Raw genomic sequence first — 112077 nt, 5'->3', positions numbered from 1 at the left:
ATAAAATTAATGCTGGCGTTTGCTGCTTTTGGTTGAAGTTAGAAATGTTATATCATAACATTTCATTTTGTAACGTTGACCGGGGTATCAGACTTTGATGAATCATGCAGGTAAATGGATTGGGCTACTGGGCGCACTGTTAGTCAGCCAGCCGTCGCTGGCACACGGCACGCATGCACATGGAAAACCGCTGTCAGCCCTGGAGCAGAAAGCGGCAGAAGGGGTTTTTGCTGACAGCGATGTGAAAGATCGTCCGCTCGCTGACTGGGATGGCCTGTGGCAGTCGGTTTATCCGCTGCTGCAAAGCGGGGAGCTGGACCCGGTCTGGCAGAAGAAAGCGCAGCAGGATCACAGCAAAACGGCAGAGGAGTATAAAGCGTATTACCGCAAAGGCTACGCCACCGACGTCGATACCATCGGTATTGAAAATGGCGTGATGGAGTTCCACATCGGCGACCAGGTCAGCGCCTGCCACTACCGGTATGCGGGCCACAAAGTCCTGACCTATGCCTCAGGTAAAAAAGGGGTGCGCTACCTGTTTGAATGCCAGGACGCGGGCAGCAAAGCGCCGAAATATGTGCAGTTCAGCGACCACACCATCGGGCCGCGTAAATCTGCCCATTTCCATATCTTTATGGGCAACGATTCTCAGCAAGCCCTGCTGGCAGAGATGGATAACTGGCCGACCTATTATCCTTACCAGATGATGAACTCACAGGTCGTGGATGAGATGCTGCACCACTGAGTGCCGGGCCGGTGTCAGATGCTCCGCGGATCAGAGCTGTTTCGCAAGGATAGCGACTGGATTCATTTCCCCCGTTTGAGGAAATATAGATCCTTGAGTTAAGTTAACTCATGAGTTAACTTAACTCCAACGGAGGATCTATGTTTGAGATAACGATACACAAGGACGCGCTCACTGAAATTAAGGCAATGCCAGAGATGCTCCGGGCTAAGCTGGCCCGGCAAATAGATAAACTGGCTGCCCGTGGAACTGATTTGAGAGAGCCGGATACCAAACCGTTAGGGTCGGGTTTTTTTGAGCTCAGGGCGAAGGCCAATGAGATTGGGCGAGCGGTGTATGTTTACCAGAAAGGCAGACGTATTTTTATCCTGAAAGCTTTTGTGAAAGAGACAAAGAAAACGCCAGCAGCAGTCATGACGGCAGCGGCGCACCGTTTAGAGGAGATGTTAAACGATGAGTAAGAAATCAGTTGCGTGGACGACGGCCCGCAAAGAAATTTTATCTGATCCGGCTGTTCGCGAACATTACGAGGCAGAAGTTCGGGCAGAGCACCTGCGCGAGCAGTTAGCCAAATGGCGGGAAAGCGCCGGAATGACCAGCGCTCAGGTCGCGGAGGCGCTCGGTGTCAGCCCGTCGGCAGTGTCACGCACCGAGCGTCGCGCAGATAAAGCCACAGTTGAAACACTCGCCCGCTATGCCCGTGCCTGTGGCGTTGAAAATCCCCAGATCTCTCTTTGATTGAGAGATGACGGCAGGTGCCAGAACAATGCTGGCCCTGCTATTTATCTTGCCTGCTATCAAGCAAACTTTCTTTCCGGTGCACACGTATCCCCTCCACGGGGTTTATCCCACCCAGGCCGGGCGGCGCGAGGCGGGTATACCCTTAACCACACGCTGATACGAATCCTCAACCAGCTGCTGAATCAAGCCAGGCGAGAGGTCGTCACCGGGATAGGCCGTGATCCAGTGACGTTTATTCATATGATAACCGGCGGTGATCGAGGGATAGATCACCCGGTGCAGCTCCGCCTGCTGCGGCTCGCATTTCAGGGTGATAATCGGCACACCCCGCAGTTCGGTCAGCAGTAAAAACACTTTTCCACACACTTTATAGACCTGATGTTCCGGCCCGAATGGATAGCTGCATTCAGCGGCGGGCAGCCGCTCAGCCGCTTCAATGGCGATGCGCTGGATCTCATGGCCCTGCATAGTGAGTCTCCCTGTAATTATTCAGCCTGAGTCTGCGGCCCGCGACTGGCTGGTCGCCAGGGGCCTGTTACACTTCTGATAAGCATAAATCAGGAGCAGACATGAAATTAGGCTTTGCATGTAAGTATCTCAACAGCGATGGCAAACAGTTTTTTCCGCTTCGCGCCACCACCCGTAAACGGTTTCTGAGTTTATCGCACGATGAACGTCATCAGCTGATCTATGAGATTACCGTCACTAACCTCAACAATCTCTACCTGACGCTTGAGCATCTGGCCACCTTACCTGAGCCACTCAGGATGATGCGTATTGGCAGCGATCTGTTACCGCTCTATACGGTTCCCGAGGCCACGCCACTGTTCACCGAATTTCTGCCCGAACTCTATCCGCTCTTTGCCCGCTGTGGCGAGCTGGCGCGGGCGCATCACATCCGTCTCTCATTCCATCCAGGACAATATACCGTGCTCGCCTCCGATAATCCCGATGTGGTGGTGCGCGCGCTGGAGGATGTGGAGTATCACACGCTCTGCGCCTGTCTGATGGGATATGGCAAGACCTTCCAGGATTTTAAAATCAACATTCATATGAACGGCAAGGCGGGATTCGACGGCTTCAAACGGTCGTTTAATCAGCTCAGCCCGGAAGCGCGGCGGATGCTGACGGTGGAGAATGATGAGATCTCCTGCTCGCTGGATGACGTGCTGCAGGCAGCACCGCTCTGTCCGGTGGTGCTGGATATTCACCATCACTGGGTAAAAGAGAGTGAGTTTATTCAGCCGGATGACGCGCGTGTTGCCAGAGTGATCGATTCGTGGCGCGGCGTGCGGCCGGTGCTGCACTATTCGATTTCGCAGGAGGGGATGATTCCGCAGGAGGGCTGGCCCGATCAGCAGCAGCTGGGCGTGAGCAAAAGCAAGCTGCGGGCGCACTCTGACTACTTCTTTAACCCGACGCTGAATGCATGGGCACTGTCGTTTCAGGATTTCGATATCATGTGCGAAGTGAAAATGAAGAATCTGGCGCGGGAACAACTCTACCAGTGGGGGATAACACAGAAGCTAATAGCTAATCCCCTGGCCGAAGAGACCAGGGAATCGGCGAACGTTAAATAATGGCCACACCGCCCGTCACGGCGATGGTCGCTCCTGAAATGTAGCTGGCTTCGTCACTGGCCAGCATCACATAGGTTGGCGCCAGTTCAGCAGGCTGACCGGCACGCTGCAGCGGCACTTCGCTGCCAAAGTTCTTCACCTGTTCAACCGGCATGGTCGACGGGATCAGTGGCGTCCAGATGGGGCCAGGTGCGACCGCATTGGCACGGATACCTTTTTCAGCCAGTAAGGCTGCCAGGCCGCCAGAGAAATTAACGATGGCGGCTTTGGTGGCGGAGTAGGCGAGCAGCTTCGGTTTCGGCTGGTCAGCATTGATCGAGGCCGTATTAATGATCGATCCACCAGCAGGCATATGCCGTGTTGCCGCTTTAGTGATGTAAAACATCGCGTAAAGGTTGGTCTTCATGGTCCGGTCAAACTCTTCGTCGCTGATCTCATCCAGCGATTCGCGCGTCATCTGATACGCCGCGTTGTTCACCAGAATATTAATCTCACCAAAGGCTTCGACGGCTTTATCGACCAGGGCGTTGCAGTGTGACGCCTCAGTAATATCGCCAGGCACCAGAACCGCTTTCTGTCCCGCTTCTTCAACCAGCCGGGCGGTATCCTGCGCATCCTCATGTTCATCAAGATAGGAGATCAGGACATCGGCCCCTTCCCGGGCAAAGGCAATGGCGACAGCCCGGCCAATGCCGGAATCGCCACCGGTAATAATGGCTTTTTTCCCCGTGAGGCGGCCGGAGCCCTGATAACTCTGCTCGCCGTGATCGGGCTGAGGCTGCATCGCCGCGGTTTTACCCGGTGGCGTTTGTTGCTGTTCGGCAAAAGGGGGTTGCGGGCGTTGAGTCGATGACATGAATATTCCTCCATAAAAATCCGTTAGCGTAAAACAACCGGTCCGGGTCACACCGCGCGGTGTGGCCCGGACCGGCACGCCTGTGTCAGTTAAGGCTTCGGTGACGTAATGCCGTCAATCTGCTCTGACTGCGCACCAGAACCGGGACGCGCATTGCCGAGCAGCGGCTCATCACCCAGAATCTCTGGCTGCTGTTTCGCGCTGAACTGACCATGGCCATCGTAAGCCGGGCCACTGCTCCAGCGACCTTCCGGCAGCGGTTTATCCAGCGAAGTATTCAGACAGTAGTAAGAGTGCTCCTGCGCCTCATGCTCCTGCGGGAAGCTGTTCGGGATCGGCAGCGACGCGTTCAGTCCGCCCATCTCTTCGATCACCGCCAGCCACTGCTGCTGGTGCATAGTGTCACGGGCGATCAGGAAGGAGAGGAAGTCCTTCATGCCCTTGTCTTCCGTCATGTTATAGAGGCGGGTAGCCAGTACGCGGCCCGTGGCTTCTGCGGTGACGTTAGCCAGCATATCGGCCGCCACGTTGCCGGACGCATAGATATGACTCATATCAAAAGGCATGCCGTTGGCGTTAACCGGCATCGCAGCCAGACCGGAAGAGAGGATATGGCGCGGGTTCATTCCACCCAGAATTGCATTAACTACCGGATCTTTCGCTGACGCTTCCTGGTAAGAGAGCGGGGCGCCTTCAAGGTTAAGCGCCACGGCGTAGCCCAGCATTTCGATATGGCTCAGCTCTTCGGTAGCGGTCGAGATCAGCAGATCACGAATCCGCACATCACCGCGCGCGCCCATCGCCTGGAAAAAGTATTGCATCGCTACACGAATCTCACCTTCGACGCCGCCGATGGCCTGCTGGAGCAGCATGGCAAATTCTGGATCGGGTTTCTCTACACGAACCGGGAATTGAAGTTTTGATGAATGATGAAACATGATTATTTTCCTCGTCTGCGTTTGCAGTGGATGCAGAAAAAGCCTGGACACAGATATCGGATAAATAAAGCGAAACGACAGCAATTAACCGGAATTTCAGGTTGAATAAATGGCGAAAACGGTGTTTTCCGGAGCTATATCTGGTCCGGTGGGGCAGGCAATCTTAGCGGTGTGAAGGGGACAAGTGATTCAGAGCAGGAGGAATAAAAAAAGCCCCATAACAGGGGCTGATTCCGGACGGGAAAAGCATCCATGCTAATTCGCGTTCCCTCATAACAGACACAGATTTTTAGCTGTCGCTGGTCGCCGAAGCGCGCTGCAGAACATGTTCAAGCGCCTGACGGTAAATATCCTGCTTAACCACGTCACGCTCACTCTCCAGGCGGTGAATCAGGCCCAGCACAATGTCTTTATCGGAGACATGGGTTTTCGCATGGGCAAGTTCGGCATGGACTGCGGCGATAACCTGTTTTTCAGTGGTCAGCGCTGTGCCAGAGTTCATGAAGTAATCAGAAATCTGAGACTCTGTATTCATCGTTGTTTGCATGTCAGGCCTCATAAGAAATGGGGGGAAGAACGCGTCGATTCAGATCCGGTCACCGGCTGACGCAAAAAAAAATGCATCTGAAGGTGGAAATCCACAACACCTTCAGATGCGGTGCAAAGCACCTTTCGTTACAAGTGATTTAACATCACGAGACAAAGTTATACAAGAATCGCAAAGTTGTACAATGAAATTTGACAAAATTTAACTGGTCGGTGGTGTATATAAAAAGCATGTTTAAAGTGAGAAAAGAGGTTTTCGATGGTTAATTGAATAAATACAGTGGGTTGGTGAGATTTTCAGAGGGGTGGCGATTTTCAGACCAGCAGGCTGGGGATTGTGCTGACGACACATCAATGCGTTAAAATCGCTTTTTTCCGCAGATTTCAGCCAAAGTTGTACAGGTTTCAGCGCTGGAAAAGTGGCAGGTGCGATTGTGCTGCTGCAATCCTGGGCGTCTGACAGGCCATGCCGCATAATTCACTTCCCACGCCTGATGCAGAAGGCTAAGGTTGACTCCTTATTTATCACAAGGAAATGATCATGGTTCACGACTATTTCGCAATTCCGCCTGCGGGCATGACTCAGGAACAACATAAACGTTCGGTCGCCGTGGCTGCTGCTCTGTCAGTGGCAAAAGAGTCCGTCAGCGCCTCCACCTCTGCAACCGGCTCAAAAACCGCCTGGGATCTGCAGGCCGTGGCGAATGAAGTTGCTAATCTGGCCGACGCGATTCAGGATGCGCTGGAGAGTGACAGCGAGGTGTAAATACTAACCGGTATCGTCTGAGGCTGCTGCGGAGGCGGTGCAGGACAGGGCGGTGGCAGCGTTCAGGAGCCGGTAAAGTCCGGCAATCGGACGCTGCCGGAAAATCCGCTTATTCCATTGCGGGTGGCTCATATTTAATATACTGACGCAGGGCATCATGGATAGCCTGGTTATTGCCCTCTTCCAGACCGCGTTCGGCATACTCTTTCGCCAGCGCCGCCAGTACATCGTCAAACTTCCCTTTGTAATTGAGATTATTCAGCGCAATTTGCTGACCGAGTATCGCTTTTAATACCGTAGTCTCAACCCTTAACTGCGCAACTGCCTCTTCAAGATGTTTGATTCGATCGTCGTCTGCCATAATCCCTCCATGCTTAAAAAAGCAGAATAACCAGCCCGCCCGTAATATTCAAACCTCTCCGAATGCCAGAGAAGCGTTGTCAGATTTTCCTTAAGTAAAAATAATCAGCCGGTGAATTTATAAGATTCTTTACTGTAAGAAGAAATCGACGCTATTCCGGCGATGCGGCGAAAGTAACCCGTTTCTGCTTACTCTGACGGCAATGCGAAAAAACGTTTAAAAAAAAGTGCATTACCATCAACCCTTTCGCTTAAAGATGTTCCATGTCACTTGATTAAAAGGGGGATTAGCTATTACTGTGTTTATATACAGTAATCTGAAAAAGGAGCGAAATTATGGAATTCATTAAACCTGCGGACATTCGTGCCGTTATGCCTTTACCGCTATATATCGAACGTGTGCCGTGCGGGTTTCCATCCCCGGCGCAGGATTATGTCGAACAACGTATTGATCTCAATGCGCTGATGGTTCAGCACCCCAGCGCCACCTATTTTGTCCGTGTCAGCGGCGAGTCAATGATTGAGGCGGGCATCAATGATGGTGACATGCTGGTGGTCGACAGTTCACTCACCGCCTCACACGGCGATATTGTGGTCGCCGCGGTCGAAGGTGAATTCACCGTTAAACGTCTCCAGCTTCATCCCTGCCTGCAACTGATGCCGATGAATACCAAATTTAAACCGATCGCTATCCAGACCGAAGATGCGCTGGAAGTGTTTGGCGTTGTGACCTTTGTTATTAAAGCGACCCACTGACCATGTTCGCGCTGGTCGATGTGAACTGCTTTTACGCGTCGTGTGAGACCGTTTTCCGGCCTGACCTTAAAGGTAAACCGGTAGTAGTGCTGTCGAACAACGACGGCTGCGTGATTGCGCGCAGCGCCGAGGCAAAGAAAGTCGGCATCAAAATGGGCGCGCCCTATTTTAAAATGCGTGAAGAACTAACGCGTCACGCGGTGCAGGTCTTCAGCTCAAATTATGCGCTCTACGCCGACATGAGCCATCGGGTGATGACCATACTGGAAGAGATGGCGCCGTCGGTGGAGATCTACTCGATCGACGAGGCGTTTATGGATCTCACCGGCGTGCAGAACTGTATGGCGCTGGAGACCTTTGGTCGCCAGGTCAGAGAACGAATAGGCAAAGAGACCCATCTGACCGTGGGCGTCGGCATTGCACAGACCAAAACGCTGGCCAAGCTGGCGAATTTTGCGGCCAAAAAGTGGAGCAAAACCGGCGGCATTGTCGACCTGTCGAACCCTGAACGACAAAAAAAGCTGCTGGCGCTGATTGATGTGGCGGAAGTCTGGGGCGTGGGTCATCGGATCGGCAAACGGCTCAACGCTATGGGCGTTATGACGGCAAAAGATCTGGCCGATCAAAGCACCGAGGCCATCCGCAAACAGTTCAGCGTCGTGCTGGAGCGCACTGTCAGAGAGCTGCGTGGCGAATCCTGTCTGGAGCTGGAGTCAGTGACGCCGGTAAAACAGCAAATCATGTGTTCGCGCTCGTTTGGCAGCCGTATCTCCGACTACGATCAGATGCGCGAGGCTGTCTGCGCGTATGCCGAGCGCGCGGCGGAGAAGCTGCGCCGTGAGAATCAATATTGTCGTCAGGTAGGGGTATTTGTACGCACCAGTCCGCATGCGACTGACGAACCCTTTTATGGCAATCAGTCGATGGAGCAACTGCTGATTCCGACGCAGGACACACGCGACATCATCAGAGTTGCAATGGCGTGCCTGGATAACATCTGGATTGAGGGACATCGCTATATGAAGGCCGGCATCGTGCTGGGGGATTTTTTCAGCCAGGGCGTGGCTCAGTTTGATCTGTTTGACGAACATCAGCCACGCCGCAATAGCGAAGAGCTGATGAAGCTGATCGACACAGTCAATAAGCTCGGCAGCGGGAAGCTGTGGTTTGCCGGGCAGGGGATCAACAAAGCCTGGTCGATGAAACGCGAGATGCTGTCGCCTGCCTATACCACCCGGATAACCGATCTGCCTGTGGTTGCGCTTAAGTGAAGGCTGACCCGATGTTCCTCTGCTGCTGAAACCGCGGCCTCTGCTAAAAGCTTTTTTTATCACGCGATTAAAGTGGCAGGAAGTTATGCTTTGCCTGACCCGATGAGTAGTTTTTCATCGGGTAATTTAAGCAAATTACCAGGTAAATATAATGGATTTCAGGCAGTTTGAAGCCAGAGTGATGCTCTGGCCCGCAATACATTTCACAGCAATCATAAAATCCCGCCATCATGACGAATATGAGATTTATGCGATCGACGATAACAGCAATATAAAAACCCGACTCTTTCTATGTTTTGCTGACAATGAAAACCACGCCAGCCTGCTTATTAAGCAATTTACGTTATGGCTGATAAAAATAAACGCGCTGAAGCGCAGCCAGCAGCGGGAAAAAGGCCGCACAGAGACAACATCCTTATCTGAATGAACCGCGTCCGGCTTGCACCGCAGACCAGACTGCGGCTGGTCAGACAGCGGCGAATCATACTAACGCGTCCGGGAAATAACGGGCCGTCTGCGCGTGACGGGTGGCGGACGGCCTGGCTTGTTACCCGCGCCTGGGATAGAATCGCCATTGATTTTGACAGCAACACACCTCCCCAGGCCGGTAACAATGACCACGACAGCCACAACGTATAAAAACAAAGAGCGGGGACGCCCCAGAGAGTTCGGGATCGAACAGGCTCTGGATCACGCCATGATCGTTTTCCGGCAAAAAGGGTATCATGCGGCCTCAATGAACGATCTGGGTGAGGCGATGCATCTCTCCGCAGGCAGCATCTATAAGGCGTTTAAAGATAAGCGCTCGCTCTTCCTGCTGGTATTCGAACGCTATCTGTTGCTGAGAAATAGTGAGTTGCACCGTCGTCTGGCACCCTGTGCCAGCGGGCGGGGGAAAATAACCGAGCTATTGCAATTCTACCTGGATTCGGCACGTGCCACCGAGGGTCGTTGCGGCTGTCTGGTCGTCTCCAGCGCGATTGCGCTGCAGACGATGGATCAGCCACTCGCGCAGCGCATTGATGAGGTCGTTCAGCGTAATCAACGCTTCCTGGTCTCGCTGCTGGAGCTGGGACAACAGGATGGATCTATCGATAACACGCTGGACAGCGAGGCGGCAGCCGGTTTAATTCTCTGTATTGCTTTTGGATTGCGGGTGGCAGGTAAGGTCAGCGATGTGACTAACGAAGAAAAGACGCTGGCGCTGGCATTGAAAGTACTGGGGTAACCAGGCAAGGCCGCTCAATCAGTAAACAGACTTCCCGGACATGGGCTTCCAGACAGAGAAATTCTGCACTTTCCTTTCCCCCCATCTGATTATGTGCCAGGCTTTCACGCTTTATCCTGTAGCGAAGAAAATTAAGGCGCGTTTCGTGAAAACCTCAATCTTACTGACACTTGTGGCAGCCATTGGCTGTTCTGTTTTTGCTGCCCGTGGTGGGTTTGAAACCCCTACAGCGAAACATCCAAAAACGCTGCAGGTGACTGAAAACGGGGAGCCGCTGACGCGCTGACCGTGACGGCAGGTGGAGAGAAGCCGACGAAGGCCGGTTAATGGCCAGATGGCAGGCCGATGAGTGCAGAGCAATAGCACTCATCAATCTGCGTGGAAGCCGTTTCAGGCGGACGCAGGAGCCGGGTGCAGAGCGTTGCAATGTACGTTCTGGCCGACATGCACTATTCCACTGCCACGCTGTCCCAGCGTCTCTGGCGGTGAGGCCAGGCGCGCGCCCGGCACCCAAAATAAACAGCAATGACCCGCACATAACTAACGATAATCTTTAAGGGAAACCGGTGCCTGTCCGGTCTCGACCAGCCAGTTTAATTCGGCACGGTCACGCGTTGAGGATTCGATAAAACCTTTGAGCCAGTTGCGCGCATCGGCAATCTGCGTGACCCGCTCATCGTTGCGCTCCTGTTCGGCCATTTCGCTCAGCTGGCGAATCAGTGCTACCAGCGTAATCTCCTGTTCGTCAAAAGCCAGATTAATTGCAGCTTCACCAAGAATCATATGACCCGTTGTTTTGTCGTGATAAACCATCTGCACCCTCCTGATTAAGTAGCGATATAAAGAGTCTAGTTAAAGGCGCTCTGGACTAAAAGGTGGGAAACAGCAGGGCGCTATGATTAAAATTTACCGAAAATAAAGTGAACCTTTAATCGAGGCGGTAAACCACTCATATCAAAGCATAAAAACAGGCTGAGGTTTTTTGTGAGAAATAAGATGAGCTATTATGCTGGTTAAAAAAGCTGGGAGTTGCCGGAAATTCAGATAAGGGCGGAACAGCGCATTTCGTTATCAGATTATTATCTGCACCACTATCCGCACGGTTGCCTGCCATATTATGGCCACGCCGTAGCGGATATTTCTGATTTATAAACCACCGGGGAATAAAACCAGGACTGTGCACCACTTCGTGCCAGGCGCAGACAAAAATAAAGCCGCCCATGGGCGGCTTTATTCATTGGGTAACAGCGATCGGATTATTTCTTCGGTACTTCAGAGACCGCTTTAACGTCCGCTTTATTAATCTGCTGCTTCACGCCATTTGCATCGGTATAAGCCAGCAGGCCGGCATCCGATTCAGAAGGCTTGCCATCACTAATAATGGTGCGTCCATCGTTAGTCTGAATCGCATAACTGGTACGGGTGCAGCCGGTTAATACGGTCATACCAATCAATGCGGCGAGAGGTAAAATCAGCGCTTTTTTCATCTTATTCACCTTATATTAGTTGTCGAGTTCACTCATATTACTGATCTCATTACGATTGATCTGCTCAGTTTTTCCTGTCTGAGCATCGCGGTAAGAAACCAGACCAGTATCTGAATCAATCTGCGGTTTGCCATCGGTGACAATCGTGCGGCCATCGGTGGTCTTAATCGACTGGTTTGAGGCACAACCTGCCAGCGTACCTAAAGAGAGAGCCAGCAACGCAATGGCTGACAGGGATTTCATTTTCATTTTTTCTGCTCCATGAAGTATATCCGAACGTTTACAGCATAGTCGGCTTTATCAGGTTTGCTGGCCCTGTCGCGTCTCGCTGCCTGTTTTTTAAACAAAACCGGAGTGTGTGGTGCTGATTAGGGGGTATGACGACGTGAAATAGCATTTATTGCAAATGTACCCAGCCGTTCTGTGCCATTTCAGCAGAGGATGCGCTGTATCGAAATAAGATCGATGCTGATGCGGGAAATAAGCACGGCAGCCAGAGCGGATATTTCCGTAAAAGCCAGAATAGCGGTGCGGAAATAGTCAGCATGTGGGTGAATGTCTGGCGGGATTCACAGGTCCGATACCCTGAAGGCTATCGGACCTGTGGAGAAGGGGATCAGAGGATGGAGTCTTCGCCCGCTTTGGCGGCCGCTTTTTCTGCTTTCATGGCGCTGACCGGGTCTGATGCGCTCAGCCAGCGGTCAAATTTCTGGTAGGTGTCGATAAAGGTTTTAAAGTAGCTGCTGGCGATGGTGGCATTCTCTTTGTGGTTCATAAACGCCACTGCCAGCTTAAATGCATCTTCGTTATCAAATTTCATGTTTGTCCTCCTCGCTTAAGATCTATAGAGCGTAGCCTGAGAACGCGGCCTGTGCCTTCAGACAACCGTCTGAAAAGGCGCAATAATTCAGCCTGACTGACAGCATCTGCCAGATTGGCGTGGATTCCCACTTACTTCGCGCCCAATCCTTCTTATAATGCCAGCTTCACTCGTGAAGGAGACCCGCTTATGTTGAAAGGATTAACCGTTGCCGCGGTGCTACTGCTGTCAGGCTGTAGCCTGATGCATAAACAGCCGCCGTCGCCGCAGACCCTGCACTATCGCTGCGGAACCATGCCCCTGACCGTGACGCTGGACGAGGCGCAGCAGCAGGTCAGTTTCATCATGGATGGGCAGCCTCTGACGCTGAAGCAGACGGTATCCGCTTCCGGCGCACGCTACAGCGATAACACCTATGTGTTCTGGTCCAAAGGAAACGGCGCATTTATCGAACGTAACGATAAAATTGTCGTGAATGATTGTGAGCTGCAACCTGCCAGCTGACTTGTTATCTGAATAGGCGAGCATTATGAGCGACAGCGAAACGCTACACACCATTGCCCATCTGCGGCGTGAATATACCCGCGGTGGATTGCGTCGTAAGGATCTGCCGGACGATCCGATCGCGCTGTTTGAACAGTGGCTAAGCCAGGCCTGTGAGGCAAAACTGCCCGATCCTACCGCCATGACCGTGGCAACCGTGGATGAGCAGGGCCAGCCGTGGCAGCGTATCGTGCTGCTGAAGCACTACGATGCGCAGGGCATGGTGTTTTACACCAACCTCGGCAGCCGTAAGGCGCTGCAGCTGGCGCACAATCCGCGCATCTCTCTGCACTTCCCGTGGCACTATCTGGAGCGTCAGGTGATGGTGCTGGGTGAAGTGGAAAAACTGTCGCCCCTCGAGGTGCTGAAATATTTCCACAGTCGTCCGCGCGACAGTCAGATTGGTGCCTGGGTGTCGAAGCAGTCAAGCCGTATTTCGGCACGCGGTATTCTGGAAGGAAAGTTCCTGGAGCTTAAACAGAAGTTCCAGCAGGGCGAAGTGCCGCTGCCCAGCTTCTGGGGTGGCTACCGGGTGAAATTTCACACGATGGAGTTCTGGCAGGGTGGCGAACATCGTCTGCACGATCGTTTCATCTATCAGCGCGATCACGACGGCTGGAAAATCGACCGTCTGGCACCCTGAATCTGCACGATTCGCCCCTATCAGCGCTGGCACAGAAAGCGTCAGCGCTTTATGCTATAGCCCTGATTTTTTTCGATTCCGCAACTCAGCGGAAAGCTGTGTACCAGCATAGGTGCAGTCTGATCAATTTGGAGTCAGTAATGACCAGCAGTAACCTGATACAACAATTGCAGGAGAGGGGCCTAATCGCCCAGGTGACGGATGAAGACGCGTTAACAGAGAAACTGGCGCAGGGGCCAATTTCGCTCTATTGCGGCTTTGACCCCACTGCTGACAGCTTGCATTTGGGCCATCTGGTACCGCTGCTCTGCCTGAAGCGTTTTCAGGATGCCGGCCACAAGCCGGTGGCGCTGGTCGGTGGTGCAACCGGCCTGATTGGTGACCCGAGCTTCAAAGCCGCAGAGCGTAAACTTAATACCAGTGAAACCGTCAACGAATGGGTTGAAAAGATCCGCCAGCAGGTGGCGCCATTCCTCGACTTCGATTGCGGCAGCAACAGCGCCATCGCTGCCAACAACTACGACTGGTTTGGCGGCATGAACGTGCTGACCTTCCTGCGTGATATCGGCAAGCACTTCTCCGTTAACCAGATGATCAACAAAGAAGCGGTGAAGCAGCGTCTGAACCGTGACGATCAGGGCATCTCCTTTACCGAGTTCTCCTATAATCTGCTGCAGGGCTATGACTTCGCCTGTCTGAACGAGCTGCACGGTGTGTCCCTGCAGATTGGTGGTTCTGATCAGTGGGGCAACATCACCTCCGGTATCGATCTGACCCGTCGTCTGCATCAGAACCAGGTCTTTGGCCTGACCGTTCCGCTGATCACCAAGTCTGACGGCACCAAATTCGGTAAAACCGAAGGCGGCGCAGTCTGGCTGGATGCGAAGAAAACCAGCCCGTACAAGTTCTATCAGTTCTGGATCAACACCGCAGATGCTGACGTCTATCGCTTCCTGAAGTTCTTCACCTTCCTGAGCATGGAAGAGATCAACGCGCTGGAAGAAGAGGACAAAAACAGCGGTACCGCGCCACGTGCGCAGTACGTGCTGGCTGAGCAGGTGACGCGTCTGGTGCATGGCGAAGCCGGTCTGTCGGCGGCGAAACGCATTACTGCCAGCCTCTTCTCCGGATCCGTGAGCGAAATGACCGAAGCCGATTTTGAACAGCTGGCGCAGGATGGTATGCCAACTATCGTGCTGGGCACTGACGATGATCTGCAGCAGGCGCTGGTGAAAGCAGAGCTGGTGCCGTCCCGTGGCCAGGCGCGCACCATGATCGGCTCCAATGCCGTTTCACTGAACGGTGAAAAGCAGTCCGATGCGGAATACCGCTTCAGCGACAGTGACAAACTGTTTAACCGCTATACGCTGCTGCGTCGCGGCAAGAAACATTACTGCCTGATTAACTGGCAGTAAGATTTCAGGGCCGGTTTCCGGCCCTTTTTTTATGGCAAGGCAGGACAGGGCAAACAAGTGAAAAATATTTTAGCGATTCAGTCGCACGTTGTTTTTGGTCACGCCGGTAACGCGGCGGCTGAGTTTCCGATGCGCCGTATGGGCGCAAACGTCTGGCCGCTGAATACCGTGCAGTTTTCCAACCATACGCAATATGGCCACTGGACCGGCACGGTGATGCCTGCAACGCATTTAACCGACATTGTTAAAGGCATTGCTGACATCGACCGCCTGAAGACCTGTGACGCGGTCCTGAGCGGATATCTGGGCTCGGCAGAGCAGGGCGAGCAGATTCTGCAGATTGTCCGTCAGGTCAAAGCGGCCAACCCGAATGCCTGGTACTTCTGCGATCCGGTCATGGGCCATCCGGAGAAAGGCTGCATCGTGGCGCCGGGTGTGGCGGAGTTTCACTGTAAAATGGCGATGCCTGCCAGCGACATTATCGCCCCGAACCTGCTTGAACTGGAGATGCTGAGCGAGCGCACCGTCACGGACGTCGACGCGGCGGTAGACGCTGCGCGGGCACTGATTGCCCAGGGACCACGCGTGGTGCTGGTGAAGCATCTGGCGCGTGCGGGTCGTCGCAGCGATCGCTTTGAAATGCTGCTGGTGACGGCGGAAGATGCCTGGCACATCAGCCGTCCGCTGGTCGATTTCGGTGTCCGTCAGCCGGTCGGCGTGGGCGATCTCACCAGCGGTCTGCTGCTGGTGAATCTGCTGCACGGCAAATCATTGCAGGATGCGCTGGAGCATGTCACCGCAGCGGTATACGAGGTGATGCTGAAAACCCATCAGATGGGCGAATATGAACTGCAGCTGGTGGCGGCACAGGATGCCATCGCCACGCCGACGCAGCACTTCGCGGCAGAAAAACTGTAACGCATCAGGGCCGGATAACCGGCCCTGTTGACTCAGGCTAAGCCTTCCGCTTTAAGCGCCGCCTGCACCGCAGGACGTTCCGCGACACGATCAAACCACGCGCCCAGCGCCGTAAAGCCGGATAAATCCAGTCCCAGCGCTTTTGCCCAGCGCGTCACCACAAACAGATAGGCATCCGCCACGCTGAAATGCAGCCCCATCAGCCACTGTTTGTCGCGCAGTGACTCATCGACATAGCGGAATTTTGCTTCCAGCTGGTTGCGGGTCTCCGCTTTCACCTCATCGGAGTAACCGGGACGAAACAGTGGCCCAAAGCTTTTATGCAGCTCACTGCCGATGTAGCTGAGCCACTCCACGGTGTGATAACGCGTCAGGCTGCCAACCGGTGCCAGCAGATGGCGATCGGGCTTAAGATCCGCCAGGTACTGAACAATGGCGACGCCTTCCGTCAGCACAGAACCGTCGCTGAGCTGCAGCGCGGGCACCTGGCCTTTAGGATTGATTTGGCGGAAGTCATCGCCCCGTTCAGTGATTTTTGTGGCCAGATCAACACTCACCTGAGTGAAGTCGAGTCCGCATTCACGCATAACAATATGGGGTGAGAGAGAGCAGGCACCCGCTTTGCAAAACAGTTTCATGACCAGGTACTCCTTGTTGCAATGGGATCCTTGCATAGTAAAGAGTCAAAGCGGGATTACCAGTGACAAAGATCAGGGATCTGCGAAGGGCGTTGCGGCAAGCCATAAAAAAAGCCGGGCAGAGCCCGGCTTAGCTGAAGTGCAGCGTGAATTACGCCTGCACGTTATTTTTTTTCGCGTCAGGATCCTGCGCCATGCGGTTCAGCATCGGCGCCGTAATCAGCATCAGCAGGGCGATCACCGCCGTCACGATACCAATCTGCTGGAATACGCGGCTGTAGGTCGCCAGCGAAATCAGTGGATCGGTAACGTTTTCAGGCACGGCCATCAGGTTTGCCACTTTACCGGCAATCACCGCCGCGCCAGCGGTAGTCAGGAACCAGGAACCCATGATAAAGCCCATCAGACGCTGAGGCACCAGCTGTGCCACCATCGCCAGGCCGAGGCCAGAGATCATCAGCTCACCGATACTCTGCAGCGCATAGCTCAGGATCAGCCAGTTAACGGAAACGATACCGGCATCGCTGGCGAACTTCGCACCCACCGGCAGCACCAGGAACGCAGCGGAGCAGAGCACCATACCAAAGGCAAACTTGTGCGGCATCGGCAGTTTATCGCCCAGCTTGTTATAGAGCGCCGCCAGCAGCGGACTGGCCAGCATAATCCAGAACGGGTTCAGCGCCTGGAACTGCTCGGGGGCAAAAGTAATGCCGAGAATGGTGTGCTCAACGTTGCGGATAGCAAAGAAGTTGAGTGACGTTGGCATCTGCATATAAAGCACGAAGAACAGAATCGCTTCGACCATCAGCAGGAAGGCAACAATCATCTTACGACGTGCCGCACCCTGCAGTGCAAAGGCCTCTTTGGCAAACACCAGCACGATACCCAGGGCAATCACCGCCAGCACCAGTCGTGCGATAGACTGGTGATGCAGCATCCAGTTGGCCAGTGCGATCAGTACGACGATGCCGACCAGCGTCATCAGCAGTTTTCCGATCTGCAACGGAGCGAAATCGGGTTTAGAACCGTAATCCTTAACCATGCGTTTGCAGAACAGGAAGTTAAACAGGGTGATGATCAGACCGATAACGCACAGTGAGAAGGCTACGCTATAACCATATTTCGCCGCTAACCACGGTGTCAGCATCATTGAGAAGAGTGAACCGATGTTGATCGACATATAGAACATGGTGAAAGCACCGTCGAGACGCGGATCATCTTTGTCATAGCAGGTAGAGAGCAGCGAAGAGGGGTTTGCCTTAAACAGGCCGCTACCCACCGCGATGGTCGCCATACCGATGTAGACAATGCTGACGTTATGACCGGAGAACGCCACCAGCGCATAGCCCAGCGCCAGCACCAGGACACCCAGCACGATGACGCGTTTGGTACCCAGCACCTTATCACCGAGCCAGCCGCCAATCGCGACCAGGCCATACACCAGCGCACTGAATGAAGAGAACAGGGTAATGGAGTCTGATTCAGACAACCCCAGTTGCTTCACCAGGTAAACCGCCATAATGGCCTGCAGGCCATAGAAGCCAAAACGTTCCCATAACTCAATCGAGAAGATTAAGTAGAACGCCTTCGGCTGTTTAAACGCATTGAGACTGACAGCCTCATCAGTGTGTTTGTTTGCAGTTGACACATGTACCTCAGTTTTTTCATACCCTGTTTCGGGACAGGAATTAAGTCCGCGTCATGTGAGTTTTCCATGCGCAAGATTGTTATTAGAAGGGAAAAGCGGCGACTAATTTGGCTGATTACGGGCGGCAGGGCAAGAATTTTCTGACAACCCGCCCGACCCTGGAATGTTGGGTTAAAAAACTTATAGCAAACTGTTAATTGGTTTTTAATTTTGAGTGTAGTGAAAATAGCAGCGCATAAACGCTGGATAAGCGCCTCGCACTGGAGAGTATTAACATTAACTGCTAATGCGCGGTTAACCAGATAAATAGTTTGCTGAATGATAATCAGGCAGCACTAATGGCAGGTTGCTGGTTAATTCACAGTCAATCTGCCGAATTATTGGACATTACACGCCTGGCATTGCCGCAAAAAACGTCAAATGATGATCCTGTGCACAAACAGATGATTTATTTCAGAAAGGAAAAAAAGAAACCGGTTGCGTCGTCTCGTCTGACGCGGGAGCTGAGGGGGCTCGCAGGCGCAGGCAAGATAAAAATCAGCTCAGCCTGCCGGTGAAAAGCCGCCCGTGCGTGTTAAAAAACGTATCGCGATAATCCGCTTTCAGCTCGCCCTCGACAGAAAATTAACATTACTGTAACCTCTCCATTTCCCCGAGAAGGATCTGTTTATGTCGTCCCCCCTGCGTTTATCTCTGGTTGGTGACTACCGCGCCGATGCGGTTGCCCATCAGGCTATCCCCCTTGCTATTGAACGTGCTGCCCGCTGGCTGAATATCACCGCTGAAGCGGAGTGGATCGCCACTGACCGACTGGATGAGTCAGAACTGCAACTCAGCGACGCCGTCTGGGTGGTGCCCGGTAGCCCCTATCGAAATGATGCCGGCGTGTTTGACACACTCCGCTGGGTGCGTGAAACCGGAAAGCCTTTTCTTGGCTCCTGCGGTGGATTCCAGTATGCGCTGATCGAATATGCGCGCAACGTACTGGGCTGGCAGGATGCCAGTCATGCCGAGACAGACACCGAGGGAAGGATGGTGATTGCCCCGCTGAGCTGCTCGCTGGTGGAACAGCGCGGCGCGGTGAGGTTCGGACCCGGGTCACGCATTGCCAGAGCCTATGGCGCGCTGGAGAGTGATGAAGGTTATCACTGTAACTTTGGTGTTAACCCGGAATTCAGTGCAGCGCTGGGCGATAATACGCTGCGCATTACTGCCTGGGACAACGCGGGCGATGTGCGTGGCGTCGAGCTACCGGATCACCCATTCTATGTCGCCACGCTGTTTCAGTCGGAACGCGCCGCACTGCAGGACAAAGATTCTCCGCTGGTGATTGCCTGGATGCAGGCGGCGCTGGCGCAACGCTAAACGCAATCATCCTGTGACACTGTCACAGGATGATGTGTATCAGCGCAGCATGGCCGGACGTTTTGCGTTAAAGGACCAGTTATCGATCAGAAACTGCATGCCCAGCGCATCGTTTCGGTTTTTGTCCGGTAGGGAGTTGTAGAGCGCATGTGCCGCTTCAACCCGCTCCATATTCAGGGTAATCCCCAGCCCTGGCCCCTCTGGCAGTTCCAGATAACCATCCCGAATCTGCGGCGCACGCTGCGTCAGCTGCTGCCCATCCTGCCAGATCCAGTGGGTATCAAAGGCGGTCAGGCGATCACCGGGTGCGGCGGCCCCCAGATGCGCCACCATCGCCAGCGACACGTCAAAGTGGTTGTTTGAGTGGCAGCCGGTGGTCAGGCCCCACTCATGGCAGAGCTGCGCCACGGTGTGTGCGTTACGCATCGTCCAGAAGTGTGGGTCGGCCAGAGGAATGTCGATGGCATTCAGCTGCAGCGCATGCTGCAACTGTCGCCAGTCATTGGCGATCATATTCGTGGCAACCGGAATGCCGGTGGCCCGCCTGAATTCTGCCAGCGTTTCCCGACCGGAATAGCCATGCTCCGCGCCGCAGGGATCTTCCAGATAGGGGATGCGGCCCGCCAGCTGTTTGCCATAATAAATGGCCTCATCCAGCGACCAGCTGGCGTTGGGATCAACCGTTACCCGGGCCTGCGGGAAGCGCGCCAGCAGGGCGTTGACCGTCTCCACTTCCACTTCGCCGTGATGCACACCGCCCTTGAGTTTGAAATCGCGGAAGCCATAGCGATCCGCTGCCGCCTCCGCCAGCCGCACCACGCCTTCCGCGTCCATCGCTTTCTCATGACGCAGTTGCAGCCAGGCATCACCACCCGCGTGGCCCGCCTGATAGTTCATGCTGGTCAGATTACGGTCGGCGATATAGAACAGATAGCCAAGGACCGGCACCCGATCGCGCTGCTTGCCGCTGGCAAGTAACTCGGCAACCGGCAGATTCAGGTGCTGTCCCAGCAGATCAAGCAGCGCCGCTTCAATCGCCGCGGTGGCGTTGTAAAACTTCTCCGGGTTCATCTGCGGAATATGAATGTCGTCGGTATGCGCGGTCTGCTGGTGCCGTGCATCGCTGGCAAACAGCGTGGCGATGGTGGCATTCAGCCGCAGGAGTTCGCTGCCCTCAATCTGCGGACGAAAGCGCTCAAGCAGCGCCAGCGTTGAAGCGTGACAGGGACTTTCGCCGACGCCGGTACGGCCAGCCGAGTCAGTCAGGATCACCAGGATACGGGTAAAGTAGCAGTTGTGTGCGCCGCCAATGTTCAGCAGCATGCTGTCATATCCGGCGACCGGCACTACCCGCATTGTTTTAATGACTGGACTGTCTGACATGTTGATTCTCCATAGGATCAAGGGAAGGCGGGGATGGCTTGCGGCGCAGCAGCAGCCACAGCCCGGTCAGCAGCGAGACGCTGGTCAGGGCATAGAGACCGCCGGTAGTAGAGCCGGTCTTCATCTCCAGATAGCCAAACACCGTCGGTGCGAAGAAGCCGCCAAGGTTGCCAACGGAATTCACCAGCGCAATGCCGGGCGCGACAATCGAGGCGGGCAGCTCTCCCTGTGGCATCGGCCAGAAAAAGGTCGCGCTGACTTTCGAGCCGATACAGGCCACGATCATCGCCAGGAAGCCAAACCACGGGGAACCCAGCGTGGCCATAAAGGTGCCGCAGGCCGCGACCAGCATGGCGACACCCAGCGCTTTATCGAGTTTGTCGCGGTGGCGGTCTGAAAAGCGGCTCAGCAGATTAATAGCAATAATGGCGCACAGCCAGGGCACGGCGGTGAGAATGCCGATGCCAAAACTGCTGAAGCCCTGAATGCGCTGAATAATCTGCGGCAGCCAGAACACCAGCGTATAGCCGGTCATAGTCATAGTGAAAAAGATCGCGCAGAAGAACAGCAGGCTGCGATTACGTAGCAGCGACATTTTGCCTGGCTCGCGGTTAAGCTCGTCACGCTGCGCCTCTTCATTCTGCAGCTGCTGCACCAGCGCCTGTTTCTCCGCGGCACTCAGCCAGCGCGCCTCGCCAGGTCGTGACACCAGCACCCAGGCGGCGAGAATGCCGACCAGCACCGACGCACCGCCTTCGAGAAACATCACCCACTTCCAGCCAGCAATCCCCAGGAAATTGTGCATCATCAGAATCGCGCCGGTGATGGGGCCGGAGAAGAGAAAGGCACCAGCGGTGGCACTCAGCACCATCGCGGTGGCGCGGCCGCGCCAGGCATTGGGCACCCACTGACGGAAATAGAACAGCACGCCAGGAAAGAAGCCTGCTTCCGCTACGCCAAGTAAAAAACGCAGCAGGTAAAACTGGATCGGTGAGGTGACGAAACCGGTCAGGACCACCACCAGTCCCCAGGTTATCATGATGCGCGTCAGCCAGACGCGGGCGCCGAAGCGCTTCATCATCAGGTTGCTCGGCACCTCAAACAGCGCATAGCCGATAAAAAAGAGGCCCGCGCCCAGCCCAAAAGCCGCCGCGCTGATCCCGGCATCGGTGTGCAACTCCGCTTTGATAAAGCCAATATTGGCGCGGTCAATCTGGTTAATGATCAGCATCACCACCAGCATCGGGATGATATGGGTGAAGAACTTTTTGATGGCGGAGGCGATCAGCTCATCGTGCTGCGGGGACAAGGCGCTATCCATCGGTCTTCCTCATGAGAAACGTAAAGAAGAGCAAAGTGTAGGGCGCTGAAAAGGCCAGCTCTATGGGCATCCGCCCAGGAGCCGATGGGCGTACGGCCTGGACGGTTGTGTTATCAGTATGTTACGGAGTGGCGTGGGCGAAGCGGCAGAGTAAAACTGTGGCAGCGATCAACTTCTCAGGACCAGGGTTGAGGGGAGACCTGAATGCCAGAAGTCGCGCCGACAGTGAAAGATGTAACAGTGCGGGCAGACAGGTTTCAGCCACTGAACTGACGGCGCTGGGCAATCTCTTCAGCACGCAGCAGCAGCGCCTGCAAATCATCCTCGTCAATATCCAGCAGTTCACCGTCCTGTAAAGCCTGATGCAGATCCGCACGCGTCAGCGGGACCGGCATGGCTACCGGATCGGGTTTAACTTCTTCCGGGGCCAGCGGATGCGGATAGCGACGACCGGCCAGATTATTAAACAGCAGAGCCAGCAGGGCCAGGGTCAGTGAGTTGAGCAGGATCGGCGTCAGGACAAAGTGATATCCAAGCTGCTGCACCGAAGGGCCGCCCAGAATAGCGGTCAGCGCAACGGCACCGCCGGGCGGATGCAGACAGCGCAGCTGGAACATTAACAGGATCGCCACACAGGCTGCGACGCCGCAGGCAAGGGCAGGATCCGGGATCAGCTGGCTGACGGTAACGCCCGCCAGCGCTGACAGGCTGTTGCCGCCGACGATTGCCCACGGCTGAGCCAGCGGACTGGCGGGCAAACCAAAGAGTAAAACCGCCGAGGCACCGACCGGCGCGACAAACCACAGGTTCAGTTCGCCCAGCACCCAGTGGCTCAGCAGGCTGGTCAGGATCAAGCCGATACCGGCACCCAGTCCGGCGATCACCACATGCTTTTTACTCACTGCCAGCGGATGTGGCCAGAGGCGCGCCAGAAACAGGCGCAGAGGATGGCTTCCGGCAGAAGCGCTTTTGTTCATTACTTTACTCACTGTGTCATAACATTTTCTTATCGTCAGGGGCGGCGATTTTCCATCATCAACATCAATGTAACAACCCGACAAACTGTACTGTTATTCGTACGAACAGGGAGAGCAGCGAAAAGGGGGATCGGGCAGGAGACGCGTTAGCAGAAGTGATCGCCGGATAATAAAAAACCCGCCGCAGCGGGTCTTTCATCAGTGCAATCACTCGACTTTGTCGGGATACTCGCAGAGATCTTCAATCAGGCAGGAGCCACAGCGGGGTTTACGCGCTACGCAGGTGTAGCGACCGTGCAGAATCAGCCAGTGATGGCAATCAACCTTATACGCCGCCGGAACCACCTTCAGCAGCTTCTGCTCCACCTCTTCCACATTCTTACCCGGCGCAAATTTCGTCCGGTTGCTGACGCGAAAGATATGAGTATCGACGGCAATCGTCGGCCAGCCAAAGGCGGTGTTGAGCACCACATTGGCGGTTTTACGGCCGACACCGGGCAGGGCTTCCAGTGCCGCACGATCTTCCGGCACTTCGCCGTTGTGCTGCTCAAGCAGAATGCGGCAGGTTTTAATCACATTTTCCGCTTTGCTGTTAAACAGGCCGATGGTTTTAATGTACTCCTTCACGCCATCCACACCCAGCGCCAGCATCGCGGCAGGCGTATTGGCCACCGGATAGAGCTTTGCGGTGGCTTTGTTCACGCTGACATCGGTCGCCTGCGCCGAGAGCAGCACCGCGATCAGCAACTCAAACGGCGTGCTGAAGTTGAGTTCGGTGGTCGGATGCGGATTATTCTGCTGCAGCCGACGGAGAATTTCGGTGCGTTTGGTCTGATTCACACCGGTTTCCCGACAGCGTCCTGAGGCGGCGCGGTTTCAGCCGCCTGAGCACGCAGTGCTGCCCGCTGTTTCATCTTCTGATCGATCAGATATTTTCCGGCCAGCATCATGCCCAGGCCGATAAAGGCGCCTGGCGGCAGCATCGCCAGCAACATTGGCGAGTCGAAATGGACCACTTCGATACGCAGCGACTTCGCCCAGGGACCGAGCAGCTGGTCGGCACCGTTAAACAGCGTGCCACTGCCGATAATTTCGCGCAGCGATCCCAGCACCACCATGGCGCAGGTCGCGCCCATGCCGATGGCGAAGCCATCCAGCGCGGCAAGCGGGATGCTGCTTTTAGAGGCGACGGCTTCAGCACGGCCAACCACGATGCAGTTGGTCACGATCAGCGGGATAAAAATCCCAAGCGACTGATAAAGACCATAGGCATAGGCATTGATCAGCATCTGTACGCAGCTCACCACCGAGGCGATGATCATCACATAAATCGGGATACGAATTTCCGATGGCACCCAGCGGCGCGAGGCGGAAATAAAACTGTTGGTCAGGGTCAGCACCAGCGTGGTCGCCAGACCTAAACCCAGCGCGTTGGTGGCGGTTGCCGTGACCGCCAGCAGCGGACAGAGGCCCAGCAGCTGCACCAGCGCTGAGTTGTTCTTCCATAATCCACCAACCAGCAGGCTTTTAGCTTCACTCATTTGCGTCTCCACATACCGGTAACGAAGAGAGTCTCTCCGGAAGCGTTTTCATTAACAGCGCGGTGCGTTTGGTCGCATTGACCACCGCGCGTGGGGTAATGGTGGCACCGGTGAACTGATCGAATTCACCGCCATCTTTTTTAACCGCAAAAGCTTTATCCGCCGGACCATGAACCATTTTGCCATTAAAGCTGTTGATCCAGTCAGAGATACGCAGTTCGATCTTATCCCCCAGACCGGGCGTTTCGTGGTGTTCAATCACCCGCACGCCCAATACTTTACCCTGGAAATCGGCACCGACCAGCATCTGTATCGCACCAGAATAGCCGTCAGGTGCAGTCGTCTCCAGCGCAGCCGCGACCGGCTGGCCGCCTTTACGCGCCAGGAAGAGATGATGCGGCGCACTGTTGCCCAGCGCTGCATCCGTGACAACGTAACAGTCCTGCTGGATGTTGTTGTCATAAAGCTCAACAGGCACCACCTGGTCCAGCAGGTTTTTCTGCTGCAACAGGGTCTGATGTTCCACCGTCGGCTTGGTTACGGTATTCACCACTGCCGTGGCGGCGGTAGTGATCGCGGCAAAAATCGCCAGCGTTACCCCGTTTTTGCGAATTGTCTCCAGCATCGCTTAATCCTTCTGATGGCCGTAAACGCGCGGCTGGGTGTAGTAATCGATGAGCGGCACACAGATGTTCGCCAGCAGCACAGCAAACGCTACGCCATCGGGATAACCGCCAAAACTGCGGATCAGCCAGACCAGTAGTCCAATCAGCGCGCCATACACCAGGCGGCCACGGTTGGTGGTTGAAGCGGTCACCGGATCGGTGGCAATGAAGAACGCACCCAGCATGGTGGCACCGGAGAAAAGATGAATCAGCGGGCTGTTCAGCGATTCTGGTGAGAAGAACCAGCCCAGCGTCGCGCAGAAGGCCAGTGACAGCAGCATGGCGGCAGGGACATGCCAGCGGATAGCATTTTTCCACAACAGGAACAGGCCGCCGGCCAGATAACCCACGTTAACCCACTGCCAGCCGAGGCCCGCCAGCACGCCGCTGTAAATCGGCTGCGCCAGCAGATGTTCAGCACTGTGACCCGCGCGTAAACCAGTTTTAAACGTATCAAGCGGCGTCGCCTGGCTGATGCCATCAACACCCATCTGTAGCTGCTGCATGGTTTCACCCGCCAGCGTGTGGCCCCGGAACACCATGCTCAGGCTGTCCATCAGCCCGGGTTTGATCGCCTGAAGCGTATCGGGCGGCAACCAGCTGGTCATCTGCACCGGGAAGGAGATGAGCAGGACCACATAGCCGACCATCGCCGGGTTAAACGGATTCTGGCCCAGTCCGCCATAGAGCTGCTTCGCAATGACGACAGCAAACAGGGTACCGATCACCACCAGCCACCACGGCGCCAGCGGCGGCAGGCTGATACCGATCAGGACGGCGGTCAGCAGCGCCGAGTTATCTGCCAGCGTGCTGGCAACGGGCGCTTTGCGCAGTCGCAGAATCGCTGCCTCTGTCAGCCAGGCGGTCAGCGTCGCCAGTAAGACCTGTAAAAAGGTGCCGTAGCCAAAGAAATAACACTGTGCAGCAAAACCTGGCACCGCGGCCAGCACCACCAGCAGCATGATATTGCCGGTGCTGCGGCGATTATGGGTGTAAGGAGAACTTGCGATACGAAAAGCCATTTAATCCTCAAGCGTCGTAGACGACTGCGCTTTACGCGCTTTGGCACGGGCGATGGCGGCAGCAATAGCGGCCTTGCGCGCATCATCGGGTTGATTCAGTTCAGGTGCCTGTTCAGGTTCTGCATTGGCGTTGTTTGCCTGCTCCTGGGCCTGCTCCGCTTTATCCACCGCAAAATGCGCGGCGGTGGCCAGTGCTGCGGCATCACGTGAAGCGGCATCCGCCTCACTTTCCGCCTGTGCGGCTTTCTTCGCTTTGGCACGGGCGATAGCGGCCTGAACCGCGGCTTTACGCGGATCGGTCTCAGCGGCGGCATCTGGCGCAGCCTCTGCAGCGCTGTCGCCTGCGGCCTGTGCCTCGGCGTTTTCAGCCTGTGCGGCTTTCTTCGCTTTGGCGCGGGCGATAGCGGCCTGAACCGCGGCTTTACGCGGATCGGTCTCAGCGGCGGCGTCTGTCGCGGCTTCTGCAGTTTTGTCGGTTGCGGCCTGCGGTGCCTCGGCGCCTTCAGCCTGTGCGGCTTTCTTCGCTTTGGCGCGGGCGATGGCGGCCTGAACCGCGGCTTTACGCGGATCGGTCTCAGCGGCGGCGTCCGGCGCAGCCTCTGCAGCGCTGTCGGTTGCGGCCTTCGGTGCCTCGGCGTTTTCCGCCTGAGCGGCTTTCTTCGCTTTGGCGCGGGCGATGGCGGCCTGAACCGCGGCTTTACGCGGATCGGTTTCAGCGGCGGCTGGCGCAGCCTCTGCAGCGCTGTCGGTTGCGGCCTGCGGTGCCTCGGCGTTTTCTGCCTGTGCGGTTTTTTTCGCTTTGGCGCGGGCGATAGCGGCTTCTACTGCCGCTTTACGCGGATCGACACTGGCCTCAGCCTGGTTATCCGCCGCCTCAATCGGCACTGTTTTCTTCGCTTTCGCCCGGGCAATAGCCGCTTCAACCGCCGCTTTACGCGGATCGACGGTCTGACGCGTCACCGGCTGGGTTTCAGCCTGCGCCTCGGCCTGACGCAGACGCGCCTGCGCATGGCGGGCTTCACGCTGGGCTTCAAGCGTTGCCTCATCCGGTTCGGCCGTCTGGCGGGCTTTCACCCGCGCTTTGGCCGCAGCCAGTTCGCTGGTATCGGTGCGGGCAACGCGTTGCTTCGCCTCTTCATGACGCGCTTCACGAGCCTGCTTTTCACGCTCCAGTCGCGCCTGGCGTGCTTCGAAGCGTGCTTTGGCTTCCAGCGTGCGTTTCGCTTCCAGATCGATGGCGCGCAGTTCCGCTTTTTCCTGACGGTAATATTGCACCAGCGGAATGTTGCTCGGGCAGACATAGGCGCAGGCACCACATTCGATGCAGTCATCAATATGGTGAGCGCGCGCTTTATCGTGATCGCCGCCCTGGCTGTACCAGTAAAGCTGCTGCGGCAGCAGTTTGGCCGGACAGGCATCGGCACAGGCTGAACAGCGAATGCAGGACTGCTCTTCGTCGTTGTTGCCCATTTCACTGGCAGATGGAGCCAGAATACAGTTGGTGATCTTCACCACTGGCACATCCAGCGATGGCAGAGTAAAGCCCATCAGCGGACCGCCCATGATCACCATCTGACGCGGTGCAGGCGTGAACCCGACCTGGTGTAACAGATGGCTGATCGGGGTGCCGAGACGACTCCAGACGTTACGCGGCTGGGCAATCGCCTCGCCGGTCAGCGTCACAACGCGTTCGGTGATCGGTTCACCATTGATAATGGCCCGCTTAACCGCCCAGGCGGTGCCGACGTTCTGCATCAGCACGCCGATATCGGAGGAACGCCCGCCGTGCGGCACTTCCTTCCCGGTCAGGATGCGGGTCAACTGCTTGGCACCGCCGGAGGGATATTTGGTCGGGATGACCCGGATGTGCAGATTACGCTCGCTACCCAGCGCCTGCTTCAGTGCGGCAATGGCTTCAGGCTTGTTATCTTCAATGCCAATCAGCACCTGTTCAGCTTGTAACACCCAGGCGAGAATACGGCTGCCTTCCAGGACTTCGGCAGCGTAGTCCTGCATCAGACGATCGTCAGCGGTGATATAAGGTTCACACTCCGCCGCGTTAATAATCAGGGTTTTAACCCCGCGCAGGCCGCCCTTCAGTTTGGTGGCGGTGGGGAAACCCGCGCCGCCGAGACCGGCGATGCCGGCGTCGTGAATGCGCTGAACAATGTCGGCGCGCGGATGCTGACGGTAGTCAGGCAGCGGATCCAGGGGCATCCAGCGGTCGTCGCCATCTGGCGTCAGGAAAATGCAAAGCTCAGAGAGACCGGAAGGGTGCGCGGTCATATGCTGACCGATATCTTCAATCACGCCGGAGGTGGGCGCATGGACTGGCAGCATGCGGCCAGTGCCAAATGTCAGAGGCTGACCGCGCAGCACTTTGTCGCCAGGCGCAACGCAGATCTCACCTTCATGTCCGATATGCTGTTTCAGTGGGATAATAAAACGGTGCGGCAACGGCAGTTCGGAGAGCGGCGTGCCGTTGGACTGGGTTTTCATTTCCGGCGGATGAATACCACCCTGAAAATCCCAGACCTTCTCTTTTTTCAGGAAGTTAAACAGATTAAGCATGAGTTTCTACCGGGATCACCCGTACAGGAATGGTATTTAAATCCCACTTCCAGTTAGCTGGCGTGGTGGCAACCGGACGCATTTCAATACAGTCAGTCGGGCAGGGCGCGACACAGAGATCGCAGCCGGTGCAGACATCGCTCAGCACGGTGTGCATGGCGCGGGTTGCCCCGACAATCGCATCCACCGGACAGGCCTGAATACATTTGGTGCAGCCAATGCAGTTGGCTTCATCAATAAACGCCACGGTGCGCACCGGCTCTTTCGCCGTTTCATCGCCATCAATCGGCTGCGGTTCAACGTTAAGCAGGGCTGCCAGCTTGAGCATGGTCTGCTCACCACCTGGCGCGCATTTATTGATCGCTTCACCATTGTTACCGACCGCATCCGCATAGGGTCGACAACCCGGATAGCCACACTGACCGCACTGGCTCTGCGGCAGAATGGCATCAATCTGCTCAACGATAGGATCTTCTTCGACCTCAAAGCGGCGCGAGGCGTAACCCAGCAGCGCGCCGAACACCAGGCTCAGCGCACTTAATACGGCAACAGCAATCCAGATCGCGGTCATCAGAATTTCACCAGACCGCTGAAGCCCATAAACGCCAGCGCCATCAGGCCCGCGGTAATCAGGGCGATGGAGTTGCCTTTAAACGGGGCAGGAACATTGGCCAGCACCAGCCGCTCGCGCATACCGGCGAACAGCACCATCACCAGCGAGAAGCCGATAGAGGCACTGAAACCATACAGCGCGGCCTGCATAAAGGTGTGGTTAAGGTTGACGCTCAGCAGAGGTACGCCCAGCACCGCACAGTTGGTGGTGATCAGCGGCAGAAAGATACCCAGCAGACGATAGAGCGACGGGCTGGTTTTACGCACCACCATTTCGGTGAACTGCACCACGACGGCGATCACCAGGATATAGGCCATGGTACGCAGATAGACCAGATCCAGCGGCAGCAGGATCAGATGATTGACCAGCCAGGCGCAGATCGAGGCCAGGGTAATGACGAATGTCGTGGCGAGGCCCATGCCAATCGCCGTTTCCAGTTTTTTGGAAACGCCCATAAAAGGACACAGGCCGAGAAACTTCACTAATACGAAGTTATTCACCAGCACGGTGCCAACAAAGAGAAGCAGATAATCGGTCATTTTTTCGCCTGGGAGCCAGAAAGCGGCTTATTATCATTGATAGCGCGGCGTATCTCAACACCTGCGCCATCTGCTGAGCGGCAGACCGCACTCAGAATTAAATTCCTGACATAACTCACAGCGTTATGGCGCGATAAAGGTCGTTTTTACCCGTTTTGAGCGTTTGAAGTAGGGCGCAAACACCGCAGCGGCCAGCAGCGACAGCAGTAATGTCTGGAGGGCACGGCTATCGGTAACCGGCGTAAAGGCAAAGGTTTTCAGCGCCAGCAGCACGGTAATCAGCAGCCAGAGCAGGTAGTGACGCGGCAGGCGGCGGGAGCGCTTAAAGAACAGCCAGCTGATCCAGAGACTATAAGCCCAGACCGCCACGGCGGTGAGCAGGGAAATAGCCCAGTAAGAGAAGAGTGTGCTGCCGTGAGAAAACAGCGCCACACGCCATTCCGGATTAAACAGTGGTGTCAGATACATCGCCAGCACCAGAACGGTGGTTAACAGGGTCATTATCAGCCAGGCCAGCGGCAGCAAAAGCCAGCCACCAATACGCGGCGCAGCAACCTGTTCATTCATCGTGGTTATTCCTGTCTCGGGGAGTCGAAGCGCAGCAGAATAACATGTCCAGAGGGGCACGCCCATCCGGACAAGATCAGCGGGATAAACAGCGATAAATCAGCCGGAAATCAGACCACGTAGCGCCACACCGTTTTAGGGACACAGCCGAGATCATATAACCGTCCGCCAGAGACCAGTTCAGCACGTCGGTGATCGGCAGCCCGGTACATATTGATGATTTCCAGATCATTCGTCAGGGAGTAATTAAGATGATCGAAAAGCTTTTCCAGACTGTCTGAATTATTTACTTTGCGGAATTTAAGCAGGTAATCGTGCGCAGTCATCATTGCCATAACAGATAGAAGTAACAAAGGAGTGCTCAGTATAGGGGGCAAGCTTATGCTGTCCAGATCATGCGGCTTAAAAAAGGCGAAAATCAGATAAAAGCACCTTATTAGTCACTAAAACTCCATATCTGGCTTTTTTACTATTGTCTGAGCCAGCAACTCAGCGTCTATATCTTAAACACCTCACTAACTTATTACGGACAGAGCCGGCATAAAGCGTTTAAAAGCAGAGGTTAAATATTATTTTTTTTCTTATTCAGCGCTGACAATGCATTAGTGGCTTCTTTCTCACCCTTTTAGCCCAAAAAAATTAACCATTCTGAACTTAGTGCCAGAGAAACGTTTCGCCCCTGACTCAGGCCAGCGATCTACTGTGCGGACTATCACAAATCCCATTTTTTGTTCATCGCAGGCCGGATAACCCGTTTTGTACGCCTGGCTGTAATCGTTTCCAGTGGCAGTAAGCATAAGCGATTCTGTTTATTACAATTATTTAACGAGCAGATTTTTTCTACTCAGCCGTTTTATCCATAACTCCCCTGTCAGCCAAACCGTGTGACTACACGTAACCCCTTTAAATTGCTCTGTTTTGTGAAGTGTGTCGCCATTATGCACGCTTTTTTAGTCCAGTCTAAGCAGGCTCTCTACCCTAAACAGCAAACGCCTTTCAGAGGATTAAAAACTATGTGGAAACGTTTACTTCTGACCACGCTGGTCAGCGCCGCGTTAACCGGCCCGGTACTCGCTGCAGATATGACGGTCGGCTTCTCGCAGGTAGGTTCGGAATCTGGCTGGCGTTCGGCGGAAACCAACGTAGCGAAAAGCGAAGCCAAAAAACGCGGAATCACCCTGAAAATCGCCGACGGACAGCAGAAACAAGAGAATCAGATCAAGGCGGTACGTTCGTTCATTGCTCAGGGCGTTGATGCCATCTTCATCGCACCGGTGGTGCAGACCGGCTGGGAGCCGGTACTGGAAGAAGCCAAAGATGCCAAAATCCCGGTTTACCTGCTGGACCGCGCCATTGTGGTAAAAGACAAATCGCTCTATCAGGCGGTGGTGACGGCTGACAACGTGCTGGAAGGCAAGCTGATTGGCGACTGGCTGGTGAAGACCGTGGGTGACAAGCAGTGTAACGTGGTGGAACTGCAGGGCACGGTGGGTGCCAGCGTGGCAATCGATCGTAAGAAAGGCTTTGCTGAAGCGATCAGCAACCATCCAAACATTAAAGTGATCCGCTCGCAGTCGGGTGACTTTACCCGCAGTAAGGGTAAAGAGGTGATGGAGAGCTTTATCAAGGCGGAGAACAACGGCAAAAACATCTGCATGGTTTACGCGCATAACGATGATATGGCGATCGGTGCCATTCAGGCGATTAAAGAAGCTGGCCTGAAACCGGGCAAAGATATTCTGACCGGCTCGATTGATGGTGTACCGGATATCTATAAAGCGATGCTGGCGGGTGAGGCTAACGCCAACGTGGAGCTGACGCCAAACATGGCTGGCCCGGCGTTTGATGCGCTGGAAAAATTCAAGAAAGATGGCACGCTGCCGCCAAAAGTGATCAAGACCGAATCTAAGCTGTTCCTGCCTGCCGACGCGCAGAAGGAGCTGGATACCAAAAAAGGCATGGGTTACTGATTCACCGATCAGCCGCAGACCAGCCGCAGACCGCCCTACGGGGCGGTTTTTCATGACGTGAGGCGGAGTGAGCAGAATGACCACGCAAAATGAAACACCGCTGTTATCCATCAGCGGCGTCAGCAAAGGTTTTCCCGGCGTCAAAGCGCTGAATAATGTTTCCTTTGATATCCGTAAAGGGGAGATCATGGCGCTGCTGGGGGAGAACGGTGCCGGCAAATCCACCCTGATTAAAGTGCTGACCGGTGTTTACAGCCGTGATGCAGGGACTATCACCCTGAATGGTGAGCCGATTACGCCGCATAATACGGCGCAGGCGCAGGAGATGGGCATCGGCACCGTTTATCAGGAAGTAAATATGCTGCCGAACATGTCGGTGGCAGATAACCTCTATATTGGCCGCGAACCACGCCGCTTTGGCATGATTGACCGTCGCCGGATGGTGCGGGAGGCCGATGCGCTGATGCGGAACTATGGTTTTTCCCTTGATGTGACACGTCCGCTGGGCCACTACTCGGTGGCGATGCAGCAGATTATCGCCATCTGCCGCGCGGTCGATCTTTCCGCCCAGGTTTTGATCCTGGATGAGCCGACAGCCAGTCTGGATGCCAGCGAGGTTGAGATGCTGTTTACCCTGATGGCGCAGTTAAAAGCCAAAGGGATGAGCCTGATTTTTGTGACGCACTTTCTCGACCAGGTGTACCGCATTACTGACCGGATTACCGTGCTGCGTAACGGGCAATTTATCGCCACCCGCGATACCGCCACGCTGCCGCAGATTGAGCTGATTAAGCTGATGCTGGGTCGCGAACTGCTGGAGACGGCGCTGCAGCGGCAGGGCAGCACGCTGCGCAGCAATCAGCCGGTGGTGTCGTTTGAAGATTACGGCAGGAAAGGCACCATTGAACCCTTTAATCTGGAAGTTCGTCCAGGCGAAGTAGTGGGACTGGCGGGGCTGCTGGGTTCGGGCCGCACCGAAACCGCCGAGGTGTTGTTTGGTATTCGTCGTGCCGACCGAGGAACAGCAAAGATCAAAGGCAAGGTGCAGCGCATTACTAATCCGGCGAAAGCCTCGCAGCTGGGCATGGGTTTTTGCCCGGAAGACCGTAAGACAGACGGGATTATCGGCGCGGCCTCGGTGCGTGAAAATATTATTCTGGCGTTGCAGGCGCAGCGCGGCTGGCTACGGCCGATTAAGAAGCGCGAGCAGCAGGCGATTGCCGATCGTTTTATCAAGAGTCTGGGTATTCGTACGCCGCATGCAGAGCAGCCTGTGGAGCTGTTATCGGGCGGCAACCAGCAGAAGGTGCTGCTGTCGCGCTGGCTGGTGACCAAACCGCAGTTTTTAATCCTCGACGAACCGACGCGCGGCATTGATGTGGGCGCGCACGCCGAGATTATCCGTTTAATTGAATCCCTGTGCGCCGACGGTCTGGCGCTGCTGGTGATCTCCTCTGAACTCGAAGAGCTGGTCGGTTATGCCGATCGGGTGTTGATTATGCGCGATCTGAAGCAGGTGGCAGAAATTCCGCTGGAGCAGCTTTCGGTAGCGTCGATCGTCAATGCTATCGCGGACGGAGGGGTAAAACATGCTTGAGTCCCCTATGACATCTGAAAAAACGCCACGTCGTAAGCTGAAACTCCCGCCAGGGATGCCGCAAATCGCCGCGCTGCTGTTGGTGCTGTTGATTGACAGTCTGGTGGCCAATAACTTTTTTGCCGTGCATCTGCAGGATGGGCGTCTGTTCGGCAGTCCGATCGATATTCTTAACCGTGCGGCACCGGTTGCCCTGCTGGCGATCGGGATGACGCTGGTGATCGCCACCGGCGGCATCGATCTTTCCGTGGGTGCGGTGATGGCGATAGCAGGCGCGACGGCTGCGACATTGACCGTAGCCGGACACGGTGTGCCGTTTATTATTCTCTGCACGCTGGGAACCGGTTTAGCCTGTGGCGTATGGAATGGCGTGCTGGTGGCGCTGCTGCGTATTCAGCCATTTGTTGCCACGCTGATTCTGATGGTCGCCGGGCGCGGAATCGCTCAGCTGATTACGCAGGGGCAGATTGTGACGTTCGACAGTGACAGTCTTGGCTGGTTTGGTAACGGCTCGCTGTGGATGTTGCCGGTCCCGGTCTGGATCACGCTGGTGGTAGCGCTGGCGGTCTGGCTGCTGACGCGCAAAACCGCGCTGGGTCTGTTTATCGAAGCTGTGGGGATTAACCTGCGCGCGGCCCGTAACGCGGGGGTGACAGGCTGGCTGGTGGTAATGTCAACCTACGCCATAAGTGGCGTTTGTGCCGCTGTTGCGGGGCTGATCGTCGCGGCGGATATTCGCGGTGCGGATGCTAATAACGCCGGATTATGGCTGGAGCTGGATGCGATTCTCGCCGTGGTGATTGGCGGTGCGTCGCTGATGGGTGGCCGCTTTAATCTGGTGTTGTCGCTGATCGGCGCGCTGATTATTCAGTCGATGAATACCGGGATTTTGCTCTCCGGCTTCCCGCCTGAGCTGAATCAGGTGGTGAAAGCGGTGGTGGTGATGTGCGTGCTGTTGCTGCAGTCACCACGGTTTATTGCGATGTTGAAACGGAGACGCCCGACATGATTAAACGTCATCTTCCGCTGATGATCACCTTGCTGGTGTTTGTGGCGGGTTACCTGTTTTGTCTGAGTCAGTTTCCGGGCTTTGCCTCCACCCGGGTAATCTGCAATATTCTGACCGATAATGCTTTCCTTGGGATTATCGCCGTCGGCATGACCTTCGTGATTTTATCGGGCGGTATCGATCTGTCTGTGGGTGCAGTGATCGCCTTTACCGGCGTGTTTCTTGCCCGGGCGATCGGTGATTTTCATATCGATCCCTTGCTGGCCTTTGCGCTGATTCTGTCGCTGGGCGCGCTGTTCGGCGCCATGATGGGCTGGCTGATCGATGCACTGAAGATTCCGGCATTTATCATTACGCTGGCGGGGATGTTTTTCCTGCGCGGATGCAGTTATCTGGTGTCGGAGAACTCAATTCCTATCGATCATCCGTTCTACAGCATGCTTTCCAGTCTGGCGTGGAAAGTGCCGGGCGGTGGGCGTCTCAGCCTGCTGGCGGTGATTATGCTGGTAGTGGTGTCTGGCGGGATTATTCTGGCGCACCGCACGCGCTTTGGTAACCGGGTTTACGCCATCGGTGGCAATATGACATCCGCCCAGCTGATGGGTGTTTCGACCCGCGCGACCACCATTAAGATTTATATGCTTTCCACCACGCTGGCGACGCTGGCCGGGATCGTGTTCTCGATTTATACCTCGGCAGGTTATGCGCTGGCAGGGCTGGGTGTGGAGCTGGATGCGATCGCGTCAGTGGTGATTGGCGGCACGCTGCTGTCGGGTGGTGTCGGTACAGTTTTGGGCACGCTGTTCGGTGTGTTGATTCAGGGGCTGATTCAGACCTGGATTAACTTCGACGGTACGCTGAGTTCCTGGTGGACCAAGATCGCCATCGGAATTCTGCTGTTTGCGTTTATCGCCCTGCAGCGGTTACTGACGGTCATCTGGGATCGTCAGCAGAACGCGCCCGTTAAGCGATTACCTTCCTGAGTTCTTCAGTACTCCGGTCAATGGCGGCTCGCAGGAGCCGCCTTTTACTGCGCAAGGCGCAGCACCATTACCGTGACCTCTTCACCCGCTATTTGCCGCTGTTCCACCGCCTGCCATCCTGAACGCTGATAGTACGCCTGTTGATCGGGTGTATAGAGCCACAGTTCACCCATCTGCTGTTGTCTGGCTCGCGCAATCGCCTGCTGTATTAACGCTTTTGCCACGCCCTGACCCCGGAATACCTTGTCCGTCACCACCTCACCAATCCAGAATTCTCGTGCCGGAATGTCATCCAGTTCATAGCGAATGACGCTACAGGTCGCGACCACCGTTTCGCCATCCGGTGTGGCAATAAGAGTAAATTCTGCCGAAGGTTTCTGATTGCGCTGTTTTAAACGCTCAAGGATTGCAGGCGGGTGAGACCATGCAGGAAGGTGTGACCATTCAGTGTGCAACAGTTGTGCGGTTTGTCCGGCGAAGCCGGGATGTTGGTTTAGCTCGGCAATGTGCATGGCGCTGGCGACCTTTGTTTTGTCAGGCTACAAGCAATACAGGCTGGTGGGGGAAAGTGCAAGTTCATGAAAGGGTTAAGTTATAGCAAAGACTTAGGTTCTCTTTTGTATGACAGGAAAAACAATCGCTATTGGATTTAGGTGCAGGGTCAGGAAAGGTATGCCTGATCGCAAAGGATTCCCGCATCCATGCGGATCGGCCGCGCCATCCCTGGCGCGGACGCTTTGCTTTTCAGGCATACCTTTCCTTCCCGGTTGGGCTGATGCATCGCTTTAAGAAGCAGGACAGTGGATATTTCTATTGATGGTGGATTAATACAAATTGCTGTTGGCTGATGAGAAAGGTCAGGAAAGGTATGCCTGATCGCAAAGGATTCCCGCATCCATGCGGATCGGCCGCGCCATCCCTGGCACGGACGCTTTGCTTTTCAGTCATACCATTCCTTCCCGGTTGGGCTGATGCATCGCTTTAAGAAGCAGGACAGTGGATATTTCTATTGATGGTGGATTAATAGAAATTGCTGTTGGCTGATGAGAGAGGTCAGGAAAGGTATGCCAGATCGCAAAGGATTCCCGCATCCATGCGGATCGGCCGCGCCTTCCCTGGCACGGACGCTTTGCTTTTCAGGCATACCTTTCCTTCCCGGTTGGGCTTGATCATGGCTTTAAAAACATGCGCTGAACTATCAAAATTACGGAACGCCCGTCATTCCCGACTGAATAGCACAGTATTTATCAAAAACCGATGCCGCATAATCCTGCGTCGGCCGTTTCATTAACTTACTTAAGAGCGCTGTTAATTAAAAAATTGAACAGCGCCCTTTAGTTATTAACGTTTCAAACGGTAATACGCTTCGTTCCAGCGCAGTGCGTCTTTAAACGCAGGTAAACGCGTGTGCTCATCAATCACCAGCACTTCGATATCGTTCATCTCACCGTACAGATACATATCATCCAGCGTCAGCGCCTGGCTGAACACCGTATGGTGCGCGCCGCCGCCCAGAATCCACGCTTCGGAGGCCGTTGCCAGTGACGGCTGGGCTTTCCACAGTGCGCGCGCAACCGGCAACTTCGGCAGCGGTTTCGGCTGTTCGATAGCATCCACCACGTTAACCAGCAGACGGAAACGATCACCCATATCAATTACGCTGGCGTTAATCGCGCGACCCGCTGGCGTTGAGAAAATCATGCGCGCCGGATCGGCTTTATCACCAATGCCCAGGAACTGCACATCGATCAATGGCTTCTCTTCAATGGCAATCGACGGGCAGACCTCCAGCATATGCGAGCCGAGGACCAGATCGTTACCGGGTGAGAAGTGATAGGTGTAATCCTCCATAAAGGAGGTGCCACCTTTGCGATCGCCAGCCAGCACTTTGAAAATACGCAGCAGCGCAGCGGTCTTCCAGTCACCTTCACCTGCGAAGCCATAACCCTGACCCATCAGACGCTGAACCGCCAGACCTGGCAACTGCGTCATGCCGTGCAGCGTCTGGAAGTTGGTGGTGAAAGCGTGGCAGCCTTCTGCTTCCAGGAAACGTTTCAGACCCAGCTCAATGCGCGCGGCATCCAGCACGTTCTGACGCTTTTCGCCGCCGGAAGCGGTAACATCGGTAAAGCGATACAGGCTTTCATATTCATCGACCAGCGCATTCACGTCGCCATCGCTGACGCCATTGATCACCTCAACCAGATCGCCGACGCCCCAGCCATTCACCGAATAACCGAACTGAATCTGCGCGGCGACTTTATCGCCTTCGGTCACGGCCACTTCACGCATGTTGTCGCCGAAACGCGCGACTTTCAGCTGCTGACTGGCCTGTTTGGTCAGTGCTGCACGCATCCAGTTGCCGAGGCGCTGCTGGCTGGCGCTATCCTGCCAGTGACCGGTCACCACGCTGTGCTGCAGGCCCATACGGGCGCCGATGAAACCGAACTCGCGGCCGCCGTGTGCGGTCTGGTTCAGGTTCATAAAGTCCATGTCCATGCTGTCCCACGGAATCTCCGCATTGAACTGGGTATGGAATTGCAGCAGCGGCTTATTCAGCACGCTCAGGCCACCGATCCACATTTTGGCCGGGGAAAAGGTGTGCAGCCAGGTAATGATACCGACGCACTGCTTGTCATAATTGGCATCGCGACACAGAGCCAGCGCTTCATCCGGTGACTTAACCAGCGGTTTCAGCTCCAGACGCAGCGGTAAACCGGCCTGATTTAAACCCTCTACCACCTGACGTGCATTCTGTTCAACCTGGCGTAACGTCTCCGCCCCGTAGAGGTGCTGCGTGCCGATGACAAACCACACGCTGTAGCTGTTTGACTGTTCCATAAAACCACTCCTTTACTTTGAGCCTACCTCAATAGGCTATTTTATTTGTCAGTCTGAACCTGGGCAGTGCTCACACAGGCTGCTTTAGCAACCTGAACGCCCGTCAGGGCGGCCCTGAAAGGGCGAGCGTAGCGAGTAATCCTCACGTACTCCGTGTACTACGGATTGTTCCGCGCTGTCCGTGTCCAGACTGCCTGCAACATTACGCCTGCTGAGATAGGCTCTTAGCGGAAGCGGGGCGTGCGGCGTATTGCGGTTCAGCCGCCACGCACCATTGTTGATAGCGTTGATAAAGTTGTTGATAGCGGGCGACGCGCGCCGGATCGGGCTGCAGCGTCACGGCAATCGGGCTGGCCATCACCTGCTGGGCGTCGGGAACGCTGGCGTGCACACCGGCGGCGACGGCGGCGAAAATGGCCGCACCCAGCGCACAGCACTCGTCAGAGGCGACGATATCCAGTGGGCGATTCATCACATCGCAGCAGGCCTGCATAATTGCCGGGGATTTCCGCGCGATGCCGCCCAGGGTCAGAATGCTCTCGACCGGGATCTGCTGCTGTTCGAAGCACTCCATAATTGCGCGTGCGCCAAATGCGGTGGCGGCGACCAGACCACCAAACAGGGCGGGGGCATCGGTGCCCAGATTGAGGTCGGTAATCACCCCTTTCAGCCGCTGATTGGCATTTGGCGTGCGGCGACCGTTAAACCAGTCCAGCACCACCGGCAGATGGTCGAGCTGCGGGTTTGCGGCCCAGGCCTCGGTCAGATCTTTAATCAGACTCTTTTGCATCTCAGCCAGCTGAGGCTTCAGCTCCGGATGCTGCTGCGCCGCCAGCTGCAGCGGCCAGCCCAGTAAACGGCTGAACCAGGCATAGATATCACCAAAGGCAGACTGACCCGCCTCCAGCCCGATAGCGCCTGGCATTACGCTGCCATCGACCTGACCACAGATGCCTTTGATGTCGCGATCGCCGACCTTTTCACTATCCGCAATCAGGATGTCGCAGGTCGAGGTGCCGATCACTTTCACCAGCGTATAGGGTTTGGCACCGCCACCGACCGCGCCCATATGACAGTCAAATGCGCCACCCGAGAGCGTCACGGTTTGCGTCAGGCCAAGACGCTGCGCCCATTCAGGGCTAAGCGTGCCGACAGGCAGATCAGCGGTCCAGGTATCGGTAAACAGGGGAGAGTCGAGCTGTTGCGTTAACAGCGGGTCCAGCGCATTGAGAAAATCGACATCGGGCAGGCCATTCCAGTCGCCGTGCCACAGCGCCTTGTGCCCGGCCGCACAGCGGCCCCGACGCAATTTGTCAGGTGCGGTGGTGCCGCTTAACAGGGCTGGCACCCAGTCGCACAGCTCGACCCAGGAGACAGCGGCGTCACGCACGGCCGCATCTTCACGCGACACGTGCAGAATCTTCGCCCAGAACCACTCCGAGGAGTAAATCCCGCCAATATAGCGGCTGTAATCCTGGAAGCGGCCGCTGTGGCACAGCTGATTGATCTCTTCCGCTTCTTCTATAGCGGTGTGATCTTTCCACAACACAAACATCGCGTTGGGGTTGTCGGCGAACTCCGGACGCAGCGCCAGCACGTTGCCGTCGCGGTCAATAGGGGCAGGGGTCGAACCGGTGCTGTCAACACCAATGCCGACCACGGCGTTGCGCTGATCTTCACTCAGTGCATTCAGCACGCCGAGCAGCGCCTGCTCCATGGCGTCGATGTAATCCTGTGGATGGTGACGAAAACGGTTAGTGTGCGGATCGCTGTATAAGCCCTGTTGCCAGCGCGGATAGCTGAACACCGCACTCTGCAGCTCTTTGCCGCTATGACAATCCACGGCCAGCGCACGCACCGAATCACTACCAAAGTCCAGCCCAAGGGTGATGGCTCCAGCACGCATCGGAATCTCCTGTAGTTAGTTAACTCCTGTATCCTGGGTTCGGCGCGCCAAATCAGTTAGTCATCGCTGGCTGACAATATGCACTTTTCTGTCATCGGCAGTGATTTTGTGATCCATTGCAAAAGTTAAGGTCCGGTTAAATTTGCTGAATATATGGATCATTTTGTCGTGATTTTAAGATGTGATACCGCTCTACATTTTTCTTCGCTAATACCGCTAAAACTAGCCCAGCGTCTGGACAGTCTGTCAGCACATGCCAGCCTAACGCACTGATTTATGGCTGTACCCACAAAACAAAACAAACTGGTAGCGTTTACACCGATTCGTTATTAGCAGCGAAAAATAACCTGGTACCGGAGAGCATCATGCATAAATTCACTAAAGCGTTCGCGGTCATCGGCCTGGCAGCGGTTATGTCACAATCCGCTATCGCCGAGACCATGAAGCTGGGATTCTTAGTCAAGCAACCAGAGGAACCCTGGTTCCAGACTGAATGGAAATTCGCCGACAAAGCGGGCAAAGATCTTGGCTTTGATGTCATTAAAATTGCCGTGCCGGATGGTGAAAAAACCCTGAATGCCATCGACAGCCTGGCGGCTAACGGCGCGAAAGGTTTTGTTATCTGTACGCCCGATCCGAAACTCGGCTCTGCCATCATGGCAAAAGCGCGTGGCTACGGTCTGAAAGTCATCGCGGTCGATGACCAGTTCGTCACCGCCAAAGGCAAACCAATGGATACCGTGCCGCTGGTGATGATGGCCGCGACCAAAATTGGTGAGCGTCAGGGTCAGGAACTCTATAAAGAGATGCAGAAACGCGGCTGGGATGTGAAAACCACCGGCGTGATGGCGATTACCGCCAACGAACTCGACACCGCTCGTCGTCGTACCGGCGGCTCCATGGACGCCATCAAAGCCGCTGGCTTCCCGGCAGCGCAGATCTACCAGGTCCCGACCAAATCTAACGACATCCCTGGCGCGTTCGACGCCGGTAACTCTCTGCTGGTTCAGCATCCTGAAGTCAAACACTGGCTGATTGTCGGCATGAACGACAACACTGTGCTGGGCGGCGTGCGCGCGACCGAAGGTCAGGGCTTTAAAGCGGCTGACGTCATCGGTATCGGCATCAACGGCGTGGATGCCATCAGTGAACTGTCGAAAGAGAAGGCGACCGGCTTCTACGGATCTCTGCTGCCAAGCCCGGATATCCACGGCTACAAAAGCAGCCAGATGCTCTACAACTGGGTCAGCAAAGGTGAAGAGCCACCGAAATTCACCGAAGTTACCGATGTGGTGCTGATCACCCGTGACAACTTCAAAACTGAACTGGCGAAAAAAGGACTGATGTAACCCTGAGCCTGCCAGGCAGTTTGTCGCCTGGCATCCTTAATAGCCAATTTCGCGCCGCCCGCCATAACCGGCCGGTGGCGCGAAAGAGTGAGGAAAAACATGAACACTGATTCAGCATTTCTGTCGTTTCATGGCATCAGTAAAACCTTCCCTGGCGTCAAAGCGTTGCAGGATATCTCCTTCGACTGCCGTGGCGGTGAAGTCCATGCTCTGATGGGCGAGAACGGCGCAGGCAAATCGACGCTGTTAAAAATACTCAGCGGCAGTTATCAGCCGAGCGGCGGTGAGATTCGTATTAAAGGCCAGCCGATGAGCTTTCAGCGCACCACCGATGCGCTGGACGCGGGCGTCGCCATTATTTACCAGGAACTGCATCTGGTGCCGGAAATGAGCGTGGCAGAGAACATCTATCTCGGTCAGATCCCGCACAAACATGGGCTGGTCAACCGTAAGCTGATGCGTTTTGAGGCGGGCCTGCAACTGAAAAATCTCGGCATGGATATCGATCCCGATATGCCGCTGAAATATCTGTCGCTGGGGCAGTGGCAGATGGTGGAGATTGCCAAAGCGCTGGCGCGTAACGCGCGTATTATCGCCTTTGATGAGCCAACCAGCTCCCTGTCGGCGCGTGAAATCGACAACCTGTTCCGCGTCATCCGTCAGCTCCGTGAGGAGGGCCGGGTGGTGCTCTACGTTTCACACCGCATGGAGGAGATCTTCGCCCTCAGCGATGCCATCACCGTCTTTAAAGATGGCCGCTACGTGCGGACGTTTACCGATATGGCTAACACCCATCACGACGATCTGGTGCAGGCGATGGTGGGACGAAACCTTGGTGATATCTATGGCTATTCACCGCGTGCCAAAGGCGCGGTGCGGCTGGAGCTGGACAAGGTCGAAGCGAAGGGCGTGCGGACGCCGATTTCGCTGAAAGTCCATGCCGGTGAAATCGTCGGCCTGTTTGGCCTGGTCGGTGCCGGTCGCAGTGAACTGCTGAAAGGGCTGTTTGGCGGCACGCGTCTGCGCGGCGGTCAGGTGATTCTGGACGGCAAACCGCTGCCGCTGCGGGAGCCGATCGATGCCATCCGTGCGGGCATCATGCTCTGCCCGGAAGATCGCAAAGCCGAGGGCATTATTCCGGTGCATTCGGTGCGCGACAACATCAACATCAGCGCCCGTCGTCATAACCTTACTGCGGGCTGCCTGATTAAAAACGGCTGGGAAAATAAAAATGCCGACAGCCATATCCGCTCGCTAAACATCAAAACGCCCAGCGCCGATCAGCTGATCATGAACCTTTCCGGCGGCAACCAGCAGAAGGCGATTCTGGGACGCTGGCTGTCAGAGGATATGAAGGTGATCCTGCTGGATGAGCCAACGCGCGGTATCGATGTCGGTGCCAAACATGAAATCTATAACCTGATTTATCAGCTGGCGAACCGGGGCATTGCGGTGCTGTTCGCCTCCAGCGATTTACCGGAAGTGATGGGCCTGGCCGATCGCATCGTGGTGATGCGCGAAGGTGCCATTGCCGGTGAACTGCTACACGACGACGCCACGGAGCAGCAGACGCTGAGCCTGGCGATGCCCAAAACCACTCAAGCGGCCGCCGTGGCCTGACAGGAGATCATCATGGCTTCATCCACGACCTCAAATACGCCGCAGCCCGCTTCACGCGGCGGCCTGCAGTTAGGTCGCATCTGGGACAACTTCGGCATGCTGGTGGTATTTGCACTGCTGTTTATTGTCTGTGCGATCTTTGTGCCGAACTTCGGCTCGTTTATCAATATGAAAGGCTTAGGGCTGGCAATGTCGATGTCCGGCATGGTCGCCTGCGGCATGCTGTTCTGTCTGGCCTCCGGTGATTTTGACCTGTCGGTCGCTTCCGTCATCGCCTGTGCGGGTGTGGTTACCGCCGTGGTGATTAACATGACCGAAAGCCTGTGGATTGGCGTGGGTGCCGGTCTGGTACTCGGTATGATCACCGGCTTTATCAACGGCTTTGTGATTGCCCGCCTCAAGATCAATGCGCTGATCACCACGCTGGCGACCATGCAGATTGTCCGCGGCCTGGCCTATATCTTCTCTGACGGTAAAGCGGTCGGTATCGAAGATGAGCGTTTCTTCGAACTGGGCTTTGCCAACTGGCTTGGCGTGCCCGCTCCCATCTGGCTGACTCTGGCCACCATGCTGATCTTCGGCTTCCTGCTCAACAAAACCACCTTTGGCCGTAACACCCTGGCAATTGGCGGCAATGAAGAAGCCGCACGTCTGGCCGGTGTGCCGGTGGTGCGCACCCGCATCATCATCTTTATCCTCTCCGGTCTGGTTTCAGCGGCGGCGGGCATCATTCTGGCGTCACGTATGACCAGCGGCCAGCCAATGACCTCCATCGGCTATGAGCTGGTGGTGATTTCTGCCTGCGTGCTGGGTGGCGTTTCGCTGAAGGGCGGCATCGGTAAAATCTCCTATGTGGTGGCAGGGGTGCTGATCCTCGGCACGGTAGAGAATGCGATGAATTTATTGAATATCTCGCCATTCTCACAGTATGTGGTACGCGGTCTGATACTGTTAGCTGCGGTGATTTTTGACCGTTACAAACAGAAAAAAGCCTGATTGAGCGAGCCGTTGGTCCGCAGAGGCAGAAGCCTCTGCGGGCTATCCGAACAATAACAGACTGAGTGAGGACGCTATGTATCACCGCGAATTACCGGCCGAGCAGCAAAACCCCTTGTTGCCGGGCTATTCATTCAATGCCTGGCTGGTGGCGGGGCTGACGCCGATCACCGCCGATGGTCCGCTCGATTTCTTTATCGATCGCCCGCACGGCATGAAAGGTTACATTCTGAATCTCACTATCAAAGGTAAAGGGCGGGTATTTGACGGCGAGCGGGCATTTGACTGCGAACCTGGCGAAATGCTGCTGTTTCAGCCGAAAACGGCTCACTATTATGGTCGCGCGCCGGACAGCCCGCAGTGGTTTCACCGCTGGGTCTATTTCCGTCCGCGCGCCTACTGGCACGACTGGCTACGCTGGCAGGATGAGCAGGAGGGCGTGGGACGACTGCTGCTGCCTGAATCGCTGCGCGGCGAATTTGATCGCCTGTTTGCCAGTATCGAACAGACCCACAATTCGGGCCGTCGCTTTGCAGAAGAGCTGGCGATGAACCTGCTGGAACGGCTGCTGCTGCGCGCCGTTGAAGAAGATCCACGCAGCCATCAGTTAATTCGCGATCCACGCGTGATTGAAGCCTGCCAGTACGTCACCAACCATCTCGCCAGTGAGGTTAAGATTGAAGAGGTGGCGCGCCACGTCTGTCTGTCGCCGTCGCGGCTGGCGCACCTGTTCCGCGAGCAGATGGGCGTGAACCTGCTGCGCTGGCGTGAAGATCAGCGCGTAATCCGCGCGAAACTGCTGCTGCAGACCACCCAGGAGCCGATCGCCTCGGTAGGACGTGAAGTGGGCTATGACGATCAGCTCTACTTCTCGCGGGTGTTCCGCAAGCGGGTCGGCGTCAGTCCCAGCGACTTCCGCCGCCGTAATCAGGATGCGCACGACAGCCTGGCCGCTCAGACCGCCTGGCCGCTGGCGCGAAGTGCTATCTCTTAGTTTTTTCGGGGAATTCCGGCTTGTCGTCATTTGGTTAATAGTCTTAAATCAATCAGGTTATCAACTAAGAGCCTGGTCAATCAGGCTCTGAGAGGAATCCAAATGAGCGATAAATTACGTGTTGGTCTGATCGGCTACGGTTTTGCCAGTAAAACGTTTCATGCTCCGCTGATTGCGGGGACGCCGGACGTCGAGCTGGCAGCCATTTCCAGTAGCGACGCCAGCAAAGTCCACGCCGACTGGCCCGCCGTTAAGGTAGTGGCCGACCCTCAGGCGCTGCTGGACGACCCGACGCTGCAACTGATCGTTATTCCTACCCCCAACGACACGCACTTCCCGCTGGCAAAAGCAGCGCTGAACGCCGGTAAACATGTGGTAGTCGATAAGCCGTTCACCGTGACGTTGTCACAGGCACGTGAACTGGATGCGCTGGCGAAAGCCAAAGGGCTGCTGCTGTCGGTGTTCCACAACCGCCGCTGGGACAGTGACTTCCTGACGCTGAAATCGCTGATTGAGGCCGGTACGCTGGGTGAAGTGCGCTACTTTGAATCGCACTTTGACCGCTTCCGTCTGGAAGTGCGTAATCGCTGGCGTGAAATGAAAGGCGCAGGCAGCGGAATCTGGTATGACCTGGGGCCGCATCTGCTGGACCAGGCGCTGCAGCTGTTTGGCCCGCCGGTCGCTATCACGGTTGATCTGGCCGAGATGCGTCCGGGCGCGCAGACCACCGACTACTTCCACGCGACGCTGACTTATCCGCAGCGCCGTGTTGTGCTGCACGCCAGCATGCTGGTCGCGGCAGAATCTGCCCGTTATACCGTCCACGGCACGCGCGGCAGTTACGTCAAATATGGTCTTGATCCGCAGGAAGATCGCCTGAAGTCAGGTGATTTCCCGCCGCAGGAAGACTGGGGCTATGACATGCGTGATGGCACTCTGACGCTGGTTGACGGAGATTCCCTGACCGAAACGACCCAACTGACCCAGCCAGGCAACTATCCCGCTTACTATGCGGGCATCCGCGATGCGATTGCCGGACGTGGTAACAATCCGGTGACAGCGGAAGAGGCGATTCATGTGATGGAGCTGATCGAGTTAGGTCTGCAATCCGCCGAGAAACGCCAGACGATGTCGCTAAAGCGCGTTTAATCGGTCGGTGCTTAAAACGCAATAAGTAAAAAAGCGAAACGGGCCGGATATCCGGCCCGTCACTCTGCTGCCACAACCCACTCAGAACGATTCTGGCCGCAACTAACTAACTTAACGTGCAGGGAACAGGGTCAGAAGAGGAAAGCGTCCCACGCCACGGATGGCGTGGGCCGAGCGTGCCATGGATGGCGGCTTTTGCGTCTTTCCGATCTGACCCTGTTCCCTGTGCAAGCTCGGTCTTAAAGCCACCTGTCCCTTGAGCTCCTCACTATAAAAACGGGCCGGATATCCGGCCCGTTTTTTGTCGCTACGCTTCAGGATTACTGCACCCGTGCGCGAAGAGCCGCTTTCTCTGCTTCGCTAAGGAACGCAATCGTCAGACCATTTTCCTGCGCCTGACGGATCTGCGCCGCGCTCAGACCGGCAGCCGGAGCGGCGTGATGATACTCATGCGCCAGTTCAATGCCCTGAACCGCCGGATCATCCGTGTTGATCGTCGCCAGAATGCCATGCTCCAGGAAGGTCTTCAGCGGATGCTGCGCCAGTGATGGCACGGTGCTGGTCTGGATGTTGGAGGTCAGGCAGGATTCAATACCAATACGGTGCTCCGCCAGGAAATCCATCAGCGCGCGATCTTCAATCGCTTTCACGCCGTGACCGATACGTTCTGCACCCAGCTCCCGAATCGCCTGCCAGATGCTCTCGGGTCCGGCCGCTTCGCCCGCATGGACGGTCACGCGGAAACCGGCATCGCGCGCCTGGGTAAAGTGGCTCAGGAACTCGCTGCCCGGGAAGCCCAGCTCATCACCCGCCAGATCGACCGCGGTGATGTGATCGCGATGGGCAAGCAAAGCTTCCAGTTCGCTGAGGCAGGCATCTTCGCCAAAGGTACGACTCATGATACCGATCAGACGCACGTCGATATCGTGCTGCTGACGGCCTGCGCGCACGCCCTCAATTACCGCTTCAACCACACCGGCAATCGGCAGGTTGTGGGTCATCGCCATATAACCAGGGGAAAAACGCAGTTCAGCATAGTGAATGCCCGCGCGGGCGGCATCTTCGACATTCTCCTGCGCGATCCGGCGGCAGGCATCCAGATCACCCAGCACTTTTACACCCCAGTCGAGCTTCTGCAGGAAGCTCACCAGGTCAGGCTCATTCTGGCCGACCTGCACATGCGGACGCAGCGTCTCCAGCGTGGAAGCAGGCAGGGCGAGGTTAAACTGGCGACCTAAATCGAGAATGGTTTGTGCACGGATGTTGCCATCAAGGTGGCGGTGAATATCAGTCAGAGGAATTTTAGAATCGATCATGGCGCACTCGCTCAGTTGTCGGTGAAGTGCAGAGCATTATAAAAATATCTTGCGCAACAGCGCCAGCTATTTGCGCAACAGCTGCGCCGGATGCTGCTTAATTACGCATAACCGGCGAGCAATGGTTGCCTCGCCGGTTAATATCACTTCTGCAACTGATGGATCGCCGCAATCAGGCGTGAAACGCCCTCATCAACTTTGCTGCGCGGACAGCCAACGTTAAGACGCAAAAACCCTTTGCCTGCATCACCGTAGGTCGATCCGGGCATAATTGCGACCCGTTGCTGGATCAGCGCCTGTTGCAGGGCCTCTTCAGGAATGCCCAGCGGATTGATATCGAGCCAGGCGAGATAGGTCGCCTCGGGAATGTGCCAGTTCAGTGCGGGAAACTCAGCGTTAAGCCGATTGGCAACCAGTATGAAATTACCATAAAGATAGCTGCGCAGGGCATCCAGCCAGGGTGCGCCTTGTTGGTAGGCGGCAACGTGTGCCGTGACGGCCAGCACGGCCGGAGAAGAAAGGCCGTCAGCATTTTTCAGCGCCTGAAACCAGGCGGCTCTGTCTGCCGCATCCGGGATAATTCCCCACGCACCGGTCAGGCCTGGCACGTTGAAGCTTTTCGACGCCGAGGTAAACAGCGCCCAGTCACTGCGCGCCACGCTGGCCCACGGAGTATGGGGCTGATTACCCACTATCATATCCATATGAATTTCATCGCTGATCACCCGCACGCTGTGACGCTCGCAGAGCGCCGCCATCTGTTGCAGCTCAGCTGCTGTCCACACTTTACCGGTGGGATTGTGCGGGCTGCAGAGCAACAGGATTTTGCAGCGCGGGCGCGCCAGCCGCGTCTCCAGCGCGGCCATATCACATCGCCAGCTACCGTTATCCCGCTGCAGCGGCATCTCCAGCACCTGTCGCTGATTGCCGCGTACCGTTTTATAAAAAGCATCGTAGGCGGGAGTGTGGAGCACCACTTCATCATCCGGGTTGCTCCAGCGGCGCAGCATCTGCGCCACCATATAGATCACCGAGGGGCCATAAACCAGGCTGTCAGCATCGGGCTGGTAGCCGAAACGGCTGGACATCCAGTGGCAGCAGGCGGAAAGAAAATCGTCATGCTGCCAGCGACTGTAACCCAACACGCCGTGTGCTACGCGCTGGGCCATCGCCTGCTGAACCGCTGGCGCGGTTCTGAAGTCCATATCCGAAATGGTAAACGGCAGCAAATCGGGGACGCCAAAGCGGTCAGCCACGAAATCCCACTGGGTCGACCAGCTGCCGCGGCGATCGATGACTTCGTCAAAGTTAAACATTATCGGCTCCGGCACTTCAGGCAGGGACATTCATCAGGTGTGACAGTTCATCTTTCACCGACTGCACCTGTGGACCAATAACCACCTGCAGGCTGGTCTGATTAAGATGGACCACACCTATCGCGCCGTTGGCTTTCAGCGCCGCATCATCCACTTTACTCATATCCTCCAGGGTCAGACGCAGACGCGTCAGACAATTATCCAGCGAGGTAATATTCTCCACGCCGCCAAGTGCCGCCAGAATAGCCGGTGAGTTATAGCCAGATTTACCTTTACCGGCATTACTGACCTGCTGCGCAACCGCACTGGCACTTTCCACTTCGCGTCCCGGTGTTTTGATATTGAAGTGCAGAATGGCGAATCGGAAAATCAGGTAGTAACCAACAAACCATATCGCTGCAACAACGGGTACCCAGTACCATTTGGTCGACAGCCCGTGCAGCACACCAAACACCACAAAGTCGATGATATTGCCGTCTGTATTGCCGATAGTGACGCCCAGTATCGCCATGATGCTGAAGCCAACGCCGGTCAGCAGGGCGTGGATCAGATAGAGGAACGGGGCGACAAACAGAAACAGGAATTCGATAGGTTCGGTGGTGCCGCCAACCACGCAGGCCACCACGCCGGAGATCAACAGGCCTTTGATCTTATGGCGATTCTCCGGGCGGGCGCAGTGATAGATGGCCAGGGCAGCACCTGGCAGGCCACCCAGGAACGCAGGCATTTTACCCTGTGACAGAAAGCGGGTCGCGCTTTCAGCAAAACCGTGGGTTTCCGGGCAGGCGAGCTGCGCCTGGAAAATGGTTAAGGCACCGCTTACGCTCTTGCCACACACATCCAGTGTGCCGCCTGCATCGGTAAAGCGCATGATGGCGACCAGAATATGCTGCAGGCCAAACGGCAGCAGCAGACGTTCGCCGGTACCAAAGATCATCGGGCCAAAATCACCCGCGCTGTTAATCATCCAGCCTAATCCGGTGATACCCCGCGCGAAAAAAGGCCAGATCAGCGGGACGACCAGTCCCAGTAAACCAATCACCAGCGTGGTGATAATCGGCACAAACCGGGTGCCGCCAAAGAAAGCCAGCGCATCGGGCAGTCGGATGTTATGAAAGCGCTCATGCAGCCAGAACACCACAATACCCACAATGACCGCGCCCAGAATGCCGGTATCGATCGACGGGATCCCCAGGATCGGCTGAACGTTGTTAGCTTTCAGCACGGCGGCATCGGTGGTTGGCAGAATGCCGTGGATATTGAGCCAGAAGTTGATGCTGAGGTTTAGCACGGCATAACCCACAAAGCCGGCAAACGCTGCCACGCCCTTGTTCTCGCGCGCCATACCCAGCGGAATCGCAATGGCGAACATCACCGGCAGATAGCTAAAGGCGAAAGATCCGAGTTTGGCCATCCAGAGAAACAGATATTGCAGCCAGGGGTGATCCAGCACAGGTAACAGGGTCAGGACATCACGACTGCTCAGCGAACTGCCAATCCCGAGCATGATGCCGCAGAAGGAAAGCAGGGCAACCGGCAGCATAAAGGTTTTCCCCAGACTCTGGAAAAATTCCCAGACGGACATTTTTTGGTGAGAGGGTGACATGAACGCTCCTGGATAAACGGACCACTGAGTGAAGTGGCGGGATGATAAAACGTTTTACCTGGATCTTATGCGCGCTGAATCACACTCTTCAGGTCATGGACGATATAATTCTGACGTCATAAGGTGTAACGTTTTACCTTGTTTTCTAATGCTGTAATTCAGTTGAGTAATCTGATGAGTAAAATCACCATCAATGATGTTGCGGCGGCGGCGGGCGTGTCGGTGACCACGGTATCGCTGGTGTTATCCGGCAAAGGACGGATCTCTGCGGCCACCATGGCGCGCGTGAACGAGGCCATTGAGCAACTCGGTTTCGTGCGTAACCGTTCGGCAACCATGCTGCGCGGGGGTGAGAGTGGCGTGATTGGCTTGATCGTCCGCGATCTCAGCCAGCCATTTTATGCCGAAATGACGGCAGGTCTGAGTGAAGCGCTGGAGAAGCAGGGCAAATTGCTGTTCCTGACGCAGAGCGGCGCCCAGGGACAGCATCTGCATCGCTGCTTTGAGTCACTGGTCGCTCAGGGAGTGGATGGCGTGGTGCTGGGAGGCGGTGCCGATAAGGCCAGCCAGATCGTGACGCGGGCCAGAGAGGTGAATATGGCCTTAGTCTGTGCCGCGCGCGCCAGTAGCCTGGAGGAGGTAGACGCTATCCGCCCCGATAATGCTCAGGCTGCGCGTCTGGCCACAGAATACCTGATTCGTCAGGGGCATCAGCGCATTGCCTGGCTGGGCGGTCATAGCGCATCACTGACCCGGGCAGAACGTCTTGGCGGCTATTGCGCCACCCTGCTGCAATATGGGCTGCCGTTCCGGCCTGAATGGATTATTGAATGCGGTAACACGCAAAAAGAGGCGGCTGATGCGGCGGTACAGCTGTTTCAGCACCATCCGCGGCTGACTGCCGTGCTGGCCTATAACGCCACTACCGCGCTGGGATGCTATTTTGGGCTGTTGCGCACCGGGCGAACATTCGCCCGGGGTGCAGTCGACAGCTATTACGATCAGCAGCTGGCTCTGATGGGCTTTGGCGATGAACCGCAGGCGGAACTGACCGATCCGCCGCTGACGTTTGTCACCAGTTCAGCCCGGGAGATTGGCCGTGTGGCAGCTGAGCGTATCCTGCAACGGATAGCGCAACCGGATGCCGCCCGGCAGAACGTGATTATGCCGCCGCAGCTGGTTATTCGCGGCTCGGCATAAAAAAGGCGACCCGGAGGTCGCCTTTGAAGGAAGAGTAGAGAATTACTGCGGCATCCCTTCGCTGGTCGGCATACCCAGCATATAGCGGGAGAGGAACTGCTCCAGCGTCATTTTGTCGCCGTTCATGTTCACCTGGCCGTTGGTATACTGCAGGCTGGTGACGATATTGTTATCCTGCTGCTGGGTCAGGCGGAACATCTGACCCATCGCCGCCAGTCCTTTCACCTGCTGATCTGCCAGCTTCTGTGCGTCATCGGCCTGATATCCTTCAGCCAGTCCCACTTTATGCATGGTTTCGGTCGCCATTGGCATATTGATGACCAGCTTGCTGTCCAGGCTCTTCAGTACCCGATCAACCATGGCGCTGAGTGTCTGGGCTTCGCCGGTCACCGCAGAGGGATCGTTGAAATTTGCGTTCAGGTTAAAGGTACTTTCACCTTTATCATTTTTCCAGCTCAGCGGGGCGATACTGATCGCAGGTGAGCCCTTCAGCAGCATCGGCAGATTGCTCATCAGAATCTGATGCACACCCGCCTGGTAGCGGATAGGATCTTCCGCGACGCCAGGCTGGCTCAGCAGTTCCTGCATCTGCGCGTTGTAACGATCGGAGAAGGCTTTTACCGCCTGCGCATCAAACTGTGACAGTTTCATCTTCAGCGCTGCCTGACCAAAATCCTGCTTCTGCAGCTGAATGCCTTCAACTTTGTAGTCGATATTGCCGCCAATCTTACCGGCGCTGTTATCGAAAGAGGAGGTGCCTTTCATTTTGTGCAGCGTCAGGGCGTCCTGACCATTGATGCTGGCGTTGACCTTCTCAATATCCACTGACTGGTCACCAATACGCACGCCTTCCGGGCTGAGATGGGTGTTACCGCTCAGCTTCAGACCATTAATGGTGAACAGCACCGGCTGGCCCATCTCATTTTTACTGGTCAGCGCGAGGCTATCAACGTCACTGTCCAGCGACACTTTGTCGCCTTTGTTATCCGCGCTGACGTTGAAGGTGCCCCCATTGGTGGCAAGACGCTCGCCGCTTTGCGCATTCTGATAATCAACCGGCAGAACGCGCAGCGCCGTATCGGTGGCACCGCTGTAGCCGATACGGGTATCGGCGTTAATCAGCGACTTGTTGCCGGTCAGCTCAAACAGCTTTTTCACCGCATCGGTGTTAGCCAGTTCGGTATGAACCGACGCCATGCTCGGGATCAGATTGAAATGCTTAAGCTGAGCAAACGGGAAAGGGCCATGATCGATGGTTTCGTTCAGGATGATGCTCTGGCCTGGTTTCAGCAGGGGATTATCTTCCGTCTGCGAGTTGGCCTGAATCACCAGATTCACTTTGCTGCTGAACACGCCGCGCTGATAGTCCTGATAGCTGATCTTCAGTCGGCTGTTAGGGGCATAAGCATTCAGCTGGGCATTGGCGTTCTGCACCAGCTCATCCCTGTGGCTTTCAATCTGCTTGCCGGTGAACCATGCCGCGCCAGTCCAGACTACGCCCAGTGCGATGATGACACCTACGGCAACATTGGTCTTTTTCATTGCTGATTCGTCCTTATCCTTGAGTCCGCTTATGCCGCAGGTTTACCCCAGCGACTGAAGAAAAACGCCCGCAGGCGTTTAAAAGCTAATAGGTTGAAATAATAGCAGTTAACAGGCACTCCGTCAGCCGCTTCACCCTAAGTCGTTAAATACCCGCGCCAGTCGGCCCGTGCCTGCGACCGTTACGGGGGATTCGCTGGCGGCAATGAAGCAGGATTCACCTGGTTTCAGCGTTACCTGCTGCTCGCCTTTGGCGATCACCGTCTGGCCTTCAATGCAGAACAGCACTGCGGCACTCTGCTGCGCCAGCGGCTGTGGCTCTGCGTTCAGGGTATGAATGGCAAAGGCAAAATCCTCCACCGGAATCGGGAAGCGCAGCGCGTTGCCCTGTTGCTCCGGCTCAGTCAGCAGGGTGCTGGCAGGCTTCTCTTCAAACTTCAGGTTCGCCATCAGCTCGGCGATATCGATATATTTCGGGGTTAAACCGGCCCGCAACACGTTATCAGAGTTTGCCATCACCTCCAGCGCCACGCCTTTCAGATAAGCGTGCGGGGTCTCCGCGTAGAGGAACATCGCCTCGCCCGGTTGCAGCGTGATTACGTTCAGCAGCAACGGCGAAAACAGGCCGCTGTCGTCAGGATACTCTGCCGCAATCATGCGAATGGTCTGCCACGGCTCACCCTGTTGTGCATCAACCGCGGATTTCAGGATGCCCAGCGCCAGCGATTTCGCCTCACCCTCCAGTGACAGCAGGGTAGAGAAGAGCGCGGCCAGCGTATCCTGATCGGGATGCTGCAGAAAATGGGCTATCTGTGGATGTGCGCCCGCAACCGGCTCCAGCAGTGAGACCATCTCCGTCAGGGTGCGAAAGCCATTCATCGCCTGGAAGGGCGTCAGCGCGTAGACCAGCTCCGGCTTGTGGTTGGCATCTTTATAATTACGCTCAGAAGCCGTCAGCGGAATACCCGCCGCATTCTCACGGGCAAAGCCCACTTCGGCCGCGCGTTTGCTGGGATGGACCTGAATCGACAGCGGCTGATCGGCAGACAACACTTTGAACAGGAAGGGCAGTTCACCAAAACGCTGTGCCACCGCTTCGCCCAGCATGGCGGCAGGCGCGGCATCAATCACGTCACGCAGCGAACGCTCGCTGCCCTGGTCAATCACGGTGGAGGGGCTTTTCGGATGTGCGCCCATCCAGAGTTCCGCCATCGGCAGTCCCTGTGGATTGGCGATTCCGTAAAGCTCAGTCAACGCAGTTTTGCTGCCCCATGCGTAGTTTTGCAGCGTATTGTTCATTTTTTGCATTGTATAACCCTTTATCACGGGAAATTATTGCCAGTATTAAAGCAGAAACTGCCGGTAAAAATACATCTCCAGCGCAAAAGGACGCTAAGCTCTGATAATGTTAAATTATTGTGTATTACTATCCTGACCGCCCGGCAGTCGATCGTAATGACGTACCGGGCGGTCATTCTTTTAAAAACCAGATGAAGGAGACGTATTCATGGCAGCCAATCGCATTGAGAAAGATTCAATGGGCCCCATCGACGTACCGGCAGACAAACTGTGGGGCGCGCAGACACAGCGCTCACTGGAACACTTCCGCATCTCAACCGAAAAAATGCCGACCGCGCTGGTGCATGCGCTGGCACTGACCAAGCGCGCCGCGGCCAGCGTTAACCGCGATCTGGGACTGCTGCCCGCTGACCGCGCCGAGGCGATTGTCAGCGCGGCCGATGAGGTGCTGGCTGACAAGCATGCGGATGAATTCCCGCTGGCGATCTGGCAGACCGGTTCCGGCACCCAGACCAATATGAACATGAATGAAGTGCTGGCGAACCGCGCCAGTGAAATCCTCGGCGGCGAGCGTGGTATGGCGCGGCTGGTTCATCCCAATGATGATGTGAACAAGAGCCAGAGTTCCAACGATGTCTTCCCGACGGCGATGCACGTTGCCGCCGTTATCGCCTTGCGCGAACAGCTGATCCCTCAGATTCAGGTACTGAAAAAGACATTGAGCCAGAAGTCCGACGCCTTTAAAGATATCGTCAAGATTGGCCGTACTCACCTGCAGGATGCCACGCCGCTGACCCTGGGCCAGGAGATTTCCGGCTGGGTGGCGATGCTGGAGCATAACCTGAAGCATATTGAGCAGAGCATTCCGCACGTGGCGGAACTGGCGCTGGGCGGCACGGCAGTAGGCACCGGCCTGAACACCCATCCGGAATATGCGGTGCGAGTGGCGAAGGCGCTGGCCGATCTCACGCAGCAGCCGTTTGTCACTGCGCCAAACAAGTTTGAGGCGCTGGCAACCTGTGATGCGCTGGTGCATGCGCATGGCGCGCTGAAAGGGCTGGCCGCCTCGCTGATGAAAATCGCGAACGACGTGCGCTGGCTCTCTTCCGGCCCGCGTTGCGGCATCGGCGAAATCGCCATCCCGGAAAATGAACCAGGCAGCTCCATCATGCCGGGTAAAGTTAACCCGACCCAGTGCGAAGCAATGACCATGCTCTGCTGTCAGGTGATGGGTAACGATGTGGCGATCAATATGGGCGGCGCATCCGGTAACTTTGAGCTTAACGTGTTCCGTCCGATGGTAATCCATAACTTCCTGCAATCGATTCGCCTGCTGGCGGATGGCATGGACAGCTTTAATCATCACTGCGCGGTCGGTATTGAGCCGGTGCGTGAGCGCATCGATCAACTGCTTAACGAATCGCTGATGCTGGTGACGGCGCTGAATACCCATATTGGCTATGACAAAGCGGCAGAAATTGCCAAGAAGGCGCACAAAGAGGGGCTGACGCTGAAAGGCTCGGCGCTGAAGCTGGGTTATCTTACCGAAGAGGAGTTTGATGCCTGGGTTCGTCCGGAAGAGATGGTCGGCAGCATGAAGTCGTAGGGTTTGCGTGAATCAGAGGCCAGCGAATGCTGGCCTTTTTCATTTATATCGGACAATCGACCCACAGATGCAGTCTGGGGATTAAAAGATTCAGCGGTTCTGCAGCAGGTTTATAACGATGGTTAATATTATCGGCATCGTAGTTAAGCAATTCACCCAGAACCGGAACCTGGCTGCGATCGCGACAGATAACCAGAATCGGTGAAGGACAGGCCAGCTGAGTCTGTTTTTGTTCATCCGCGCGCCAGACGCGTGCAACCGGCTGAACTTTCACCGGGCGCTTGATTTTCAATCGTGCCGAGGCGGGCAGGGCGCGCACGCTTGCCAGCTCCTCCTGCACTTTCTCCGCCCACTGTTCACGTGACCACGGCGCTTTTGCACGTCCCGACTTCAGGCTTTTTTCCAGCTGGGCGATCACCTCTTCACGCTTGAGATTCTTGATAATGTGCTTGTTGGCCCAGCCGAAACGCAGGCTATCCGGTGCGCTCAGCAGGGTGATAGTGCGATAGGCATTCAGGGTGATCAGTCCGCGCAAATGCTGGTGGACGAACTCAAAACGCGCTTCACTCGGCAGGCCTGAGTCCACCGTAATCAGCTGCTCCAGCCGTGCTTTCAGCTGATTGATGACGTCGACCAGTGCGCCGATCTCCGCCTCCTGCTGCGCGTCGCATTCGATACAGAGCGCGCCAGGCAAGCGCACGGCAGCCTTGGTGCTCAGCTGTTCTGACTGATGCTGCATAAACAGGCGGCAGTAGTGGTCAAGCGCCATCTTTAACGCGCTCTCCCCGAGATGCTGCTCGACAGCAATCCGGGTGATCGCTTCATGTTCGCGGCCTTTAACCACCGGCGGCAGGCTGAAGACGCGGGCGATCAGCAGAGGCTGCGCTTCAATCTGCTGACGCAATTCACCCAGCGCCAGTTCCAGGTCATTTACACATTGATGCATATCAGCCACTAAGTCGTAGCGCGTCATGTTGTGCCTCCATAGTTACAACGTCCACAATGTGGCAGAAGCCTGACGAGGATGCAAGCGCCATATAGTTACAACATACTGAAAGAGTTGTACTCACAATCGTGCGGCCTGCATAGCTATCCAGTCAAAAGGGCATCACGCATTTTGGCTTATCACAGAACATGTTATAAAAACGGTTCGCCTGCTAACCAGGAGATTGCCTGTGAATCAGAACAACAAACCCGGCATCGCCGCCATTATTACCCTGGGCTGGGTGCAGATCCTGTCATGGGGCGGGTCGTTCTACCTGATGGCGGTGATGGCGAATCCGATTGCGGCTGAGACAGGCTGGTCACAGCAGTGGATTTATGGCGCGCTCTCGACCGGGATTCTGGTATCGGGCCTGCTGTCACCGCTGGCAGGCAGGATTATCGCCCGCACCGGTGGCCGCCTGTTGCTGGCACTGAGTGGCATGGTGATGGCGGTAGGGCTGGTGATCATGGCTTATAGCCACTCTCTGCCGCTGTTTCTGTTTGCCTGGGTAATTATTGGCATCGGTATGGCGATGGGCCTTTATGACGCACTGTTTGCCACGCTCGGCACCTGCTATGGCGGTCAGGCGCGTGTAGCGATCACCGGTATCACCCTGATATCTGGCTTCTGCACCACGCTGGTCTGGCCGGGAACGGCGTTGTTAATCCACGGATTCGGCTGGCGAAACGCGTCGCTGATAATTGCGGCACTGATGGTCGTCTGCGTGCTGCCCGCCTATCTGTTTGCCTTACCCGACAGTCATGCTAAGCGGCCGGTGAAACGACTGAGTCCGCAGCCTGGCATGGCGGAGATTGCGCCTGCGCTGTTCTGGCTACTGTGTGCCATCTTTACCCTAGCGTCCGTGATCATGACGGCTATTTCCGTGCAGCTTATCGCTTTGTTGCAGGCGAGTGGTCATACGCTGACCTCGGCGCTGGCGATCAGCGCCGTACTTGGCCCGTGTCAGGTGGGATCCCGACTCGTCGATATCGCCTTTAAACGCAGTCATCCCATCCGCACCACCTTTTTTTCCGTCGGGCTGGTGGCACTGGGCTTGCTGTTGCTGGCACTGTTTCCGCAGATGGCGTTGCTGAGCATGGTGTTGTATGGCGCAGGAAATGGCTTACGTGCCATCGTGCGGGGAACTTTACCGCTGGCGATGGTCAAACCAGAGTCCTATGCGATTGTGGTGGGTAAAATGGCCCGCCCGGCGTTGATGGGGCAGGCACTGACGCCGCTGATAGGTGGATATGTGTTTGAAAAGATGGGAGCATCGGCGACGCTGTGGTTGCTTTGCGCCCTGGCAATCTTTAACGTGGTACTGGTTATGGCGCTGAAGCAGCGATTACCGGCGACAGCGGCCACCACGGCATAACGGAACGGTTCTCCTTGCTCCGCAGGAAGAGGGCCGTTAGCAGGCTAAGCACCTTGTGCTATCGGGCCTCAGCCTTTGGTGAATACGTGCCTTGTCACCGCCGGTTTGCTTCAAAAAAGCAACAGTGTTTGTTATATTTATTGCTCATTGATTGTTCACTTATGCGGCAATAAAACAATAAGATGCACCGCAACTCAGGATAAAGAAATGCTTGATTACCGCTTCCCGACAGCTTTGCAAATGGTTCTGAGCGTAGCGATGGCGGAGCAAATGGGAAAACGCTCTACCAGCGCGATTCTGGCCTACGGGCTGGAAGCGAATCCCAGTTTCATACGAAAATTAATGGTCCCGCTGACCCGTGACGGCATTATCGTCTCCACGCTGGGCCGTACCGGTTCGATTCATCTGGGCCGTCCTGCTGCGGAAATTACCCTGCGGGATATCTATGTCTCCGTGATCGAAGACAAAAAAATCTGGGCCGCGCGTCCTGACGTCGCGCCGCGCTGTCTGGTCAGTGCCAACCTCTGCTGGTACTTCAAGTCGATAGCCGATGAAGCCGAGCAGGCGTCGCTGGATGTGCTGGCAAAACGCACCGTGGCAGACGCACTGAACGAACTGAAGAAACGCGACACCAGCAACTGCACCGCCGTGCCGGAACCTGAACCCGAAGAGATTGATGATCTCTGCAAAAAAAGCCGCTGATTAGCGGCTTTTTTTATGCCTGCTGGTCACTAACTTCCTGCCTCAAATCTGCCATAAGCCAATAACTCACTTTCCTGGGGTCGGTTATCACGCTGAGCCTGATAAACATTTGAAAATTCAGCATCCATCACAACATTAATGTTGTATTGATTATCACCAATGTTATTCTTGCTGTTATACACAGCGAGGGAACGCGATGAAGTACAGTGAATTCAGACGCTGGCTCATTCAGCAGGGCGCTATTTTGACTAAGCACCGCAGTGGAAGCAGCCATTTCAAGGTCTTCCTGGGCGACAGGCAATCCATTTTTCCGGATCATGGAGCGAAAGAAATGCCTGAAGGTACGCGCAGAAAAATTTTAAAAGATCTGGGCCTGTGAGCCCGATCAGTGAGGTAACTCTATGTTTAATTATGCCGTCAGATTAACTCATGACGCTAAAACCGATACCTATGAGGTCTCGTGTCGTGATTTGCCGTTACTGCATTCCGTGGGCGACACCGTTGAGGAAGCACTTGCAGAAGCCGAAGATGGGCTGGTGACGGCAATCTCTCTCGAGATGGATACGCGTCGTCCGATTCCGGTTGCCAGTAAACCGCTGGAAGGAGAGTACATTGTCTCTGTGCCTGTACTGGTGGCAATGAAAGCGGCACTTTACAACGCAATGATTGAAACCGGCACCCGTAAAGTCGATCTGGCACGCCAGCTGGGTGTGAATGGTCCACAGGTTGATCGACTACTGGATGTGGAGCACTCATCGAAAGTCGAAAATGTGGAACTGGCGCTGGCTCAGCTGGGACGCAAAGCCTGGATTGAAATTCGGACCTGATCATCTGTCCGCAAGCAGAACGCTGGAGGTCAAAGATGAGTAATAATTCTGATCTGGCTAATGTCGCCGGGCAACCCGCCATGATCAATGAAACCTCGCTGAATGCGTTTATCATTGAAACGTTGAATGATAGATTGAAGCGGCGTTAGCCTGCAAGGCGGGGTCTGCTGGAATCAGTGAATCACAGGCAAAAAAAGGGGCGATCATATGGTCGCCCCTTTTAACTTTTACGGTTTACGCCGTCACGGACGATGCACTACCTGACCGGCGCGTCACCAACTTGCGCAGGGCGACGTAGAACACCGGCGTCAGGAACAGGCCGAACAGCGTCACGCCGAGCATGCCGGAGAAGACCGTAATACCGGTAACGCCACGGACCTCTGCACCCGCGCCTTCACCCAGAATCAACGGTATTGTACCGGCGATAAAGGCGATGGAGGTCATTACAATCGGACGCAGACGCAGGCGACACGCTTCCAGCGCCGCTTCCACAATCCCTTTGCCCTGAATCTCCAGCTCCCGCGCAAACTCGACGATCAGAATCGCGTTCTTACAGGCCAGCCCCATCAGCACCACCAGTCCGACCTGCACGAAGACGTTGTTGTCACCGCCAGTCAGCCAGACGCCAAACAGCGCAGAGAGCATGGTCATCGGCACAATCAGGATCACCGCCAGCGGCAGCGTCCAGCTCTCATACAGCGCGGCCAGCACCAGGAACGCCAGCAACACGGCCATCGGGAAGACAATCAGCGCGGTATTGCCCTGTGTTGACTGCTGATAACTCAGATCGGTCCACTCGATGTTCATGCCGTTTGGCAATAGCTGACCGGACATCGCTTCGAGCTGACTCATCGCCTGCGCCGAGGAGAGCACGCGTGGGTCGGCATCACCAATCAAATCCGCCGCCGGATAGCCGTTATAGCGGATCACCGGGTCGGGACCGTAGGTGGTGGTAATGTTGACCATGCTGCCAATCGGCACCATCTCACCGCGATCGTTTCGGGTTCGCAGGTTAGCGATATCTTCGATGCTGTCGCGGAAATCCCCGTCAGCCTGCGCCATCACCCGCCAGGTGCGGCCAAAGCGGTTAAAGTCATTCACATACGACGAGCCAAGATAGGTCTGGAGCGTGCTGAACAGCGCGGTCAGCGATACTCCCTGCGCTTTGGCTTTATCCCGGTCTACCTTCACATCAAGCTGCGGAACGTTGGCCTGATAAGAGGAGATGGGGAAGTGCATCCCTGGCGTCTGCATGATGCTGCCCGACAGCGTATTAATCGCCGTCTGCAGCGCGCCATAACCCAGACCCGCCCGGTCCTGCACATAGAGCGAATAGCCCGAGCCCTGGCCCAGCCCCAGAATCGGCGGTGGCATAATCGAGAAGCCAAAGCCCTGCTGGATTTGAGCGATCTTCGCATTGATCTCAGCGTTGATCTCCGCCGCCGTATGTTTGCGCTCATTAAACGGCTTAAGACCGAAGAACACCGTGCCGCTGTTCGGCGTATTGGTGAACTGCAATGCATTCAGGCCGGGGAACGCGACCGCATAGGCGACGCCTTCGGTCTGCATACCGATTTCGCTCATCTTACGAATCACAGCATCCGTGCGCGCCAGAGAGGAACCTTCCGGCATCTTCACGCCACCAATCAGGTAGAGCTTATCCTGCGTCGGAATAAATCCACCTGGAACGGTGTGGAACATAAATCCGGCACCCGCCAGCAGCAGAATATAGACGCCAAACACGGCGCCACGGCGACGCAGCGTACGGCCCACCAGCGATTCATAACCATGGGCACTGCGCTGGAAGAAGCGATTAAACGGCCGGAACAGCCAGCCAAACAGCGCATCAATGATCCGCGTCAGCCGGTCTTTCGGCGCGTGATGATCTTTCAGCAGCATCGCCGCCAGCGCAGGCGAGAGCGTCAGCGAGTTAATGGCAGAGATCACTGTAGAGATGGCGATGGTAGTGGCGAACTGCTTATAGAACTGCCCGGTGACGCCAGAGAGAAACGCCATCGGCACAAACACCGCGCACAGCACCAGCGCAATGGCGATGATCGGCCCGGAGACCTCACGCATCGCCTGATGTGCAGCGGCGCGCGGCGACAGCCCCATCTCAATGTTACGTTCGACGTTCTCCACCACCACGATGGCGTCATCCACCACGATACCAATCGCCAGCACCAGCCCGAACAGGCTCAGCGTATTCAGCGAGAAGCCAAGCAGATAGAGCACGCTAAAGGTACCGACTATCGAAACCGGCACCGCCAGCAGGGGAATGATGGAGGCGCGCCAGGTCTGGAGGAACAGAATCACCACCAGCACGACCAGAATGACCGCTTCCAGCAGGGTCTGCACCACGGCTTTAATCGAGTCGCGGACAAACACCGTCGGATCGTAAGGCGCGGCCCATTTCACGTCATTGGGGAAGCGGGTCGCCAGCTCATCCATTTTGGCGCGAACCGCATTGGAGAGGTCGATGGCGTTGGCGCCAGGCGCCTGGAAGATGCCTATACCGACCGCATCTTTGTTATTCAGCTGCGAGCGCAGGGCATAGCTGCCCGAGCCCATCTCAATCCGCGCCACATCGCGCAGCCGCACCAGCGAACCATCTTCCGAGGTTTTCAGGATGATATCGCCAAACTGCTGCTCGCTCTCCAGTCGTCCCTGGGTGTTGATTGACAGCAGAAAATCGCTCTGTTTTTTCAGCGGCTCGGCACCCAGCTGACCGGCAGAGACCTGCACGTTCTGCTCCTGCATCGCCGTCAGTACGTCAGAGGCGGTCAGACCACGCGCCGCCACTTTATTAGGATCAAGCCAGACGCGCATCGCATACTCGCCTGCGCCGAAAATCTGAATCTGACCGACACCCGGCAGGCGGGCCAACTCATCTTTCACCTTGAGGGTGGCGTAGTTACGCAGGTAGAGCGAATCGTAGGTATTGTTCGGTGAGAACATGTGGACGACCAGCGTCAGGGTCGGCGACATCTTCTGGGTGGTGATCCCCAGCCGACGCACATCTTCCGGCAGTCGGGCTTCCGCCTGCGCTACGCGGTTCTGCACCTGCACCTGCGCCTGATCAGGATCGGTGCCTGGACGGAAGGTGACGGTGGTCACCAGCACGCCGTCAGAACCGGCCACTGACTTCATGTACATCATGTTTTCGACGCCGTTGATTGCCTCTTCCAGCGGCGTCGCCACGGAATCCGCAATCACTTTCGGGTTAGCGCCTGGATACTCGGCGCGCACCTGCACGCTGGGTGGCACCACGTCGGGATATTCACTGACTGGCAGCAGCGGGATGGCAATCACCCCGGTCACAAAAATCAGGATCGACAGCACCGCAGCAAAAATGGGCCGGTCGATAAAAAAGCGGGAAAAGTCCATAGCGGCCTCGGGTTATTGAGCGGCTGCCGCACGCATGGCGACCGGCTGAGCAGTGACCGGCATGCCGGGCATAAATACTTTTTGCAGACCGGCGATGATGACCTTGTCGCCGGATTGCAGACCCGATTTAACGATGCGCAAACCATCCACCATCGCGCCAGGCTGGATATCGCGCCGCTGCGCTTTACCTTCGCCATCCACCACGTAGACATATTTGCGATCCTGGTCGGTCAATACCGCTTTATCATCGATCAGCACCGCCTCGAACTGCGCGCTGCCGGGCAGACGCACGCGGGCAAACAGGCCAGGCGTAAACTGACGCTGTTGATTGTCGAGCAGGGCGCGCATACGAATGGTGCCGGTGCTGGCGGTCAGCTGGTTATCCAGAAAGTCAATTTTGCCCTGGTGCGGGAAACCCTGTTCGCCGACCAGCGCAATCTCAACCGGCAGCGCATGGCGCTGCTGACCCTGACGCGCCATCGCCTGATAGTTCAGGAAGGTGTTCTCATCGACATCGAAATAGACATACATCTGCTGCTGCGACACCAGCGTGGTTAACACACTGGCGCTGTCGCCGGCGGTCACCAGGTTACCGGCGGTGATCATCGCCCGGCTGGCGCGGCCATCAATCGGCGCGGTGACGCGGGTGAAGTCGAGGTTCAGCTGCGCCATATCGACCGCGGCCTCTGCGGCCAGCACATCCGCCTGCGCCTGACTGGCGGCAGAACGACGCTGCTCCCACGCTTCGCGGGAAATCGCCTGCGTGCCGATCAGCTTCTCGCTGCGGCCCGATTCGCTGCGGGCCAGACTCGCCTGACTGCGCGCCCGGGCCAGTTCCGCTTTGGCCTGCTCCAGCGCCGCGCGGTAACTCCGGTCATCAATGGTAAACAGTACCTGACCTTTTCTGACCTCATCGCCTTCACGATAGTTAACGGCATCAATGTAGCCAGAGACGCGCGGACGCAACTGCACGCTCTGCACCGCTTCAACCCGGCCATTGAAATTATCCCATTGACTGACCGGTTTGATCAGCACGGGTGCGGCACTCACTTCAGGCGGCGGGGGAGCGGCGTTTTGCGCCACACCTTTATCGCAGCCGCTCAGTTGCGTGATGAGCAGTACCATCCCTAAGAGGGTTAAACCCTGACGAACCCGGTTCGTAATCATTGTTGTTATTCCGCGATAGATATAAACAGGCGGCCTGCAGGCCAATATTTGCAACTTTTAAGATTGCAATTAATCGCGGTGAGTGTAGGCTTGCGTGGCTGGCAACTGCAAGAATAACAGATACACTTTATGTGCGGTTTAGGGCAGGGCGATGAAAGCCTGAACAACTTAGCTAAAACCCCACAAATAGTGCGGCATTTAATGTACTAATAAAACTTGCATTAAATGGCATAGTCAGCCACCCTTAAGTGTAACTGCAACTGATACTAATACTTTTCGCCACGGCGACAGGAGAGACTGGAATGATGAGTGATGCTTTTATTCACGATTTAATCGACTGGATTGATAACAACATCGAAGCACGTCTGGATCTGGATACCGTTTCAGAGCGCGCGGGCTACTCCAAATGGCACCTGCAGCGCATGTTTAAAGAGCACACCGGTTATCCTCTGGGTGAATACATCCGGGTTAAGAAGCTGAAGAAATCAGCCGACCGCCTGACCAGCACTGATGAACCGATTCTCAATGTGGCGATATCGTTAGGTTTCGACTCCCAGCAATCCTTTAACCGCAGCTTCAAACGCCAGTATGGCGTCGCGCCGGGTGCATGGCGTCGGCACAGCGGGGATTCGCACGCAGCATAACCTCGCCAGGGCCAGCTTGTCTGGCCCGCGCTTTTCTCTGCGCGCAAAACTGGTATCATCTGCGTCCTGTCGTCACGGATGCCATCATGTCAAAAAAACTCTGGATTGGACTTTTTCTCGTCCTCGCGGCCTGTTTCTACGGCCTTAAACCCTATCTTAATTCCGTTTCAGCCCCTGCCCAGGCGGATATCGCCACCCTGACTGACGCCCATACCGTGGCGCGCTGGGTGCTGCAGCATCAGCAACTGCCAGACTACTACCTCACCAAAAACGACGCGCGCAAGCGTGGCTGGAATCCGGCCAAAGGCAACCTGTGTGACGTGTTGCCAGGCAGAGCCATTGGCGGCGATCGCTTTACGAACCGTGAAAAGCGTCTGCCCGCGCGTGCGGGCCGTCAGTGGTATGAAGCGGATGTGAATTATCGCTGCGGGCATCGCGACGCCGATCGCCTGGTCTACTCCTCAGACGGGCTGGTGTTTCTCTCCACCGATCACTACCGCAGTTTCAGGCAGGTGCCCTGATCATGCTTAATCTGACCTTTGACCTGCGTCAGCTCACCACGCGCGCGGCGTTTTATCAGCAGTTTGCTGAGCAGAGCGGCTGTCCGCAGACCTTCGGACATAATCTGGATGCGTTATGGGACTGGCTGACGGGCGGGATGGCGCTGCCTGCGACAATGTGGTTGCAGCACTATGCCGCGCATCAGGCCGATTTAGCGCCGGTGCTGGCGCTGCTGGAAGAGGCGGCGCAGTCGCTGGAGGGCGAACTGCGCCTGATCATTGATTAAGCGCGTAGCGGCTTGAGCAGCGCAACCAGCGCTTCGCGTGCTGCCAGTGGCAGATCGCCGCCGCCAGTGTAACCATTGTTCTCAATGATGACCTGGTTCAGCCCCACCAGCCAGTCGTAGATATAGTAGGCCGTGTGGTTGGCCGGGGCGGCAGAGAGTCTGGTCAGACGCTGACCGGAACTGAAGCTGACGCTGGGAGCCGGAGGCCGCGAGAAAATCACCTGACCCCGGTTAACGCGGCTGGCAGGGCGTTCATTTTCAGGACGCTGTAAAAAGCCGAGCCAGGCCACAAAATCCCCCAGCACCGTCATTGCCCGCGTCACCTGACGATCCGCGCGTGATTCATGGCTGACGCTCTGCGTATCGGGCTCATGCAGCGCCTGCTGCAGCTTTTGCGCGATATCGGTGCGGAATCCGGCCGTGATCAGCTCTTCAACCAGCCACTCCATCGTTGGCTTATCCACGTTCAGCAACGCCAGCAGGCTGCGGTTTTCCGGCAGCTGACGCAGATGATCCAGCCACAGAAGCAGCACCTGACGCGGATACTGCTGCGCGCTCTGCAGACTCTGACGCGGCTGAACCGGCGCTTCAGCCGGGCTCTCACTGAACAGATCAAATTCAAACCCGATGCCAAACTGATTTTCCGGGGCCTGAATACTGGCCGGTTTGCTGCCTTGCAAGGCGGACTGATTGAGCCACAGCTGACGCAGCGCCTCACGCGGCGGCTGCAGGCGTTCCAGCAGCTCGCCATGCAGGCCGGTCCGATGCTGTAAACACTTCAGTAGCGTATCGGCGATATTCTGTTTGCGTGCCGCCTGTTCCGGGCTGGCACCCGCTTCGGTCCAGGGCAATAAACGCCGCTCCACCACAGTGTGCTGAATCTGCGCCAGCTGAGCCAGCAGCATGTCGCGGCGGGCTTCCGGCTGCATCTCATCCTGCAACCAGCTCGCCATGCGGTCGACGCCCGCGCGATCCAGTGCCAGCATCGATCCCCAGTGCTGACCGGGCTGTCCCATCTGACGCTGCACCGCTTCATCCACATTGACCTGCTGATGGCGGGCATCGAAAGGGGTAATCGCCCAGATCAGGCGCGGTTTCTCTGCAGATTCCTGTGCGGGCTGCTGACGCTGCCATTCGCGCAGCGTTTCGCTGGCGAGGTCGGCATCCTGACGCTGGCTGGCTGCGGTACAGACCAGCAGCAGATCAATTGCCTGACGCGCGGCGTAAAAACCGGGCAGCAGGGCACGTTTCTGTTCCAGCAGTTGGGCACGCAGCGGATCCTGCTGCTGCAGGCGCTGACGATCTTCCTGGGTTGCCGCGTCACCGGACTGGCCTGGCGCGGGCAGTTCCAGCATATCGGCATCATCATAGAGCGCGGTTCGCGGTGTGGAACTCAGCGGGACCAGCACTTCCAGCGTCAGCAGCGCCAGTAATCCCAGCGGCACGTTCTGCGCCTTACCGATGCGGTTACCATTCAGCGGGCAGACTTCCACCAGCTGCTGCTGATCCTGCTCACTGGCTGGCACAATCAGCTGCTCGGCCGGCAGCAGTGATGTGTCGGTCAGCAGGCTCAGTGGAGCAAGCACCCGGCTGCTGTTACGGAGCTGGTGACGCAGATGCAGCAGGGTGCGCAGCATCTCATTCAGTTCAGGCTGACCAGGCCACAGCAGTGAAAAAAGCTGTACCCGGTCGTCAACGCTGAGCCAGGGCGCCAGCTCAACCGCCTGCGGCCAGAAATGACGATCAAGCCGCGCATCGTGGTGCGCACGGCGACGGCACCAGGACCAGAGTGTCACCAGCGCATCGCCTTCCAGACCCGCCAGCGGCGTGGCGAGGCGATGACGCTGCAGGCGCTGCAGTGCGCTGTCGATCTGTGCGGTGTCGGGCGTTGTCGCGCCGGCACAGGCGACCATCAGCCGTACGATCTCCGCTTCACTCAGCAGCATCAGTTCAACCGGCCACTCGTTTGAAAGCGGCTCGCGCTGATGGCTGAAACGGGTGGCGGTAGCAAAATCGAGGTTGCCGGGATTGATATGCTGAAACCAGTTCAGCAGTTTATCGCCCATGCGGGTCACTAACTGGCCCTGTGCGTCGGCCACCATTTCGTTCAGCAGCCAGGCTTTACCCGCCTGCGACTGACCAAACAGCGCCAGCGTCACCGGACGCGCCACCTGCTGCGCCAGCGCCTGAGTCTGCACGCGCGCCTGGCGCAGTTGCAGCGTCAGGGTTTCTGCTTCCAGCGCCAGACGCGGCGACTGCTCACGGCTGCTCTCAATCCAGGCCAGACTGTTATTCAGGGCGTCCTGCAACAGGCCAAGACGTTTTGCCAGCGTTTGCGGCTGACGGGGTTTCAGGGCTTTCATCGTTTACACACGCTCCCGCTGTCAATCCAGTATTGCGCATTGGCATTGCCGGTCGCCGACAGGGTATTCAGCTTAAGACTCAACTGCTCCAGCGGCACGCGGGTGCCATCATCCAGACGGGCATCGCTCAGCACCAGACTTTCCGGGCCGGACGCGTCGGGTCCGGCTTTTACCGCCAGCCGGATGCGCAGCACGCTCTCACCGGCCACTTTACGCGCCAGGGTGGCGTCGTTCAGCGTCAGGCTATAGAGCGGCGAGGCGGGCCAGCGATCGTTATCAAGCTGGCGGAAGCCGAGACAGACGTTGCCGCGAATACGGAAACTGCGCTTTTTATCCAGCACATAGCCGGGATCGTCGAGGTCAATTTCGCTGTAGCAGAGGTTCTCGTCCGTCAGCGCCTGGTTTTCGTCGAGCATGCCAAGATAGCGAATCGTCGAGTAGGGTTCAAAATCGCCTGCGCGGAACCAGAAGCTGCTGAGGCGCAGATCCAGCGCCAGCAGGCAGAGCATCGCGCCGACCGCCGCGGTCGATTTCGGGTTGTCGATGCGGCCATGTTTGTTAAACGGATACCAGTCGCTGGTGTGATAGCCTTCCAGCGACAGTATACGGCTGCCCGGCAGCGGTTGCAGATGACGCACCAGCGCCTGAATGCCCGGGAAGCGCGACGGGCGACCGGTCAGCAGCAGCACGTCACACTGATAGAGCGACACCACTTCACACATTGAACGCAGCGCCGGGATAATCGCCATCCGGTGCTGCATAAATTCACCGTGCAGCTGTGACAGGCTCACCACCAGCGGCACCTGCAGCAGGTCAAAGCGGCTGTTACCGCCCAGCTCGCGCTGAATCTCGCCGTTGACGAAGGCCAGTATCGCTTCGCCCGGAGGCTGATCGACCAGCTCGCCAAACAGCGCGTTAATCTCCGCATGGCTCTCCAGCGGATCCCAGTTTTCGTAGCGTTCCAGTACCGCCTGCGCCAGCGGAATAAACAGTTGTAAGGTGATCTGCTGACGCAGCGTGGCCTGACCGTCCATGCGGCTGTCGTGACCAAACAGCTTGTTCATCAGCGGTTCCGCCAGCGTCAGGCCCGCTTTCTGCAGATGCTGCTGCAGCGCCGGTAAAATCCACAGCTGAATCACGTCCAGCAGGATATCGTCGCCCGCGACTTTAAAGCCTTCGCGGAACAGCAGTCGCGGCGTGATTTTGACGTTGTTGCCCTGACCATCATCCAGACGATACTGGGTGATGGCGAGGTCAGTAGTGCCGCCGCCGATATCAATCGAGGCGATGCGCAGGCTCTTGCCTGGCAGTTCGTCAGCATCGCGCGGGCGATCCGGACGGGCCATGCTGCTGAAAAAGTCTTCGGCGCGACCGGCAAAGTTGACCTGGGTTTCATTAAACAGCCAGACCATCTGACCACAGGTTGCTTCATCCCACTCCATCTGCACATCCGGCAGCGGTTTCGGGTTCTGACGTGGCAGTGCTGGTGAAAGGTCATCTTCGTCAGCCAGCCAGCCTTCCGCTTTCCAGACCAGCGCCAGCGCTTCCTGCATCCGGCGGCGGAAAATTTCACGCTCCGGCTTCGGCATCGCTGACGGCAGCGTCAGGATCACATGGCGCAGCTGACGCGGCGCGTGGCTCTGCGGCATCCGCTGACGCTGTGCCGCGCTGTTCATCTGCATCAGCGCCTGAGCCAGCAGCTCACACAGCATAAAGGTCATCAGCGAACTGCGGCTGTAGTGCGGAGAAAAGACCGGCAGACGATCGTCCGGTGCCAGCGTCGAGAGCGGCTGGCCTTCGTCGTTGAGCAGGGTGGTAAAGGGCGCGGCATAGGCCAGCGGTTCAGCCTGTTCGCCGGGCGTGTTAAAACGCCAGCCTGGCTGATAGCGCGCCTCATCCCACAGATAACGGCGCGGGCTGGAGAGGCCGGTGCTGCCTTCCAGTCCCACACGCTGCAGGGCCAGACGGCTCGCTTCACGGCCGACGCGCGTCAGAGAAGGCCACATAAAGGCCTGCTCACGACCGCTCTCCAGCGAGAAGTTCGCTTTGCCAAACCGGGTCTCGGCAAACTCCAGACGGCTATCAAACAGCTCGTTGTAAACCTGATGCGGCTGCGACAGATCGCGCAGCTGCAGCTCATAGGTCTGCTTCAGGCCGTTGCTCTCTTCCGGGTGATCTTCCACCAGAATGCCGCAGGTATGGGAGTTACCGACATCCAGAATGATATCGACATTGACCGCCGGGGTCTGCAGCGTGGCGGCCTGAATATGGATCTCGCTGAGGTCGAGCTGTTCGCCCAGCAGTTCCAGCAGATTGAGGTAGTGCGCCTGATACTCAAACTCGCGCAGCGCCTGATTAATCGCCTGTTCGCGGCGATCGGAGACGCGGTCGGTAAAGGATTCGCGCAGCCAGCCGTCAACCCAGGTCAGGTCAAGAAAATCACCCAGCTCGTAGTTGTGCCAGGCGAGCGCAAAGGTCACACCGTTCTGAGCATCAGCCGTGCTGAGGCCGAGCTGTTCACCGCCATCCTGTTCCGCTACGCAGCGGGTATCAAAGGCCAGGCTGACGCGATGGGTATTGCCCGCTGCATCGGGCGCGGGCAGCGCAACCAGACGCATCCGCGCCCAGTTTTCAGGACCGCCGATAAAACGACGTCCGCTGGCGCAGCGCAGCATCGGCAGCGGCAGCCAGCAGGCTGACAGCAGGGACAGTGAGTCCGCCAGCGCGATATCAGACTCCGGGCGCACCACTTCCGCAGCGCCGCCATCTTCCGGATAGAGCAGGAACTTACCGCTGTTGCCATCGACGTTCAGGCGCAGCAGCGGGCCGTTGGCGGTCTGGCGCACAAACTGGCGGCGCGCAGGGGTATCTGAGAGTTGCAGGCCGAAATCCAGAAACTGCACGCCGCTATTTTCAATCAGCGAAATTTTTTGTTTGTCATCGATCAGGGGAGCCAGCATCGTTATTTACTCTCACGCTTAATCGTCATCGGGAAGACCCGGTCATCAGCATACTGCGCTTCACACACTGCGGCGCCGATACTCGCATGGCAGACCAGCAGTGGCATACGGTAGCGCGAACTGTTCTGGCACTTCGCCGTGTAGCGGCTCTCAATCACCAGGTTACCGGCGCTGGTCATGGCCGCGCTGACATCCGCTTTACAGGTGGTATTGCCCTGGGCGATCTGCACGCTGCCTTTGCCGTTTTTAAACTGGAAGCGCATCACCGGAGGCTTACCGGTTGGCGTCGGCATCTGGTCGATAGTGACACGCCAGCGGCCATCAATCACCCGTACCTGGCCATCGCGCACCGCATCCGGCGTCACGATCAGGTCATCGGGTTTGGCCGGAACCGGCGCCGTCACCGTTGTGGCAAGGGTAGCAGATGAGGTTGCCGGTGCGGTATCGGTGGTGGTGTTGGCCGGTTTCTGCGGCTGCGATTCGGGAAGTTTTTCCGGTGCTGCCTGCTCGGCAGGTGGGGTGACGGACGGTGTCGCCGCAACCGGTGCCGGAGTCGCAGCAGGGGCCGGAGTGGATACCGTCGCCGGAGCTGACGCTGGCTTCGCAGTGGCAACCGGTGTTTTTACGGGTTCTGAACGATGCAGCAACACGGCCACCGTCACGGCGGCAGCAATCGCCACCGGCGGTAACAGATACCAGACGCGGAAACGGCGGCGAGCCGCTACAGGCGTCGCCGGCTGAGCTTCAACGGGTGCTGCAACCGGCAGCGGTTCAGCCACAGGTTCAGGTTCAGGCTCAGCGATTATTTCTGGTTCAGCGATGACCGGCGCGGCAGGCAGCTCAGGCAGCGGTTCAACCAGCGCCACCGGCAGGTTCTCTTCCAGCGTGTCACGCAGGCAGGCCAGCGCGTCATCGCGGCTACGCGCCTGGGCATCGACAAAGCCCCAGAAGGTGATGACCGGTTTGCCATCAACCAGATAGACATACTGCTGGTCGGGGAATTGCAGGGTTTTGCTCAGCAGCGCACCAAACAGCCGCATCGATGGGTTCTCTGCCGCGCGCGCGCGCGTACTGAGATCCTGCATATCCTGCTGACAGGCGGTGAGCTGTTGCAGCGCCGCGCGACGTTCATGATCGCTGGCACCCAGCCAGGATTTCACCCGGCCGCTAAAAGGGGCATACCAGTCGAGGCGATCGCCCCGTTCATTGGCCTGAGGAATGGCCAGGCAATCTGCCAGTGCGCTCTGACGGCGCAGGCGCAGGGTTTCACGAATTTGCAATGCTGAGGCGTAGACCGGCTGGCCATTTTCACCTAACGCCAGAACTGCATCTAAATTACCGCTGCGCAGAAAAGTTTTTGCCACCTGTTGGGCCCTTATCGGTCGTTGTCTGAGGCAGAAAATCGCGTGTTATCGACGATTAGGTTGATTTTACGCGGGGCAATGACAAATCAAACGGCAGAAAAAGGGGGTAAATCCACTGCTTTTTTCACCGGCTGACGGAAAAACCACCGCTATTTCAGAGAGTATGACGCAATCAGCCGGATTTGCGCACCAGCAACAGGTGGGCGATGACGCCACCCGTCAGTCCCCAGAAGGCCGGACCAATGCCCAGCAGCGAAACGCCGGATGCGGTGATCAGAAAGGTGATCAGCGCGCTGTCGCGTTCGGCAGGCAGATCCAGTGCGCGGTGGAGGCTGCCACCCAGCGTGGCAAGGAGAGCCAGACCCGCCAGCGCCTCAATCAGCACCACAGGCAGGGCACTGAACAGCACGGCGATCAGCGCACCGGACGCGCCCGCCAGCAGATAGAAGATCCCCGCCAGCGCCGCCGCACGCCAGCGTTGCTGAGGATTTGGGTCGACCTCATCGCTCATGCAGATGGCCGCCGTAATCGCCGCCACGCAGACCGAAAAACCCCCTAATGGCGACAGCAGCAGCGCAATTAATCCGGTCCAGCTCATCAGTGAAGAGACGGGTGGACGGTAGCCGTGCGCCTGTAGCGTGGCGATGCCGGGGGCGTTCTGCGACGCCATCGTCACCAGGAAATAGGGCACGCCGATCCCCAGCAGCGTGGTGAGCGTAAAGTGCGGCATCACGACTTCCGGCATTGCCAGCCTAATCGGCTGCGGCGGAAAGTGGATGGCGTGCTGTGCCAGCGCGACGGCAACACCCACCAGCAGCGTGACCAGAATTGCATAGCGGGCCAGCCAGCGACGGGCCAGCAGCCAGGCCATGCACATGCTGCCGCACAGTACAAAGTTACTTTGCAAATCGGCAAAGGTCTGCAGCCCGAAGCGCAGCAGAATACCTGCCAGCATCGCCGCTGCCAGCGAGGCAGGAATGTAGTTCATCAGCCGGGCAAACAGGCCGGTGACGCCGCACAATACGATCAGCAGGTTGGCGAAAACAAAGACGCCTACCGCCTCATTCAGCGAAATGCCGTGAAAACTGGTCGCCAGCAGCGCAGCGCCGGGCGTTGACCAGGCAGCCAGCACCGGCATGCGGTAGCGCAGTGACAGGCTCAGCGAGGCGATCCCCTGCGCAATGCCCAGCACCGACAGCCAGCCGCCAATCTGCGCGGGCGTGGCGCCCGCCGCCTGAAACATCTGATAGATAATCGCGCCACTGCTACTGTAGCCCACCAGCACAGCCACGAAGCCGGAAACCAGCATCGGCAGGGTAAAACGGGGAGGTTCCGCTCTCGTCATGGTCAGACTCTTTATGAGGTTGTGCGTTATAGCGCACATGGTCGCATGATGCGCTATAACGCACAAGTGTTACACTATTGCCATAACGTCACTCACCAGGATGACGAGAAAGCAGGAGAAAAAATGGCGGATTTTCAGCAACACCTGAGCAGCGCGCTCAGACAGTTGCGGCAGGCCAATGGCTGGAGCCTGACGCTGACGGCGGAGCGAACCGGCGTCAGTAAAGCCATGCTGGGCCAGATTGAGCGCGGCGAATCGAGTCCCACCGTGGCGACGCTGTGGAAGATTGCCACCGGTTTCAACGTTCCCTTTTCCTTTTTTATCGACGGTAGCGTGTTGCCTTCAGGCGCCGCGCCAGGATTCAGTCAGCCCAATGCCGACATGTCGGTACGGTCGCTGCTGCCTTACGATCCGCAACTGCGTTTTGATCTGCTGGCGGTGGAGCTGGCAGCGGGCGCGCAGAGTCATTCTTCGCCCCATGAAGCGGGCTGTGTGGAGCAGGTGGTGGTCATCGAGGGCGAACTACTGCTGGGCGTCGGTGACCTCTGGCGACGTCTGCTCGCCGGGGAGGCATTCCAGTTCAGGGCCGATGTGCTGCACAGCTACCGGAACCCGCTCAGCACGCCGCTGCGCTTCCACAGTCTGATCCACTATCTGCAGCGCCCGGACGTTACAAATTGATACCTGAGCAAACTACACAGTTTACCTTCGTATCTTTATACTTTCGCTTATCGATGGAGACGTGTAATGAGCGATCTGACTGAATCCGCTGCAATGCTGCGCATGCTGGTGGGCAAGCTGGGCCGCCGGTTGCGCGAGTCAGCACCGCCTGGCGAATTAACCTGGTCGCAGGTCGCGGTGCTGGGTCATCTGGTTCGCGATGGGGCGATGACGGTAACGCAACTGGCGGCGGCCGAGGGCGTACGCACCCAGTCAATGGGCGCGACCGTCGCCGGGTTACTGGCGGCGGAACTGGTGACGGGCGAGCCGGATCCCCATGATGGCCGTAAAACCCGCTATCTTCCCACGACGTCCAGCCTGGCGGTGATTACGTCGAGTCGCGCGATGCGCGATGACTGGCTGGTCCGGACGCTGGAAGCGCGACTGAGTCCGGCAGAACAGCAGCAACTGACCGACGTTCTCCCTCTGCTGCAACGACTCACTGACTATTAAATCTGAGGATTCAACATGGCTGTAACCACACTTGATGCAAAAACTGCGCTGATTGTTATCGACCTGCAACATGGCATTGTGGCGCTGCCGCTGGTTCATGAACCGCAGCCGGTGATCGAACGCTGTGCCGGACTGGCTGAGGCGTTTCGCGCGCACGATCTGCCGGTTGTGCTTGTTAACGTGGCCGGTGGGGCGCCGGGCCGCAATGAGCAGGCACGTCACAGCGGCGAATTGCCCGCCGACTGGGCCACGCTGGTTCCGGCGATGACCCCACAGCAAAATGACCTTACGGTCACCAAGAAAACCTGGGGTGCGTTTCACGCCACGGCGTTGCACGATGAGCTGCAAAAGCGCGGCATTACTCAGGTAGTGATTTGTGGTATCGCGACCAGTATCGGCGTGGAATCTACCGCACGACAGGCGTATGAGCTGGGTTACAACGTCACGCTGGCGACCGATGCGATGACCGATCTCAACCTGGATACGCACAACAATAGCGTGAACCTGATCTTCCCGCGCCTGGGTGAAACCGGCAGCTGTGAGGATATTAAGGCGCAGTTAAAATCGCGCGCCTGATTCGCGTGTGACGTTAAGCGTCGGGCCACCGCGACGGTGGCCCGTTGAGGGCAGCCACAGCTCTTATCAAAAAACTGCGCCACGTTTCTCCCCAGGGGGCCGGACGAAACTCTTCACCAGCAATCGCTGACATAATGACATTCAAATCATCATCCTCATTCTGAAGCAGGATGTTTATTTCATTCCGCGCTTCGATAACAGGCATGTCATGATCAATATAGCTCTGAAGCATTTCTTCGAGGGTATTGCCAAAGTCGTCATGGTGGCAGCTTAAAAACACTCTTAACATGCCGGTTAGCGCCGGGTATTGTTTCACGGGTTTATCACCCCATCCACGGATAAGACGTGAGAACATAATGACGTTACCCGTTATAATTTAGCGGAAGGCATAACCCAGCGTTAAACCGACGCTGTAATTGCGGCCCGGCGCAGATTCGAAGTAGCGACCATTACTCTCATTCACAATCACTGAACCCACATAGTGCCGGTCAAACAGGTTATCGACCCGGCCAAACAGATCCAGTGTCCAGTTCTCAACCAGCCACTTATAGCCACTGTTAACCGCTGCAACGGTGTAGGACGGGGTGTTCACGCTATTCTGATCTTCAGCGGCGATCTGGCTCAGATAACGTACCTCACTGCCTGCATAAAAGCCCTGTTCCGGCAGATAACCGAGTCCGGCGTAAGCCATGTTACGGGCAATACCAGGAATGCGGTTGCCGTCACAGCTGTCGCTGCCGCAGGCGTTAGTGCGATAGCGCGCATCCAGCAGGGTGTAGGCCATCTTCAGCCGCCAGTCCCAGGCAAACTGCTGATCCAGGCTTAACTCCAGACCGCGACGGCGGGTCTGACCGGCATTTTTATAGGTAGTGCGTCCGCCACTGCTGGCATCCGCCACAATCTCATCCTGGGTATCGGTCTGGAACAACGCCGCGCTGATCAAGCCATTGCCGATGCGTTTCTTACTACCAATCTCCAGCGTATCGCTGGTGGCCGGTTTCAGCCCCAGATTCAGACCGGTCGCGCCGTCTGAACGGTAAGAGAGCTCATTAATGGTCGGGGTTTCAAAGCCGCGACCGGCGGAGATCCACGCGTTCCAGCCTGGGTCAAAGGCATACTTCAGTGCCGCAGCGGGCAGCCATTTGTGATAGCGCGCATCACCGCTGTCGTCGCCGTTACCGGGCTGAATATAGAAGTCATTAGAGTCAAAGTTAACGGTGCTGAACCGCACACCCGCATCCAGCGACAGCTTATCGGTCAGTTGCCAGGCGGTCTGCAGATAGGGATCGAGCGTCCACATCAGGTTGCGCTCGTTGCGGCGCAGATTGCCCTGTTCGCCCAGCTGTGTCACCCCGTTGCTGACCGTGAAGTTTTCATAGCCCTTGCGGCGCTCGGTCATGGTTTCGTAGTCGAGTCCGCCAGTCAGCGCCACCGGAATCGACAGCAGCGTGTCGCGATGGGTCCAGCGGGTATCGACGCCCTGATAGTGGCGGGTCAGGGCGATCACGCCACCGGGATGAGACGGGTTGCGCTGCACGGCTGCAGGGATCGACTGGAACTGGGTAGTTTCGCGCATGCCAGCATAGAGCATCACGCTTAGGTCGTCATTTTCACTCATCTGGCGCTGATAACGCAGGCCGGCCTGAGTCTGATCGACAGTCTTACGGGTGTTATAAAGCGGGACGTTGCTGACCACCTGACGTGGATTGTCACGCCACTGCGCCTCGGTTAAGCCGCCGGGATCCTGCGCGTCAATGTGAACGCTGTTAAACAGCAGCGTCAGGGTGCTGACATCATCAATACGCACGCCCAGTCGGGCGTTGCCAAGGTTCTTCTGCGCAGCGCTGTGATCACGATAGCCGTGAGTGGTGAAGCGGGAGGCGGAGACGGTGTAGTTCACATCCCCGGCATGGCTGCCGTCACCGGTCGCGCCGCTGGCTTTGACGCTGTTTCGCCAGCTGCCGTAGCTGCCGTACCAGCTGCTGGCTTCAAGCGTGGTCGGCTGCTGACCCTGCTGAGTGGTGACATTGATCACGCCACCCGAAGCGTTGCCATACAGCGCAGAAAACGGGCCGCGCAGCACCTCGACATGATCAATCGAGCCGATATCAATATTGGAGGTCTGCGCCTGACCATCCGGCATGGTGGCCGGGATGCCATCCACGTAGATGCGCAGCCCGCGTACGCCGTAGGTTGAGCGGGAGCCGAAGCCACGCATCGACAGCTGCAGGTCTTGTGCGTAATTCTGTCTGTTCTGGATCTGCAGACCCGGCACGCTGCTGAGGTTTTCCGACAGGTTAACGCGCGGCGCTGCCTGGCGCATATCGTCGCCACTGACCACGCTCAGGGCCGCAGGCGTATCGAGTTCGTTAAGGCCCGTTTCCGGCGGTGCGGCCGTGACGACCAGGGTATTGTCATTATCCGCCGCCGCCACCAGCAGCGGCAGCGGCAAAATGGCAGGCAACATCAACAGCGTCGCCTGGCGCAGAGAGATTATTTTCATTATATGTGGCCTGAAAAAAGAGAGGATATGAACCAGGTGGAACAATTTCCGCATATGGTAAGGGTTTGATGCGCTGGGGTACATCGTTTCGGGCTGGATTTTTTCTCTGTTTACCGCCAGGCTGGAATCCATCTTTTGCAGTGATCAGGCGTCCGATTCACCCGGATGCAGACAAAAAACTCACGGGAGTCAGCATGAAACAACCTGAAGTGGCGGTTCTGGGATTAGGCGCAATGGGGCACGCATTTGCCGCCAACCTGCTGAAAAAAGGCTTTCACGTTCATGGCTGGAACCGCACCCGCGCGCGCGGCGAAGATCTGCTGGATGCGGGTTTGCAGCTGGCTGACTCGCCAGCCGAGGCGGTACGTCAGGCGGATGTCGTGATCGCCATGCTGTCTGATGGCGACACCACTGAGCAGGTGCTGCATCAGGTCAAAGAGGCGTTTAAGCAGGGCGCGACGCTCTGCCAGATGGGCACCATCGGCGTAGAAAAAACCGACGCGCTGATCGCCTTTTTCGCAGAAAAACGCCCCGATTTGTTACTGATCGACGCGCCGGTCTCCGGCACGAAAGCACCAGCAGAGAATGCGCAGGTTCTGGTGCTGGCCAGCGGCGATCAGAGCCGGGCGCAGGCCGCAGAAGCGGTGTTTGCTGCCATCAGTAAAGGCACCCAGTGGCTGGGTGAGGCGGGAAAAAGCACCCGGATGAAGCTGGTCATCAACAGCTGGCTGATTGGCATGATGCAGAGCCTGGCGGAGAGTACCCGGCTGGCAGAGCAGTTCGGCTTTTCCACCGACGATCTCTGGCAGGTGCTGGAGGGCGGTCCGCTGGCCGCACCGTATGCAAAAATGAAGCTCGGGATGATCGCCAGCGACGACTTCACGCCGCAGATGCATCTGGTCTGGGCGCTGAAAGATGCCCGCCTGGCGCTGGATGCCGCAGAGACGCCGCTGCCGGCGCTGGAGAATATCGCACAACTCTGGCAGCAGGCGGTGGAGGCCGGACACGGTGAAGAGGATCTGGCGGTGATCTACCGCTACCTGAAGGCGCAATGAGTCAGCAGCATTTTGACTTCAGCACGCGTCCGCTGGTGCCGCTGGCGCACGATTACCTGCACGGTGCCAGCGAACCCTGGCACCAGCACGCCTGTGCCCAGCTGATCCACACCCTTAGCGGCGTGGTACGGGTAGAGACGGAGTATGGCAGCTGGATTGTGCCGCCGAGTCGCGGCGTCTGGCTGCCCGCATTTACCCGTCATGCGCTGCAGATTACCGGCAGTGTGGCGGCGCGCACGCTGTTTATCGATCCGCTGGCGCGCGCCGATCTGCCCGCCAGTTGTCAGGTGGTGCAAATCTCACCGCTGCTGCGCGAGCTGATTGTCACGGCGCTGAGCCTGCCAGAGCGTTACGCCGCAGGCAGTCGGGCCGAGCGGGTGATGGAGTTAATTCTGGATGAGATTCGGGGCATGGATGTGCTGCCCTTTGCGCTGCCAACGCCCGACAGTCCCCGTTTACAGGCGTTGTGCGAGCTGATTCAGCAGACGCCCGGTGAGAGCTGGACGCTGCTGCGGGCCAGTGCCCACCTGAATGTCTCGGGCCGCACTCTTGCCCGCCATTTTATGCGCGAAACCGGCCTGCAGTTCAGCGACTGGGTGCGGCGCGCCCGACTGGCTATCGCCCTGACGCGACTGGCTCAGGGCGACTCCGTGCTGCGGGTGGCGCTGGAACTGGGCTATGAAAGCCCCAGCGCGTTTAGTGCGATGTTTCGTCGTCTGCTGGGCGTCTCTCCGACTGACTACTTTCCGCCTGCAGAAACTGGCCTGCCGCGCTGAGCAGCGCCTGCAGGGCTGCGCGGGCGGTGTCATTGTCGATACTTACTCCCCAGGCTCGCGCGCCACGGGCATCCACGCAGCTGATATAGGCCACCGAGCGGCTGTCACTGCGTCGTCCCAGCGTATGCTCGTGATAGTCCTCAATGGTCAGATGCAGATCAAACGCGCTGCGCAGGGCATTGACCGCCGCCGACAGCCAGCCGTTGCCGCTGCCGGTCAGCATCAGCGATTGCGTCTGATACACCACGCTGGCGCTAATCTGCGTCTGCCCGCCGCTGTCACTCTGGCTGTCAGCCCGCTGTAAGGCCACCGCGGGCTGCGTGACGCCATACTGGCGGCAGAAGAGCTGCCACAGCGCGTAGTGCGTCATCTCTCCGCCGTGCCGGTCAGTCTCCTGCTGAACACAGCGGCTGAAATCCTGCTGCAGCGCTCGCGGCATTTGTAACCCGTGATTCTGCTCCAGCAGCCAGGCAGCCCCGCTTTTTCCCGACTGGCTGTTAACGCGGATAACCGCCTCATAGCTACAGCCAATGTCGGCCGGGTCCAGCGGCAGGTAAGGCATCTGCCACTCTGTTTCCTGCTGTTCGGCGCGGATGGCGAACCCTTTTTTAATCGCATCCTGATGAGAACCGGAGAAGGCGGTGAAGACCAGCTCGCCCGCATAGGGATGGCGCGGATGAACCGGCAGCTGGTTGCAGCGGGTTACCACTTCAATTACCTCATGCATCTGGCTGAAATCGAGCTGGGGCGAAACGCCCTGGGTATAGAGATTCAGCGCCAGCGTCACCAGGTCCACATTGCCGGTGCGTTCACCGTTACCAAACAGACAGCCCTCGACCCGGTCAGCGCCCGCCAGCAGCGCCAGTTCTGCGCAGGCGACGCCGGTGCCGCGATCGTTGTGCGGATGCACGCTGATGCAGACGGCATCACGGCGGCTGAAGTGACGGCAGAAAAACTCAATCTGATCGGCATAAACGTTGGGTGTGTTCACCTCCACCGTGGCGGGAAGGTTAATGATCATCGGGCGCTGCGCGTCCGGTTGCCAGACATCGGCTACCGCCTCGCAGATCTCCAGCACAAACTCCGGCTCGGTAAAGCAGAAGGTCTCTGGCGAATATTCAAAGGTCCAGTAGGTTTCCGGCTGCGCCTCGCATTCGGCGCGGATCTGCCGTGCACCAGCGGTGGCCAGCGCCACGATTTCCGCTTTGCTCTGCTTAAATACCCGCTCGCGAAACAGCGGCGCGGTGGCGTTATAGAGATGCACGATGGCGCGTGGCACACCCCGCAGCGCCACAAACGTGCGGGCAATCAGGTCCTCACGCGCCTGAGTCAGCACCTGTAACGTCACATCCTCCGGGATACGCTGCTGCTCAATCAGGTCGCGGACGAAATCGAAATCAGTCTGCGACGCAGAGGGAAAGGCGACCTCGATCTCCCGGAACCCGCAGCGCAGCAGCAGATCCCAGAAGGCCATTTTGCGTTCCCGATCCATCGGTTCTGCCAGCGCCTGATTGCCGTCACGCAAATCGGTGGAGAGCCAGCGCGGCGCCTGGGTCAGCTGGCGTGAGGGCCACTGGCGATCGGGCAGGGCGATCAGCGGGGAGGGACGATATTTATCAGCGGGTTGGGTCAGCATAAGAGTCTCCTGTGGTTTTTTTACCAGTCTGCCGACACGCCTCCGGGTCCGCGCGCGCAGGGCTGACAACCTGACGCGCAAAAGTGACAATACCCTGCATGACCTGCATGACCTGCATGACCTGCATGACCTGCATGACCTGCATGACCTGCATGACCTGCATGACCTGCATGACCTGCATGACCTGCATGACCTGCATGACCTGCATGACCTGCATGACCTGCGTGGCCCTGCGTGCGCTCTGGTTTGGTGAATCCGCCGGGCAGGGTTAGCATGGTCGCCTGTTTATTTGGGTGGACTCATATGCTGATTTTTGACGGTCACAACGATCTGTTGCTTAATCTCTGGCTGCATCATCGTGATGCGCCCGCGCAGGCGTTTTATCAGGGGATTGAACGGGGCCACCTCGATTTTCCGCGCATTCAGCAGGGCGGGCTCGGCGGCGGGCTGTTTGCAATCTTTGTGCCTCCGCAGGAGTACATTGCCCGCACCGTTCCGGCACGTGCCGACGAGCCGTTTCAACCGCTTCAGATCATGTGGCAACAGCTTGAGATCCTGCAGCAGCTGGCTGATGCGTCAGGCGGGCGGGCGCGACTCTGCCGCAGCCATGACGAGATCGTCGCCTGCCGCGCCGCAGGCGTACTGGCGATGGTGGCACACATCGAAGGTGCTGATGCGCTGGATGAGGAGGGCGAGCAACTGCACGCCTTCTGGCAGGCGGGGGTGCGCAGCATCGGGCCATTCTGGAATCTGGCCAGCCGCTTTGGTGAAGGCGTCAGCGGCACCTTTCCTGGCTCGCCCGACACCGGGCCAGGCCTGACCCGCGCCGGAGAGAGGCTGATTCAGCAGGCGAGTGACCTGAAGATGATGATTGACGTGTCGCATATGAATGCAAAAGCCTTTTGGGACACCGCCCGGCTCTCCAGCGCGCCGCTGGTCGCCAGCCACTCCAACGCGCATGCTCTCTGTCCGCAGCCGCGTAATCTGACGGATGACCAGCTGGTGGCAATCCGCGACAGCGGCGGTCTGGTCGGCATTAATTTCGGCAACGCTTTTCTGCGCGCCGACGGTAAACGCGACGCTGACACGCCATTAACAGAAATTGTTAAGCATTGTGATCACTTGTTGAAGATAATGGGCAGCGACCATGTAGCCTTTGGCTCTGATTTCGACGGGATTACCCCACCGGCTGCGCTGGGCGATGTCAGCGGATTGCCGCGATTGCTCGCCGCTTTTCAGGAAGCGGGCTATGATCAGACACTGACAGAGAAACTGGCATGGGGAAACTGGCAGCGGGTTTTACATCTGACCGGGCTGTGATAACAATTTCCTGATGTTCCGGGCTTGATCCCGACGCGCCATTGGCGCAACATCTGCCTGGAAATTGTGACGGCGGTCTCATTCAATGCCGGTCACACTGATTTCAGGCAGCTCATTTACTGTTAACCAAGAGGAAGTAACTCATGTGGAAAAAACCAACTTTCGTTGATATGCGTCTCGGTCTGGAAGTGACTCTCTACATCTCCAACCGTTAATCGTTCTGCCCGCCCTCTGAGCGGGCATTTTTTTTCAACTTCTGGTTTTCCTCTATGTTTATCAAAATCCTCGGTTCAGCCGCGGGCGGCGGGTTTCCGCAGTGGAACTGTAACTGCGCCAACTGCCACGGCGTGCGTAACGGCACGATTCAGGCCCAGGCACGCACGCAATCGTCGATTATCCTCAGCGATAACGGCGAAGATTGGGTGTTATGCAACGCTTCACCCGACATCAGCCAGCAGATCCTGCATACGCCAGAACTGACCCGCAAAGGGGTGTTACGCGGCACGGCGATCGGCGCGATTATCCTTACCGACAGCCAGATCGATCACACCACCGGGCTGCTGAGCCTGCGTGAGGGCTGTCCGCATCAGGTGTGGTGCACGCCGGAAGTGCATGGTGACCTCAGCACCGGCTTCCCGATATTTCCTATGCTCACCCACTGGAATGGCGGCTTACAGCACCGTCCCATTGCGCCACTGACGCCGTTCAGCGTCGATGTCTGTGGTGATCTACAGTTCACCGCAATTCCGATTATCAGTAATGCACCCCCTTACTCGCCGTATCGCGACCGGCCGCTGCCGGGCCATAACGTGGCGCTGTTTATTGAAAACCGCGCGAATGGACAGACGCTGCTTTACGCGCCAGGCCTGGGCGAGCCGGATGCGGTGATCCTGCCGTGGCTGCAAAAAGCGGATTGCCTGCTGATTGATGGTACCGTCTGGCAGGATGATGAGCTGCTGACTATTGGCGTGGGTCATAACACCGGCAAGGCGATGGGCCATCTGGCGCTGGCGGAAGAGCAGGGGCTGATGGCACTGCTGGCGTCGCTGCCGGCAAAACGCAAAATTCTGATCCACATTAACAACACCAATCCGATCCTTAACGAGCAGTCACCGCAGCGTCAGTTTCTGACGGAGCAGGGAATAGAGGTGAGCTGGGACGGAATGGCGATCCACCTTCAGGGCTAAAACATGCAGATCACTGACACGCTGTCGCCGCAGGCTTTTGAACAGGCCCTGCGCGACAAAGGCGCTTACTACCATATCCATCACCCGTATCACATCGCGATGCATAACGGTCAGGCCACGCGCGAGCAGATTCAGGGCTGGGTGGCGAATCGTTTCTATTACCAGACCACCATTCCCCTGAAAGATGCGGCGATCATGGCCAACTGCCCCGATCCGGCTACCCGCCGTAAGTGGGTGCAGCGCATCCTCGACCACGACGGCAGCAACGGCGAAGAGGGCGGCATTGAGGCCTGGCTGCGGCTGGGCGAGGCGGTCGGGCTGACGCGCGAAGAACTACTTTCAGAGCAGCATGTGCTGCCGGGCGTGCGGTTTGCGGTGGATGCTTATATTAACTTTGCCCGCCGTGCCAACTGGCAGGAGGCGGCCTGCAGCTCACTCACCGAGCTGTTCGCCCCGCAGATCCACCAGTCACGGCTCGACAGCTGGCCGCAGCACTATCCGTGGATCAAAGAAGAGGGCTATTTCTACTTCCGCAGTCGCCTGGGTCAGGCGAACCGCGATGTGGAACATGGCCTGGCGCTGGCGCTGGAATATTTCACCACCGCTGAGACGCAGAACCGCATGCTGGAAATTTTGCAGTTTAAGCTCGATATTTTATGGAGCATGCTGGACGCCATGACCATGGCATACGAGCTGAAACGTCCGCCTTATCACACCGTGACTGATAAAGCGGCGTGGCACACCACCCGACTGGTATAACAGATGAATGAAAACTCGATTGCCGCGTTTCGTCGCGGCTACCGCATGCAGTGGGAAGCCGCCCAGGATACCCATGTGGTGCTCTATCCCGAAGGCATGGCGAAGCTGAACGAAACCGCCGCCGCCATCCTTGAACTGGTGGATGGCAAGCAGGATATCGCCGCGATTATCGCAACGCTGGATAGCCGTTTTCCGGAAGCGGGCGGCGTGGGTGCAGACGTTTTAGAGTTCCTGCAATCAGCCTATGAACAGAAGTGGATACAGTTCCGTGACCCCGCATAAACCTGACGTGAATCCGCCGCTCTGGCTGCTGGCCGAGCTGACCTATCGCTGTCCGCTGCAGTGTCCCTACTGCTCCAACCCGCTGGATTTCGCCCAGCAGGAGAAGGAGCTGACCACCGAGCAGTGGATTGAGGTGTTTCGTCAGGCGCGGGCGATGGGCAGCGTGCAGCTCGGATTCTCGGGCGGCGAGCCGCTGGTCCGTAAAGATCTGCCGGAGCTCATCAAAGCGGCGCGCGACCTCGGCTTCTACACCAACCTGATCACCTCGGGCATCGGCCTGACGGAGAAGAAGCTGGATGCGTTCAGCGAGGCGGGTCTGGATCATATCCAGATCAGCTTCCAGGCGAGTGACGAAACCCTGAATGCGGCGCTGGCCGGTTCGAAAAAAGCGTTTCAGCAGAAGCTGGAGATGGCGAAAGCGGTGAAAGCCCACGGCTATCCGATGGTGCTGAACTTTGTACTGCATCGCCATAACATCGACCAGATCGACAGGATTATCGACCTCTGCATTGAGCTGGAAGCGGATGACGTAGAACTGGCGACCTGTCAGTTCTACGGCTGGGCGCAGCTTAACCGTGAAGGCCTGCTGCCCACCCGCGAGCAGATCGCCCGCGCAGAGGCGGTGGTGAAAACCTACCGCGAGCGGATGAGCACCACCGGCAATCTGACCAACCTGCTGTTTGTGACGCCAGACTACTACGAAGAGCGCCCTAAGCCCTGCATGGGTGGCTGGGGCGCCATCTTCCTCAGCGTTACGCCAGAGGGCACCGCGCTGCCGTGCCACAGTGCGCGTCAGCTCCCGGTAGAATTTCCCTCAGTGCTGACGCAAAGTCTGGACGATATCTGGTATAACTCATTCGGCTTCAACCGTTATCGCGGTTTTGACTGGATGCCAGAGCCATGCCGCTCCTGTGATGAGAAAGAGAAAGATTTTGGCGGCTGTCGCTGTCAGGCTTACATGCTGACCGGCAATGCCGACAACACCGATCCGGTTTGCAGCAAATCACCGCATCACGGCAAAATCCTTGACGCCCGGCGTGAGGCGGATTGCAGCGACATTAAAATTGGTCAGCTGCAGTTCCGTAACCGCAGCAACTCACAACTGATCTATAAAACACGGAACCTCTGATGAAAACGCGTTGCCTGGAGATAAACGGTCTGACGGTTGAACTGGTGCATCAGCCCGATGCCAGCCAGGCCGCCGCCCTGATTCAGGTGGGCGCGGGGAGTCACGACGAACCCGATCGCTGGCCCGGACTGGCGCATCTGCTGGAACATCTGCTGTTCACCGGCAGCACCGGCTGGCCTGATGAGGGCCGGTTGATGAGCTGGATTCAGACGCAGGGTGGCAGGGTTAACGCCACCACGCTGGCCCGGCGCAGCGCGTTCTTTTTTGAGGTCACGCCGTCGCTGCTGGCTGAGGGGCTGGCGCGGCTGCAGGATATGGTCTGCCATCCGCTGCTTGATAATCAGGCGATCGGTCAGGAAGTGGCGGTGATTGATGCAGAATATCAGCTATTGCAGCGTCATCAGCCGTCACGCATTGAAGCCGCACTGCTGCACGCCGCCGCGTCACCTGTGGAATTCCACCGGTTCCATATTGGCAGCCGGGCGAGTTTTGGCGATGAGCTCTCTGCACTGCAGCGGGCGTTGCGCCAGTTCCACCAGCGCTACTACTTCGCCAGCAATATGCGGCTCTGGCTGCAGGGGCCACACTCACTGGATGAGCTGGAACAGCTGGCGCGTAACGTTGCTGCCGCGCTGCCCTCCGGTCAGTGGCGACAGGATCTGCCACCGCCGCAGCTGACCAGCGATACCTGCTGGCAGCTGGCAGAGACCGCACCTGGGGCGCTATGGCGCAGCTGGATACTGGATAAGAGTGACGGTGTCACGTTGTGGCGTGAATTTCTGCTGGATGAAGCACCCGGATCGCTGCTGGCTACCCTTCGTGAGCAGGGGCTGGCGGAGTCGCTGGAGCTGAAGTGGATCTATCAGGCGGGAGGCGCGCTCTGGCTGGCGCTGGGCGTTGAAACGCATCAACCCGAAACCGTTAATGTCTTGATCGACCGTTATCTGGATGCACTGCGCCAGACGAATGCGCCACAACATCAACACTACCACCAGCTGGCGCAGCAGCGATTTGTGACACTGTCACCGATGGAGCAGTTACGCCAGCGCGCAATCGGCTTTGCGCCAGATGAAGCCGTGCCTGCGTTACAGCCGCTGCTGGCGCGTCTCACCGACGCGCCGGGCACGCTGCTGTTCTGCACCTCGCACCCGGCTGAGGAAACCCTTCAGACGCAGGGGTTCAGCCTTGCGCTGACCGCCTGGCAGCCAGCCCCGTCTGAGGCGCTACCTCCGGCGCATTTCACATTCTACCCGTTCGAGACTGCCTTAACGTCTGAGCCGCTGCCCGCACAGGCGGTGGCATTGCCGCATCATCAGCCTGATGACCTGCAGGCGACGCTGATCCTGCGACCAGAGTTCTGGTCAACGTTCACCGAAGCGGCAGGCGAAGCGCTGGGCCGGCGGTTACGTCCGCTGTTTGCCGCTTTGCGTCATCAGGGCGGCAACGGCAGCTGGCAGGAAGTGGAGGGCGTGTGGCAACTGACGCTACAACTGACGCCGGATGAGGCGGTGGCTGACCGGGCGCTGAGCCAGATTGTCGCCGCACTGACGCTGTCGGTTGAGGCGGCGCAGCCTTCTTCGGGGGAAAGCATCGCGATTCGTGCACTGCTGCGGCAGTTGCCTTATCAACTGGCCGCCACTATTACGCCACATTGCTGGCGGGCGGCGCTGAAAGGCGGCAACGCGGCACTGCATTCACTGATTGCCCGGCGGCTGAGCGCACTGTCGCTACCGGTTAACCCTGACACGCCGCCAAAGCGCATGACGACACAAACCGGTATGACGCGCCTGCCACACAGCAGCGCGGACAATGCTCTGCTGCTGTTTATCCCGCTGCATCGACCTGAACAGCTGGCGGCGCTACGCGCGCTGGCGTTGATCTACGAGCCGCGCTTTTTCCAGCGCTATCGCGTTGAGCAGCCTATCGGTTATGTGGTCAGCAGCCGCTATATGCGCTGTGCCGATGAAGATGGGGTACTGTTTGCGCTGCAGTCGCCCGATTACAGCGCGCTGTCACTGCTGCGCTACTGCCGCAACTTCCTGCGGTCACTGAACGAGACGCTGGCGGGTTACGATCTGGCGGCACTGAAAGCGCGTCTTCTGAGCCGGGAAGTGGATCAGCCACTGGCGTGCTTACGCGCAGACAATGGCCTGGCAGAACCGGATACGAAGCAGATTGAGGCGCTGACACTTGCGGATCTGCAACAGCTTCACCGCACGCTGATTCAGGATCGCCGCCGCTGGCGGGTGCTGTTCACCGGCGGCGAGAATGTGTAGCGCCCGGTATAAAGTTGCTGAATTTATTTGAAAATTACCGACAAATCTCTTCACTGTCTATTCCGGGCGAACTGGACCACACTCAATTCACTTTGTCCGCATAAGGAATTGACCGTGAAAAACTTCAAACGTATTGCACTGCCCCTGTTAGCCGCTGCCACCCTCTACGCCCCGTTGTCTCAGGCTGAGGCGATGCACTACCAGCTGAATCCTGAGCATACGTCGGTGATTGTTGCCTGGAACCACTTCGGCTTCTCAAACCCTACCGCTGATATCCCTGATGCAACCGGTAACCTGGTGTTTGATAAAGATCATCCAGAGGCATCACGCGTTGACGTGACCCTGCCAGTCAGCAAAATCGACAGCCACGTGGCTGCGCTGACCAAAGAATTCAAAGGCGCTGAGTACTTCGACACCGCTAAATATCCGACTGCGACCTTCCACAGCACCAAAGTGGTGGCGAAGGGCGACAACAAATTTGATGTTGAAGGCAACCTGACCCTGAAAGGGATCACCAAGCCAGTTACGCTGCACGCGACGCTGAACAAGCAGGGCGAGCATCCGATGGTGAAAAAGCAGGCGATTGGTTTTGATGCCACCGGCACCATCAAGCGTTCTGACTTCAAGCTGGACAAATATGTCCCAGCGGTAAGCGACGAGGTCACTCTGACTCTGTCTACTGAAGCCTACGCCAAGTAAGCTTTTTGGGACGTAGCGGCTTGCTGCTACGCCCCTTATTCGTTTTTTCTGCGCCTTCTTCCCCTCTGAAATCTATTCTGCCCGCCTGTTTATCTGCCATAAAATAATCCGGATATCTCCTCATCAACTATTTTCTGAACGCTTTATCTGGCCCGGAACCGGGAAAAATGAGGCGAAAGTCACAAATTTGCAACAGCACGGAATAAGCCACTCAGTGCCGCTGTGTGGCGAAATAAAATTCAGATGCCTTCTGAACTAACTTATTGATTTATATCGTTTCACTCTAATCGGCCTTCCCGCGAATAGTGTGATTTTGATCTCATAAACCGCCGTTCAGACACCCCTGTCAATAACCCCGCCCAAAAAATACCGCTCGTAACTGTGATCTCCTCTGCAAATAGCAACCCCACGAACCGGAAGAATGGCCCTCAGCAGATTAAGACAGCGAGGTGAGGGAAATGCGAATTGGAATGGTGATCAGTGGCGGTGATGTAACCGGCATTAATAATTTTGTCTTCCAGTTAGGGCGTCTGACGCAGGCGGAGATCGTGATATTTGATGGTGGCATTCCCGGCCTGCTGGCAAATAACCATCGTGATATCAGCCAGCGTGATCTGCTCGACTTTTCCATCGCCTCAATTCCGGTTATGCAATCGGGACGCACGCAAAAGAAACTGGTGCGCAGCGAATATGAATGTATTGCCCGCCAGCTGAAAAGCGCCCGTATTGACGTATTAATTATGGCGGGCGGTGACGGGTCGCTGCAATTTCTCCATACCCTGTCGGAGTCTGGCGTTAATTGTTTCGGCGTCGGCATGACCATCGATAATGATGTCTTCGGCAGTGATTACACCCTGGGTTTTTCCACCGCCTGCGAGCAGGTATTAAAAGAGGTCGCGAAACTGCGGAATACCGGGCGCGCCTTACCTGGCCGGGTATTTATGCTGGAGTTACTCGGCGGCTACTGCGGCGAATTAACCCTGCAGTCGGCGATTAAATCCAATGCGGACATTGCGCTGATCCCGGAGTGCCAGATTCCTTTGCCACAGCTGGCGCAGCGCATCACCCGGCGGCTGGCAGAACAGAACAGCGTGATCATTCTCTGTTCAGAAGGCTACACCCGCGAATATTCGCCCGGTTTTCAGGGGGCTATCGACACCTTAATCAAACAGCTTGAGCCGCTTATTGGCGTACGCGTCCGTAAAACTATCCTCGGTTACGGGCTGCGGAATGGTGATCCCACCTGCGAAGAGATTTATCAGGGCACCATTATGGCCAGTGAAGTGGTGCGTTGTATTCAGTCAGGCATGCGGAATAAAGCGGTCATTATTAATGGCAGCAATAAACCGATTCCGATTGATTTAATAAGCATGCAAAAACGCCTGGTCGATATTGACGGGCACCATTATAAACTCGCTAAACAACTCAATATATTGTGAGGAGAAAACCATGCTGAAAATATTATGTGTCTGTGGTTGTGGCTTAGGATCCAGTTTTGCGATTGAGATGAGCGCAAAAGCGGTTTTAAAAAAACTGGAGATTGAGGCCGATATCGATCACACCACCATTTCAGAAGCGAATGCCTTTAAGTCGGACATGATTCTGACGCAAAAAGCCTTTGCCGATGTGTTAAATGCCGACGCCAGTCCGGAACAGATTAAGCGGGTCATTATTCTTAACCGGCTCACCGATAAAGCGGAAATAGAGCAGAAGATCCTGGCCTTTTTAAAAGAACGCAACGTAAAGGTCGCCGCCCATGAATAGTGTGATCGACTTCCTGGTAAAAGATCTGCTGGGGCAGGCGTCTATTCTGATCGCCTTTATTGCCCTGATCGGTCTGCTGCTGCAAAAGAAATCCGCAGGCAAGGTGGTGGAAGGCACCTTTAAAACCCTGCTCGGCTTTTTAATTATGATGGCGGGTATCAATATTATTGTGGGAACCCTGACGTTCCTCAATACCATTTTTACCCACGGCTTTGGCATGCGCGGCTATATCACCGATGTTGCCGCCATTGCCGGGCTGGCTAACCGTGAGCTGGGGTCTGAAGTGGCACTGACGCTGCTGGTGATCTTTATCGTCAATATCATCATCGCGCGACTGACGCCCTTTAAGTACATCTTCCTCACCGGCCAGGCCCTGCTGTGGATGGCGACGATTGGCGCGGTGATTGGCTACAAAGCGGGGCTGACCGGTCTGCCGCTGATCCTGACCGGCGGTATCTTTGGCGGGGTCATGGCCGTGGTGATGCCTGCGCTGGCGCAGCCGGTGGTACGACGTATTACCGATTCGGACGACGTTGCCCTGGGTCACTTCTGCACCATTGGTTATCTGGTCACTGCGGCGGTCGCCAAAGTGGTCGGCAAAGGATCGCGATCCACTGAAGATCTGAAGCTGCCCGATAACTTCAAGTTTCTGCAGGATACCTATCTGTCGATGGCGCTGGTGATGGTGCCGATGTACCTGATCCCCGCCGTGGCGGCCGGTCCGGCGTTTATCGCCCAGTACAGCAACGGCATGAACTACCTGATGTACGCCTTTATGCAGTCGATTCAGTTCGTGGCCGGAGTCTTTGTGCTCTACAGCGGCGTTCGTCTATTGCTGAACGAGCTGGTGCCTGCCTTCCGCGGTATCGCCATGCGTGTCGTGCCGGATGCCAAACCGGCGCTGGACTGCCCGGTTATGTTTCCCTATGCCCCGAACGCGGTGATTGTTGGCTTTCTCGCCACCACGCTCGGCTCAATTGTTGGCATGCTCGTCTTCCCGATGTTTGGTCTGGCGATGATCCTGCCTGGCCTGCTGACCAACTTCTTTGCCGGTGGCACCGCCGGGGTATTTGGTAATGCCATGGGCGGACGGCGCGGCGCGATGATCGGCGGCTTCGTCCACGGCCTCTTTATCACCATTCTGCCCGCCATCCTGGTGCCGATGCTGGAGAGCTATGGCTTCACCGGTGTGACCTTCAGTGACTCAGATGTCATCAGTACCGGCCTGGTGCTCGGCCACGCCTTCCAGAATAACTGGCTGTTCGTTGCTCTGTTTATTGCCTTTGTTACCGCGCTTGCCTGGTTTGTTAATGGCAAATCCACAAAACCTCAAGAGGAAAAAATCCATGAAACTTTATAACTTCGCCGATCTGTTACAGCTGGCTAAACAGCGCGACTTTAAAGCGGTGGGTTCTTTTAATCTTCACTGCCTGGAGATGCTGCCCGCCTATTTTAGAGCGGCAGAGAAAACCAATAGTCCGTTAATGATTCAGATCTCCACCGGCACGGCGAAATATCTCGGCCATAAATTACTGGTCGATGCCATTAAATCGCTGTCAGAGAGCAAAAATGTCCCGACCTGTCTGCATCTCGATCACTGTTCCGATTTAGCGGCGATTCAGACAGCGATTGATGCCGGATTCAGTTCCGTGATGTATGACGGGTCCCATCTGTCAATTGAGGAGAATATTGCCAATACCCGCCGGGTGATCGATATGGCGCGTCCGCACAATGTTTCGGTAGAAGCGGAGCTGGGCGCGATTGGCGGCTCGGAAGATGGTAAATGTGTGGAGATGGAGGCGATTGCGTTTACGCCGGTGGAAGATGCGCGCCGTTTTGTCGAAGAGACCGGCGTCGATATGCTGGCGATCTCCATCGGCACCGTGCATGGACTTTACACCGGTAAAGCGCATATTCAGCATCAGCGGCTGGCAGATATCACGGCGGCAACCCACACGCCACTGGTGCTGCACGGCGGCACCGGCGTCAGCGATGAAGATATGCGGCTGGCGGTCAGCAGCGGTATTGAGAAGGTCAATGTCGGCACCGAAATGAATGTTCAGTGGGTAGCGCAGTGCAAATCGACCTTTGAAAAAGGCAAGGTCAATGACAGCGTGCGTAATTTCCTGGTGCCGGCCAATGATGCGGTAACCAGTGTGCTGGTAGAGAAGATGCAGTTATTCCGGTAATCGCCCGTTTCGCCATCACCGGCTTATTGCGTCAAACCTTTTATAATTACCTATTAATCTGAGCCACCCCGACATGCTACGGGGCAGGAGAGCCTATGTTTGGATTCTTAAAAAAGTCTCCGGCTGTGGAACAACCCAGCGAGCAGCAGCAGGATCATCTGGCGGAATTAAGTCGCGAGAAAATAACGCAACTGGAGCAGCAGCTGGCTATTAATCCGCGTGATGGCGAAACGCAAAAACAATTAATGCTGGAATATAACCGGGCATTAAGCTTATTTGCGAAAAGCCGTCGCTATCGCAATGAAATTGATGCGCTGTTTGTCAAAATCGATGAATTACGCAATGTGGTTCGCCAGTCGATTTAAGGAGAGCTGATGACGATTAAGCAGTTATTGCAAGAGGCAAACGCTATTCAGATTGGTATCGACGCCACGGACTGGCGTCAGGTTATCGCGCTGGCTGCCGAACCCCTGGTCAGTGGCGGCTATCTCGATGCCTCTTATCCTGATGCGGTCATCGCCAATACGCTGGCCCATGGCGCTTACTACGTGTTTGAGGAGGGGATCGCCATTCCCCATGCGCGACCGGACGCGGGGGTGATCCGCGACTGTTTCAGTATGATTGTGTTAAATGAGCCGATCTCGTTTGAGGGCAGTGACAAAGCGGACATTGTCATCATGTTTGGCGCGCGTGACAGCAATGCCCATATAGAAGAGGGGATCCGCGCGATTGTGTCGCTGCTGGAAGATGAGGAAACGCTGGTCCGGTTACGTCAGGCCAGCAGCATCGCGGAGGTCATTGATATTTTATGACGCTAAAAACACCGTTAAAACGCGTGGTGCTGGTTAATGGCATTCCGGCTTCGGGTAAAAGCACCCTGACGCACGCGCTGTCACAACAGTTTGGCTGGCCGGTGCTGACGCTCGATAGCCTGAAAGAACCCTTTATGCACGCTTTTGCGCCGGTCGATCGCCAGCGTAACCGGCAACTGGGCTGCGCGGCCTATCAGGCGATCTGGAACATCGTCGCGCAGGCTCCCGCCAGTCAGATCTGGCTGATCGACGCCTGGTTTGGGTTCCAGCCCCGTACGCTGCTGGAGCAGGGACTGAAACAGGCGGGCGTGGAAGAGGCGCTGGAGCTATGGCTCAAGATTGAACCGGAAGCGGCGGTGGCGCGCTATCAGGCGCGGCTGTCACAGCGGCTGCCGGGCCATCCGGGTGCGGAGTATTTGCCGGAGCTGCGCCAGCTGGCACAACAGGCCACTCCGATGGCGCTGGGCCAGGTGTATGAGGTTGATGCCTGCGTTCAGGATCACGCTGCCGTCATTCACTGGCTGCAGCAGCAACTGACCAGAACCCGCTACACTTCAGTTCATCATCAGAGGAGTGAGGAGTTGCAGGATGTCGTCGCCCCCTTATCTGCAAACCGGTGAAAGCGCCGTGCTCTACGACGGCGTCTGTAAGCTGTGCAACGGCTGGGTTCAGTTCCTGCTGCGTCGCCATCTGGCGCGGCAGGTCCGTTTTGCCTCGGTGCAGAGCGAGCAGGGCAAAGCGCTGCTGCGCTGGGCCGGCATGCCGGAAGAGAACATCAGTACCATTGTTTACATTGACGGTAATCAGCACTGGCTGCGGGCGCAGGCGGTGTTTCGCGTGATGCAGCACCTGCCGGCCCCGTGGCGCGGGCTGGCGGTGCTGCGCCACTTTCCCGACGCGATCAGTAATTTTGCCTACGACCGTATCGCGTTAAACCGCTATAAGCTGTTTGGGCGTTACAGCAGCCAGCACGCCATCCAACCCGATTATCCTGGTCGATTTCTGCATGAGGTGGAGCAGACGGTCACGGAAGGGTAAATACCGTCCGGCAACGGCTGTCGTCGCTCTGCCATTCCTCCGCGATATCACTTAATGGACGCGACCGGAAAGGAATGGTAAAACCGTGCGGTCCGGCGGCCTGCAGCATTTCCCCTATTGAGGCGATCAGTTCACGGTCTGGCACACTGCCCAGCCCGCTTCCCATCAGTGTTAGCCCGGATGAGCGCAGCAGCTTACTGTGCAGGGAAATCTCCTGCCCGCTCAGCGAACCAATCTGCACAAAGCGCACGATTTTTTCGCCACCCCGAACCGCCGCAGTCATGATTGCCAGTGCGCTCTCACCCCACAGATAATCCAGTACTACATCAACGCCCTCTGCCATCAGGGCGGGGAGTTCGGTGGGCAGCGCATCCAGCGTCAGAGTGATATCAGCACCCTCATTGTGCAACTGCTGCAGCGTTTCTCTGTTACGGCCGGTGACAATGATTTTGCCTGCACCCAGCGCGCGGGCAATGCGGATCGCCAGGCGACCCGAAGTGCCGGTCGCGCCATTGATCAGCACGGTCTCGCCGGGGCGAAGTGCGGCCCGACGGGTCAGCGCTGTCCAGGAGGACATGCCCGGATTCGCGAGAGCTGCTGCCAGCACCGGATCAAGGCCAGAAGGCAGTGGGATGATGTGTTCTCTACTGACCACCGTCCGCTCGGCCATACTGCCCGAGGCGGAGTCAAAAGCCAGAAAGTAGACAGCCTCGCCGTTGTCGAGGTAGCCCGTTCCGTCAATGCCCGGAATAAACGGGAATTGCGAAACGGCGCTGTAGTGGTTGCCCGCCGCCCGGGCTTTCGCCAGCTGGCTGAGTGCTGCGGCTCTGACGGTGATCCGCTGCTGATGCTCACCGGCCTGGGGTTCCGGTCTGTCACCGTAGTGAGGTTTTGCGCCTGCCTGATCGATTATCGCTGCTTTCATGGTTGGTCTGCCTTCTGTCTGGGAGTTATTAGGTGTAAAGTACACACATTATTCCTGCCTCAGGATGGCGTCAATGAAAAGTGTGCAAAATACACATAAATACGATGCGCTGCATAATTGTCTGCTGACGATTGCAGGCGCGCTTAACCGCCCCCAGCGCGATATGGCGATGATTAAAGCGGCGGGTATTGAACTGGATCGGGCGCTGTTTCCGCTGCTGGTTCAGGTCAGCCGGTTCGGGCCGATCGGCGTAGGCGAACTGGCCGATCGGGTGGGGCGTGACTACAGCACGGTCAGCCGTCAGGTGGCGAAACTGGAGGAAACCGGGCTGGTCGTGCGGCAGAAAAATCAGCAGGACAAAAGGATTAACGAGGCAGCCATTACCGCAGATGGCCGGGCGATGACCGATAAAATCGATGCGCAGCGCGTGCAGGTCTATCAGCGTGTTTTCCGGCACTGGCCGGACAGCGATCGCGAGGCGCTGGAGCAACTGCTCAGCAGATTTGTTACCGATTTTACCCTTACGGAAGGTGACGAAAATGATGACAAGCATGATGCGGTTTAAGGGAAGAGGGATTTATGCCGGTTAATTTCGATCTCAACGATCTCTATGCGTTTCGCGCGCTGGTGGAGTTTGGCAATTTTCGCCTGGCGGCAGAATCGATCTGTCTCTCACAGTCGGCGCTGAGCCGCCGGATAGATAAGCTGGAAACCTCGCTGGGGATCAAACTGTTTGAGCGTACCACGCGCCGCGTCACGCTGACGCTGAAGGGGCATGCGTTTGCTCAGCGCTCGGATAAGTTGCTGGCTGATTTTGAGGAGGTCATGGCCGATCTCAGTGAGGTGAGCTTAGCCCGCACGGGACTGATTACCGTGGCCTGCGTGCCGTCAGCCGCCTACTACTTTATGCCCAACATTATCCGGCTGTTTCAGGCGCGCTATCCCCGCGTACGAGTCAAACTGATCGACAGCAGTGCGGCTAACGTTTATGACGCGGTGATTGGCGGTCAGGCCGACTTTGGCATCAGTTTTTCCAGCCGCTCGCAGCCGGATGTGCATTTCCAGCCGCTGATGGATGATCCCTACGTGGCGGCCTGTCGGCGTGACCATCCTGTAGCCGGCAAAAAGAGTCTGAGCTGGCAGGCGTTTTATCAGTATGAATGGGTCGGGCTGGATAAAACCTCCGGCAATCGCAACCTGCTGGATCAGGCGCTGCAGGCGATCATGCCGGAGAAACCCTGTATCTGTGAAACCCGGCACGTCACCACCATGCTGGGGATGGTTGAGGCGGGGCTGGGCATTGCTGCCGTCCCCGCCATGTCGATGCCTGGCTACGATCACGCCCTGCTGATGGCGGTTCCATTGACCGATCCGCAGGTGAAACGCACCGTGGGTCTGCTACGTAAAAATGGCCGGACGCTGTCGCACATTGCGGGCGAACTGGAGAACCTGATTATTGAACAGTATCAGCGTCTCTGACCGGTTTTGACGCTTTCACGGTGTGCAGTCCGCTGGCGTGCACCGCCTGTTGTGCTTCAGAAGAGGCGAGCCAGCGCAGCAGCTTAGCCGCCTCATCCGGCTGCGCTGACTTGCGCACCACGGCTCCGGCGAAGCGGGTGGTGTATTGCAGCTTGTCCGGCAGTTCACCAATAAAAGTAACGCCCGGCACCGGCAGCAGCTCACTGACCTGCTGAAAGCCGATAGCGTATTTACCGGCCGCGACCTCTGAGGCCACCGGGATGCGCTCAACCTTCACCGCTTTCCCCTTAACCTGATCCTCAATGCCCAGGCGGCTGAACAGCTGGCTGCTGACATACTTACCGCTGGCGCTGTCAGAGTAGGCGATGGAGCTGGCGTTCAGCAGAGCAGTACGCAGCGCGCTTTCGCTGCCGATCTTAACCGGCGTGGCACCCTGTCTGATCACCGCGCCGATGCGGGAGTCCGCCAGCTCAACCCGTGAACCCGGCAGCGTCTCGCCCTGTTTTTGCAGATCGCTTAGCGCATCGCCGACCATAATCACCACATCGGCCGGTTCACCGCGCGCCAGTCGGGCCGGAATGGCCTGCGGGGTTTTGCCCATAGACGGACCGGCGACGGTGTTGATAGTGATCCCTTCACGCTGGGCGAAGCGGGGCGAGAGCGTATCCCACGCGGCTTTAAACCCGCCGGAGATCATCACCGTCAGCTCTTTTGCCTGCGCCGTGGTGCTGCCCGCCACGCTGAACAGCAGAGCAGCGTACAGCGACATCGTTTTCAGTTTCATTTTACGTTCCTCAGCTAACGGTTTCATGGGCAGGTGATACGGCACTGCGTGTACGACGATAGAGATAAAGTGTTGCCCCCAGGGCGCAGACTGCGGCAAAACTCATCCAGTAGCCTGGCGAGGCTTTATCGCCGGTCATCTCAATCAGGCCGGTTGACATCACCGGCGTAAACCCGCCAAACAGCGCAGTTGCCAGGCTATAGGCCAGCGAGAAGCCCGCCACGCGCACTTCCGCTGGCATGATTTCGGTCAGCGCCGGGATCATCGCGCCGTTGTAGAGACCATAGATCATTGAAAGCCACAGCAGCACGCCCAGCATCATCGAGAAGCCCGGTGCGGCGGCCAGCATGCTCAGAGCCGGATAGGTGGTGACGATCGCCAGCAGGGTCATGGCGACCAGCACAGGCTTGCGACCAAAGCGGTCGGAGATCGCACCGCCAATCGGCAGCCAGATAAAGTTCGATACCGCCACCAGCAACGTCACCAGCAGGCTGTCAGAGGCGCTGAGCAGCAGCACTTTCTTGCCAAAGGTCGGCGCGTAAACCGTAATCAGGTAAAACGCTGTCGTGGTCATTGCTACCATCAGCATCCCGGCAATCACCACCTGCCAGTTGGCGAGCAGGATGCGGAACACCTGCTTCACATCGGGATGGCTGCGACGGTTGTTGAACTCCTGGGTCTCTTCCAGCTTGCGACGCAGCAGGAAGATAAACGGCACGATCAGGCAGCCAAACAGGAACGGAATCCGCCAGCCCCATTCACGGATGGCACTCTCTTCCAGCACCGCGTTGAGGATAAAGCCCATCGCCGCCGCCACCATAATCGCGACCTGCTGACTGCCCGACTGCCAGCTGGTGTAGAAGCCCTTGCGGCCTGGTGTGGCGATCTCTGCCAGATAGACCGACACGCCGCCCAGCTCTGCACCGGCGGAGAAGCCCTGCAGCAGCCGACCGATCAGCACCAGCAGCGGCGCCCACAGGCCAATACTCTGGTAAGAGGGGATCAGCACGATCATAAAGGTGCCCGCCGCCATGATGGAGAGCGTGACGATCAGCCCTTTACGACGACCGACCTTATCGATGTACGCCCCCAGCACTACCGCGCCAATCGGGCGCATCAGGAAGCCTGCGCCAAATACGGCAAAGGTCATCATCAGTGAGGCGAACTCACTGCTGGCCGGGAAAAAGGTATGGGCGATATAGGTGGCATAGAAACCGAACAGGAAGAAGTCGAACTGTTCGAGAAAGTTGCCTGAGGTAACACGGAATATTGCGCCAATCCTGGCGCGGTGAGTCATGGGTGAGGTTGTCTGCATCAGTAACTCCAGTAAGTTTTGACGCTTTTTGCCGCGCCTGTCACTGAAGAGTGGATCAGCGCCCGGCGCTAAATAAGTGCAAAAAGGGCATCGATTAATGTGCCAGCCGCATGATTGCCACGCGTTATCACTTAAAGTGTTTCGCATTCAATAGGTTAAATGACGGGATGGTTTTTTTGTGCCTGTTAGTGAGTCTGAGAGGAGTTTGCGAAAATGTGACAGATTTCATAAGCGTGTTGCAGGCGAATAGGGGGAATCTGGCTTGTCTGAGGCCATCAGCGCAGAGTCTGGCGGCAAAAAGGGTTCAGAACGCAGGCAGCAAGGCGTCAGGGAAAGGTTATGCCAAAAACCTGATGTAAATGTCGGACGCCCGCTACGGTAAACACCACTTCACGGTAGCCAGGCTGCCGGGTTAGCCAGCCCTGCGTTTCAAAGGCACTCAGCAGCGCTGCACCCGCGTAGCCGCCGAGATGGAACCGGCGCTCACTCCAGTCGAGACAGCCACAGCAGGCTCTGCGGCGTCCGGGCTGTGACAGATCAATCTGCAACGCCGCAAACTGCTGCAGACCCAACAGGGTGACAGCGCTGCCTTCCGGCGTGATCCAGCCCTGTTGCGCCATTGCGGCATAGATCTGCACCGCAATCTCACCGGCCAGATGGTCGTAACAGGTGCGGGCGGTGCGAAGCGATGTTGGGGTGGTGCTCGCCGGCGCGGCAATCCGTCGCCAGGACACGCCCATCATGTTCTCAATCAGCGTAGCGATGTCACTGCCGGTCAGTCGGTAATAACGGTGACGCCCCTGCGCCACGCAGACGATCAAGCCGCTGGTGATCAACCGGTTCAGATGGGCGCTGGCGGTTGAGGGCGCCACGTCGGTGACGGCACTGAGTTCGGTGGCGGTCCAGGCGCGTCCATCCATCAGCGCGGACAGCATCTTCACCCGTGACGGATCGGCCATTGCGGCGGCGACGCCCACAATCGCATTCTCAAGTGCTTCGCTATCGTCAGGTGCGTTATGCGGTTGTGGAGTTGCCATCAGATTACAGTGCCCATTCTGTGGTCAGCCCGGCGGCTGATCGATTGTTATCGGTGATCAGGATCAGCTGGTTAGCGTGATCGCTGTATTGCACCAGGATGTTGATTCCGGCATCGGCAAGGCGTGCAGTGATCGCCCCCAGCTCGCCGGGACGCTGTTGCGGTAACCTGCGAATAAGCGGGACGTTAACTGCCTCGACGGCGATACCTTCTGCTTCAAGCACGGCCCGCGCCCGTTCGCCTTCCTCAACCAGAAAATGAGCGTGGCTCTGTTCACCAAAGGAGAACAGGCCGCCGCCTTCCAGGCCAATCCCATGACGGCCCAGCAGCGTGGTGAGCCGGGAAAGTGTGCCTGGACTATTTTGCAGGATGACATGAATATCGAACATGTTAATTTACTCCCTGTTGTGAGGCATATTCTCTGATCAGCGTGACGATGCGAAGACGGTAACCGGCAAAAAGGGTCTCGCGGCCTTCACGCTGTGCGGCCTGGTGACAGAGGTTGCGCTTCCAGGCCAGCACCGATTCTTCATCGCGCCACCAGGAGAGCGAGAGAATTTTTTTCTCATCGGTCAGGCTTTGAAAGCGCTCAAGAGAGATAAACCCGCTGTTTTGCATCAGCAGCGGTTTAAGGTCGGCAGCCAGTTGCAGGTAACGCATCTGGTGTTCGGGTCGGGCTTCGGCTTCAAATAGTACGGCAATCATCGCTATCCTCCTTTGGGTGATAGCGCAAAAATAGCGGGCGGGGCGGGTTGATGCTTCGTCCGGTAACGAAATATGGCTGCAGGGGCGACCTCCAGCCGGTGCAATCTTGTAATGGAGCAGATGATATGTTCAGCGGACTCAGTGCGTTCCCCCTTACTCCCTTTGCGGCAGGCAAGCCCGATGAGGCGGCTTTTTTGCGGCTGCTGCGCAGGCTGATTGATGCAAAAGTCGATTCCCTTGGCGTGCTGGGGTCCACCGGCAGCTACGCCTATCTCACCCGCGCGCAGCGCAGGCGTATCGCAGAACTGGCGGTGGAACATGCAGAGTCGATTCCGGTGATGATCTGCATTGGTGCGGTGGGCACTGACGAGGTGCTGGCGCTGGCGGAGGACGCGCAACAGGCGGGCGCGGCCGCGTTATTGCTGCCGCCGCTGGGTTATCAGACGTTGAATGAAGATGAGGTGTTCACGCTTTTCGAGACCGTAACGCGACACGCCTCGGTGCCAGTCTGTATCTATGACAATCCCGGCACCACCCATTTTACGTTTTCCGATGCGCTGCTGAGCCGGATCGCCGCACTTTCCGGTGTCGGGTCAGTGAAAATTCCTGGGGTACCGGCGGAGCAATCTGCGGCTAACGATCGCCTCGCTCAGCTGCGCGGCACGCTGCCAGATTCCGTGTCGATTGGCGTCAGCGGCGATGCTTCTGCCGCCAACGGGCTGATTGCGGGCTGTGATGGCTGGTATTCGGTGTGCGGCGGACTGTTTCCGCGCGTTGCAAAAGCGATGACCGAAGCGGCGGCCGCAGGCGACCATCAGAGCGTCAGGGCGCAGTCCGATCGCCTGCAGCCGTTATGGGCGCTGTTCCGCCAGCATGGCGGCAGTTTCCGGGTGATCAGCGCTGCGGCGGGGCTGCTGGGACTCACCGAACGCGACTGCCTGCCGCGCCCGCTGCTGCCGCTCTCCGATGCGCACTGCCAGCAGATTGCTGACGTGCTCGCGGCACTCGACCTCTCTTAAGATCCCGCGCCAGAAGGCATTAACCGTGGCGCACCAGGTTAAAGCCTTCTTCCTCCTGCGGCGCTTCGAAATAGCGGGTAATCAGCGCGAACTGCTCGTCCGTTGCGGCAAAGGCGTGTTCGCCGCCCTGATTTCGGGCGTGCAGGCGCGATTTACACAGCGCATCCGGTACGTCCAGATAATGCAGACGATGGTCGGCAGAGGTTGCCTTAATCACCGACATCATCCAGTCGCGATTCGCCCGGGTGTTGGCAGGAAAATCGAGCACCACCGACACCCCTGCGTTAAGCAGCGCGACCAGATGAGGCGTCATCGCCTTTCTGAGTTTTGCCGCATAGCGCACGTAATCGGCCACCGACTGCATCTCGTCCTGATAAAGCGCGGCGAGCCACTGATCCTCGCTGATCACCACGCAACCGGGGGCGGCGCTCAGCTCCGCCGCCAGCGTCGATTTCCCGGAGGCAATTTTTCCACACAGCAGATGCAGCGTGGCGGGGGCAAAAGTCATGGTCATATCACTCCTGTGTCAGCCTGATAGTGAACCGCGCGCATTACGAGAAGGGAAAGTAAAGCAGGTCTCGCCGAAGCGGGATTCAGGCTAACAAAACAGGGGAGATATAAGCAATGAGAGGCAAAAAGTTGCTGGTGAGTAAAACCCGGTTTACCGCGCGTAACAGTCTCTGCTGCTGCGGGCGTTACTGCATTCAGAAAAAACCGCGGCTTTCGCTGGGCATGTTGACACGCCTGAACGGGGAAGTGCGGTCAGGCGTTGAGTGCAATATCAGATACGCTTTCAGAAAGGGGGGAATTGGCGCTGAACAGCTGGCAACTGACTTCATTTTTGTGCCATCAGCAACGTCAGCAGTTCGCGGCAGCATGCCTCTTCTTCTGCACTGTCTGCGGATGCCAGATGGCGCAGCAGTTCCATACAGCTTTTTTCCTTGCCCGCTTCCAGTAACTCTTCGATCAGAAAGTTGAGTTTGTCCTGTTCAGACACGGCAAAGGATGAACTAAACTCATTTTTGACCGGGCCACTGTGATTCACCGGCAACGTGAGGGTGTTTTGCATTGGCATAATATTGTCCTGTTTCGGGTTAAAAAATGTTCGGCGATTGCTATTAAACTTATACAACGATCCGGAATTTGTACAGGAATCTGCCCGATTGATTTTCAGGACGAAGCTAAGCGCAGCGCGGTTGCGGCGTAAATGTCAGCTAATCATTAAGTTAGCGGGAGAAGGAATTTCAGAAAAATTCTGCGGGCCTGAGGCAGGATGCGGAGACGGGAAAAACCAGGTCAGTCCTGCGTCAGGTCAACAGGCGGCCCACCGGGCCGCATGCACTATTTAGCGGTCAGGAAATCTTCGCGCTGCGGTGTAAACGTATCCAGTAATGTGCCCGCCTCAAGACAGACACAGCCATGAACCACATTGGGCGCTTTATAGAGCGTATCTCCTGCGCCCACCTCACGCGTTTCACCATTGATGGTGAAGGCAAAACGTCCGCTCAGCACATAGGTCAGCTGCTCGTGGGGATGGTGATGCAGCGGGCCGACAGCCTCTTTCTCAAAAATCACTTCTACCGCCATCATGGTGCCGCCGTACGCCAGCACGCGGCGGGTCACGCCGTTGCCCAGATCTTCCAGTGGTCGCTCTTTATGGTAGATAAACATCGCAATCCTCCTGCGGTTGCCCCTGCTGCGGTGACCGTTTTGTGATGGATCTCACAGCACTCGGGTGAATTAGTTTATGCACTTTAGTGGTTTTTCACTAAAATGAAACGGTGTTTCAATTAATTTATAAGGGTAGATCATGAAAATCGCGTTAATGATGGAAAACAGCCAGGCCGCTAAAAACGTTACCGTGCTGAAAGAACTGGAAGGCGTCGCACAGCCACTGGGCCATCAGGTCTTCAACGTCGGTATGAGCGATGAGCAGGATCACCACCTGACCTATATTCACCTCGGCATTCAGGCCAGCGTGTTGCTCAACAGCCAGGCCGTGGATTTCGTGGTCGCGGGTTGCGGCACCGGGCAGGGCGCGCTGATGTCGCTTAACATTCACCCGGGCGTCGTCTGCGGCTACTGTATCGATCCGGCGGATGCCTACCTGTTTGCCCAGATCAACAACGGTAATGCCTTATCTCTGCCGTTCGCCAAAGGCTTTGGCTGGGGCGCTGAACTTAACCTGCGCTTTATCTTTGAAAAAGCCTTCACCGGCGAGAAGGGCAATGGCTATCCGCCAGAGCGTAAAGAGCCGCAGGTGCGTAATGCCGGTCTGCTGAATCAGGTCAAAGCTGCCGTGATCAAAGAGAACTACCTCGACACGCTGCGCGCCATCGACCCTGAACTGGTGCGTACTGCCGTTAGTGGCCCACGTTTCCAGCAGTGTCTGTTTGAGCATGGCAAAAATCAGGAAATCGTCGCTTTTGTGCGTCAGCTGACCCACTAACGCATCCGGGGTCATAAGGCCGGTCTGACCGGCCTTTTTTTATTCTCTCTTTCCCGACATCAGCTGAACGTCAGCTCTGCTGCGCCAGCGTCGGATTGTAATGGCGACTCGCCTCCACCAGCATCCGGGTGTAGGGCATCGCGGCGCGGTCGGCCACCAGCGTCGGCACATCCAGCGTCTCCAGCACCTTGCCCTGTTGCATAACCGCCACGCGATGGCAGAGGTGCGCCACCACGCCGAGATCGTGTGTCACCATCAGATAGGTCAGGTTCTCCTGCTGCTGCAGATCGCTGAGCAGATTGAGGATCTCCGCCTGCACCGAAACATCCAGTGCGGAGGTCGGCTCATCCAGCAGCAGCACGCGCGGCTCTAAAATCAGCGCACGGGCAATCGCCACGCGCTGACGCTGACCACCGGAAAGCTGGTGCGGATAACGCGTCTGCCAGGCGCGATTCAGCCCGACCTTATCCAGCATCGCCACGACGCGCTGCTGGCGCTGCCCGATACCCTGAATCTGTAATGGCTCTTCAAGGATATCGCCCAGCGTATGACGCGGATGCAGGGAGCCATAAGGGTCCTGAAACACCATCTGCACCTGACGGCAGCGCGCCCGATCGATGCGGTGCGCCAGCGGCTGGCCATCAATGGTCAGCTCTCCCTGCCAGTGATTAAACAGGCCCGCCAGACACTTCAGCACCGTGGTTTTACCCGAGCCTGACTCACCGACCAGCCCGAAGATTTCACCCTGTTTAACCTGCAGGCTGACGTCGAACAGCACCTGTTTACGGCGACCCTCTTCACCAAAACTCAGGTTGAGATTTTTCACCTCAATCATCGTAACTCCTTAGTCAGTTAGCCAGCTGGCGTGACGTTGTAACACCGGCAGACGGGTGCGCCGCCGATCAAGGTCGGGCAGTGCTGCCAGCAGTCCCTGGGTGTAGGGATGCTGCGCGCGGTCAAGTTCGCTGGCGGCCAGCGACTCCACCACGCGTCCGGCATACATCACCAGCACCCGATCGCAGAAGCTGCGCACCAGATTGATATCGTGACTGATAAAAATCAGTCCCAGACCGCGCGCTTTCACCAGATCATCCAGCAGCGCCAGCACCTGCAGGCGAACCGAGACATCCAGCGCAGAGGTGGGCTCATCGGCAATCACCAGTTCCGGCTCGGTGATCAGCATCATGGCGATCATGACGCGCTGCCCCTGGCCGCCGGAAATCTCATGGGGATAGAGCTGATATACCCGTTCAGGATCGCGGATTTGCACTTCCTCCAGCATCGCCATCGCCCGCTGACGTGCCGCAGATTTCTGGCCGCGATGGTGACTGCGCCAGGCTTCGGCAATCTGTTCGCCCACCCGGATCACTGGATTCAGTGAATATTTTGGGTCCTGCATAATCATCGAGATGCGTTTGCCACGAATGGCGCGCATCTCTGCCGGGCTGGCGTGCAGCAGGTCGATATCGCCAAACTGCATCCGGCTCGCCTCAATGCGCGCCTTAGCCGGATGCAGCTGCAGCAGGGCGCGACCCACGGTCGATTTACCGGAGCCGGACTCACCGACAATCGCCAGCTTCTCCTGACCGAGCTGAAAGGAGACGCCACGCACCGCCGGGGTTATCTGGCGTCCGTTAACAAAGTTCACGTGCAAATCGCGCACGTCGAGCAACGGCGAGGCGTTACTCACTGCGAGGATCGAGCAGGTCACGTAGGCCATCTCCTAAGAAGTTAAATGCCAGGCTATTAATCAGGATCGCCAGACCGGGAACGGTCACCACCCACCAGCACTCCAGCATGTAGGTGCGGCCACTGGCGATCATCGCGCCCCATTCCGGATCCGGCGGCTGCGCGCCCAGCCCGAGAAACCCCAGCCCGGCGGCGGTGAGGATAATGCCCGCCATGTTCATGGTGATGCGGATAATCACCGACGGCAGGCAGAGGGGAATAATGTGCTTCCAGAGCACCCGCAGCGGCGACGCGCCCTGTAAGCGCACCGCCGAGATAAAGTCCGCCTGACGCAGCGACAGCGTTTCAGCGCGGGCCAGACGGGCTATGGGTGGCCAGGCAGTGAGTGTAATCGCGATCACCACATGCTCCAGACCCGGCCCCAGCGCGGCAACAAAGGCCAGCGCCAGTACCAGGCTCGGGAAGGAGATAAAGATATCGGTGACGCGCATCAGCACGCCGTCGACTTTGCCGCCAAAATAACCGGCGGTGACGCCCAGCAGCAGGCCCAGCGGCCCGACGGTGACCGATACCAGCAGCACGATGTAGAGCGTGATGCGTGCGCCCCACACCAGACGACTGAAGATATCCCGGCCAAACTCGTCGGTGCCGAACCAGTGGGCCGCGCCGGGAGCCGTCAGCGCATTGTTCAGATCCTGAACCAGCGGGTGATACGGCGCGATCCAGGGCGCGAACAGCGCCACGATGCAGAGCACCAGCACAATGCCACCACCAATCGCGGTCAGGGGATTACAGGCCATGCGCCAGAGGAAATAGCCGCAGCGGGCAGCAAAACGCTGACAGCGCACCAGCCGCTCACGGGAATGACTCACAGACGCAGCGTCAAAAGAGATCGTCATACTTTGGTCCTCGGATCGAACACCTGATAGAGCAGGTCGGAGATCAGGTTAAGCAGCACAAAAATCAGGCCCACCACCAGCACACAGCCCATCACCGCATTCATATCGCCCAGCATCAGGCTGCCGGTGAGGTAGGAACCAAAGCCGGGCCAGGAGAAGACGGTTTCAATCAGCACCGCGCCCTCCAGCAGCGAGCCATAGGCCAGCGCCACCACGGTCAGCAGCTGCACCAGGATATTGCGGAAGGCGTGCTGCCAGATCACCTGCCATTCAGTCAGGCCTTTGACCCGCGCGGTCAGAATGAACTCCTGCGACAGCTGCGCGAGCATAAAGCTGCGCGTCATGCGGCTGATATAGGCCATGGAGTGAAAGCCGAGCAGCGAGGCGGGCAGCACCAGATGATTCAGCGCATTCCAGAATACCTGGCTGTTGCCCGCCAGCAGAGCGTCAATCAGCATAAAGCCGGTGCGACGCGGCACGATGCCATCCAGACTGAAGTCCACCCGACCTGCGCCGCCGACCCAGCCGAGATGGGCATAGAACAGCAGCAGGCCAATCATGCCGACCCAGAAGATTGGGGTGGAGTAACCGGCCAGGCTGAGCATCCGCACCACATAGTCGATGACGCTGTTGCGACGCGCCGCCGCCAGCACACCCAGCGGCACGCCCAGTCCTGCGCCAATCACAATCGCCAGCGTGGCCAGCTCTACGGTTGCCGGAAAGACGCGCACAATGTCATGCACCACCGGCTGACCGGTGAGCAGCGCATGGCCGAGATCGCCATGCAGCAGCGCGTTAAGGTAGATGCCAAACTGCACCCACAGCGGTTTATCAAAGCCGAGCTGGTGATAAACCTGCTGATAGGTGGCCTGATCGGCGTCAGGGCCGACAATCGCCAGCACCGGATCCAGCGGCATTACCCGGCCAATAAAAAAGGTCAGTAGCAGCAGGCCGAACAGGGTAATCACTACCTGCACCGCGCGATGGCTGATGCGGCGGCACTGAGTTCGGGTCAGGGTCAGGATCATAGGGTGCCTCCCGCTTTGGCTTCAGGGGTTTTCCAGACATCGCGGAGGAAGGTGGTCGCTGAGGGATGCGGCTGATAAGCCTGCACTCGGTTGCTGACCACCACGGAGTCGAGCATTTGTGAAATCGGCATCAGTGCAGGTACCAGCTGGTCATAGCGCTGCTGGATGGCGTAATAGGCCTGCTGCTGGCGGGTTTTGTCGCGCTCCACCAGCGCCTGATCGATCATGCTGTTGAGCTGCGCGTCATAGAAACCGGTGCGCCAGCCCTGGAAGTTGGTCAGCCGGGCGCTGTCAGCATTATTCGGGTTATAGACCAGCGCGCGCAGGCTGGAGTGGGGATGCGGCTCCACGCCGCTGCCGCCGCGTCCGACCAGCAGACTGAACTGGCGGTCGCGCATCGCGCCATAGATCTGGTTACCGGTGCCGGTGATGATTTTTGCGCGGATCCCGCCCTGGAGCAGCGTCGACTGCACGGCGATGGCGATGTTCAGAAAGGGCTGATCGGCCAGCACCCGCAGCGTGGTGTCGAAGCCGTCCGGATAACCCGCTTCAGCCAGCAGTGCGCGGGCGCGCGGCACATCGAGCCGGTAACCGGGATCGGGCAGCGTGGCGGGCATGCCAGCCTGAATCGGGCGCTGATGCAGCTCGCCATAGCCGGTCATCAGACTTTTATTGATGCCCTGATAATCGACCAGGTAGCGTACCGCCTCCCGCACTTTGATATTGTCGAAGTGCGGATCTTTCATGCTCATCGCCAGGTAGTAGATCGTTCCTTTTCTTACCGCATCAATGGTGAGGTCGGGGTCGTGCCGCAGGGCGCGCACGTCGGGGATCGCCATGTTACTGGCGATATCCAGATCGCCTTTCTCCATCATCAGCCGCAGGGTCTGCGACTCCTGCAGATGGCGGAACACCACCCGCGACATCTTCGCCTCGCCGCGCCAGTAATCGGTCGCACGACTCATGCGCAGCACATCTTTTGCCTGCCATACATCCAGCCGGAACGGGCCGGAGCCCGCTTCATGGGTGGTGAGCCAGCGGTTGCCCCAGTCGCCATCCACCTCATGCTGCTGCACGGTTTTGCTGTCCAGCACCACCATGCTGCCCAGCGCCGCCAGCGAGTAGATCACCAGTTGCGGATCGTTAGGTCTGGGCAGGGTGATCACCAGCGTGCGGTCGTCGGGTGCGGTAATCATCTGGTCAACGTTGTCGCGGCTGAAGCCGTACGATTTCCACACCGACGCCTGCGCCAGGTTCAGATGCAGCACCCGCCGCATCGACCAGACCGCATCGGCGCTGGTCAGCGGATTGCCGGAGTGAAACCTGACGTTGTCGCGCAGGTGAAAAGTCAGGGTGCGGTTATCCGGGCTGACTGACCAGCGTTCCGCCAGCGCCGGGCGCACCTCGGTGAGTTGCTGCGGGTTCAGCTCGACCAGTCCGTCATAGAGATTTACGACAATGCCGACCACTTCGTTGCCGGTCATAGCGGCCGGATCCAGGGTGAGCAGGTTATTCATATTCATGCCGACGATCAGCTGGTCATCCGGGGTCTTTGCCTGGATTGACGCGCTGCCCGTCAGCACCAGCAGCGTGATCAGCCACGCGCCACATCGTTGTGTCAGGGTCATAGGTAAAGTCCAGCAGGTCAGAGGTTTTCCCGTTTACGACTCTGCCTGCTGCTGGCCACCGGGATGGCAGGCAGCAGGCGGGCGACGGGGTTATTATTGTTTGCCGTACTTCGGTAGTGCGATTTACCAGCGGTTCAGCGTGTGCGTCTCAATCCAGCTGAAGTTAATATCCTCCCCCAGCCCGCTGCGGGTGGGCAGGGTGACAAATCCCTGATCGTCCATCGGGTCGATCAGGCTGTTGAGGTAGGCGGGCGGTGTTTCATAATCCAGGAAGGGATGCAGCAGGCCGCGCTCATACCAGCGGCAGTTACGGATCGCCCCGACCACCGCCAGGCTGGCCGCACCGTTGCCGTGCACTTCGCAATCCATGCCAAAGGCTTCAGCCAGATTCGCCACTTTCAGGGTGGGCGAGATGCCGCCTACGCCATTGGCACCGGCTCGCAGAATGTCGCAGGCTCCGGCACGCACCCAGTCGGCGCGGCTGTGATGTTTACCGCCCAGGCTCTCCGGACCAAGCACGTCGATAGAGAGGTTTTCGGCCAGCCAGGCGTAAGAGGCCATGCTCTCTTCCTCCATCGGCTCCTCGAACCAGGCGAAATTAAGCTTTTCCAGCGCCTTGCCGATGGTCAGCGCGTCACTGCGGCTGTACCAGTGATAGCCATCCAGCATCAGCGCGATATCGGGGCCCACCGCTTCACGCACCGCCGCGCAGGCTTTGATATCCATCGCCGGGCTGGGTGCGAAGGAGACCGGCGGCATCCAGGTGTGCAGCTTGATCGCCTGATACCCGCGCGCCACCAGCTTTTCCGCGAACTGCGCATACTCATCCGGCGTTGATAATCCACCGCTCAGCTCGTCACCACACATGGTGCTGCCGTAAGCCGGGATCTTCTCGCGATAGCCGCCCAGCAGTTTGTGGACAGGCTGTTTCAGCTTCCGTCCAATCAGATCCCACAATGCCTGCTCCACAGCGGAGAGCGCCCGCTCGGTGAGCTGATGGGCGCTGCCGCGCTGCCAGTGCACCAGATCCTGCCAGAGACGCTCCCGGTCAAAGGCGTTCTGACCGATCAGCACTTTGCGGAAAAAGGCATTAACCACATGGGATCGCACCACTTCCGGCGGCGCAAAGGCGTAACCACAGTCGCCTTCCTCGCTGGTCAGGGTCAGTAGCGCCATCTGCGCATCATTTTCCGGGCCAGGGTGGGAGTGTCCGGCGCTGTCGGCGCAGCGTTGGGTGGGATAGGTAAAAAGGGTGACATCAATGGCGCTGATCTTCACG

The 112077-nt window shown here is 57.1% G+C and carries 115 protein-coding genes; 58 read left to right on the top strand and 57 right to left on the bottom strand.

What is annotated here, in order from left to right:
• Positions 1-97 precede the first annotated feature (97 nt).
• The 3 genes from zinT (at position 98) to ACX8ZY_RS10945 (ending at position 1483) form a co-directional block, all read left to right on the top strand.
• Positions 98-745 (top strand): metal-binding protein ZinT, encoded by a 648-nt coding sequence (zinT, locus tag ACX8ZY_RS10955; protein ID WP_245116840.1) that lies wholly within the window; start codon positions 98-100, stop codon positions 743-745.
• A gap of 140 nt (positions 746-885) precedes the next feature.
• Entirely contained in the window at positions 886-1206 is a 321-nt protein-coding gene (locus ACX8ZY_RS10950; RefSeq protein WP_010245489.1) for a type II toxin-antitoxin system RelE/ParE family toxin, read from the top strand.
• Positions 1199-1483: a helix-turn-helix domain-containing protein gene (locus tag ACX8ZY_RS10945; protein ID WP_010245485.1), complete on the top strand. Its 285-nt coding sequence runs from the start codon at positions 1199-1201 to the stop codon at positions 1481-1483. The genes ACX8ZY_RS10950 and ACX8ZY_RS10945 overlap by 8 nt, the downstream gene beginning before the upstream one ends.
• Positions 1484-1588: 105 nt before the next feature.
• Here the strand turns inward: ACX8ZY_RS10945 and ACX8ZY_RS10940 are convergent, their stop codons facing one another.
• Complete coding sequence (locus ACX8ZY_RS10940) at positions 1589-1954, bottom strand: MmcQ/YjbR family DNA-binding protein (RefSeq protein WP_010245482.1); 366 nt, start codon at positions 1952-1954, stop codon at positions 1589-1591.
• Between the two features lie 101 nt (positions 1955-2055).
• On the opposite strand from ACX8ZY_RS10940, the gene ACX8ZY_RS10935 reads away from it, so the two are divergent.
• Positions 2056-3066, top strand: a complete 1011-nt coding sequence (locus ACX8ZY_RS10935; protein WP_061703998.1) for a UV damage endonuclease UvsE — start codon at positions 2056-2058, stop codon at positions 3064-3066.
• On the opposite strand, the gene ACX8ZY_RS10930 is transcribed toward ACX8ZY_RS10935, so the two are convergent.
• The 3 genes from ACX8ZY_RS10930 to ACX8ZY_RS10920 all read right to left on the bottom strand — a co-directional run bounded on the left by ACX8ZY_RS10930 (position 3059) and on the right by ACX8ZY_RS10920 (position 5407).
• Positions 3059-3922: an SDR family oxidoreductase gene (locus ACX8ZY_RS10930; RefSeq protein WP_033786215.1), complete on the bottom strand. Its 864-nt coding sequence runs from the start codon at positions 3920-3922 to the stop codon at positions 3059-3061. The genes ACX8ZY_RS10935 and ACX8ZY_RS10930 overlap by 8 nt on opposite strands.
• A gap of 89 nt (positions 3923-4011) precedes the next feature.
• Positions 4012-4860, bottom strand: a complete 849-nt coding sequence (locus tag ACX8ZY_RS10925) for a manganese catalase family protein (protein WP_010670061.1) — start codon at positions 4858-4860, stop codon at positions 4012-4014.
• A 289-nt stretch (positions 4861-5149) separates the two neighbouring features.
• Positions 5150-5407: a biofilm development regulator YmgB/AriR family protein gene (locus tag ACX8ZY_RS10920; protein ID WP_022625723.1), complete on the bottom strand. Its 258-nt coding sequence runs from the start codon at positions 5405-5407 to the stop codon at positions 5150-5152.
• 540 nt (positions 5408-5947) lie between these two features.
• Here ACX8ZY_RS10920 and ACX8ZY_RS10915 point away from each other — a divergent pair.
• The gene (locus tag ACX8ZY_RS10915; RefSeq protein ID WP_010245468.1) at positions 5948-6172 is read left to right on the top strand and encodes a hypothetical protein; all 225 of its coding nucleotides are present in this window, start codon (positions 5948-5950) and stop codon (positions 6170-6172) included.
• Between the two features lie 109 nt (positions 6173-6281).
• Here ACX8ZY_RS10915 and ACX8ZY_RS10910 read toward each other — a convergent pair whose 3' ends face one another.
• Complete coding sequence (locus ACX8ZY_RS10910) at positions 6282-6533, bottom strand: hypothetical protein (RefSeq protein WP_010670062.1); 252 nt, start codon at positions 6531-6533, stop codon at positions 6282-6284.
• Between the two features lie 335 nt (positions 6534-6868).
• Here ACX8ZY_RS10910 and umuD point away from each other — a divergent pair, with 335 nt between their 5' ends.
• The 5 genes from umuD (at position 6869) to ACX8ZY_RS10885 (ending at position 10073) form a co-directional block, all read left to right on the top strand.
• On the top strand, positions 6869-7288 hold the full coding sequence (gene umuD / locus ACX8ZY_RS10905) for a translesion error-prone DNA polymerase V autoproteolytic subunit (protein ID WP_010245460.1): 420 nt from the start codon (positions 6869-6871) through the stop codon (positions 7286-7288).
• A 2-nt stretch (positions 7289-7290) separates the two neighbouring features.
• Positions 7291-8559: a translesion error-prone DNA polymerase V subunit UmuC gene (umuC, locus tag ACX8ZY_RS10900; RefSeq protein ID WP_061901475.1), complete on the top strand. Its 1269-nt coding sequence runs from the start codon at positions 7291-7293 to the stop codon at positions 8557-8559.
• Positions 8560-8710: 151 nt separating this feature from the next.
• The gene (locus tag ACX8ZY_RS10895) at positions 8711-8986 is read left to right on the top strand and encodes a hypothetical protein (protein ID WP_033767133.1); all 276 of its coding nucleotides are present in this window, start codon (positions 8711-8713) and stop codon (positions 8984-8986) included.
• A 186-nt stretch (positions 8987-9172) separates the two neighbouring features.
• Positions 9173-9787: a TetR/AcrR family transcriptional regulator gene (locus tag ACX8ZY_RS10890; protein ID WP_033771678.1), complete on the top strand. Its 615-nt coding sequence runs from the start codon at positions 9173-9175 to the stop codon at positions 9785-9787.
• 40 nt (positions 9788-9827) lie between these two features.
• Positions 9828-10073 carry a hypothetical protein gene (locus ACX8ZY_RS10885; protein WP_158131732.1) on the top strand — a complete coding sequence of 82 codons (246 nt, stop codon included), beginning with the start codon at positions 9828-9830 and terminating at the stop codon, positions 10071-10073.
• Between the two features lie 254 nt (positions 10074-10327).
• On the opposite strand, the gene ACX8ZY_RS10880 is transcribed toward ACX8ZY_RS10885, so the two are convergent.
• From ACX8ZY_RS10880 to ACX8ZY_RS10865, 4 genes are all read right to left on the bottom strand, one after another.
• On the bottom strand, positions 10328-10600 hold the full coding sequence (locus ACX8ZY_RS10880) for a hypothetical protein (protein WP_010670065.1): 273 nt from the start codon (positions 10598-10600) through the stop codon (positions 10328-10330).
• Positions 10601-11043: 443 nt separating this feature from the next.
• Positions 11044-11274 (bottom strand): YgdI/YgdR family lipoprotein, encoded by a 231-nt coding sequence (locus tag ACX8ZY_RS10875; protein WP_010245445.1) that lies wholly within the window; start codon positions 11272-11274, stop codon positions 11044-11046.
• Positions 11275-11289: 15 nt separating this feature from the next.
• Entirely contained in the window at positions 11290-11523 is a 234-nt protein-coding gene (locus tag ACX8ZY_RS10870) for a YgdI/YgdR family lipoprotein (protein WP_010245442.1), read from the bottom strand.
• Positions 11524-11890: 367 nt separating this feature from the next.
• Complete coding sequence (locus ACX8ZY_RS10865; RefSeq protein ID WP_003848989.1) at positions 11891-12094, bottom strand: hypothetical protein; 204 nt, start codon at positions 12092-12094, stop codon at positions 11891-11893.
• Positions 12095-12283: 189 nt separating this feature from the next.
• Here ACX8ZY_RS10865 and ACX8ZY_RS10860 point away from each other — a divergent pair, with 189 nt between their 5' ends.
• From ACX8ZY_RS10860 to pdxY, 4 genes are all read left to right on the top strand, one after another.
• A complete protein-coding gene (locus tag ACX8ZY_RS10860; protein WP_010245432.1) occupies positions 12284-12598 on the top strand; it encodes an MliC family protein in 315 nt (104 codons plus the stop codon).
• 25 nt (positions 12599-12623) lie between these two features.
• Positions 12624-13280 carry a pyridoxamine 5'-phosphate oxidase gene (gene pdxH, locus ACX8ZY_RS10855; RefSeq protein ID WP_010245431.1) on the top strand — a complete coding sequence of 219 codons (657 nt, stop codon included), beginning with the start codon at positions 12624-12626 and terminating at the stop codon, positions 13278-13280.
• 140 nt (positions 13281-13420) lie between these two features.
• Positions 13421-14695 carry a tyrosine--tRNA ligase gene (gene tyrS / locus ACX8ZY_RS10850; RefSeq protein WP_122888918.1) on the top strand — a complete coding sequence of 425 codons (1275 nt, stop codon included), beginning with the start codon at positions 13421-13423 and terminating at the stop codon, positions 14693-14695.
• Positions 14696-14752: 57 nt separating this feature from the next.
• Positions 14753-15613, top strand: coding sequence for a pyridoxal kinase PdxY (pdxY, locus tag ACX8ZY_RS10845; protein WP_010245428.1), 861 nt, complete (start codon positions 14753-14755; stop codon positions 15611-15613).
• A gap of 32 nt (positions 15614-15645) precedes the next feature.
• On the opposite strand, the gene gstA is transcribed toward pdxY, so the two are convergent.
• Both gstA and dtpA read right to left on the bottom strand, forming a co-directional pair.
• A complete protein-coding gene (gene gstA, locus ACX8ZY_RS10840; RefSeq protein WP_010670069.1) occupies positions 15646-16251 on the bottom strand; it encodes a glutathione transferase GstA in 606 nt (201 codons plus the stop codon).
• A gap of 151 nt (positions 16252-16402) precedes the next feature.
• Positions 16403-17899, bottom strand: coding sequence for a dipeptide/tripeptide permease DtpA (gene dtpA / locus ACX8ZY_RS10835; protein ID WP_010245419.1), 1497 nt, complete (start codon positions 17897-17899; stop codon positions 16403-16405).
• Positions 17900-18568: 669 nt separating this feature from the next.
• On the opposite strand from dtpA, the gene ACX8ZY_RS10830 reads away from it, so the two are divergent.
• The gene (locus ACX8ZY_RS10830) at positions 18569-19264 is read left to right on the top strand and encodes a CTP synthase C-terminal region-related (seleno)protein (RefSeq protein ID WP_010670071.1); all 696 of its coding nucleotides are present in this window, start codon (positions 18569-18571) and stop codon (positions 19262-19264) included.
• Between the two features lie 39 nt (positions 19265-19303).
• Here the strand turns inward: ACX8ZY_RS10830 and ACX8ZY_RS10825 are convergent, their stop codons facing one another.
• The 12 genes from ACX8ZY_RS10825 to ydgT form a co-directional block, all read right to left on the bottom strand.
• Positions 19304-20647 (bottom strand): enolase C-terminal domain-like protein, encoded by a 1344-nt coding sequence (locus ACX8ZY_RS10825; protein ID WP_010670072.1) that lies wholly within the window; start codon positions 20645-20647, stop codon positions 19304-19306.
• Positions 20625-21968, bottom strand: a complete 1344-nt coding sequence (locus tag ACX8ZY_RS10820; RefSeq protein ID WP_033771684.1) for an MFS transporter — start codon at positions 21966-21968, stop codon at positions 20625-20627. Before ACX8ZY_RS10820 ends, ACX8ZY_RS10825 begins: the two co-directional genes overlap by 23 nt.
• Positions 21969-22225: 257 nt before the next feature.
• Positions 22226-22945 carry an HPP family protein gene (locus ACX8ZY_RS10815; RefSeq protein ID WP_010670074.1) on the bottom strand — a complete coding sequence of 240 codons (720 nt, stop codon included), beginning with the start codon at positions 22943-22945 and terminating at the stop codon, positions 22226-22228.
• A 207-nt stretch (positions 22946-23152) separates the two neighbouring features.
• On the bottom strand, positions 23153-23785 hold the full coding sequence (nth, locus tag ACX8ZY_RS10810; RefSeq protein ID WP_010245402.1) for an endonuclease III: 633 nt from the start codon (positions 23783-23785) through the stop codon (positions 23153-23155).
• Positions 23782-24486, bottom strand: a complete 705-nt coding sequence (locus tag ACX8ZY_RS10805; protein ID WP_010245400.1) for an electron transport complex subunit E — start codon at positions 24484-24486, stop codon at positions 23782-23784. Before ACX8ZY_RS10805 ends, nth begins: the two co-directional genes overlap by 4 nt.
• Positions 24479-25111 carry an electron transport complex subunit RsxG gene (rsxG, locus tag ACX8ZY_RS10800; RefSeq protein ID WP_421664955.1) on the bottom strand — a complete coding sequence of 211 codons (633 nt, stop codon included), beginning with the start codon at positions 25109-25111 and terminating at the stop codon, positions 24479-24481. The genes ACX8ZY_RS10805 and rsxG overlap by 8 nt, the downstream gene beginning before the upstream one ends.
• 3 nt (positions 25112-25114) lie before the next feature.
• Complete coding sequence (gene rsxD, locus ACX8ZY_RS10795; RefSeq protein ID WP_010245395.1) at positions 25115-26173, bottom strand: electron transport complex subunit RsxD; 1059 nt, start codon at positions 26171-26173, stop codon at positions 25115-25117.
• Entirely contained in the window at positions 26174-28744 is a 2571-nt protein-coding gene (gene rsxC, locus ACX8ZY_RS10790; RefSeq protein ID WP_421664954.1) for an electron transport complex subunit RsxC, read from the bottom strand. It lies immediately after the preceding gene.
• On the bottom strand, positions 28737-29315 hold the full coding sequence (rsxB, locus tag ACX8ZY_RS10785) for an electron transport complex subunit RsxB (protein ID WP_010245386.1): 579 nt from the start codon (positions 29313-29315) through the stop codon (positions 28737-28739). Before rsxB ends, rsxC begins: the two co-directional genes overlap by 8 nt.
• On the bottom strand, positions 29315-29896 hold the full coding sequence (gene rsxA / locus ACX8ZY_RS10780) for an electron transport complex subunit RsxA (RefSeq protein WP_003853423.1): 582 nt from the start codon (positions 29894-29896) through the stop codon (positions 29315-29317). The genes rsxB and rsxA overlap by 1 nt, the downstream gene beginning before the upstream one ends.
• Positions 29897-30019: 123 nt before the next feature.
• Entirely contained in the window at positions 30020-30463 is a 444-nt protein-coding gene (locus ACX8ZY_RS10775; RefSeq protein WP_010245382.1) for a DUF2569 domain-containing protein, read from the bottom strand.
• Between the two features lie 110 nt (positions 30464-30573).
• Complete coding sequence (ydgT, locus tag ACX8ZY_RS10770; RefSeq protein WP_003853427.1) at positions 30574-30789, bottom strand: transcription modulator YdgT; 216 nt, start codon at positions 30787-30789, stop codon at positions 30574-30576.
• A 687-nt stretch (positions 30790-31476) separates the two neighbouring features.
• Here ydgT and ytfQ point away from each other — a divergent pair.
• The 4 genes from ytfQ (at position 31477) to yjfF (ending at position 36022) form a co-directional block, all read left to right on the top strand.
• Positions 31477-32433, top strand: a complete 957-nt coding sequence (ytfQ, locus tag ACX8ZY_RS10765; protein ID WP_010245380.1) for a galactofuranose ABC transporter, galactofuranose-binding protein YtfQ — start codon at positions 31477-31479, stop codon at positions 32431-32433.
• A gap of 76 nt (positions 32434-32509) precedes the next feature.
• Positions 32510-34030 carry a sugar ABC transporter ATP-binding protein gene (locus ACX8ZY_RS10760; protein ID WP_010245377.1) on the top strand — a complete coding sequence of 507 codons (1521 nt, stop codon included), beginning with the start codon at positions 32510-32512 and terminating at the stop codon, positions 34028-34030.
• Positions 34023-35039, top strand: coding sequence for a galactofuranose ABC transporter, ATP-binding protein YtfT (ytfT, locus tag ACX8ZY_RS10755; protein ID WP_010245375.1), 1017 nt, complete (start codon positions 34023-34025; stop codon positions 35037-35039). Before ACX8ZY_RS10760 ends, ytfT begins: the two co-directional genes overlap by 8 nt.
• Positions 35036-36022, top strand: a complete 987-nt coding sequence (gene yjfF / locus ACX8ZY_RS10750) for a galactofuranose ABC transporter, permease protein YjfF (protein ID WP_010245373.1) — start codon at positions 35036-35038, stop codon at positions 36020-36022. The genes ytfT and yjfF overlap by 4 nt, the downstream gene beginning before the upstream one ends.
• A 44-nt stretch (positions 36023-36066) precedes the next feature.
• On the opposite strand, the gene ACX8ZY_RS10745 is transcribed toward yjfF, so the two are convergent.
• From ACX8ZY_RS10745 to ACX8ZY_RS10735, 3 genes are all read right to left on the bottom strand, one after another.
• The gene (locus tag ACX8ZY_RS10745) at positions 36067-36534 is read right to left on the bottom strand and encodes a GNAT family N-acetyltransferase (RefSeq protein ID WP_033757543.1); all 468 of its coding nucleotides are present in this window, start codon (positions 36532-36534) and stop codon (positions 36067-36069) included.
• An 829-nt stretch (positions 36535-37363) separates the two neighbouring features.
• The gene (araA, locus tag ACX8ZY_RS10740) at positions 37364-38863 is read right to left on the bottom strand and encodes an L-arabinose isomerase (RefSeq protein WP_421664953.1); all 1500 of its coding nucleotides are present in this window, start codon (positions 38861-38863) and stop codon (positions 37364-37366) included.
• A gap of 202 nt (positions 38864-39065) precedes the next feature.
• Positions 39066-40769, bottom strand: coding sequence for a ribulokinase (locus tag ACX8ZY_RS10735; protein ID WP_061703991.1), 1704 nt, complete (start codon positions 40767-40769; stop codon positions 39066-39068).
• Between the two features lie 365 nt (positions 40770-41134).
• Between ACX8ZY_RS10735 and ACX8ZY_RS10730 the strand changes: the two genes are divergently transcribed.
• The 5 genes from ACX8ZY_RS10730 to ACX8ZY_RS10710 all read left to right on the top strand — a co-directional run bounded on the left by ACX8ZY_RS10730 (position 41135) and on the right by ACX8ZY_RS10710 (position 46877).
• The gene (locus ACX8ZY_RS10730; protein WP_010670084.1) at positions 41135-42118 is read left to right on the top strand and encodes an arabinose ABC transporter substrate-binding protein; all 984 of its coding nucleotides are present in this window, start codon (positions 41135-41137) and stop codon (positions 42116-42118) included.
• Between the two features lie 99 nt (positions 42119-42217).
• On the top strand, positions 42218-43738 hold the full coding sequence (gene araG, locus ACX8ZY_RS10725) for an L-arabinose ABC transporter ATP-binding protein AraG (RefSeq protein ID WP_010245364.1): 1521 nt from the start codon (positions 42218-42220) through the stop codon (positions 43736-43738).
• A gap of 12 nt (positions 43739-43750) precedes the next feature.
• On the top strand, positions 43751-44734 hold the full coding sequence (gene araH, locus ACX8ZY_RS10720) for an L-arabinose ABC transporter permease AraH (RefSeq protein ID WP_010245363.1): 984 nt from the start codon (positions 43751-43753) through the stop codon (positions 44732-44734).
• Positions 44735-44810: 76 nt separating this feature from the next.
• Positions 44811-45728 carry an arabinose operon transcriptional regulator AraC gene (gene araC, locus ACX8ZY_RS10715; protein ID WP_003853440.1) on the top strand — a complete coding sequence of 306 codons (918 nt, stop codon included), beginning with the start codon at positions 44811-44813 and terminating at the stop codon, positions 45726-45728.
• Between the two features lie 102 nt (positions 45729-45830).
• On the top strand, positions 45831-46877 hold the full coding sequence (locus ACX8ZY_RS10710) for an oxidoreductase (RefSeq protein ID WP_010670085.1): 1047 nt from the start codon (positions 45831-45833) through the stop codon (positions 46875-46877).
• Between the two features lie 320 nt (positions 46878-47197).
• Here ACX8ZY_RS10710 and add read toward each other — a convergent pair whose 3' ends face one another.
• The 3 genes from add to malX form a co-directional block, all read right to left on the bottom strand.
• A complete protein-coding gene (gene add, locus ACX8ZY_RS10705; protein ID WP_045140385.1) occupies positions 47198-48193 on the bottom strand; it encodes an adenosine deaminase in 996 nt (331 codons plus the stop codon).
• Positions 48194-48336: 143 nt separating this feature from the next.
• Positions 48337-49509 (bottom strand): MalY/PatB family protein, encoded by a 1173-nt coding sequence (locus ACX8ZY_RS10700; protein ID WP_421664952.1) that lies wholly within the window; start codon positions 49507-49509, stop codon positions 48337-48339.
• A gap of 16 nt (positions 49510-49525) precedes the next feature.
• A complete protein-coding gene (gene malX / locus ACX8ZY_RS10695; protein WP_340278293.1) occupies positions 49526-51115 on the bottom strand; it encodes a maltose/glucose-specific PTS transporter subunit IIBC in 1590 nt (529 codons plus the stop codon).
• A 174-nt stretch (positions 51116-51289) separates the two neighbouring features.
• Between malX and malI the strand changes: the two genes are divergently transcribed.
• Positions 51290-52315: a Mal regulon transcriptional regulator MalI gene (gene malI / locus ACX8ZY_RS10690; protein ID WP_033779241.1), complete on the top strand. Its 1026-nt coding sequence runs from the start codon at positions 51290-51292 to the stop codon at positions 52313-52315.
• Between the two features lie 42 nt (positions 52316-52357).
• Here malI and ACX8ZY_RS10685 read toward each other — a convergent pair whose 3' ends face one another.
• Together ACX8ZY_RS10685 and manA are read right to left on the bottom strand one after the other, a co-directional pair.
• On the bottom strand, positions 52358-53857 hold the full coding sequence (locus tag ACX8ZY_RS10685) for a YdgA family protein (protein ID WP_010245343.1): 1500 nt from the start codon (positions 53855-53857) through the stop codon (positions 52358-52360).
• 132 nt (positions 53858-53989) lie between these two features.
• The gene (manA, locus tag ACX8ZY_RS10680; RefSeq protein WP_223565519.1) at positions 53990-55165 is read right to left on the bottom strand and encodes a mannose-6-phosphate isomerase; all 1176 of its coding nucleotides are present in this window, start codon (positions 55163-55165) and stop codon (positions 53990-53992) included.
• Between the two features lie 199 nt (positions 55166-55364).
• On the opposite strand from manA, the gene fumC reads away from it, so the two are divergent.
• Positions 55365-56762, top strand: coding sequence for a class II fumarate hydratase (gene fumC, locus ACX8ZY_RS10675; RefSeq protein WP_010245332.1), 1398 nt, complete (start codon positions 55365-55367; stop codon positions 56760-56762).
• A 43-nt stretch (positions 56763-56805) separates the two neighbouring features.
• Here the strand turns inward: fumC and tus are convergent, their stop codons facing one another.
• The gene (tus, locus tag ACX8ZY_RS10670) at positions 56806-57735 is read right to left on the bottom strand and encodes a DNA replication terminus site-binding protein (protein WP_033757557.1); all 930 of its coding nucleotides are present in this window, start codon (positions 57733-57735) and stop codon (positions 56806-56808) included.
• Positions 57736-57937: 202 nt separating this feature from the next.
• Here tus and ACX8ZY_RS10665 point away from each other — a divergent pair, with 202 nt between their 5' ends.
• From ACX8ZY_RS10665 to ACX8ZY_RS10650, 4 genes are all read left to right on the top strand, one after another.
• The gene (locus tag ACX8ZY_RS10665; protein ID WP_425021155.1) at positions 57938-59122 is read left to right on the top strand and encodes an MFS transporter; all 1185 of its coding nucleotides are present in this window, start codon (positions 57938-57940) and stop codon (positions 59120-59122) included.
• Between the two features lie 207 nt (positions 59123-59329).
• Positions 59330-59824, top strand: a complete 495-nt coding sequence (locus ACX8ZY_RS10660) for an RrF2 family transcriptional regulator (RefSeq protein ID WP_010245324.1) — start codon at positions 59330-59332, stop codon at positions 59822-59824.
• 196 nt (positions 59825-60020) lie between these two features.
• Positions 60021-60203 (top strand): type II toxin-antitoxin system HicA family toxin, encoded by a 183-nt coding sequence (locus ACX8ZY_RS10655; RefSeq protein WP_010245321.1) that lies wholly within the window; start codon positions 60021-60023, stop codon positions 60201-60203.
• 22 nt (positions 60204-60225) lie between these two features.
• On the top strand, positions 60226-60651 hold the full coding sequence (locus ACX8ZY_RS10650; protein ID WP_033779236.1) for a type II toxin-antitoxin system HicB family antitoxin: 426 nt from the start codon (positions 60226-60228) through the stop codon (positions 60649-60651).
• 234 nt (positions 60652-60885) lie between these two features.
• Here the strand turns inward: ACX8ZY_RS10650 and oqxB are convergent, their stop codons facing one another.
• Together oqxB and ACX8ZY_RS10640 are read right to left on the bottom strand one after the other, a co-directional pair.
• Positions 60886-64038 (bottom strand): multidrug efflux RND transporter permease subunit OqxB, encoded by a 3153-nt coding sequence (gene oqxB / locus ACX8ZY_RS10645; protein ID WP_425021157.1) that lies wholly within the window; start codon positions 64036-64038, stop codon positions 60886-60888.
• Between the two features lie 12 nt (positions 64039-64050).
• Positions 64051-65205 carry an efflux RND transporter periplasmic adaptor subunit gene (locus tag ACX8ZY_RS10640; protein WP_010245312.1) on the bottom strand — a complete coding sequence of 385 codons (1155 nt, stop codon included), beginning with the start codon at positions 65203-65205 and terminating at the stop codon, positions 64051-64053.
• 302 nt (positions 65206-65507) lie between these two features.
• On the opposite strand from ACX8ZY_RS10640, the gene ACX8ZY_RS10635 reads away from it, so the two are divergent.
• The 3 genes from ACX8ZY_RS10635 (at position 65508) to ACX8ZY_RS10625 (ending at position 66636) form a co-directional block, all read left to right on the top strand.
• Positions 65508-65849 (top strand): helix-turn-helix domain-containing protein, encoded by a 342-nt coding sequence (locus ACX8ZY_RS10635; RefSeq protein WP_009090299.1) that lies wholly within the window; start codon positions 65508-65510, stop codon positions 65847-65849.
• 86 nt (positions 65850-65935) lie between these two features.
• Positions 65936-66370 carry a ribonuclease domain-containing protein gene (locus ACX8ZY_RS10630; RefSeq protein ID WP_010670098.1) on the top strand — a complete coding sequence of 145 codons (435 nt, stop codon included), beginning with the start codon at positions 65936-65938 and terminating at the stop codon, positions 66368-66370.
• A 2-nt stretch (positions 66371-66372) separates the two neighbouring features.
• Complete coding sequence (locus ACX8ZY_RS10625) at positions 66373-66636, top strand: barstar family protein (protein WP_010670099.1); 264 nt, start codon at positions 66373-66375, stop codon at positions 66634-66636.
• Here ACX8ZY_RS10625 and ACX8ZY_RS10620 read toward each other — a convergent pair.
• The 4 genes from ACX8ZY_RS10620 to ACX8ZY_RS10605 all read right to left on the bottom strand — a co-directional run bounded on the left by ACX8ZY_RS10620 (position 66633) and on the right by ACX8ZY_RS10605 (position 74668).
• Positions 66633-68999 (bottom strand): virulence factor SrfC family protein, encoded by a 2367-nt coding sequence (locus ACX8ZY_RS10620; protein WP_052272068.1) that lies wholly within the window; start codon positions 68997-68999, stop codon positions 66633-66635. The genes ACX8ZY_RS10625 and ACX8ZY_RS10620 overlap by 4 nt on opposite strands.
• Complete coding sequence (locus tag ACX8ZY_RS10615) at positions 68996-71959, bottom strand: virulence factor SrfB (protein ID WP_421664948.1); 2964 nt, start codon at positions 71957-71959, stop codon at positions 68996-68998. Before ACX8ZY_RS10615 ends, ACX8ZY_RS10620 begins: the two co-directional genes overlap by 4 nt.
• 2 nt (positions 71960-71961) lie before the next feature.
• Positions 71962-73323, bottom strand: a complete 1362-nt coding sequence (locus tag ACX8ZY_RS10610) for an SrfA family protein (protein ID WP_421664947.1) — start codon at positions 73321-73323, stop codon at positions 71962-71964.
• A 172-nt stretch (positions 73324-73495) separates the two neighbouring features.
• The gene (locus tag ACX8ZY_RS10605; RefSeq protein ID WP_421664946.1) at positions 73496-74668 is read right to left on the bottom strand and encodes a benzoate/H(+) symporter BenE family transporter; all 1173 of its coding nucleotides are present in this window, start codon (positions 74666-74668) and stop codon (positions 73496-73498) included.
• Between the two features lie 123 nt (positions 74669-74791).
• Between ACX8ZY_RS10605 and ACX8ZY_RS10600 the strand changes: the two genes are divergently transcribed.
• From ACX8ZY_RS10600 to ACX8ZY_RS10590, 3 genes are all read left to right on the top strand, one after another.
• On the top strand, positions 74792-75349 hold the full coding sequence (locus ACX8ZY_RS10600) for a helix-turn-helix domain-containing protein (protein WP_060680161.1): 558 nt from the start codon (positions 74792-74794) through the stop codon (positions 75347-75349).
• 66 nt (positions 75350-75415) lie between these two features.
• Positions 75416-75841, top strand: coding sequence for a MarR family winged helix-turn-helix transcriptional regulator (locus ACX8ZY_RS10595; RefSeq protein ID WP_010245273.1), 426 nt, complete (start codon positions 75416-75418; stop codon positions 75839-75841).
• 15 nt (positions 75842-75856) lie between these two features.
• Positions 75857-76417, top strand: a complete 561-nt coding sequence (locus tag ACX8ZY_RS10590) for an isochorismatase family protein (RefSeq protein ID WP_109650288.1) — start codon at positions 75857-75859, stop codon at positions 76415-76417.
• A 13-nt stretch (positions 76418-76430) separates the two neighbouring features.
• Here the strand turns inward: ACX8ZY_RS10590 and ACX8ZY_RS10585 are convergent, their stop codons facing one another.
• Together ACX8ZY_RS10585 and pqqU are read right to left on the bottom strand one after the other, a co-directional pair.
• Positions 76431-76772, bottom strand: a complete 342-nt coding sequence (locus ACX8ZY_RS10585; protein ID WP_172608498.1) for a contact-dependent growth inhibition system immunity protein — start codon at positions 76770-76772, stop codon at positions 76431-76433.
• Between the two features lie 21 nt (positions 76773-76793).
• Positions 76794-78920 carry a TonB-dependent receptor PqqU gene (gene pqqU, locus ACX8ZY_RS10580; protein ID WP_171820330.1) on the bottom strand — a complete coding sequence of 709 codons (2127 nt, stop codon included), beginning with the start codon at positions 78918-78920 and terminating at the stop codon, positions 76794-76796.
• Between the two features lie 194 nt (positions 78921-79114).
• Here pqqU and ACX8ZY_RS10575 point away from each other — a divergent pair, with 194 nt between their 5' ends.
• Together ACX8ZY_RS10575 and ACX8ZY_RS10570 are read left to right on the top strand one after the other, a co-directional pair.
• Entirely contained in the window at positions 79115-79975 is an 861-nt protein-coding gene (locus ACX8ZY_RS10575) for an NAD(P)-dependent oxidoreductase (RefSeq protein WP_010670108.1), read from the top strand.
• On the top strand, positions 79972-80751 hold the full coding sequence (locus ACX8ZY_RS10570) for an AraC family transcriptional regulator (protein WP_010245094.1): 780 nt from the start codon (positions 79972-79974) through the stop codon (positions 80749-80751). The genes ACX8ZY_RS10575 and ACX8ZY_RS10570 overlap by 4 nt, the downstream gene beginning before the upstream one ends.
• Here the strand turns inward: ACX8ZY_RS10570 and leuA are convergent.
• A complete protein-coding gene (gene leuA / locus ACX8ZY_RS10565) occupies positions 80672-82387 on the bottom strand; it encodes a 2-isopropylmalate synthase (protein WP_421664945.1) in 1716 nt (571 codons plus the stop codon). The two genes, ACX8ZY_RS10570 and leuA, sit on opposite strands and share 80 nt — an antisense overlap.
• Positions 82368-82604: a hypothetical protein gene (locus ACX8ZY_RS10560; RefSeq protein WP_459259851.1), complete on the bottom strand. Its 237-nt coding sequence runs from the start codon at positions 82602-82604 to the stop codon at positions 82368-82370. Before ACX8ZY_RS10560 ends, leuA begins: the two co-directional genes overlap by 20 nt.
• 86 nt (positions 82605-82690) lie before the next feature.
• Here ACX8ZY_RS10560 and ACX8ZY_RS10555 point away from each other — a divergent pair, with 86 nt between their 5' ends.
• From ACX8ZY_RS10555 to ACX8ZY_RS10480, 16 genes are all read left to right on the top strand, one after another.
• Positions 82691-83707, top strand: coding sequence for a dipeptidase (locus ACX8ZY_RS10555; RefSeq protein ID WP_033767177.1), 1017 nt, complete (start codon positions 82691-82693; stop codon positions 83705-83707).
• Between the two features lie 143 nt (positions 83708-83850).
• The gene (pqqA, locus tag ACX8ZY_RS10550) at positions 83851-83922 is read left to right on the top strand and encodes a pyrroloquinoline quinone precursor peptide PqqA (protein WP_010245082.1); all 72 of its coding nucleotides are present in this window, start codon (positions 83851-83853) and stop codon (positions 83920-83922) included.
• 54 nt (positions 83923-83976) lie between these two features.
• The gene (gene pqqB / locus ACX8ZY_RS10545) at positions 83977-84894 is read left to right on the top strand and encodes a pyrroloquinoline quinone biosynthesis protein PqqB (RefSeq protein ID WP_421664944.1); all 918 of its coding nucleotides are present in this window, start codon (positions 83977-83979) and stop codon (positions 84892-84894) included.
• A gap of 3 nt (positions 84895-84897) precedes the next feature.
• Positions 84898-85653 carry a pyrroloquinoline-quinone synthase PqqC gene (gene pqqC / locus ACX8ZY_RS10540; protein ID WP_010245074.1) on the top strand — a complete coding sequence of 252 codons (756 nt, stop codon included), beginning with the start codon at positions 84898-84900 and terminating at the stop codon, positions 85651-85653.
• Positions 85654-85656: 3 nt separating this feature from the next.
• Positions 85657-85935 (top strand): pyrroloquinoline quinone biosynthesis peptide chaperone PqqD, encoded by a 279-nt coding sequence (pqqD, locus tag ACX8ZY_RS10535; protein WP_010245072.1) that lies wholly within the window; start codon positions 85657-85659, stop codon positions 85933-85935.
• Positions 85898-87064 carry a pyrroloquinoline quinone biosynthesis protein PqqE gene (gene pqqE, locus ACX8ZY_RS10530; protein ID WP_161793189.1) on the top strand — a complete coding sequence of 389 codons (1167 nt, stop codon included), beginning with the start codon at positions 85898-85900 and terminating at the stop codon, positions 87062-87064. Before pqqD ends, pqqE begins: the two co-directional genes overlap by 38 nt.
• Entirely contained in the window at positions 87064-89340 is a 2277-nt protein-coding gene (gene pqqF / locus ACX8ZY_RS10525; protein ID WP_425021113.1) for a pyrroloquinoline quinone biosynthesis protein PqqF, read from the top strand. The genes pqqE and pqqF overlap by 1 nt, the downstream gene beginning before the upstream one ends.
• A gap of 114 nt (positions 89341-89454) precedes the next feature.
• The gene (locus ACX8ZY_RS10520; protein WP_010245067.1) at positions 89455-90039 is read left to right on the top strand and encodes a YceI family protein; all 585 of its coding nucleotides are present in this window, start codon (positions 89455-89457) and stop codon (positions 90037-90039) included.
• 458 nt (positions 90040-90497) lie between these two features.
• The gene (locus ACX8ZY_RS10515; protein WP_033767187.1) at positions 90498-91478 is read left to right on the top strand and encodes a 6-phosphofructokinase; all 981 of its coding nucleotides are present in this window, start codon (positions 90498-90500) and stop codon (positions 91476-91478) included.
• Positions 91479-91488: 10 nt separating this feature from the next.
• Positions 91489-91803: a PTS sugar transporter subunit IIB gene (locus ACX8ZY_RS10510; protein WP_010245062.1), complete on the top strand. Its 315-nt coding sequence runs from the start codon at positions 91489-91491 to the stop codon at positions 91801-91803.
• Complete coding sequence (locus ACX8ZY_RS10505; protein WP_050679525.1) at positions 91796-93163, top strand: PTS sugar transporter subunit IIC; 1368 nt, start codon at positions 91796-91798, stop codon at positions 93161-93163. The genes ACX8ZY_RS10510 and ACX8ZY_RS10505 overlap by 8 nt, the downstream gene beginning before the upstream one ends.
• Positions 93150-93992 (top strand): class II fructose-bisphosphate aldolase, encoded by an 843-nt coding sequence (locus ACX8ZY_RS10500; RefSeq protein ID WP_459259844.1) that lies wholly within the window; start codon positions 93150-93152, stop codon positions 93990-93992. Before ACX8ZY_RS10505 ends, ACX8ZY_RS10500 begins: the two co-directional genes overlap by 14 nt.
• 95 nt (positions 93993-94087) lie before the next feature.
• Positions 94088-94357, top strand: a complete 270-nt coding sequence (locus tag ACX8ZY_RS10495) for a hypothetical protein (RefSeq protein WP_010245053.1) — start codon at positions 94088-94090, stop codon at positions 94355-94357.
• Between the two features lie 9 nt (positions 94358-94366).
• Positions 94367-94804 carry a PTS sugar transporter subunit IIA gene (locus tag ACX8ZY_RS10490; RefSeq protein ID WP_250488557.1) on the top strand — a complete coding sequence of 146 codons (438 nt, stop codon included), beginning with the start codon at positions 94367-94369 and terminating at the stop codon, positions 94802-94804.
• Positions 94801-95424, top strand: a complete 624-nt coding sequence (locus ACX8ZY_RS10485) for an AAA family ATPase (protein ID WP_323170145.1) — start codon at positions 94801-94803, stop codon at positions 95422-95424. The genes ACX8ZY_RS10490 and ACX8ZY_RS10485 overlap by 4 nt, the downstream gene beginning before the upstream one ends.
• Complete coding sequence (locus ACX8ZY_RS10480; RefSeq protein WP_459259841.1) at positions 95393-95842, top strand: thiol-disulfide oxidoreductase DCC family protein; 450 nt, start codon at positions 95393-95395, stop codon at positions 95840-95842. Before ACX8ZY_RS10485 ends, ACX8ZY_RS10480 begins: the two co-directional genes overlap by 32 nt.
• Here ACX8ZY_RS10480 and ACX8ZY_RS10475 read toward each other — a convergent pair.
• Positions 95829-96767 carry a quinone oxidoreductase family protein gene (locus ACX8ZY_RS10475; protein ID WP_033779210.1) on the bottom strand — a complete coding sequence of 313 codons (939 nt, stop codon included), beginning with the start codon at positions 96765-96767 and terminating at the stop codon, positions 95829-95831. The genes ACX8ZY_RS10480 and ACX8ZY_RS10475 overlap by 14 nt on opposite strands.
• Before the next feature lie 73 nt (positions 96768-96840).
• Between ACX8ZY_RS10475 and ACX8ZY_RS10470 the strand changes: the two genes are divergently transcribed.
• The gene (locus tag ACX8ZY_RS10470) at positions 96841-97332 is read left to right on the top strand and encodes a MarR family winged helix-turn-helix transcriptional regulator (RefSeq protein WP_010670119.1); all 492 of its coding nucleotides are present in this window, start codon (positions 96841-96843) and stop codon (positions 97330-97332) included.
• 14 nt (positions 97333-97346) lie between these two features.
• Positions 97347-98246 (top strand): L-proline-binding transcription factor PsrA, encoded by a 900-nt coding sequence (gene psrA / locus ACX8ZY_RS10465; RefSeq protein ID WP_033767197.1) that lies wholly within the window; start codon positions 97347-97349, stop codon positions 98244-98246.
• On the opposite strand, the gene ACX8ZY_RS10460 is transcribed toward psrA, so the two are convergent.
• The 5 genes from ACX8ZY_RS10460 to ACX8ZY_RS10440 form a co-directional block, all read right to left on the bottom strand.
• Positions 98221-99030 carry a molybdate ABC transporter substrate-binding protein gene (locus ACX8ZY_RS10460; RefSeq protein ID WP_158131710.1) on the bottom strand — a complete coding sequence of 270 codons (810 nt, stop codon included), beginning with the start codon at positions 99028-99030 and terminating at the stop codon, positions 98221-98223. The two genes, psrA and ACX8ZY_RS10460, sit on opposite strands and share 26 nt — an antisense overlap.
• Positions 99031-99040: 10 nt before the next feature.
• Positions 99041-100348 (bottom strand): MFS transporter, encoded by a 1308-nt coding sequence (gene tcuC / locus ACX8ZY_RS10455; RefSeq protein WP_122458509.1) that lies wholly within the window; start codon positions 100346-100348, stop codon positions 99041-99043.
• 323 nt (positions 100349-100671) lie between these two features.
• Positions 100672-101382 carry an ArsR/SmtB family transcription factor gene (locus ACX8ZY_RS10450; RefSeq protein ID WP_158131709.1) on the bottom strand — a complete coding sequence of 237 codons (711 nt, stop codon included), beginning with the start codon at positions 101380-101382 and terminating at the stop codon, positions 100672-100674.
• 4 nt (positions 101383-101386) lie between these two features.
• Positions 101387-101770: an amino acid-binding protein gene (locus tag ACX8ZY_RS10445; protein WP_010245033.1), complete on the bottom strand. Its 384-nt coding sequence runs from the start codon at positions 101768-101770 to the stop codon at positions 101387-101389.
• 1 nt (position 101771) lies between these two features.
• Positions 101772-102086 (bottom strand): antibiotic biosynthesis monooxygenase family protein, encoded by a 315-nt coding sequence (locus ACX8ZY_RS10440; RefSeq protein WP_010245030.1) that lies wholly within the window; start codon positions 102084-102086, stop codon positions 101772-101774.
• Positions 102087-102211: 125 nt separating this feature from the next.
• Between ACX8ZY_RS10440 and ACX8ZY_RS10435 the strand changes: the two genes are divergently transcribed.
• Positions 102212-103105 carry a dihydrodipicolinate synthase family protein gene (locus tag ACX8ZY_RS10435; protein WP_182504744.1) on the top strand — a complete coding sequence of 298 codons (894 nt, stop codon included), beginning with the start codon at positions 102212-102214 and terminating at the stop codon, positions 103103-103105.
• Between the two features lie 19 nt (positions 103106-103124).
• On the opposite strand, the gene ACX8ZY_RS10430 is transcribed toward ACX8ZY_RS10435, so the two are convergent.
• The 3 genes from ACX8ZY_RS10430 to ACX8ZY_RS10420 form a co-directional block, all read right to left on the bottom strand.
• Positions 103125-103619 (bottom strand): AAA family ATPase, encoded by a 495-nt coding sequence (locus ACX8ZY_RS10430; protein WP_022625673.1) that lies wholly within the window; start codon positions 103617-103619, stop codon positions 103125-103127.
• A gap of 321 nt (positions 103620-103940) precedes the next feature.
• Positions 103941-104180 (bottom strand): hypothetical protein, encoded by a 240-nt coding sequence (locus ACX8ZY_RS10425; RefSeq protein WP_010245020.1) that lies wholly within the window; start codon positions 104178-104180, stop codon positions 103941-103943.
• 266 nt (positions 104181-104446) lie between these two features.
• The gene (locus ACX8ZY_RS10420; protein ID WP_010245017.1) at positions 104447-104776 is read right to left on the bottom strand and encodes a cupin domain-containing protein; all 330 of its coding nucleotides are present in this window, start codon (positions 104774-104776) and stop codon (positions 104447-104449) included.
• Positions 104777-104915: 139 nt separating this feature from the next.
• On the opposite strand from ACX8ZY_RS10420, the gene ACX8ZY_RS10415 reads away from it, so the two are divergent.
• On the top strand, positions 104916-105554 hold the full coding sequence (locus tag ACX8ZY_RS10415) for an RpiB/LacA/LacB family sugar-phosphate isomerase (RefSeq protein ID WP_003853539.1): 639 nt from the start codon (positions 104916-104918) through the stop codon (positions 105552-105554).
• A 70-nt stretch (positions 105555-105624) separates the two neighbouring features.
• Here the strand turns inward: ACX8ZY_RS10415 and ACX8ZY_RS10410 are convergent, their stop codons facing one another.
• The 6 genes from ACX8ZY_RS10410 to ACX8ZY_RS10385 all read right to left on the bottom strand — a co-directional run bounded on the left by ACX8ZY_RS10410 (position 105625) and on the right by ACX8ZY_RS10385 (position 112076).
• Complete coding sequence (locus ACX8ZY_RS10410; protein ID WP_421664939.1) at positions 105625-106389, bottom strand: ABC transporter ATP-binding protein; 765 nt, start codon at positions 106387-106389, stop codon at positions 105625-105627.
• A gap of 9 nt (positions 106390-106398) precedes the next feature.
• Positions 106399-107265 carry an ABC transporter ATP-binding protein gene (locus tag ACX8ZY_RS10405; RefSeq protein ID WP_421665376.1) on the bottom strand — a complete coding sequence of 289 codons (867 nt, stop codon included), beginning with the start codon at positions 107263-107265 and terminating at the stop codon, positions 106399-106401.
• Positions 107237-108142 (bottom strand): ABC transporter permease, encoded by a 906-nt coding sequence (locus ACX8ZY_RS10400; protein ID WP_033787892.1) that lies wholly within the window; start codon positions 108140-108142, stop codon positions 107237-107239. The genes ACX8ZY_RS10405 and ACX8ZY_RS10400 overlap by 29 nt, the downstream gene beginning before the upstream one ends.
• A complete protein-coding gene (locus tag ACX8ZY_RS10395) occupies positions 108139-109170 on the bottom strand; it encodes an ABC transporter permease (protein WP_010245000.1) in 1032 nt (343 codons plus the stop codon). The genes ACX8ZY_RS10400 and ACX8ZY_RS10395 overlap by 4 nt, the downstream gene beginning before the upstream one ends.
• Positions 109167-110798 (bottom strand): ABC transporter substrate-binding protein, encoded by a 1632-nt coding sequence (locus tag ACX8ZY_RS10390; protein ID WP_033787890.1) that lies wholly within the window; start codon positions 110796-110798, stop codon positions 109167-109169. Before ACX8ZY_RS10390 ends, ACX8ZY_RS10395 begins: the two co-directional genes overlap by 4 nt.
• A 123-nt stretch (positions 110799-110921) precedes the next feature.
• On the bottom strand, positions 110922-112076 hold the full coding sequence (locus ACX8ZY_RS10385) for a mandelate racemase family protein (RefSeq protein WP_010244993.1): 1155 nt from the start codon (positions 112074-112076) through the stop codon (positions 110922-110924).
• Position 112077 lies beyond the last annotated feature (1 nt).

The sequence above is a fragment of the Pantoea sp. XAF26B01_ASV70 genome, assembly GCF_054512635.1.
This window is presented reverse-complemented; position numbering and strand designations above follow the sequence as displayed.

Coding starts and splice junctions, on each gene's coding strand:
- zinT (WP_245116840.1), top strand. CDS start 98: ATGAATCATGCAGGTAAATGGATTGGGCTACTGGGCGCACTGTTAGTC.
- ACX8ZY_RS10950 (WP_010245489.1), top strand. CDS start 886: ATGTTTGAGATAACGATACACAAGGACGCGCTCACTGAAATTAAGGCA.
- ACX8ZY_RS10945 (WP_010245485.1), top strand. CDS start 1,199: ATGAGTAAGAAATCAGTTGCGTGGACGACGGCCCGCAAAGAAATTTTA.
- ACX8ZY_RS10940 (WP_010245482.1), bottom strand. CDS start 1,954: ATGCAGGGCCATGAGATCCAGCGCATCGCCATTGAAGCGGCTGAGCGG.
- ACX8ZY_RS10935 (WP_061703998.1), top strand. CDS start 2,056: ATGAAATTAGGCTTTGCATGTAAGTATCTCAACAGCGATGGCAAACAG.
- ACX8ZY_RS10930 (WP_033786215.1), bottom strand. CDS start 3,922: ATGTCATCGACTCAACGCCCGCAACCCCCTTTTGCCGAACAGCAACAA.
- ACX8ZY_RS10925 (WP_010670061.1), bottom strand. CDS start 4,860: ATGTTTCATCATTCATCAAAACTTCAATTCCCGGTTCGTGTAGAGAAA.
- ACX8ZY_RS10920 (WP_022625723.1), bottom strand. CDS start 5,407: ATGCAAACAACGATGAATACAGAGTCTCAGATTTCTGATTACTTCATG.
- ACX8ZY_RS10915 (WP_010245468.1), top strand. CDS start 5,948: ATGGTTCACGACTATTTCGCAATTCCGCCTGCGGGCATGACTCAGGAA.
- ACX8ZY_RS10910 (WP_010670062.1), bottom strand. CDS start 6,533: ATGGCAGACGACGATCGAATCAAACATCTTGAAGAGGCAGTTGCGCAG.
- umuD (WP_010245460.1), top strand. CDS start 6,869: ATGGAATTCATTAAACCTGCGGACATTCGTGCCGTTATGCCTTTACCG.
- umuC (WP_061901475.1), top strand. CDS start 7,291: ATGTTCGCGCTGGTCGATGTGAACTGCTTTTACGCGTCGTGTGAGACC.
- ACX8ZY_RS10895 (WP_033767133.1), top strand. CDS start 8,711: ATGGATTTCAGGCAGTTTGAAGCCAGAGTGATGCTCTGGCCCGCAATA.
- ACX8ZY_RS10890 (WP_033771678.1), top strand. CDS start 9,173: ATGACCACGACAGCCACAACGTATAAAAACAAAGAGCGGGGACGCCCC.
- ACX8ZY_RS10885 (WP_158131732.1), top strand. CDS start 9,828: ATGGGCTTCCAGACAGAGAAATTCTGCACTTTCCTTTCCCCCCATCTG.
- ACX8ZY_RS10880 (WP_010670065.1), bottom strand. CDS start 10,600: ATGGTTTATCACGACAAAACAACGGGTCATATGATTCTTGGTGAAGCT.
- ACX8ZY_RS10875 (WP_010245445.1), bottom strand. CDS start 11,274: ATGAAAAAAGCGCTGATTTTACCTCTCGCCGCATTGATTGGTATGACC.
- ACX8ZY_RS10870 (WP_010245442.1), bottom strand. CDS start 11,523: ATGAAAATGAAATCCCTGTCAGCCATTGCGTTGCTGGCTCTCTCTTTA.
- ACX8ZY_RS10865 (WP_003848989.1), bottom strand. CDS start 12,094: ATGAAATTTGATAACGAAGATGCATTTAAGCTGGCAGTGGCGTTTATG.
- ACX8ZY_RS10860 (WP_010245432.1), top strand. CDS start 12,284: ATGTTGAAAGGATTAACCGTTGCCGCGGTGCTACTGCTGTCAGGCTGT.
- pdxH (WP_010245431.1), top strand. CDS start 12,624: ATGAGCGACAGCGAAACGCTACACACCATTGCCCATCTGCGGCGTGAA.
- tyrS (WP_122888918.1), top strand. CDS start 13,421: ATGACCAGCAGTAACCTGATACAACAATTGCAGGAGAGGGGCCTAATC.
- gstA (WP_010670069.1), bottom strand. CDS start 16,251: ATGAAACTGTTTTGCAAAGCGGGTGCCTGCTCTCTCTCACCCCATATT.
- ACX8ZY_RS10830 (WP_010670071.1), top strand. CDS start 18,569: ATGTCGTCCCCCCTGCGTTTATCTCTGGTTGGTGACTACCGCGCCGAT.
- ACX8ZY_RS10825 (WP_010670072.1), bottom strand. CDS start 20,647: ATGTCAGACAGTCCAGTCATTAAAACAATGCGGGTAGTGCCGGTCGCC.
- ACX8ZY_RS10820 (WP_033771684.1), bottom strand. CDS start 21,968: ATGGATAGCGCCTTGTCCCCGCAGCACGATGAGCTGATCGCCTCCGCC.
- ACX8ZY_RS10815 (WP_010670074.1), bottom strand. CDS start 22,945: ATGAACAAAAGCGCTTCTGCCGGAAGCCATCCTCTGCGCCTGTTTCTG.
- ACX8ZY_RS10805 (WP_010245400.1), bottom strand. CDS start 24,486: ATGAGTGAAGCTAAAAGCCTGCTGGTTGGTGGATTATGGAAGAACAAC.
- rsxG (WP_421664955.1), bottom strand. CDS start 25,111: ATGCTGGAGACAATTCGCAAAAACGGGGTAACGCTGGCGATTTTTGCC.
- rsxD (WP_010245395.1), bottom strand. CDS start 26,173: ATGGCTTTTCGTATCGCAAGTTCTCCTTACACCCATAATCGCCGCAGC.
- rsxC (WP_421664954.1), bottom strand. CDS start 28,744: ATGCTTAATCTGTTTAACTTCCTGAAAAAAGAGAAGGTCTGGGATTTT.
- rsxB (WP_010245386.1), bottom strand. CDS start 29,315: ATGACCGCGATCTGGATTGCTGTTGCCGTATTAAGTGCGCTGAGCCTG.
- rsxA (WP_003853423.1), bottom strand. CDS start 29,896: ATGACCGATTATCTGCTTCTCTTTGTTGGCACCGTGCTGGTGAATAAC.
- ACX8ZY_RS10775 (WP_010245382.1), bottom strand. CDS start 30,463: ATGAATGAACAGGTTGCTGCGCCGCGTATTGGTGGCTGGCTTTTGCTG.
- ydgT (WP_003853427.1), bottom strand. CDS start 30,789: ATGACTGCGCACGATTACCTGCTTAAATTCCGCAAAGTAAATAATTCA.
- ytfQ (WP_010245380.1), top strand. CDS start 31,477: ATGTGGAAACGTTTACTTCTGACCACGCTGGTCAGCGCCGCGTTAACC.
- ACX8ZY_RS10760 (WP_010245377.1), top strand. CDS start 32,510: ATGACCACGCAAAATGAAACACCGCTGTTATCCATCAGCGGCGTCAGC.
- ytfT (WP_010245375.1), top strand. CDS start 34,023: ATGCTTGAGTCCCCTATGACATCTGAAAAAACGCCACGTCGTAAGCTG.
- yjfF (WP_010245373.1), top strand. CDS start 35,036: ATGATTAAACGTCATCTTCCGCTGATGATCACCTTGCTGGTGTTTGTG.
- ACX8ZY_RS10745 (WP_033757543.1), bottom strand. CDS start 36,534: ATGCACATTGCCGAGCTAAACCAACATCCCGGCTTCGCCGGACAAACC.
- araA (WP_421664953.1), bottom strand. CDS start 38,863: ATGGAACAGTCAAACAGCTACAGCGTGTGGTTTGTCATCGGCACGCAG.
- ACX8ZY_RS10735 (WP_061703991.1), bottom strand. CDS start 40,769: ATGCGTGCTGGAGCCATCACCCTTGGGCTGGACTTTGGTAGTGATTCG.
- ACX8ZY_RS10730 (WP_010670084.1), top strand. CDS start 41,135: ATGCATAAATTCACTAAAGCGTTCGCGGTCATCGGCCTGGCAGCGGTT.
- araG (WP_010245364.1), top strand. CDS start 42,218: ATGAACACTGATTCAGCATTTCTGTCGTTTCATGGCATCAGTAAAACC.
- araH (WP_010245363.1), top strand. CDS start 43,751: ATGGCTTCATCCACGACCTCAAATACGCCGCAGCCCGCTTCACGCGGC.
- araC (WP_003853440.1), top strand. CDS start 44,811: ATGTATCACCGCGAATTACCGGCCGAGCAGCAAAACCCCTTGTTGCCG.
- ACX8ZY_RS10710 (WP_010670085.1), top strand. CDS start 45,831: ATGAGCGATAAATTACGTGTTGGTCTGATCGGCTACGGTTTTGCCAGT.
- add (WP_045140385.1), bottom strand. CDS start 48,193: ATGATCGATTCTAAAATTCCTCTGACTGATATTCACCGCCACCTTGAT.
- ACX8ZY_RS10700 (WP_421664952.1), bottom strand. CDS start 49,509: ATGTTTAACTTTGACGAAGTCATCGATCGCCGCGGCAGCTGGTCGACC.
- malX (WP_340278293.1), bottom strand. CDS start 51,115: ATGTCACCCTCTCACCAAAAAATGTCCGTCTGGGAATTTTTCCAGAGT.
- malI (WP_033779241.1), top strand. CDS start 51,290: ATGAGTAAAATCACCATCAATGATGTTGCGGCGGCGGCGGGCGTGTCG.
- ACX8ZY_RS10685 (WP_010245343.1), bottom strand. CDS start 53,857: ATGAAAAAGACCAATGTTGCCGTAGGTGTCATCATCGCACTGGGCGTA.
- manA (WP_223565519.1), bottom strand. CDS start 55,165: ATGCAAAAAATGAACAATACGCTGCAAAACTACGCATGGGGCAGCAAA.
- fumC (WP_010245332.1), top strand. CDS start 55,365: ATGGCAGCCAATCGCATTGAGAAAGATTCAATGGGCCCCATCGACGTA.
- tus (WP_033757557.1), bottom strand. CDS start 57,735: ATGACGCGCTACGACTTAGTGGCTGATATGCATCAATGTGTAAATGAC.
- ACX8ZY_RS10660 (WP_010245324.1), top strand. CDS start 59,330: ATGCTTGATTACCGCTTCCCGACAGCTTTGCAAATGGTTCTGAGCGTA.
- ACX8ZY_RS10655 (WP_010245321.1), top strand. CDS start 60,021: ATGAAGTACAGTGAATTCAGACGCTGGCTCATTCAGCAGGGCGCTATT.
- ACX8ZY_RS10650 (WP_033779236.1), top strand. CDS start 60,226: ATGTTTAATTATGCCGTCAGATTAACTCATGACGCTAAAACCGATACC.
- oqxB (WP_425021157.1), bottom strand. CDS start 64,038: ATGGACTTTTCCCGCTTTTTTATCGACCGGCCCATTTTTGCTGCGGTG.
- ACX8ZY_RS10640 (WP_010245312.1), bottom strand. CDS start 65,205: ATGATTACGAACCGGGTTCGTCAGGGTTTAACCCTCTTAGGGATGGTA.
- ACX8ZY_RS10635 (WP_009090299.1), top strand. CDS start 65,508: ATGATGAGTGATGCTTTTATTCACGATTTAATCGACTGGATTGATAAC.
- ACX8ZY_RS10630 (WP_010670098.1), top strand. CDS start 65,936: ATGTCAAAAAAACTCTGGATTGGACTTTTTCTCGTCCTCGCGGCCTGT.
- ACX8ZY_RS10625 (WP_010670099.1), top strand. CDS start 66,373: ATGCTTAATCTGACCTTTGACCTGCGTCAGCTCACCACGCGCGCGGCG.
- ACX8ZY_RS10620 (WP_052272068.1), bottom strand. CDS start 68,999: ATGAAAGCCCTGAAACCCCGTCAGCCGCAAACGCTGGCAAAACGTCTT.
- ACX8ZY_RS10615 (WP_421664948.1), bottom strand. CDS start 71,959: ATGCTGGCTCCCCTGATCGATGACAAACAAAAAATTTCGCTGATTGAA.
- ACX8ZY_RS10605 (WP_421664946.1), bottom strand. CDS start 74,668: ATGACGAGAGCGGAACCTCCCCGTTTTACCCTGCCGATGCTGGTTTCC.
- ACX8ZY_RS10600 (WP_060680161.1), top strand. CDS start 74,792: ATGGCGGATTTTCAGCAACACCTGAGCAGCGCGCTCAGACAGTTGCGG.
- ACX8ZY_RS10595 (WP_010245273.1), top strand. CDS start 75,416: ATGAGCGATCTGACTGAATCCGCTGCAATGCTGCGCATGCTGGTGGGC.
- ACX8ZY_RS10590 (WP_109650288.1), top strand. CDS start 75,857: ATGGCTGTAACCACACTTGATGCAAAAACTGCGCTGATTGTTATCGAC.
- ACX8ZY_RS10585 (WP_172608498.1), bottom strand. CDS start 76,772: ATGTTCTCACGTCTTATCCGTGGATGGGGTGATAAACCCGTGAAACAA.
- pqqU (WP_171820330.1), bottom strand. CDS start 78,920: ATGAAAATAATCTCTCTGCGCCAGGCGACGCTGTTGATGTTGCCTGCC.
- ACX8ZY_RS10575 (WP_010670108.1), top strand. CDS start 79,115: ATGAAACAACCTGAAGTGGCGGTTCTGGGATTAGGCGCAATGGGGCAC.
- ACX8ZY_RS10570 (WP_010245094.1), top strand. CDS start 79,972: ATGAGTCAGCAGCATTTTGACTTCAGCACGCGTCCGCTGGTGCCGCTG.
- leuA (WP_421664945.1), bottom strand. CDS start 82,387: ATGCTGACCCAACCCGCTGATAAATATCGTCCCTCCCCGCTGATCGCC.
- ACX8ZY_RS10560 (WP_459259851.1), bottom strand. CDS start 82,604: ATGCAGGTCATGCAGGTCATGCAGGTCATGCAGGTCATGCAGGTCATG.
- ACX8ZY_RS10555 (WP_033767177.1), top strand. CDS start 82,691: ATGCTGATTTTTGACGGTCACAACGATCTGTTGCTTAATCTCTGGCTG.
- pqqB (WP_421664944.1), top strand. CDS start 83,977: ATGTTTATCAAAATCCTCGGTTCAGCCGCGGGCGGCGGGTTTCCGCAG.
- pqqC (WP_010245074.1), top strand. CDS start 84,898: ATGCAGATCACTGACACGCTGTCGCCGCAGGCTTTTGAACAGGCCCTG.
- pqqD (WP_010245072.1), top strand. CDS start 85,657: ATGAATGAAAACTCGATTGCCGCGTTTCGTCGCGGCTACCGCATGCAG.
- pqqE (WP_161793189.1), top strand. CDS start 85,898: ATGAACAGAAGTGGATACAGTTCCGTGACCCCGCATAAACCTGACGTG.
- pqqF (WP_425021113.1), top strand. CDS start 87,064: ATGAAAACGCGTTGCCTGGAGATAAACGGTCTGACGGTTGAACTGGTG.
- ACX8ZY_RS10515 (WP_033767187.1), top strand. CDS start 90,498: ATGCGAATTGGAATGGTGATCAGTGGCGGTGATGTAACCGGCATTAAT.
- ACX8ZY_RS10510 (WP_010245062.1), top strand. CDS start 91,489: ATGCTGAAAATATTATGTGTCTGTGGTTGTGGCTTAGGATCCAGTTTT.
- ACX8ZY_RS10505 (WP_050679525.1), top strand. CDS start 91,796: ATGAATAGTGTGATCGACTTCCTGGTAAAAGATCTGCTGGGGCAGGCG.
- ACX8ZY_RS10500 (WP_459259844.1), top strand. CDS start 93,150: ATGAAACTTTATAACTTCGCCGATCTGTTACAGCTGGCTAAACAGCGC.
- ACX8ZY_RS10495 (WP_010245053.1), top strand. CDS start 94,088: ATGTTTGGATTCTTAAAAAAGTCTCCGGCTGTGGAACAACCCAGCGAG.
- ACX8ZY_RS10490 (WP_250488557.1), top strand. CDS start 94,367: ATGACGATTAAGCAGTTATTGCAAGAGGCAAACGCTATTCAGATTGGT.
- ACX8ZY_RS10485 (WP_323170145.1), top strand. CDS start 94,801: ATGACGCTAAAAACACCGTTAAAACGCGTGGTGCTGGTTAATGGCATT.
- ACX8ZY_RS10480 (WP_459259841.1), top strand. CDS start 95,393: ATGTCGTCGCCCCCTTATCTGCAAACCGGTGAAAGCGCCGTGCTCTAC.
- ACX8ZY_RS10475 (WP_033779210.1), bottom strand. CDS start 96,767: ATGAAAGCAGCGATAATCGATCAGGCAGGCGCAAAACCTCACTACGGT.
- ACX8ZY_RS10470 (WP_010670119.1), top strand. CDS start 96,841: ATGAAAAGTGTGCAAAATACACATAAATACGATGCGCTGCATAATTGT.
- psrA (WP_033767197.1), top strand. CDS start 97,347: ATGCCGGTTAATTTCGATCTCAACGATCTCTATGCGTTTCGCGCGCTG.
- ACX8ZY_RS10460 (WP_158131710.1), bottom strand. CDS start 99,030: ATGAAACTGAAAACGATGTCGCTGTACGCTGCTCTGCTGTTCAGCGTG.
- ACX8ZY_RS10450 (WP_158131709.1), bottom strand. CDS start 101,382: ATGGCAACTCCACAACCGCATAACGCACCTGACGATAGCGAAGCACTT.
- ACX8ZY_RS10445 (WP_010245033.1), bottom strand. CDS start 101,770: ATGTTCGATATTCATGTCATCCTGCAAAATAGTCCAGGCACACTTTCC.
- ACX8ZY_RS10440 (WP_010245030.1), bottom strand. CDS start 102,086: ATGATTGCCGTACTATTTGAAGCCGAAGCCCGACCCGAACACCAGATG.
- ACX8ZY_RS10435 (WP_182504744.1), top strand. CDS start 102,212: ATGTTCAGCGGACTCAGTGCGTTCCCCCTTACTCCCTTTGCGGCAGGC.
- ACX8ZY_RS10430 (WP_022625673.1), bottom strand. CDS start 103,619: ATGACCATGACTTTTGCCCCCGCCACGCTGCATCTGCTGTGTGGAAAA.
- ACX8ZY_RS10425 (WP_010245020.1), bottom strand. CDS start 104,180: ATGCCAATGCAAAACACCCTCACGTTGCCGGTGAATCACAGTGGCCCG.
- ACX8ZY_RS10420 (WP_010245017.1), bottom strand. CDS start 104,776: ATGTTTATCTACCATAAAGAGCGACCACTGGAAGATCTGGGCAACGGC.
- ACX8ZY_RS10415 (WP_003853539.1), top strand. CDS start 104,916: ATGAAAATCGCGTTAATGATGGAAAACAGCCAGGCCGCTAAAAACGTT.
- ACX8ZY_RS10410 (WP_421664939.1), bottom strand. CDS start 106,389: ATGATTGAGGTGAAAAATCTCAACCTGAGTTTTGGTGAAGAGGGTCGC.
- ACX8ZY_RS10400 (WP_033787892.1), bottom strand. CDS start 108,142: ATGACGATCTCTTTTGACGCTGCGTCTGTGAGTCATTCCCGTGAGCGG.
- ACX8ZY_RS10395 (WP_010245000.1), bottom strand. CDS start 109,170: ATGATCCTGACCCTGACCCGAACTCAGTGCCGCCGCATCAGCCATCGC.
- ACX8ZY_RS10390 (WP_033787890.1), bottom strand. CDS start 110,798: ATGACCCTGACACAACGATGTGGCGCGTGGCTGATCACGCTGCTGGTG.